At 39.2% G+C, this 89,565-nt stretch carries 90 protein-coding genes, 1 tRNA gene, 1 pseudogene and 1 riboswitch (1 of these 93 running past the window's edge); of the genes and pseudogenes, 27 read left to right on the forward strand and 65 right to left on the reverse strand.

The features are described from left to right. The 11 genes from KHA95_RS14245 to KHA95_RS14295 all read right to left on the reverse strand — a co-directional run. Positions 1-143 carry the beginning of a response regulator gene (locus KHA95_RS14245; protein WP_283248170.1) on the reverse strand. Its footprint begins 505 nt before the window's first position, so only the first 143 of its 648 coding nucleotides appear in the window; the start codon lies at positions 141-143; its stop codon lies off the left edge, out of view. 18 nt (positions 144-161) lie between these two features. Then, a complete protein-coding gene (locus KHA95_RS14250; RefSeq protein WP_213138195.1) occupies positions 162-809 on the reverse strand; it encodes a sensor histidine kinase in 648 nt (215 codons plus the stop codon). A gap of 13 nt (positions 810-822) precedes the next feature. Beyond that, a complete protein-coding gene (locus KHA95_RS14255) occupies positions 823-2,331 on the reverse strand; it encodes an MFS transporter (RefSeq protein WP_213138196.1) in 1,509 nt (502 codons plus the stop codon). A gap of 182 nt (positions 2,332-2,513) precedes the next feature. Beyond that, the gene (locus KHA95_RS14260; protein ID WP_349305483.1) at positions 2,514-2,786 is read right to left on the reverse strand and encodes a hypothetical protein; all 273 of its coding nucleotides are present in this window, start codon (positions 2,784-2,786) and stop codon (positions 2,514-2,516) included. Beyond that, a complete protein-coding gene (locus KHA95_RS14265; RefSeq protein ID WP_213138197.1) occupies positions 2,773-3,084 on the reverse strand; it encodes a hypothetical protein in 312 nt (103 codons plus the stop codon). Before KHA95_RS14265 ends, KHA95_RS14260 begins: the two co-directional genes overlap by 14 nt. After that, positions 3,077-3,283 (reverse strand): hypothetical protein, encoded by a 207-nt coding sequence (locus KHA95_RS14270; RefSeq protein ID WP_213138198.1) that lies wholly within the window; start codon positions 3,281-3,283, stop codon positions 3,077-3,079. Before KHA95_RS14270 ends, KHA95_RS14265 begins: the two co-directional genes overlap by 8 nt. Further along, positions 3,273-3,794, reverse strand: coding sequence for a Rieske 2Fe-2S domain-containing protein (locus KHA95_RS14275; protein WP_213138199.1), 522 nt, complete (start codon positions 3,792-3,794; stop codon positions 3,273-3,275). Before KHA95_RS14275 ends, KHA95_RS14270 begins: the two co-directional genes overlap by 11 nt. Before the next feature lie 12 nt (positions 3,795-3,806). Continuing rightward, positions 3,807-4,370 (reverse strand): 4Fe-4S dicluster domain-containing protein, encoded by a 564-nt coding sequence (locus KHA95_RS14280; protein WP_213138200.1) that lies wholly within the window; start codon positions 4,368-4,370, stop codon positions 3,807-3,809. Next, positions 4,367-6,541, reverse strand: a complete 2,175-nt coding sequence (locus tag KHA95_RS14285) for a molybdopterin oxidoreductase family protein (protein WP_213138201.1) — start codon at positions 6,539-6,541, stop codon at positions 4,367-4,369. The genes KHA95_RS14280 and KHA95_RS14285 overlap by 4 nt, the downstream gene beginning before the upstream one ends. Next, the gene (locus KHA95_RS14290; protein ID WP_213138202.1) at positions 6,528-7,613 is read right to left on the reverse strand and encodes a hypothetical protein; all 1,086 of its coding nucleotides are present in this window, start codon (positions 7,611-7,613) and stop codon (positions 6,528-6,530) included. Before KHA95_RS14290 ends, KHA95_RS14285 begins: the two co-directional genes overlap by 14 nt. 1,082 nt (positions 7,614-8,695) lie before the next feature. Further along, a complete protein-coding gene (locus tag KHA95_RS14295; RefSeq protein ID WP_213138203.1) occupies positions 8,696-8,860 on the reverse strand; it encodes a hypothetical protein in 165 nt (54 codons plus the stop codon). 207 nt (positions 8,861-9,067) lie between these two features. Between KHA95_RS14295 and sspL the strand changes: the two genes are divergently transcribed. The 3 genes from sspL to KHA95_RS14310 all read left to right on the forward strand — a co-directional run bounded on the left by sspL (position 9,068) and on the right by KHA95_RS14310 (position 10,314). Beyond that, positions 9,068-9,223 (forward strand): small, acid-soluble spore protein L, encoded by a 156-nt coding sequence (gene sspL, locus KHA95_RS14300; RefSeq protein ID WP_213138204.1) that lies wholly within the window; start codon positions 9,068-9,070, stop codon positions 9,221-9,223. Between the two features lie 80 nt (positions 9,224-9,303). Next, positions 9,304-9,585: a hypothetical protein gene (locus KHA95_RS14305; protein WP_213138205.1), complete on the forward strand. Its 282-nt coding sequence runs from the start codon at positions 9,304-9,306 to the stop codon at positions 9,583-9,585. A 96-nt stretch (positions 9,586-9,681) separates the two neighbouring features. Continuing rightward, the gene (locus KHA95_RS14310; RefSeq protein ID WP_213138206.1) at positions 9,682-10,314 is read left to right on the forward strand and encodes a cupin domain-containing protein; all 633 of its coding nucleotides are present in this window, start codon (positions 9,682-9,684) and stop codon (positions 10,312-10,314) included. 88 nt (positions 10,315-10,402) lie between these two features. Here KHA95_RS14310 and KHA95_RS14315 read toward each other — a convergent pair. Continuing rightward, a tRNA-Arg gene (locus KHA95_RS14315) sits at positions 10,403-10,475 on the reverse strand. A gap of 267 nt (positions 10,476-10,742) precedes the next feature. Between KHA95_RS14315 and KHA95_RS14320 the strand changes: the two genes are divergently transcribed. Together KHA95_RS14320 and KHA95_RS14325 are read left to right on the forward strand one after the other, a co-directional pair. Beyond that, positions 10,743-10,886, forward strand: coding sequence for a hypothetical protein (locus KHA95_RS14320; RefSeq protein ID WP_213138207.1), 144 nt, complete (start codon positions 10,743-10,745; stop codon positions 10,884-10,886). Between the two features lie 144 nt (positions 10,887-11,030). Beyond that, positions 11,031-11,177: a hypothetical protein gene (locus tag KHA95_RS14325; protein ID WP_213138208.1), complete on the forward strand. Its 147-nt coding sequence runs from the start codon at positions 11,031-11,033 to the stop codon at positions 11,175-11,177. A gap of 53 nt (positions 11,178-11,230) precedes the next feature. On the opposite strand, the gene KHA95_RS14330 is transcribed toward KHA95_RS14325, so the two are convergent. Then, complete coding sequence (locus KHA95_RS14330; protein ID WP_213138209.1) at positions 11,231-12,661, reverse strand: aldehyde dehydrogenase family protein; 1,431 nt, start codon at positions 12,659-12,661, stop codon at positions 11,231-11,233. Positions 12,662-12,808: 147 nt separating this feature from the next. Between KHA95_RS14330 and KHA95_RS14335 the strand changes: the two genes are divergently transcribed. From KHA95_RS14335 to KHA95_RS14350, 4 genes are read left to right on the forward strand one after another with little or no spacing between them, the layout of a single operon-like run. Beyond that, on the forward strand, positions 12,809-13,180 hold the full coding sequence (locus KHA95_RS14335; protein WP_213138210.1) for a GntR family transcriptional regulator: 372 nt from the start codon (positions 12,809-12,811) through the stop codon (positions 13,178-13,180). A 5-nt stretch (positions 13,181-13,185) separates the two neighbouring features. Beyond that, a complete protein-coding gene (locus KHA95_RS14340) occupies positions 13,186-14,037 on the forward strand; it encodes an ABC transporter ATP-binding protein (RefSeq protein ID WP_213138211.1) in 852 nt (283 codons plus the stop codon). Beyond that, complete coding sequence (locus KHA95_RS14345) at positions 14,034-14,660, forward strand: ABC-2 transporter permease (protein ID WP_213138212.1); 627 nt, start codon at positions 14,034-14,036, stop codon at positions 14,658-14,660. Before KHA95_RS14340 ends, KHA95_RS14345 begins: the two co-directional genes overlap by 4 nt. 12 nt (positions 14,661-14,672) lie before the next feature. Beyond that, entirely contained in the window at positions 14,673-15,266 is a 594-nt protein-coding gene (locus tag KHA95_RS14350) for an ABC-2 transporter permease (protein WP_213138213.1), read from the forward strand. A gap of 26 nt (positions 15,267-15,292) precedes the next feature. Here the strand turns inward: KHA95_RS14350 and KHA95_RS14355 are convergent, their stop codons facing one another. The 6 genes from KHA95_RS14355 to KHA95_RS14380 all read right to left on the reverse strand — a co-directional run bounded on the left by KHA95_RS14355 (position 15,293) and on the right by KHA95_RS14380 (position 22,122). Further along, complete coding sequence (locus tag KHA95_RS14355) at positions 15,293-16,039, reverse strand: GTP pyrophosphokinase (protein WP_249316979.1); 747 nt, start codon at positions 16,037-16,039, stop codon at positions 15,293-15,295. Between the two features lie 222 nt (positions 16,040-16,261). Next, positions 16,262-18,283, reverse strand: a complete 2,022-nt coding sequence (gene ptsG, locus KHA95_RS14360; protein WP_213138214.1) for a glucose-specific PTS transporter subunit IIBC — start codon at positions 18,281-18,283, stop codon at positions 16,262-16,264. Positions 18,284-18,446: 163 nt separating this feature from the next. After that, positions 18,447-19,289 (reverse strand): glucose PTS transporter transcription antiterminator GlcT, encoded by an 843-nt coding sequence (gene glcT / locus KHA95_RS14365; RefSeq protein WP_283248171.1) that lies wholly within the window; start codon positions 19,287-19,289, stop codon positions 18,447-18,449. Then, positions 19,255-20,145 (reverse strand): aminodeoxychorismate lyase, encoded by an 891-nt coding sequence (gene pabC, locus KHA95_RS14370; RefSeq protein WP_213138216.1) that lies wholly within the window; start codon positions 20,143-20,145, stop codon positions 19,255-19,257. The genes glcT and pabC overlap by 35 nt, the downstream gene beginning before the upstream one ends. 1 nt (position 20,146) lies before the next feature. Further along, positions 20,147-20,728 carry an anthranilate synthase component II gene (locus KHA95_RS14375; RefSeq protein WP_213138217.1) on the reverse strand — a complete coding sequence of 194 codons (582 nt, stop codon included), beginning with the start codon at positions 20,726-20,728 and terminating at the stop codon, positions 20,147-20,149. Further along, positions 20,725-22,122 (reverse strand): anthranilate synthase component I family protein, encoded by a 1,398-nt coding sequence (locus KHA95_RS14380; RefSeq protein ID WP_213138218.1) that lies wholly within the window; start codon positions 22,120-22,122, stop codon positions 20,725-20,727. The genes KHA95_RS14375 and KHA95_RS14380 overlap by 4 nt, the downstream gene beginning before the upstream one ends. Positions 22,123-22,305: 183 nt before the next feature. Between KHA95_RS14380 and KHA95_RS14385 the strand changes: the two genes are divergently transcribed. After that, positions 22,306-23,151 (forward strand): endonuclease I family protein, encoded by an 846-nt coding sequence (locus tag KHA95_RS14385; RefSeq protein WP_249316933.1) that lies wholly within the window; start codon positions 22,306-22,308, stop codon positions 23,149-23,151. 136 nt (positions 23,152-23,287) lie between these two features. On the opposite strand, the gene KHA95_RS14390 is transcribed toward KHA95_RS14385, so the two are convergent. From KHA95_RS14390 to KHA95_RS14420, 7 genes are all read right to left on the reverse strand, one after another. After that, positions 23,288-24,313, reverse strand: coding sequence for an STAS domain-containing protein (locus tag KHA95_RS14390; protein ID WP_213138219.1), 1,026 nt, complete (start codon positions 24,311-24,313; stop codon positions 23,288-23,290). A 108-nt stretch (positions 24,314-24,421) separates the two neighbouring features. Further along, positions 24,422-25,555 carry a DEAD/DEAH box helicase gene (locus tag KHA95_RS14395; RefSeq protein ID WP_213138220.1) on the reverse strand — a complete coding sequence of 378 codons (1,134 nt, stop codon included), beginning with the start codon at positions 25,553-25,555 and terminating at the stop codon, positions 24,422-24,424. Positions 25,556-25,721: 166 nt separating this feature from the next. After that, the gene (locus KHA95_RS14400; protein WP_349305484.1) at positions 25,722-27,464 is read right to left on the reverse strand and encodes a glycoside hydrolase family 35 protein; all 1,743 of its coding nucleotides are present in this window, start codon (positions 27,462-27,464) and stop codon (positions 25,722-25,724) included. 35 nt (positions 27,465-27,499) lie between these two features. After that, entirely contained in the window at positions 27,500-27,667 is a 168-nt protein-coding gene (locus tag KHA95_RS14405) for a DUF6903 family protein (RefSeq protein ID WP_213138222.1), read from the reverse strand. Between the two features lie 37 nt (positions 27,668-27,704). Further along, entirely contained in the window at positions 27,705-28,586 is an 882-nt protein-coding gene (locus tag KHA95_RS14410) for a carbohydrate ABC transporter permease (protein ID WP_213138223.1), read from the reverse strand. Between the two features lie 18 nt (positions 28,587-28,604). Beyond that, positions 28,605-29,420: a carbohydrate ABC transporter permease gene (locus KHA95_RS14415; protein WP_481748452.1), complete on the reverse strand. Its 816-nt coding sequence runs from the start codon at positions 29,418-29,420 to the stop codon at positions 28,605-28,607. A 237-nt stretch (positions 29,421-29,657) separates the two neighbouring features. Continuing rightward, the gene (locus tag KHA95_RS14420) at positions 29,658-31,022 is read right to left on the reverse strand and encodes a carbohydrate ABC transporter substrate-binding protein (protein ID WP_249316935.1); all 1,365 of its coding nucleotides are present in this window, start codon (positions 31,020-31,022) and stop codon (positions 29,658-29,660) included. A gap of 157 nt (positions 31,023-31,179) precedes the next feature. Between KHA95_RS14420 and KHA95_RS14425 the strand changes: the two genes are divergently transcribed. Continuing rightward, the gene (locus KHA95_RS14425; protein ID WP_213138225.1) at positions 31,180-32,058 is read left to right on the forward strand and encodes a helix-turn-helix transcriptional regulator; all 879 of its coding nucleotides are present in this window, start codon (positions 31,180-31,182) and stop codon (positions 32,056-32,058) included. A gap of 204 nt (positions 32,059-32,262) precedes the next feature. After that, positions 32,263-33,180 (forward strand): MBL fold metallo-hydrolase, encoded by a 918-nt coding sequence (locus KHA95_RS14430; RefSeq protein ID WP_213138226.1) that lies wholly within the window; start codon positions 32,263-32,265, stop codon positions 33,178-33,180. Positions 33,181-33,787: 607 nt separating this feature from the next. Here the strand turns inward: KHA95_RS14430 and KHA95_RS14435 are convergent. The 3 genes from KHA95_RS14435 to KHA95_RS14445 are packed head-to-tail and all read right to left on the reverse strand — an operon-like array spanning position 33,788 to position 37,221. Beyond that, positions 33,788-35,245, reverse strand: coding sequence for an amidase family protein (locus tag KHA95_RS14435; protein ID WP_213138227.1), 1,458 nt, complete (start codon positions 35,243-35,245; stop codon positions 33,788-33,790). A 3-nt stretch (positions 35,246-35,248) separates the two neighbouring features. Next, positions 35,249-35,785, reverse strand: coding sequence for an MFS transporter (locus KHA95_RS14440; RefSeq protein ID WP_213138228.1), 537 nt, complete (start codon positions 35,783-35,785; stop codon positions 35,249-35,251). Continuing rightward, positions 35,782-37,221: an FAD-binding protein gene (locus KHA95_RS14445; RefSeq protein ID WP_213138229.1), complete on the reverse strand. Its 1,440-nt coding sequence runs from the start codon at positions 37,219-37,221 to the stop codon at positions 35,782-35,784. The genes KHA95_RS14440 and KHA95_RS14445 overlap by 4 nt, the downstream gene beginning before the upstream one ends. Positions 37,222-37,378: 157 nt before the next feature. Between KHA95_RS14445 and KHA95_RS14450 the strand changes: the two genes are divergently transcribed. The 6 genes from KHA95_RS14450 to KHA95_RS14475 all read left to right on the forward strand — a co-directional run bounded on the left by KHA95_RS14450 (position 37,379) and on the right by KHA95_RS14475 (position 41,095). Beyond that, positions 37,379-37,723 carry a PadR family transcriptional regulator gene (locus tag KHA95_RS14450; RefSeq protein WP_249316937.1) on the forward strand — a complete coding sequence of 115 codons (345 nt, stop codon included), beginning with the start codon at positions 37,379-37,381 and terminating at the stop codon, positions 37,721-37,723. Beyond that, positions 37,713-38,222 (forward strand): DUF2812 domain-containing protein, encoded by a 510-nt coding sequence (locus KHA95_RS14455; protein ID WP_213138230.1) that lies wholly within the window; start codon positions 37,713-37,715, stop codon positions 38,220-38,222. Before KHA95_RS14450 ends, KHA95_RS14455 begins: the two co-directional genes overlap by 11 nt. A 122-nt stretch (positions 38,223-38,344) precedes the next feature. Beyond that, positions 38,345-38,878, forward strand: coding sequence for a sigma-70 family RNA polymerase sigma factor (locus tag KHA95_RS14460; protein WP_213138231.1), 534 nt, complete (start codon positions 38,345-38,347; stop codon positions 38,876-38,878). A 5-nt stretch (positions 38,879-38,883) separates the two neighbouring features. Further along, positions 38,884-39,294, forward strand: a complete 411-nt coding sequence (locus KHA95_RS14465; protein WP_213138232.1) for a PadR family transcriptional regulator — start codon at positions 38,884-38,886, stop codon at positions 39,292-39,294. Next, positions 39,287-40,549 (forward strand): FtsW/RodA/SpoVE family cell cycle protein, encoded by a 1,263-nt coding sequence (locus KHA95_RS14470; protein WP_213138233.1) that lies wholly within the window; start codon positions 39,287-39,289, stop codon positions 40,547-40,549. The genes KHA95_RS14465 and KHA95_RS14470 overlap by 8 nt, the downstream gene beginning before the upstream one ends. 12 nt (positions 40,550-40,561) lie before the next feature. Next, a complete protein-coding gene (locus KHA95_RS14475) occupies positions 40,562-41,095 on the forward strand; it encodes a VanZ family protein (RefSeq protein ID WP_213138234.1) in 534 nt (177 codons plus the stop codon). Between the two features lie 34 nt (positions 41,096-41,129). On the opposite strand, the pseudogene KHA95_RS23395 reads toward KHA95_RS14475, so the two are convergent. From KHA95_RS23395 to KHA95_RS14505, 6 genes and pseudogenes are all read right to left on the reverse strand, one after another. After that, positions 41,130-41,657 (reverse strand): annotated as a pseudogene (locus tag KHA95_RS23395) (methyl-accepting chemotaxis protein); the annotation flags it as partial. 550 nt (positions 41,658-42,207) lie between these two features. Continuing rightward, complete coding sequence (gene acsA, locus KHA95_RS14485) at positions 42,208-43,920, reverse strand: acetate--CoA ligase (RefSeq protein WP_213138236.1); 1,713 nt, start codon at positions 43,918-43,920, stop codon at positions 42,208-42,210. Next, positions 43,917-44,636 carry an ABC transporter ATP-binding protein gene (locus KHA95_RS14490; protein WP_213138237.1) on the reverse strand — a complete coding sequence of 240 codons (720 nt, stop codon included), beginning with the start codon at positions 44,634-44,636 and terminating at the stop codon, positions 43,917-43,919. Before KHA95_RS14490 ends, acsA begins: the two co-directional genes overlap by 4 nt. A gap of 13 nt (positions 44,637-44,649) precedes the next feature. Then, positions 44,650-45,423, reverse strand: a complete 774-nt coding sequence (locus tag KHA95_RS14495) for an ABC transporter permease (RefSeq protein ID WP_349305492.1) — start codon at positions 45,421-45,423, stop codon at positions 44,650-44,652. Positions 45,424-45,512: 89 nt separating this feature from the next. Then, positions 45,513-46,478, reverse strand: coding sequence for an aliphatic sulfonate ABC transporter substrate-binding protein (locus KHA95_RS14500; protein WP_213138239.1), 966 nt, complete (start codon positions 46,476-46,478; stop codon positions 45,513-45,515). Positions 46,479-46,600: 122 nt separating this feature from the next. Then, a riboswitch (SAM riboswitch) is annotated at positions 46,601-46,711 on the reverse strand. An 89-nt stretch (positions 46,712-46,800) separates the two neighbouring features. Beyond that, entirely contained in the window at positions 46,801-47,946 is a 1,146-nt protein-coding gene (locus KHA95_RS14505) for a trans-sulfuration enzyme family protein (RefSeq protein WP_213138240.1), read from the reverse strand. 142 nt (positions 47,947-48,088) lie between these two features. On the opposite strand from KHA95_RS14505, the gene KHA95_RS14510 reads away from it, so the two are divergent. Continuing rightward, on the forward strand, positions 48,089-49,222 hold the full coding sequence (locus KHA95_RS14510; protein ID WP_213138241.1) for a zinc-dependent alcohol dehydrogenase: 1,134 nt from the start codon (positions 48,089-48,091) through the stop codon (positions 49,220-49,222). 177 nt (positions 49,223-49,399) lie between these two features. Here KHA95_RS14510 and KHA95_RS14515 read toward each other — a convergent pair whose 3' ends face one another. The 21 genes from KHA95_RS14515 to KHA95_RS14615 form a co-directional block, all read right to left on the reverse strand. Next, positions 49,400-49,645, reverse strand: a complete 246-nt coding sequence (locus KHA95_RS14515) for a hypothetical protein (protein ID WP_213138242.1) — start codon at positions 49,643-49,645, stop codon at positions 49,400-49,402. 408 nt (positions 49,646-50,053) lie between these two features. After that, positions 50,054-50,704: a bifunctional phosphoribosyl-AMP cyclohydrolase/phosphoribosyl-ATP diphosphatase HisIE gene (gene hisIE, locus KHA95_RS14520; protein WP_213138243.1), complete on the reverse strand. Its 651-nt coding sequence runs from the start codon at positions 50,702-50,704 to the stop codon at positions 50,054-50,056. Further along, the gene (hisF, locus tag KHA95_RS14525; protein WP_213138244.1) at positions 50,694-51,455 is read right to left on the reverse strand and encodes an imidazole glycerol phosphate synthase subunit HisF; all 762 of its coding nucleotides are present in this window, start codon (positions 51,453-51,455) and stop codon (positions 50,694-50,696) included. Before hisF ends, hisIE begins: the two co-directional genes overlap by 11 nt. Continuing rightward, positions 51,452-52,156, reverse strand: coding sequence for a 1-(5-phosphoribosyl)-5-[(5-phosphoribosylamino)methylideneamino]imidazole-4-carboxamide isomerase (gene hisA, locus KHA95_RS14530; RefSeq protein WP_213138245.1), 705 nt, complete (start codon positions 52,154-52,156; stop codon positions 51,452-51,454). The genes hisF and hisA overlap by 4 nt, the downstream gene beginning before the upstream one ends. Positions 52,157-52,331: 175 nt before the next feature. Beyond that, positions 52,332-52,919, reverse strand: a complete 588-nt coding sequence (hisB, locus tag KHA95_RS14535; protein WP_213138246.1) for an imidazoleglycerol-phosphate dehydratase HisB — start codon at positions 52,917-52,919, stop codon at positions 52,332-52,334. Next, positions 52,912-53,973, reverse strand: a complete 1,062-nt coding sequence (hisC, locus tag KHA95_RS14540; protein WP_213138247.1) for a histidinol-phosphate transaminase — start codon at positions 53,971-53,973, stop codon at positions 52,912-52,914. Before hisC ends, hisB begins: the two co-directional genes overlap by 8 nt. Further along, on the reverse strand, positions 53,970-55,253 hold the full coding sequence (hisD, locus tag KHA95_RS14545) for a histidinol dehydrogenase (RefSeq protein WP_213138248.1): 1,284 nt from the start codon (positions 55,251-55,253) through the stop codon (positions 53,970-53,972). The genes hisC and hisD overlap by 4 nt, the downstream gene beginning before the upstream one ends. Continuing rightward, on the reverse strand, positions 55,250-55,870 hold the full coding sequence (gene hisG / locus KHA95_RS14550) for an ATP phosphoribosyltransferase (RefSeq protein ID WP_213138249.1): 621 nt from the start codon (positions 55,868-55,870) through the stop codon (positions 55,250-55,252). Before hisG ends, hisD begins: the two co-directional genes overlap by 4 nt. Beyond that, positions 55,867-56,991, reverse strand: coding sequence for an ATP phosphoribosyltransferase regulatory subunit (locus KHA95_RS14555; RefSeq protein ID WP_213138250.1), 1,125 nt, complete (start codon positions 56,989-56,991; stop codon positions 55,867-55,869). Before KHA95_RS14555 ends, hisG begins: the two co-directional genes overlap by 4 nt. A gap of 164 nt (positions 56,992-57,155) precedes the next feature. Further along, on the reverse strand, positions 57,156-58,145 hold the full coding sequence (locus KHA95_RS14560) for an ABC transporter ATP-binding protein (protein ID WP_213138251.1): 990 nt from the start codon (positions 58,143-58,145) through the stop codon (positions 57,156-57,158). Beyond that, positions 58,142-59,149: an ABC transporter ATP-binding protein gene (locus KHA95_RS14565; protein ID WP_213138252.1), complete on the reverse strand. Its 1,008-nt coding sequence runs from the start codon at positions 59,147-59,149 to the stop codon at positions 58,142-58,144. Before KHA95_RS14565 ends, KHA95_RS14560 begins: the two co-directional genes overlap by 4 nt. Before the next feature lie 12 nt (positions 59,150-59,161). Further along, a complete protein-coding gene (locus tag KHA95_RS14570) occupies positions 59,162-60,091 on the reverse strand; it encodes an ABC transporter permease (protein ID WP_213138253.1) in 930 nt (309 codons plus the stop codon). Further along, on the reverse strand, positions 60,088-61,020 hold the full coding sequence (locus KHA95_RS14575) for an ABC transporter permease (RefSeq protein ID WP_213138254.1): 933 nt from the start codon (positions 61,018-61,020) through the stop codon (positions 60,088-60,090). Before KHA95_RS14575 ends, KHA95_RS14570 begins: the two co-directional genes overlap by 4 nt. A gap of 78 nt (positions 61,021-61,098) precedes the next feature. Further along, on the reverse strand, positions 61,099-62,796 hold the full coding sequence (locus KHA95_RS14580; protein WP_213138255.1) for a peptide ABC transporter substrate-binding protein: 1,698 nt from the start codon (positions 62,794-62,796) through the stop codon (positions 61,099-61,101). A 203-nt stretch (positions 62,797-62,999) separates the two neighbouring features. Next, positions 63,000-63,944, reverse strand: coding sequence for an ABC transporter permease (locus KHA95_RS14585; RefSeq protein WP_213138256.1), 945 nt, complete (start codon positions 63,942-63,944; stop codon positions 63,000-63,002). Further along, positions 63,937-64,857: an ABC transporter ATP-binding protein gene (locus KHA95_RS14590; RefSeq protein WP_213138257.1), complete on the reverse strand. Its 921-nt coding sequence runs from the start codon at positions 64,855-64,857 to the stop codon at positions 63,937-63,939. Before KHA95_RS14590 ends, KHA95_RS14585 begins: the two co-directional genes overlap by 8 nt. Next, the gene (locus KHA95_RS14595) at positions 64,854-65,567 is read right to left on the reverse strand and encodes an ABC transporter ATP-binding protein (protein WP_213138562.1); all 714 of its coding nucleotides are present in this window, start codon (positions 65,565-65,567) and stop codon (positions 64,854-64,856) included. Before KHA95_RS14595 ends, KHA95_RS14590 begins: the two co-directional genes overlap by 4 nt. Beyond that, a complete protein-coding gene (locus KHA95_RS14600) occupies positions 65,548-65,937 on the reverse strand; it encodes a GntR family transcriptional regulator (RefSeq protein WP_213138258.1) in 390 nt (129 codons plus the stop codon). Before KHA95_RS14600 ends, KHA95_RS14595 begins: the two co-directional genes overlap by 20 nt. A gap of 5 nt (positions 65,938-65,942) precedes the next feature. Beyond that, positions 65,943-66,713, reverse strand: a complete 771-nt coding sequence (locus KHA95_RS14605; RefSeq protein ID WP_213138259.1) for a hypothetical protein — start codon at positions 66,711-66,713, stop codon at positions 65,943-65,945. 465 nt (positions 66,714-67,178) lie between these two features. Then, positions 67,179-67,475, reverse strand: a complete 297-nt coding sequence (locus KHA95_RS14610; protein WP_213138260.1) for a hypothetical protein — start codon at positions 67,473-67,475, stop codon at positions 67,179-67,181. 3 nt (positions 67,476-67,478) lie between these two features. Next, a complete protein-coding gene (locus KHA95_RS14615; RefSeq protein ID WP_213138261.1) occupies positions 67,479-67,685 on the reverse strand; it encodes a zinc ribbon domain-containing protein in 207 nt (68 codons plus the stop codon). A gap of 181 nt (positions 67,686-67,866) precedes the next feature. Between KHA95_RS14615 and KHA95_RS14620 the strand changes: the two genes are divergently transcribed. From KHA95_RS14620 to KHA95_RS14635, 4 genes are all read left to right on the forward strand, one after another. Beyond that, entirely contained in the window at positions 67,867-69,168 is a 1,302-nt protein-coding gene (locus KHA95_RS14620) for a homoserine dehydrogenase (RefSeq protein ID WP_213138262.1), read from the forward strand. Continuing rightward, positions 69,165-70,226: a threonine synthase gene (thrC, locus tag KHA95_RS14625; protein ID WP_213138263.1), complete on the forward strand. Its 1,062-nt coding sequence runs from the start codon at positions 69,165-69,167 to the stop codon at positions 70,224-70,226. Before KHA95_RS14620 ends, thrC begins: the two co-directional genes overlap by 4 nt. Further along, positions 70,223-71,119 carry a homoserine kinase gene (gene thrB, locus KHA95_RS14630; RefSeq protein ID WP_213138264.1) on the forward strand — a complete coding sequence of 299 codons (897 nt, stop codon included), beginning with the start codon at positions 70,223-70,225 and terminating at the stop codon, positions 71,117-71,119. Before thrC ends, thrB begins: the two co-directional genes overlap by 4 nt. A gap of 95 nt (positions 71,120-71,214) precedes the next feature. Continuing rightward, positions 71,215-72,378 (forward strand): iron-containing alcohol dehydrogenase, encoded by a 1,164-nt coding sequence (locus KHA95_RS14635; RefSeq protein ID WP_213138265.1) that lies wholly within the window; start codon positions 71,215-71,217, stop codon positions 72,376-72,378. A gap of 238 nt (positions 72,379-72,616) precedes the next feature. Here KHA95_RS14635 and KHA95_RS14640 read toward each other — a convergent pair whose 3' ends face one another. From KHA95_RS14640 to KHA95_RS14660, 5 genes are all read right to left on the reverse strand, one after another. Beyond that, a complete protein-coding gene (locus tag KHA95_RS14640; protein WP_213138266.1) occupies positions 72,617-73,387 on the reverse strand; it encodes a FixH family protein in 771 nt (256 codons plus the stop codon). 93 nt (positions 73,388-73,480) lie between these two features. Further along, on the reverse strand, positions 73,481-74,878 hold the full coding sequence (locus tag KHA95_RS14645; RefSeq protein ID WP_213138267.1) for a sensor histidine kinase: 1,398 nt from the start codon (positions 74,876-74,878) through the stop codon (positions 73,481-73,483). Continuing rightward, complete coding sequence (locus tag KHA95_RS14650; RefSeq protein WP_249316938.1) at positions 74,875-75,552, reverse strand: response regulator transcription factor; 678 nt, start codon at positions 75,550-75,552, stop codon at positions 74,875-74,877. Before KHA95_RS14650 ends, KHA95_RS14645 begins: the two co-directional genes overlap by 4 nt. Beyond that, entirely contained in the window at positions 75,546-76,523 is a 978-nt protein-coding gene (locus tag KHA95_RS14655; RefSeq protein ID WP_213138268.1) for a YncE family protein, read from the reverse strand. The genes KHA95_RS14650 and KHA95_RS14655 overlap by 7 nt, the downstream gene beginning before the upstream one ends. A gap of 325 nt (positions 76,524-76,848) precedes the next feature. After that, positions 76,849-77,757, reverse strand: a complete 909-nt coding sequence (locus KHA95_RS14660; protein WP_213138269.1) for a polysaccharide deacetylase family protein — start codon at positions 77,755-77,757, stop codon at positions 76,849-76,851. Between the two features lie 163 nt (positions 77,758-77,920). On the opposite strand from KHA95_RS14660, the gene KHA95_RS14665 reads away from it, so the two are divergent. Genes KHA95_RS14665 through KHA95_RS14675 form a run of 3 tightly spaced genes read left to right on the forward strand, consistent with a single transcriptional unit; the run spans position 77,921 to position 81,230 of the window. Next, a complete protein-coding gene (locus KHA95_RS14665; RefSeq protein ID WP_213138270.1) occupies positions 77,921-79,153 on the forward strand; it encodes a hypothetical protein in 1,233 nt (410 codons plus the stop codon). A 14-nt stretch (positions 79,154-79,167) separates the two neighbouring features. After that, positions 79,168-79,842, forward strand: a complete 675-nt coding sequence (locus KHA95_RS14670) for a response regulator transcription factor (protein WP_213138271.1) — start codon at positions 79,168-79,170, stop codon at positions 79,840-79,842. Next, positions 79,839-81,230 carry a sensor histidine kinase gene (locus tag KHA95_RS14675; protein WP_213138272.1) on the forward strand — a complete coding sequence of 464 codons (1,392 nt, stop codon included), beginning with the start codon at positions 79,839-79,841 and terminating at the stop codon, positions 81,228-81,230. Before KHA95_RS14670 ends, KHA95_RS14675 begins: the two co-directional genes overlap by 4 nt. A 40-nt stretch (positions 81,231-81,270) precedes the next feature. On the opposite strand, the gene KHA95_RS14680 is transcribed toward KHA95_RS14675, so the two are convergent. The 4 genes from KHA95_RS14680 to KHA95_RS14695 all read right to left on the reverse strand — a co-directional run bounded on the left by KHA95_RS14680 (position 81,271) and on the right by KHA95_RS14695 (position 87,096). After that, on the reverse strand, positions 81,271-83,004 hold the full coding sequence (locus KHA95_RS14680; protein ID WP_213138273.1) for an AAA family ATPase: 1,734 nt from the start codon (positions 83,002-83,004) through the stop codon (positions 81,271-81,273). A gap of 152 nt (positions 83,005-83,156) precedes the next feature. Continuing rightward, positions 83,157-83,558 carry a methylglyoxal synthase gene (gene mgsA / locus KHA95_RS14685; protein ID WP_213138274.1) on the reverse strand — a complete coding sequence of 134 codons (402 nt, stop codon included), beginning with the start codon at positions 83,556-83,558 and terminating at the stop codon, positions 83,157-83,159. 6 nt (positions 83,559-83,564) lie between these two features. Continuing rightward, positions 83,565-86,081: a tetratricopeptide repeat protein gene (locus KHA95_RS14690; RefSeq protein ID WP_213138275.1), complete on the reverse strand. Its 2,517-nt coding sequence runs from the start codon at positions 86,079-86,081 to the stop codon at positions 83,565-83,567. A 25-nt stretch (positions 86,082-86,106) separates the two neighbouring features. Then, positions 86,107-87,096: a Gfo/Idh/MocA family protein gene (locus tag KHA95_RS14695; RefSeq protein WP_213138276.1), complete on the reverse strand. Its 990-nt coding sequence runs from the start codon at positions 87,094-87,096 to the stop codon at positions 86,107-86,109. Positions 87,097-87,729: 633 nt separating this feature from the next. Here KHA95_RS14695 and serA point away from each other — a divergent pair. After that, positions 87,730-89,331, forward strand: coding sequence for a phosphoglycerate dehydrogenase (serA, locus tag KHA95_RS14700; protein WP_213138277.1), 1,602 nt, complete (start codon positions 87,730-87,732; stop codon positions 89,329-89,331). The last annotated feature ends 234 nt before the right edge of the window (positions 89,332-89,565 follow it).

The following is an 89,565-nucleotide window of genomic DNA, read 5'->3' on the forward strand; positions in this document are numbered from 1 at the left end:
GGCTTAAGCTCCAACGCTTTTTCGATCGCCTCATTGCCTTCAGAAGCTTCCCCTACAACCTCGATATCCGAATGGTTATTTAATAACATTTTCAATCCGGTTCTTACGACTGCATGGTCATCACATAGTAAAATTCTAATCAATTCGAAAGCCCCCTTATGTCAAAGAGGAAGAGACATTTTTATAAACGTCCCTTCCCCGATTGTGGATGTTATTTCCCATTCCCCGCCGACTAAATGAATTCGTTCCTTCATCGAAGCGAGCCCGGCGGAATGTTTTACCGTCTCCTTTACATGAAAACCACGTCCGCGATCTTGGATCGTAACGGAAAGTACTGCTTCACCCCAATGGAGCCTTATGGATGCTCTTGACGTATCCGCATATTTCGCGATATTCGTGAAAGCTTTTTGGCATACTCGAAAAAGGGCAACTCTTTTCCGTTCACATAATGCGACTTCACTTCCACTACTCTCGAAATCAACTTCAATCCCATACGTCGATGTGTATAATTGCAAATAGTTTTTTAATGCGGCAACTAATCCAAAGTTCGTAAGTGAAGGAGGATGCAATTCGACTGATAGCGAGCGAACTTCCTGAACAATTTGTTCAAGTTGATCAACCATTACACCTATATACTCTTTCATCATAGGTTCATCAACTTTTTTCTCAACGATTTGCATCCCTGAATAAAGACTGGCAAGTGTCTGGCCAATGCTCTCATGAAGCTCAAATGCAATTCTCTTCATTTCTGCCTCTTGTGTTTGAATGAGATGCCCCTTAATCATTTGCTCATCTGGTCGTTCGCTCATCTGTCTTCCCACCTTACGCTTTGTTTTTCATCCGCTCTTCCGTCATGTCACTGAACATGCCTGCGTATTGAACGATTTCACCTGTATTATCTTTAATCGCACTGATCGTTAACCAGCCTAAATAAATTTCGCCATCTTTTCGACGATTCCAAATTTCCCCTTGCCAAAAGCCTTTTTGTTCAATCGATTGCCATAAAGCTTGATAAAACGGCTGCTTCTGTTTACCCGATTTCAATATATTCGGGTTTTTTCCTAAAACTTCTTGCTCTTGGTAGCCTGTAATATTCGTAAAAGCGGCGTTGACGGAGACAATTTCCCCATTTTTGTCAGTAATCATAATTCCTTCAACCGTGTTTTTTATTACTTGATTTGCGAAGCTTATTCTATCATGATAATACATCCAAATAATTAAGATCAAGCTTGCCAATGAAACTTGTGATAATGCCATAAAGCCAATGGCGTAATGACCCGTTAAATTAAATAATAATGTTAAGATGATCGGTGGGAAAAATCCGCCCAGTCCCCCCATTGCTGATACAATTCCGTTTGCAATCCCCGCCTGTTTCTGAAAATACATCGGGACGAGTTTAAAAATAACGCCATTGCCTGTACCTGCACAAAAGGCAATCGTTAAACAGCCGAACGTATACCAAGCAATCGACGGTGCAAATGAAAGTAGAACCGCTGAAACGGTATATCCTCCAAAAACAATCATTAATAAAACGAGTGGATTAAAGCGATCACCGAGCCAGCCTCCAACCGTTCTCATCGCTGTTGCAATCACGATAAAGCCAGCTGTTCTCATTCCCGCATCTACTTTATCTAAGTCAAAATTCGTGACAAGAAAATTAGGTAGATAAATTGTAAATGCAACAAATGAACCAAAGGTAATGAAATAAAATAAACAGACGAGCCATAACTTTTCATTTTTGTAGACAGCTTTTATTTGCTGCATTAACGGTGTTTTAATTTTTACTTCTTTCTTATCTCCTAAAAAGAAGTTGGCGATAATAAAGATTGCTAGAATGACAAGGTATAATTGGATTGTTGCTGACCAGCCTATTTTTGCGGCGAAAAAAGGAGCACCAAATGCGGAAATTGCTGTACCTAAATTTCCGGCTCCATAAATGCCGTTAACAAAGCCATGTTTTTCCTTCGGATAATATTTAGGCAATGATGTTACCCCGACAGAGAAGACAGCACCACCAATTCCAAGGAATAACCCACCGATTAATAAATCAATATAACTATTTGCTACACTTATATAGTAAACAGGGAATAATAAGGCGATAAAGCTTATTAAAAAGATCGTCCTTGCCCCAATCGCATTTGCATAATATCCAATCGGAATCCTAAGAATTGAGCCCAAGACAACCGGAAGTGCGGTTACGAGTGCTAATTGATTCGCTGGAATCGTAATGTCTTCAATAATAAATGGAAGCAAAGATGAAATAATCACCCAAACCATGAAGCCTAATGTAAGGTTTAATGTTTGTAATGGAAGTTGTACCTTTTTAATCATACATTTCACACTCTTTCTATTTGTCTATATGTAGACGAACGCTTTAAAAATGGAAATTGACCATTTGCTATCACACTTTTACTTTTTGATCGCTACAATTTCTTATGTGTAGCTTCTAGCGTTAGAGGTTCGAGGTCAAAAGCGGGTCAAAGATCAATCTTTGACCCCTCCGGCAGAGCGCCTTACGCTTTTCGTATGACATAATGAAGATTTGCCATTTGATCGAATGCAATCCATTCGCGTTCACTGACGGTTACTTTAGATGTGTGTGGGACGGCAAAAAAACGATGTTCATCAAAATAAATGCGTAAATGTGTCCCATCAGGGCAAATTGCTAGCTTTTGAATCTTCTTAGGAATGGGCGGAGTTTTGTCTTCCCATTCTTCGTCATAAATCGTGACACCAACTTTCGTATGGAGAAAGGGCTGTAATTCGGCCATATTAATGAGTGCCACAGCTAACACAGCCTTTCGTTTGGGGATAGATAGACATTTGATAGCCTTGTAAAAACATCCAAAAGTCTTCTTTTGCAGTTGCCTCGATATAGTCGATTGCCTCTTGCTCTGACTGCCATTTGCTCATCCCTTTAATTTCAGCGACGATGATCTCAAGATCGTCTTTCACCTTTTCATCCAAATACCATTGCAGGCGCATTCCTTTAAAAAGCTCCTTTAATAGTTGCTGAATTTCTTCTGCGAAATGCCCGGTTTTATTACGGATAAAACAAAAATCAATATATGTTTCACTATTCATCTTTTTTCACTCCTTCACTTTTGCGGTCCCTTTTATAAATGAATAAGGAGATTGGAAAAAGAACGAGATTTAAGCTACAAAAGATAAGCACATTGACATAATTTTCGTAGTAATATTGATGAACAAGATATTGTGTAAATATAATGTTAAGAAATAAAATCAAGCATAATGCGGCAAAGAATTGATGTTTACGTTTCATAGCGCTTCACCCTTACAGCATAAATGGTCCCGCCCTCAACGACGACTTCTATTTCTGGAAGTGCCCTTCTTGGCGGGCCAGCTGTTGGCACGCCTGTTTCAGCGTCAAATACACCAAAATGACAGGGACAGATCATATTGCCTTTTTCTTTTTCCCAAAAAACAGGGCAACGCAAATGAGTACACGCATTTTGATAAGCAACATACTTATTTTCTTTCAAACGAATGAGAATAGCACTATCGTGGTCAGCGGGATATTTAAAGTCAACTGCATCCCCAACAGCAAGATTTTTCACATCGACGATTTTTTTACGCGGATATTCCTTATTGCCAAGTCCGATTAGCTCTTTCGCCGCAACAGCACCCCACGGCAAGGAGGAGACGGCGAACAGCCCCGCCGCTCCGACCAATGTTTTCATAAATCCTCGCCGATCCAATTTTCTTTCCATATTTCTGTGAATATTATGCGTATAATTATCTTCGGCAAAAGGTTTATTCACTTTATCCTTCAACTTGCATCCCTCCTAAAACAGCTTTTCAATTCCTTGTAAAATACCTGGCAAACTTATTTTCACATTCGTTTCCCCTTCAAGCGGCATGCTCGTCACCCATTTATTATTATCAAGCTTGTATTGCTTTTGCTTGTTAGCAATCTCTTCATCTGTCAGCCATTGAATTGTATTTGATGGGCAAACACTCGCACACATTGGCGGAATATTATCTTTTGTCCGGTCAATACAAAGATCGCATTTATACATTAAGTTTTGCTCGGTATCAAATTTCGGAATTCCGTATGGGCAGGCGATTGTACAATTTTGACAGCCGATGCATTTTTCCACTAATGCGGATAAAACGGCTCCTGTTTCATGAATTTGAATCGCTTGTGCTGGACAGCTTCGCGCGCATGCTGGATCTACACAATGCAGACACATGAGTGGCATCGTTTGTGTATTCACAAATGGGTTCACATCGTATACGTAATTTCGATTTCGTTCATCATGTCCGCCACATTGTGTACATGCCGCTAAACAAGAGCGGCAGCCAATACAGTTTTCTAGTTCCAAGTACAGTCGACGTCTTGCAGTCATGTTCGTGCACCTACTTTTTCCTTTATTTTCTCCATCTGGGCTGCACATGCTTTAAACTCCGGCATTTTGGAAATTGGATCAAGCGCGGCAATAGTTAATAGATTAATAGATTCATCATGCCCAAAATGATAAGGAACAAAAACCGTATCCTGACGAATCGCCTCTGTAATTTTCACTTTATATTTCCCTTCGCCCCTGCGCGTATATAAACGAACAACTTCATCATGCTTCATGTCATATCCTGCTGCTGTTTCCGGATGCACCTCGACATAAGGTTCAGGACACATATCTTTTAAAAATGGAATTCTTCTCGTTTGGTTACCGGATAAATAATGATAGACAACCCTTCCCGTCGTTAAGCGCAATGGATACTTCTCACACGGTTCTTCTGCCGGCGGACGGTACGGAAGGGCAAAGATTTTCGCTCGGCCATCTGGATGATAGAATTTCTTATCAAGAAACATATATGGAGTTCCCTTATCATCCTCGTCTTTACACGGCCAAAAGACACCATCTTGTGCATCAATTTTCTCCCATGTCGCCCCATAATAATCGGCATCTCCACCTTTGGATGCGAGGCGGAATTCATCTGCAACATCTCGGGCTGTTTTCAGATGAGAAAAATATTTCCCTCTGCCAAGCCGCTCAGCAAGCTCGACTTGGATTTGCCAATCGGGTTTTGATTCCCCAACCGGCTCTTGCGCCTTATTGATTTTAATAATCCGGCCTTCAAGATTGGTTGTTGTCCCTTCGTCTTCTGACCAGGTCACACTTGGCAAAACGACATCGGCAAATTCCGCTGATTCAGATAAGTAAAAATCGGCACAGACCATAAAGTCTAAGTTTTTCATCGCCTTTCTGACAAAATTTAAATCTGGAGCAGAAACCGCGGGATTTGAGCAAAGTAGGTACAACCCACGAATTGTTTTTTCTTCCATTAATTCAAACATCTCGAAAGCCGATACACCCGGCTTTGGCATTTCTTCTGGTTTTATTCCCCATACTTTGGCAACTTCTTCAACATGCTTTGGATTTGTTAATTTTCGATATCCTGGTAATAAATCCGATTTCTGACCGTGTTCACGTCCGCCTTGGCCATTTCCTTGCCCTGTAAGCGTTGCGACACCAGATTTTGGTCGACCGATTTTTCCTGTCACTAGTGCCATATTCGTATACGCGGAAACATTATCAACACCTTTATGCTGCTGTTCAATTCCGCGGGCGAACATGACGACCGCATTTGGCGCTTTCCCATATATTTCAGCTGCACGAATAATTTTTTCTTGGGCAACACCTGTCAGCATGCTCGTATATTCAGGAGTAAAATCCTTCACAAGTGCCTTCGTTTCATCAAAGCCATTCGTATGACTATTAATAAATTCCTCGTCCGCGTACCCATTTTCAATTAATAGATGTAGAATGCCATTTGCAAGCGCTAAGTCCGTCCCTGGCATTAAGTCGAGGTGAACATCCGCTCTTCTAGCTAAAGGTGTTTCACGCGGATCAACGACGATGATGTAGCCGCCTCTTTCTTGAACATTCCATACTCGGAACATCGAAGTCGGATGACATTCCGCTGTATTGCTTCCCGCGATAAACAGACAATCCGTCTCATGAACATCTGTCCAAGGCAATGTTGAACCTCGGTCCACCCCGAAAGATCGAAGGAATCCGCCCGCCGCACTCGACATGCAAAAGCGGCCATTATAATCGATGTAACGTGTTTGCAACGCCACTCGGGCAAATTTTCCAGTCAAATAACATTTTTCATTTGTCATCGATACGCCGCTAAAAACAGATAGCGAATCTTTTCCGTAATTTTCTTGCAGCTCCTTGAATTTCTTCGCAATCAAATCATATGCTTCATCCCAGCTTGCCTCACGAAAACCTTCTTTCGTACCTTTTAATGAAGCATCGTCACGAATAAGCGGTTTTAAAATTCGATCCCTATGATTGGTTTGTTGGTAGGCCGTTACCCCTTTCGGACACATTTTTCCAACCGTAACAGGCCAATCATAACGCGGCTCAACGCCGATAATTTTATTTGTAGCTGTATTGACGCGTAAGTTCATGCCACATTGCATCCCGCAATAACTACAATGTGTTTTGATGAGCTTTTCATTCGGATGTGTAATATTCTCAATCTCTCGAAAAAACTTATCCCTTTGCATGTTGATTCTTCTCCTTGTGCTTAATTTCATGTGTAGGAATTCCCGAAAACTGTGCGATCCGATACTTTCTCTTACAAGGGAGACACATTTCAGCTAAATGAAATCCTTCCTCTTTTTCAAAACTAATCTCATTCACCGCAAGCACGTTGACAACATCTTTTGCTTGCTCCGTAGAAACGTATGTATCTCCACACACCTTACATGTAAAAGGGGCTACTTCTTGATAATGCTCCCGATAATTTTTAGCAAACACACTCATCGGACGGAATGGAATATGTGCTAGTTTTCCAAACGGTAAATAAATCATCGTAACAACAACCGAATATTGATGGATAAGTGACATTGTCGGCTGGCCCCAACCGTTAAGAAAAACATTCATGAACGTGAGTGCGAGCCCAGTAATACTCACGAATAACAGCAAATATAGCGGCAGAAAATCATAAATAATCGTTTGCTCCGCCCGTGCTTGCATGTTCTTCAGACGGCGATACATGACCATGCATACACCTGTAATGACGAAAATCGAAGAAAAATTTAATGCATTATAGAAAAAGAAAGAAATGATCCCATCCGCCTTTACGGTCATTAAATCGATTCCCATACCGACGACTGTGTAATATCCATTTTCAGACATCGTAAAATACATCCAACCAAATACGAGCGGAAAAGTAACCAAACAGGAAAGAATACATCCCCAACCGATTAAAAAATGCTGAGTCCAACGATACAATCCCCGGTTCCAAATAAATTTATGTGTCGCTAAATGTTCAACCGAAGTTTTTGGCGTTGATTTGCGAAATAATAATTTCAACCCTTTTTTAATAATGATTTTTGTTGGCGGTCTTTCTCCCCAAGCGATAAAGCGATAAAAAAAGCCACCAAGAAATACAATTGTCCCAACCATATAGCCGTATAAATTCAAGTCGACACTTGTAAACATTCTCGTGCCAATAAAAGATAAAATAACAAGACCACTAACGCTAAAAAACATCGATTTAGCATATTTTGATGCAAAAGCACGATCGATCGAATGTTTTTCTTTTTTATTGACCGCAACCACGTCTGCTTGCATAATTCGATTCCTCCTCTTCTTGCTATGTACTTTTATTGTAAATCTCTAGCTTAAAATTCAATATCGGGGAAACCCCCTATTTAGGTGGAGGAATTCCCTGATTTTATTTAAAATGCCATGATGGCGAGTGATTTGACGCTGCCTTATCGACCGGATTTCTAATAAAGCAGGGAGCGGTGTCCATTTGACGCTTCCTTTTCGACCGGATTTCTAGTAAAGCAGGGAGCATTGTCCTTTAGACACTCCCTTTTCGACCGGATTTCTAATAAAGCAGGGAGTAATGTCCATTAGACACTCCCTATTCGACCGGATTTCTAATAAAACAGGGAGCGATGTCCATTAGACACTTCCTTTTCGACCGGATTTCTAATAAAACAGGGAGCGATGTCCATTTGACACTCCCTTTTCGACCGGATCTCTAATAAAGCAGGGAGCGATGTCCATTAGACGCTCCCTTTTCGACCGGATCTCTAATAAAGCGGGGAGCATTGTCCTTTAGACACTCCCTTTTCGACCGGATTTCTAATAAAGCAGGGAGCATTGCCCATTTGACACTCCCTTTTCGACCGGATTTCTAATAAAGTAGGGAGCATTGTCCTTTAGAGGCTTCCTTTTCGACCGGATTTCTAATAAAGCAGGGAGTAATGTCCATTAGACACTCCCTTTTCGACCGGATTTCTAATAAAACAGGGAGCGATGTCCATTAGACGCTCCCTTTTCGACCGGATTTCTAATAAAGCAGGGAGCATTGTCCTTTAGACACTCCCTTTTCGACCGGATTTCTAATAAAACAGGGAGCGATGTCCATTAGACGCTCCCTTTTCGACCGGATCTCTAATAAAAAAGGAAGCATTGTCCTTTAGACACTCCCTTTTCGACCGGATTTCTAATAAAACAGGGAGCATTGTCCTTTAGACACTTCCTTTTCGACCGGATTTCTAATAAAAAAGGGAGCATTGTCCTTTAGACACTTCCTTTTCGACCGGATTTCTAATAAAGCAGGGAGCATTGTCCTTTAGACACTCCCTTATCAACTGGATAAAAAAACATCCCAGTCAAAATTCAGACTGGGATGTTTTCACCTAATTTCCTCTACCTTTTCTTCCGTAATTGGAGTTGCGATTTGCAAATTTCATTGGATCCTCACCATCGGAAAATTCAACCGTATACTCGGTTTCTTCGATGTTTCGTTTCGGTGTTTTTGCATGTTTTTCAGCGGCATTTCTTGCAGCTTTACGCTTAACCATTTCGCTAACTCTCCCTTTTTTAGATTTGTATTGTTAGCTTCCCCTGCTTTTTCCTTTCTAGCCATTTGATTTACCTAATTAATAATCTGTTTTCAAATTCCTATTTTCCCCCAATCGATAACGCAGTAGGAAAGGTAAAAATAAATGAGTACATCTCGTACTTTAGGCAACACTACTTGTTGAATAAAAACGAAAAGGGTGACAAACATGGCAAAAGATAAACAAACTCGGAAAAGCCATCAAGCAGGTAGTCGTGGAAAAGCTGCACCGAGTGTAACCCCCCAAGGCTATGGGGATACTGAATTCGCTGAAGAACCAAAAAGTAAACTGGAAAATGCCGCGAAAAAGAAAAATACAAAATAAACAAAGCAATCGGCATTTAGCCGATTGCTTTGTTTATTTAATGGATATAATAAAAGCGACAATTTTCCCGAGGTGACATGATGGAATTTCCGATTATTCACACAAGTATTTGGGACGGAGTCATCGCTGTTCCATTAATCGTAATTATGACTCAATTTTTCAAATTATTTCCGATCCCCCGCCACTACTTCCCTACAATCGCTGCCATTTTTGGTTATACGATCTCAATTTTTTATAGCCATCGTTACAATATATGGGCAGGAATTATTATGGGTGGATTTTACAGTGGCGCCGCCATCGGTTTGTACTCTTCATTAAAAACATCTTGGTATGCGTTTCGAAAGGAGAAACGTGAGAGTTAATCGGCATTGCAAGTTATAAAGATATGACTATAATCACCAATCCATTTTATATGCATAAAATGCCTATACATTTAAATGGAAGTGGTGAAAAATATTATGGTATCTTATATGGATTACACTTCTCCATCCACTCAGTACTTCTTTGACGTAAACAAAAGCCCTTTATTTAGAAAAGATAGTAATAACTATATCAATGTATTAGGAATCCAGCAGTTAAATTCTTTGGAAAATACATCTCTTCTTGATATTTTCCTTAGTAAGAATAATGTGATAGAGCCCCATTACCATCAAAATGCTGCCCAACTCGTTTATTGTATTTCTGGAGCGGCCACGATTTCCTTGCTGAATCCATTTACAAAACAAATCCAGAATTATTCAGTTACACCAGGACAAGTAGCGAACATTCCACAAGGATGGTGGCATTATGAGGTTGCCACTGCTGATCACACACATCTTCTCGCTATTTTTAATGCACCAACTCCAGAAGTCATTTTAGGCTCCGATATTTTAAAATTTACTCCCGCAAAAATTATGGCACATACTTACTGCCTCGATAAGAATGAATGGAAAAAAGCAATCGCACCGGTTAAGCCGAGCACATATATAGGCCCATACGAGAATTGCAACAGGGAAACAGGAAATATGCCATATATGAACATGTATAATCAACAGCAAGAGTATATTCGACAATATCCAACATCTTACAACCATAGGTATTGGTCATACTGATCTGAACATATCGAAAAGAATAGAATTTAATTTAAATAAAAAAAGCAAGAGTTCATTACGCCCCTTGCTACCACCCATTTTAAAGATACGGCCCCGGCAGGAATTGAACCTGCGACGCACGGTTTAGGAAACCGACGCTCTATCCACTGAGCTACGGAGCCATGTTATTACTTATTACATTTTTTTATTATACATCACGTCCATTTAGATGAAAAGACCCATAGAAAAATTTAAAAACCCTTAAAAATAAAGCCATAATTCCGACACAATTATTTGAACTCCGCGATTATATTACAAAGTTCCTTTGATTATCAGTAAAAGTTCCCCTATAATTATTGGTAGACATATATGATTCGTGAAAAGAAAGACATCCTCTTTCTTTTTTCACATACAGCTACTAAATGATTACTTGTGGGAGGGAATTTTATATGGAACTTGGAGTATTTCTAGGAATTATGGGTATACTTGGAGTAGTAGGTGCATTTCTACTATTTATTATTGGAAAATCAATGAATTCTGAGGATGCTAGTACAATCGATGAATTGCCTCAAAACGATTTCAATCAAAAATAAAACAATGATTACTATCTCCTGCTAAAAATTGCAGGAGATTTTTCTTTTTGCTAAAATATCAGAATTTTGTTTTTATTAATATGGCAATCGGGTATACTTATATTATACTTCTCGAAATGACCACAAAATTTGGAGGGATGATTTATGGATTTATGGGTAACACTCTGTCTACTTGCTGTTTTAGGGTCCATTGCTCTATTTCTCTGTTACTTCATTAGTGGGGCGTTAGATTTCGATGATGCAAAAAGAGTTGACAAAGCCCGTTTAGGGGACTTCGATGATGAATCATAATGATACTTATTGGAAAATCGCTGCGTTCACTAACAAACGCAGCGATTTTATGTTTACAGTTGATAATTTAAACTAATTAGTTTCATCCTCGTCATTTCTCGAATCGCATATTTCACTCCCTCATGTCCATATCCTGAATTTTTCATACCGCCATAAGGCATATGGTCAAAACGAAGGGTCGGTACATCATTAACAAGGACTTGACCAACTTCAAGCTCGTGGGCAAAATAAAGGGCTTGTTTTAAATTGTTTGTAAACACTCCGGCATTTAATCCATACTGACTATCGTTCATACGTTCAAGCGCTTCTTCCCCTGACTGTACTCGATTAATAACAACGACAGGTCCAAACACTTCTTCACACACGACTTTTTCAGTAACCGCCACATTCGTTAGAACAGTCGGTGCAATGCCGGTGCCTTGTGCTTCTCCCCCAAAAAGTAGATTTGCGCCGCCATCCACCGCTTCCTTTATCCAAGCAAGAACGCGTTGTTGGGACATTCTATCAATCATTCCCGTAATGACAGTTTCCTCATTGAAGGGATCTCCGAACGTAAGTTTTTTCGCCTCTTTTATAAAAGCATCCAAAAATTTGCTCTCGATCGCTTGATGAACGTAAATTCGTTGGGTATGGATACATACTTGCCCATTATAAGCGAATGAACCATTTACTGCTTTTTCCACAACTACGTCTAGCTCGTCTTTCATCGACTCATCTACATATAAAGCAGAATTGCTCCCAAGCTCTAATGTCATTCTTTTCAAGCCTGCTTGATTTTTTATTTGCCTTCCAACCGCCGGACTGCCTGTAAAGGAAATTTTTTGCACCCGTTCATCTTCTAAGAGCACTTTCACAAGCGTTCGCCCATCACCAGGGATGACATTCAATGCTCCATTTGGCAGACCCGCTTCTGTAAAAAGCTCTGCAAGCTTTAAAGCGGATAGCGGTGTTTTTTCAGCCGGTTTTACGACTAATGTGTTGCCTGCTGCAATTGCCGGGCCTACTTTATGCACAACAAGATTTAACGGAAAATTAAAAGGAGTAATCGCCCCAATGACACCAAGCGGTTGAAAAATCGTATATGCATCACGTCCAGCCCCGCCAGCCGCCGCATCCAGTGAAATGTATTCACCGTTATTCCGTTTCGCTTCTTCCCCGGAAAATTGCAATGTTTGAACAGAGCGATCGACCTCGGCCCGTGATGCAGTAATCGGTTTTCCAGCTTCAACCGTAATGATTTTTGAGAATTCCTCTTTCCTTGACTGTAATAGCTTGGCTGCTTTAAATAAAATGTCCGCTCGTTCCAATGAAGTTATCCGTTTCATGCGTTGAAAAGCGTGATGGGCAATAGTAATTGCTTGCTCCATATCATTAGCCGTTCCTTCTCCAATCTTAGCAATCACTTCGGCATTATATGGGTTCATCAGTTCATACGTTTTTCCTGTATTTACATATTTTCCATCTAAATAAAGCCCGACCTTCATCCTTTCCACCCCTCGCAATGATTTATTTTCACTATATCAAACTTCAGAAAAGAATTCGTCAATCGTGTTTGACAAAACCGTTCATACTGTTTATATTGTATATTAACAGTTGTTTGCGCAATAAAATAATATGCTGAGGGTGCCAAGATGAATATTATTATTTCCAATCAAGATGAGCGGCCGATTTATGAACAGATCAAGGAACAGTTGAAAGAACAAATTTTACGTGGGGATTTGCTAGAAAAATCTCCGCTTCCTTCGATTCGCAAGCTCGCCAAGGAATTGAAAATTAGCGTGATCACAACGAAAAGAGCTTATGATGAGTTGGAAAACGAAGGGTTTATTGAAACATTTCCAGGGAAAGGTTCGTTCGTTGCAACGCAAAATCAGGAATTATTAAAAGAAAAGCAAATGAAATTTATTGAAGATCAACTTCAACACGTCATCGAGAGTAGCAAGGCATACAATATTGACTTAGACGAATTGATCCAAATGTTAACGTTACTTTATGAGGAGTGATTGCTTTGGGAAAAATGATGGAAGTAAAAAACATATCGAAAAAGTTAAAGGATTTTCAATTAAATCAGGTTTCATTCGATTTTCAAGAAGGTTATATTATGGGTTTAATCGGACCAAATGGCGCGGGTAAAAGTACATTGATCCGCTGTTTAATGGATCTAATGAAAGTCGATCAAGGGGAAATCAAATTATTTAATTTGACACACGAAGAACATACAAAGGAAATCAAACAAAGGATTGGCTTTGTTTATGATGAAAGTCATTTTTACGAAGATTTGACGCTTGAAAAAAACAAACGGATCATCGCTCCATTTTATAAAAATTGGGATGATCAAGCTTTTTATCAGTATATTGAATCATTCCGATTGCCACTTAAAAAGAAAGTGAAGCATTTATCGAAAGGGATGAAAATGAAATTTGCGATTGCAATTGCCTTATCGCATCATCCAGATTTAATTATTTTAGATGAGCCGACTTCAGGTCTTGATCCGGTTTTCCGGCGAGAATTGCTCGATATATTACAAGATTTTATTCAAACTGAACATAAATCCGTTTTCTTTTCTACCCATATTACAACCGATTTAGAACAGATTGCCGATTATATTACCTTTATTCATCAAGGAGAAATCATCTTTAGTAAAGAAACAGACGAGATTTTAGAGGATTACAAACTTGTCAAAGGTCCTAAAGAGCTTGCTGAACAGATGGATGATTATGATCTCATTGGCATAAAACAAACGAGTGTTGGATTTGAGGCGCTTGTCAAAGGTAATATCGTTGAAACGGAACAACTTGTTTTTCTACAACCTAATTTGGAGGACATTATGTATTACACAGTGAAAGGAAGTTCCAAATGAGGCAGCTGATTCTGAAAGATTTATATATTCAAAAGCCGATGGCATATCTCTTTCCACTTTTCTTTTTACTGATCATGTTTTTCAATCTTGTTATTTTGGGAACTGAATACTTTTTCATTATTGCGATTACCTTTTCTGCGATTTGGCTTTCTATCTACTCCAATTTTGGTGTAACATCGAGCGATACATTACAAAAGCGATTGATGGCAAGCCTTCCTGTAACACGAATAAACGTCGTTCAAGCCAAATTTGTAGCGGCTCTCGTTTGGTGGGGAATCAGCTTTCTATTTTTCACAGTTATTTTTGTAATCATAGCAATTGCAACTCCAGTGAGCTTTCACTTACCGAGCGGATACATGTTTCTCATCTCAATTTCTGCTCTATACATGGCTGTTTCTATTTTTTATCCGCTTTATTTCATCTTCAGTTATCAAATAGCAGCATTAAGTACAATCGTATTGGTCATGGCTGCGGTTTTTGGCATTCGATTTTTCGCTTCCAATTTACCTGACTTGGAGATCACCGTGCCAATTTTCACTTTGCTCGCTATTGCTATCAGTCTATTTATGGCAAGCTTATCATACCTTGGGACAATTAAAATCTTTAATAATAAAGATTTGTAAAGGATGTTGAATATGATTCAGTTAATAAAAGCCGATCTAAAAAGCACCAAAATCCTTGCTTATGTAGCAATGATTCCAGCGGTCATCGTTCTAGCATTTTTCGCTCATATCTTTAATGTTTCTCCTTTTTATTCAGGGATCTCTCTTATTGCGCTTGGTCTTAGTTTTGAATCATTTACGAAGCAGAAAAAGGATGGAATTCAACCGCTTATCCTTAGTTTGCCAGTAACAAGAAAGGATTACATCGCAGCAAAATATATAATCTTTATTCCTTGGTTTCTAATTGCTACTGTTATTATGACCATCTGGTTTCTATTAATCGAAAAAGGCATACAATTTTTCAATTTCAAATTATGGATTTTCACCTTTTTTATTACGCTAACGATTGCTGCATTGTTTTTCATTATCCATTATTTTGCGAATGCATTAGCATTGATTTTGTTTGTCTTTTTTATAAGTCTCTTCGTGACTCTTGATATATCTGAAGGACTAACGATGTTTTTTTCATCCTTTTCCTCTTGGCTTATATACCCAAGTGCCATATTATTATCGTATCTTTCCTATTTGATTATCGTTACATCATTTGCTAAGAAAAATCTTCCTTAAAAAAACAAAAGATGAGCTCATTTCGCTCATCTTTTGTTTCGTTCTCGATCTAAATTAACTGCCTCCAATAAGCGAAGCGGGACTGAAAACGTATGTTGGTCTAGCGAGAGTGTTGTTAACTCTTCATCATCATCCTCAGCCTTAATTTCACTAACTTCCTCATGGAGACGCTCCATTTTTTGATCCAATTCAGTTGCTGCCATTGCCGCTTCCTTCAGTTCCATCGTCAAACGTGCGGGAATTTCCTTGTCATATTTATAATAAATTTTATGTTCCAAGCTTGCCCAGAAATCCATAGCAATCGTGCGAATTTGTATTTCTACAAGTACCTGTTCTTCCCTATCTGACATAAATACAGGTACCTTCACAATTAAATGCAAACTTTGATATCCATTTGGTTTCGGATTTTTAATATAATCTTTCAATTCTATGACTTCAATGTCTTTTTGCCGTAAAAGCATTTCACTTAAGCGATAAATATCAGATCGGAAAGCGCATGTAATGCGAATGCCGGCAATGTCGTGTATATTTTCTTTAATCGCTGGCAATGACATAGCAATGTTTTTACGGGCTACTTTTTTCAAAATACTTTCTGGTGATTTCAAACGGGAAGATGTATGTTCAATTGGGCTGTATTCATGAATATAATGGAATTCTTCTTTTAGTATATTAATTTTTGTATTCATTTCGTCTAATGCAAATTTATACGCCATCATAAAACGAGTGAGTTCAACTTTCATTTCTTTCATATTTTCCAGTGTAAATGTCGTCATTTCTTTCATCTTTATCCCTCAGTTTCATGGATTGTTTACAACACTTTTATTATGACTAACTGGTCACTATAAGTCAAGATCCGATGAATTATTATATAAAAATAATAAAGAATCTTCGCTCACTCAATTGAACCCTTTAGACGTTAAACATGATACTCTGACCAACTAGTCATCATAATGACTAACACTCAAAAAAAGGAGCCATCATCATGGCTCCTTTTTTCATTTAATAAAAATTCGATTTTCTTCTCCACTTGTTACAGAACCAGTCTGAATCTCTACATTTTCTCCTTCAGCCAAATTTGTAAAAATAATTGGCGTAATGATGGACGTTGCTTTTTCTGAGATGAAGTCAAGATCCACACTTAATAGTGGCTGTCCTGCTTTCACTTCATCGCCTTCCGACACGAACACTTCAAATCCTTCCCCTTGCAATTGGACAGTATCGATTCCGACATGAATTAGAACTTCGCGGCCGTTGTCAGACATAATCCCTATTGCATGTTTTGTCGGGAATACATTGATGATTTTTCCATCTACTGGTGAAACAACCATTCCTTCTTCAGGCTTAATCGCAAAACCGTCTCCCATCATTTTTTGAGAAAATACAGCATCAGGTACTTCGGAGATTGGTAATATTTCACCTGTCATCGGTGCAGCAATCACATCTTCTCCTTCGCTTAGAGAAGCTGTTTCTGTTGCTGGGACAACTTGTTCTACTCTTGGTTTTTTTCCGCTCATAATATCATGTATTTGACCTTTAATGATTTCAGAACGTGGCCCAAAAATAGCTTGAATATTGTTTCCAACTTCAAGAACACCGGCTGCCCCTAATTTTTTCAACTCATCTTTATCGACATTTTTAATATCATTAACTGAAACACGAAGGCGAGTAATACACGCATCTAGATTTCCAATATTTTCTTGACCACCCATTGCTTCAAGTATATTGAAGGCAAGGTCTGCATTGCCTGCTGCAGCTGAATCAGCCGCTTCCTCTTCATCAATCTTTTCCCGTCCTGGTGTGATTAAATTAAATTTATGAATCATGAAGCGGAATAGGAAATAATAAATAACTGCAAATACTAGTCCAAGTAAGATTGCTATCCACCAAGGTTCTCTTCCAGGCAGAATTCCAAATAAGAAGAAATCGATTGCCCCACCTGAGAACGTATAGCCAATATTCACGTTTAAATACGTCATTAAAACGAATGACAATCCATCCAAGAAGGCGTGAATAAAAAATAAGACAGGTGACAAAAACAAAAATGAGAACTCAAGTGGTTCAGTAATCCCTGTTAAAAATGATGTTAATGCACCTGAAATCATTAATCCGGCTACAAACTTTTTCCGTTCAGGACGAGCAGCATGATACATCGCAAGTGCAGCCGCTGGTAATCCAAACATCATAATTGGGAATTCACCGGCCATAAAATGACCAGCTGTAATGTCTACACCATCTCTAAGTTGAGCAAAGAAAATCGTCATATCACCACGAACAATCGCTCCACTTGCTGTCGTGTAAGATCCAAACTCATACCAAAACGGAGCATGGAAAATATGGTGCAATCCAAATGGAATGAGCAAACGTTTAATAAATCCGAAGAAGAAAACAGCGATATACGTTCCTTCCTCAATTAACCAAAGTGATGCACTATTCATGCCACTTTGAATCGGCGGCCAAATGATTAATAATAATAAACCTGCAATGAAAGAGATTCCAGCTGTTGCAATCGGCACAAATCGTTTTCCAGCGAAAAAGCCGAGGAAAGATGGCATTTCAATTGCATGGTATTTGTTATAGCAAAAAGCTGCAATCAGCCCGACAATGATCCCACCGAAAACACCTGTTTGTAATGTTGGAATCCCTAAAACAAGTCCGTAACCTGGGTTATCAGCAATCATTTCCGATGAAACACCTAGCCAAGAGCTCATTACTTGATTCATTACTAAATAACCAACAAGTGCAGCAAGTCCAGCAGCACCATCTTTCGCTAAACCAATTGCTACCCCGATCGCAAAAATAAGCGCCAAATTACCAAAAATAATTCCACCTGCGTCCTCCATAACCGATGCTGTTAATTGAATCCAATCCGCATGTAAGAATGGTAGCGCGCGAAGCATCGTTTCTTGTTGGGCAGCATTACCAAATCCAAGTAATAATCCAGCAGCCGGAAGTAAAGCGACTGGTAACATTAGAGCTTGACCAACTTTTTGTAACACACCAAATGCTTTTTTAAACATTTGAATATCCTCCTTAAAACTATTATTTTTCTCTTCTCAAAATATAGCAACAAAAAAAGGCATGAGGAAAGAAGCTGACGGAAAAAGAGTGTACACTTCACTCTTCCCTCAATCTTCTTCACTCATGCCTGATCGAATCAGTTACACGTTAAATGGATATATATTATTTCATTTTCGTTTGAATTCGTTGCAGATGCAGTGTTAAATATACCGCTTCTGCTTGGTAAACGTCTTTCTTTAAAGCTTGTTGCATTATTTTGATTAGCTTCCAAGCAAGATTATAGCATATCGGATATTCTGTTTTCAACAATTGCGTAATTTTTTCTGGTTCAGCCACTTCTTCCCCTCTGACTACTCTCTCGATGGTAAAACGAAGATGGCGAATGAGTCGCATATAGTTGATGCTATTTTTATCTATTTTTATATCCAATTGTTCTTCAATTATTTTAACAAGATTTACAATTAAATCGGTATGCCGCGCGAGGTTTCGAACATTTTTATTCACTATTGCACTATGAATATGCAATGCGATGAAACCGATTTCTCCTTCAGGTAAAGATATTGCTAGCTGTTCATTAATCATCTTTGTCACTTCAGAAGCAATCTCATATTCCTTCGGATATAAACTTCTCGTTTCAAGCAAAAACGGGTTGCTGATCCCAATCCCATTTTTCATTCGACTAACTGCAAAAGCTAAATGGTCGGTAAGTGCAACATGAATATGTTCATTTAGCTCGGCTCCCACTCGCATGCGGATATGCTCAACCGCTGAGATAATCACTTTCAATGTCTCGTCATCCAAAGCAAAAAGCAGTTCTTTATATTGTTTTTGCTCTTCCGGATCTTTTAAAACGAATAGTTTTTCAACTTTTTCTTTAACGATCGAGTCACCAGCTTTTTTTCCAAAGCCGATTCCGCGGCCAATAAGTACGACTTCGTTTTCTCCATCATCGGCAGCAATCAATACATTGTTATTTAAACTTTTTTTGACTAAAAATTTCTCCATCATTTTGACCTCTTAAGTATATTCCTTCAATTTCCTCTTTGTACAATTGATTCAATTTTATTACATAATCGCCTATTTTACCTGGATATTGCCGCTCATCTAGTCGGCTTACAGGTACGATTTCTTGTATCGAATTCGTGAAAAATATTTCATCAGCCTTTTGTAAGTCGGTAACGTTAAATAACCCTTCTTCTACATCCATTCCAACTTGGTTGGCTAATTTCAATATAAATTGGCGTGTAATTCCGTTTAATATCCCTGTTTCTAATGACGGTGTATAAAGGGTATGATTCCTCACCCAAAAAAGATTAGATGTGACCCCCTCAGCTAAAAAGCCAGCTTGCGTTAGAAAAATTCCTTCTCTGTTTTGATCTGGCCCGACTTCCCGCTTTGCTGCTACATTGTTGAAAAAATGATGTGATTTTAGACGGATCGTCGTTTCCGGTGTGTTACGGGCAAGTTTTAATATGACTGCTTCTTTCTCTCGCAAATTTTCCAATGTGGGCAGCGGCTTTTGAAACATAATGACTGTTGCTTGTTCATAATCGGCTGTTTGTAAACCGATTTCACCCATTCCCGCCGAAACATTAAAACGAATATAAGAATCAGTTAAGTTGTTTTTTCGTGATAATTCGACAACGATCGCACGTACTTCTTCAGGCCGAAACCGTTGCTTAATATGCAATTGTTCCAGCCCTTCATTTAATCTTTCCACATGCTCTTCTAATAAAAACGGGTTCCCTCCGTATGTACGAAAAGTTTCAAAGACGCCAAGTCCATACAAATATCCATGATCGAATGGAGAGATCGTCGCTTTTTCCTGTTCAATGAATTGGCCATTTAAATAGATGAACATCTTATGATCCACTCCGCCTATAATACTGAAGGAAGTTCTTCAATATTTGTTTCCCAGCTTCTGTCGTAATTGATTCAGGCTGAAACTGGACGCCCTCAACTGCCCATTCCTTATGGCGAATGCCCATAATTTCTCCCGCATCCGTCCACGCAGCTACTTCTAAACAAGTTGGTACGTTCTCTTTTTTAATGACGAATGAATGATAGCGCGTTGCTAGAAATGGATCTTTCAGCCCAGAATAGATCGTATGATCATCATGAAAAACAGCGGATGTTTTCCCAAGAAGCGGTTGTTTCGCTTTTTCAATTTCGGCACCAAATGCTTTGGCAATTATCTGATGGCTTAAACTAATTCCAAGCAGCGGAATTTCCCCAGAAAACTCATGGATCACTTGGAGCGATATGCCCGCTTCAAGGGCTGTTTGTGGCCCCGATGAAAGAACAATATAATTTGGTGCCATATGCTTAATTTCTTCGATCGTCAACTCATCATTTCGTTTGACGACTACTTCTTCCCCAAGCTCCCCGAAGTATTGAACAAGATTGTATGTAAAAGAGTCATAATGATCGATGATTAGAATCATTTATTTTCACCCCGATTTTCTGCTGTTTCCTTAGCCTTCCAAAGGGCGAGCGCCTTTTTCAATGATTCCTCATACTCGGCTTTCGGATCGGAATCAATGACGATCCCTGCGCCTGCCTGAACATGACATTGCCCGTCTTTTACGAGCATCGTCCGAATAATGACGTTTAAATGCAAGTCTTTATTGAAACCAATCCAGCCAAGTGATCCCGTATATGCTCCGCGTTTTACTGGCTCCAGCTCTTCAATGATTTCTAGCGTCCTTACTTTTGGTGCCCCTGTAATTGTTCCGCCAGGGAAGACGGCATCAATTAAATCCGCGTTACTTTTTTCTTCTGCAAGCACACCGCTCACATGGGAAACGATATGCATGACATGGGAATATTTTTCAATTGTCATTAGCTGATCGACGTTTACTGATCCATATTCACATACTTTCCCAAGGTCATTTCGTTCAATATCGACGAGCATAATATGCTCCGCTTGTTCTTTTTCATTTCCAAGCAATTCTTCGGCAAGGCGCATATCTTCCTCGTCATTCACTCCTCGTGGTCTTGTTCCGCCAATCGGTCTTGTACTTACAAGCTTACCATCTTTACGAATAAGCAGCTCGGGCGAACCGGAAACGATTTGAAAATCTGGTGTATGCATATAGCCCATGTATGGAGACGGATTTAATCTCCGCAGCTCTTTGTACACTTCGATCGGTGGAATATCCAATGGCTCTGATTGCCTTACAGTCAAATTCACTTGAAAAATATCTCCTGCCGAAATATAATCTTGGATTTTTTTTACTGCATCAATGAATTCCTCTTCGGTTAATGAAACTTGTCTGTCACTGTTCGTTGTGGTTACAATGCTTGTTGGATTTTCGTATGCGAATTTACTCCACTCTTTTTCAGCCGCTTCCAATTGAGTGTCGACCCCTTCTCCATTTAGAGCCATCATCCATAAACATTCTTCCTCATGATCAAAAACAGCCCATTCCTGAAAGACGATAAAGTAGAGAATCGGAAACTTGAGATCATCTTGCGCGATATTCGGTAAATTCTCGATGCATTGTCCGTAGTCATAACTAATATAGCCGATCGCTCCGCCCTGGAAATCGGGAAGACCCGCTATTTTCGAGCACTCATACTGGCCCAACCACTGTTCCATCACTCGCAGTGGATTTCCTTCAATAACCGTCCGCTCACCGCGACAATCAATTTCTACTTTATTTTCGCTGCCTTTCAATACGGCAAATGGTTTTATCCCAGCGATGCTATATTTTCCAGTTCGACCGCTTTCAAGAAGAATATGTTGCTCCTCCTTGGCAGTACGATTGACGTATGCTTGAAAAAATTGATCTTTCGTAAATGGAATTTTCTTATATACAATTCGTTCTTGTTTCAATTGAACGTCACTTCCAATCTTTCTTCTAAGGTTTTAAACGTACATTGTTCCGCTATCTTCGATCAAATCATACCATATTTTTGTTTCGTTACATATTTTCAATTATCGCTCCGCTTATTTTTATTTCCAACTAATTTAGTACCGTTTATACTTATAGTAGAATCCAGTAACGGAGCTGAGAACATGAGACCTGAACGACTTGAACCAATGCTCACGGCACTAGAAGTAAATCGAAAGAAATTAGCTAGAAATGAGCATTCCTATTTTGATAAAAAGAAGGATCAAAAAGATAAAATACGATACTATCGGCATATTAATCTCCATATGTCTAGCAATCGAAAAAAGTTTATTATATTACATCAGCTCATTACACATACCCATCGAAATAAACTACCTTATTTTATAAGTAAGGATGAGTTTCTATACACTTGGGTTGACTTGCATCCGAATGGAGCAGTGAAAAATATTTATTCAGGTGCAGAAAATGATCCTGCTGATTTAATGAGATTGGACGCGAAAGTGCATGCTAAGCACGAAGATTTGGATCTTTCAGAAGGGGATGTCCCGGTTGACTTAAAGTTTAATGCTGAACATATCGTTCCTCAATCATGGTTTGGCGGACGGGAGCCGATGAAGGGAGATTTGCATCATCTATTTGCTTGTGAACCGAAATGTAATGCCACACGCTCCAATTTCCCTTATCATGATTTTTCTGATTATCATCCTGAATCACCAGATGAAAAAATTCGCAATCATTGTGGCTTCGCATCATTACAATTATTTGAACCAGAAAATGGAAAAGGAACAGTTGCACGTGCCATGCTCTATTTCATTCTCCGCTATCCAAACGCAATCAAAAAGTCATATCGAAAAAAAATAAACTTCTCACTATTACGTGATTGGAATGAACAATTTCCACCAACGATTTATGAACAACATCGAAATCAAGCCATTTTCCAAATCCAAGGGAATCGCAATCCTTTTATTGATTTTCCCGAACTGATGGACCGGCTTTATTTTCCAACATAACTTCATAAAATAAAGCCGTTGAAGAAAAAACTCATTTTCTTCAACGGCTTTTATCTTGTCGTGGACGGTTGGTGGAGTCTATGAAAATAAAGTTTCATAGACAGTAATCAAATGCTGTTTATCGCTCTATCTGAGGTTATTTAGGTGTAATTTGCATCCCTTCCAATGCTAATGCATAGTGAACGGCATGCTTTAATGTTGCAAAACATTTTAAATCAGTTAAATAGACACCACTCGATATAAGCTGCATACTGACATTCGGAGAAATGCCAACAATAATAGGTGTCGCGCCAATTAAAGAAACTGTCTTCGTGACCTTTTCAAGTGATGAAATGGCATGATCATCTAGCTTTTTCATACCTGTTACGTCGAAAATAACAATATTCGCTTGGTATATCATTGCGTCTTGCAATGTTTTATCGATCAATTCCGCCGATCTTCCCTTATCATATCGCCCCATCATCGGCACAACAACGATATTTTCAAGAACAGGAATGATGGGGGTAGATAAATCTTTGACAAGCTTTTGAAGATCTCGTGTCCGGTCTTCCACCATTGCTTCAAGCGTCGTAATTTCTTCCTCTTCTTTTCTTCGCAATATGTCTTTTATGTCACCTACTGGAGAAACTTTCGTTGGAAATAACTTTAGTTCTGTATCGTCATCTCCCCAAAAAGGATGTTTCGTTATTTCGTAGCACATATTTTCACCGAACAACTTTGAAAAAATCCCGGCCCAATGGGCAGCTAGAAAACAACCAGGCTGTTTTTTCTCTTGGTGCTTGTTTATTTTAAGTTCCCAATCATCTTTCAACGTGATCGTTGCCACACGTTCTATTTCTGAATATGAAACAATGGTAAAACATCCCCATCCAGAACTTTTGAAAATTTTCGGCAGCTGCTGAAGTACTTGCTCTGTACTTATGATTTTTTTTGTGAAAAAATCACTAACTATTTGACCTGTCCGATAACCAGTCGTCTCCATGACGATCCGGGCATTTTTGTCACCGACAATTTCTTCAATTGTATCGAAAAAGGTTTTGAAGGAAGAGCCGATCCAGAACAGTAAAGCTTCTTCACCTTCGTATTTCATAATTCCTCTGTTAACATCCCAATCAAACTCGACACCATTCACGGACTTCACTAATTGATCTACTTTTTCCACCTTTTTTCCTCCGCAATGTTTTTATTTATTTTACCGTAGTTATATTCAACCTGTACAGGTACTTTTGGAATATTGTGAAATTCCAGTAAAATTCATAAAAAAAATCGGTTACTTTTGTTTTGCCTCGACAAATTTTCCAGCATGTATTCTCCGTTGTTGAACATCGAAGCCATGTTGCCTTCCATATTTTCTTAGCTCACGTACATCTCGTGGTGTAACAAGAGAAACAATTGTACCTTTTGCGCCCATTCTACCCGTTCTTCCTGAACGATGGATATATTGATCGATATCTGCGGGAAAGTCGTGATGGATAACATGGGTAATGCCTTCAATATCAAGACCTCTGGCAGCAATATCCGTCGCTAGCAATAAGTGGATCTCCCCTTCCCTAAATGCGCGCAATGAGCGTTCACGTTCACTTTTACTAAGCTCACTATGAAGAATGGCAACGGGCACCTGTTCATAAGCTAATTTTTCCGCGAGCACAGCTAGATTGCCAACATCCCTTACAAAAACAAGGGCTTTCAGTCCATCCATAAATGCCATTTTCTTCAGCAATTTTGCCCGTTCTCGCGGCTCACATAATAAATAAGAATGCTCAACTTTGGATGAAGCTGTTTCATTTCTTTCAATTTTGACCATTTCCGGTTTTCTGCCAGTCATTGCGGCGATCTGATCATCGTCTTGTAAAGGAGTAGCAGAAAATAATAAAAGTTGACGATCATTAAGTGTCGATTTAACAATCGTACGAACTGTGTTCAAATGTTCGTTCCCAAGCAGTTGGTCTCCTTCATCGAGAACAATCGCTTGCACCTCATGCATTTTCAATTTTTTCATTTGAATAAGTTCCAATATCCTCCCTGGTGTTCCTACAACGATATGTGGCTTATCCTTTAATCGATCCAGTTGACGCTTAATATTGGCACCGCCAACCAATGACGCAGCTTTTATCTCCGTTCCAGCTGTCCATTTTTGTACCTCTTGAAAAATTTGCATGACAAGCTCTCTTGATGGTGCTAACACAACTACTTGAAGGGATTTGCTATCCGTTTGAATCTTTTCAAGGACAGGCAATAAATAAGCGATTGTTTTCCCTGTACCTGTGGGAGAGTGGGCAATAATATCCTTTCCTTTCAAAATTGGCGTAACGACGGCTTTTTGAATCGCAGTTTCTTCTTGAAAACCGGATTTCTCCCATATATTTTTTATAGTCGATTGGAAATTTCCCAAATAGTCAATCATGTACGTATCCTCATTTCAGCTTTGTATGATTTCTTTCATCATACTACAACATTTATTTTTATAAAATAATAACCTGTTTTCGAAAAAACAAAGCTTAACTCTTCGCTCATGACGCAGACTTCATTAGACATAAAGAAACCAGCTCAAAAGCTGAGCTGGTCAAGTACTACCCTAATTTATGTGTGTCAACTAAATACGCTTCTCCATTTTTGGAATCGTGAAGCTCAAAAATAACAATCTCGTTCTTTCCTTGCTTCAATAATGGACCAGGTACGTATAAAGTTTCCTGTGGACCGATTTCCCAATACCTGCCCAAATTAAACCCATTTACAAACACTACACCTTTTGTCCAGCCGGGCAATTCGACAAATGTATCTCCGATTTCGTTTACCGAAAAAAAACCTCGATAAAAAATGGGATGATCTTGTGGCCTGTCATCTGCCTTAAAACACAATTGATTCAAATTATCCAACGGAAGTGTATAAATGGTCCAGTCAAATAAAAACTGACGCTCAAAGCGAACTCCTTCCGTAATTCCCTTTGGATCAAACATGTATGGACCATAATTAATTCGTCCCATATTTTCAACTAAAATATCAAGCTGTATCCCCTCTTCTGGTACCTCAATCATCACTTCTTTGTAATCCCATCGATCGATAACCCCTTTGAATGTCTGATTCACATAGACGAGTGCCCGATCTCGAACCTCTTGAATCGTTAAAGCCGCTTCCTCCATTGGCCCTTTTAAAAAAGTACGGTAAAGAATAAATCCATAATCTTGCCCTAACTTTTCCATCGTTTCCGGATGGACTTTTTGTATTGGGGAGCTGAGCTGATCTAATGCTTCAAATAAACTAAGCGATTCTCTCATTCCTACTTTTCCGTAACTCTTTTTCGGAATTGGTTTGGGTAAAACAAGCTCACCCACGTCCTTATGTTTGGCAATTGCTTCACGCACCGCATAAAATTTAGGTGTAAGTTCTCCTGTCTCACTGATCGGACAATCATAATCATAGCTTGTAACGGTCGGCTCGTATTTATCACTATAATTAGCACCGTTGTAAAACCCAAAGTTTGTTCCGCCATGAAACATGTAAAAGTTTACCGAGTCACCATTTTTAAGCATTTCCTCAAACGTATTTGCCGCCTCTTGTGGATCGCGCTGATGGTGCTCTTCTCCCCAATGGTCAAACCAGCCATTCCAATATTCCATTACAATGTTCGGTGTATCAGGGAATTGTTCCTGCAATGTTGCAAATGACTCCTTTGGCTTGGATCCGAAGTTCACCGTTGCCAATACCCCTTCAAGCGTTCCACCGTTTAGCATTAAATTTGTAGGACCATCGGAAGTAAATAACAAAACATCGATGCCTCTTTTAATCATTGCGTCCTTTATGTATTGTAAATATCGCTTATCATTGCCATAGCTTCCATATTCATTTTCAATTTGCATCGCAATAATTGGACCGCCATTCGTTTGTAAAAACGGCTTTAATTTGGCGAGCATAACATCATAATAATGATCTACTTTTTCCAAAAAGGGCTCGTAGTAGGAACGAATTCGCATATTTCGATCTGCCAAAAGCCAGGAAGGCAGACCGCCAAATTCCCATTCTGCACATATATAGGGACTTGGTCGCGCAATTACATATAATCCAAGCCGCTCAGCGATACGGATAAAATCTTCGACATTAGCGATCCCCTCAAATTGAAATTTCCCTTCTTCCGGCTCATGTAAATTCCACGGAATATACATTTCAACACTATTAAAACCGCATGCTTTCAATTTTATTAATCGATCTTCCCAATATTCCGGTACGATGCGAAAATAGTGAATCGCTCCGGAAATTATTTGAAATGGTTCGTTATTCAAATATAATTTTTTCCCTTTTACGGATAATTTCGACACGCATAACAGCTCCTTTATATCCATCACACTCTTATTTATGTGAACTTTCTGTTATAATTCCAAACGAGAAATAGCAGTCCAGCAATCCCTATTAATTGAACGAGCAAATATATTCGACCAACTGTCTTTTGCCCTTTAATAATCAAGTACATGCAAAAGAAAAAGAAGAGGATTTTTAAAATACGGAAAATATAATCCTTCATCTGACGATCCCTCCTACCGTTTCAGCATAGATCTCAACTACCCTTTTAATCCGCCAACCGTCATCCCTTGAGTCAGTCTTTTTTGCACTAATATATACAAAATTAATGTCGGCAACATGACAATGACCATACCGGCAAACATCGGACCATAATTAACGGCGGCGCGTTCGGCTGACATTAAATTCATCAGTCCGACAGTCAATGTTTTGTTATCCCCCGGCATCAATGTGAGGGCAATTATATATTCATTCCAAAAGGCGAGAAAGTTAAAGAGAATAACGATGATGATACTTGGACGAGCCATCGGAATCATGATCGTAATCATCGTCTTGAAATAGCTTGCCCCATCAATATTTGCCGCTTCTTCATAATCAGTTGGAATGGTTTGAAAGTAACTAGATAAGAGATAGATCGTAAACGGCAGTGCCGTAGACGCATAAATGAAAGCGAGCATAAATCGATTGTTAATAAAGAGGCTTTCCCCGCCAATACTTCTTAAAGCTGTATCCCAGTCCAAGAGCATTAAAAAAATGGGAACGACAATATAACTGACGTTAATAAATAAACCTGCTTTTACAAATGAATAAATAAATTTACTGCCTAAAAATTCGTATCTGGCCAAAACGTATGCAGCCGGCAAGGCAACAATTAATAAAATCAATAAAGCCAAAAAGGTTACAATTACTGAGTTCAACATATAACTTGCCATATGTGCTTCTTGAAACGCTTCTATAAAGTTTTCATAGTAAAATCCGTTTGGCATTGCCCAAGGATTCCCATAGAACTCTTTATTTTCTTTAATTGAAGCGAAAAATACCCATGCCACTGGTACAATGATCGAAATCGCCAATCCCACTAGCGCTACATAAATAAATAGCTTGTAAAGAGTATCTAAACTGAGCCCTTTTGATGTTTTCATAAAGTTTGTAGAACCTCCTTAATACTCCAATACATCTCGTTTAGTAATATGGTTCATGATGGCTGCAAGAGCAAAAGAAAAGACAAAGACAACTACACCGATCGCCATTCCATATCCATATGTCGAGTTTGTATATGCTTGATTGTACATATAGAAGAGGAATACTTCTGTTGAACCGTCAGGGCCCCCGCCAGTCATCGTTTGAACGAGCAAGAAGCTTAAATTAATCGTACTAATAATAAAAAATGTCAACGTTGTTCGGATATTATTCCATATTAAAGGCAAGGTAATATCGGTAAATTGTTTTATTTTACCAGCCCCCTCCAGTGATGCAGCTTCATAGAAGCTCTCCGGAATACTAGCCATGCTGGACATGTACATCACCATGTAGTAACCGATTGCTTGCCAAATTAAAGCAAACGAAACACTATATATAACGATGTCTTGGTTACCAAGCCATAGTTGTTGCCAATTTTCTAAATGTAGTAATCTTAAAATACTATTTAGCAGTCCTGTTTCTGGGTCATAAATAGCAGAAAATATCCCGGCAATAACAACGATTGATAAAATATTGGAAATATAGAAAATCACGCGGAAGAAATTAACTCCTTTAATCTTCTCCCTTGTTAAAACCGCCGCAAAGAAAAGGGCAAATACGAGGGTGAAAATCGTTACAATGACGATCAGTAAGATCGAATTTTGAAAGGAACGAAAAAAATTCATATCATTCCATAATATCCTGAAATTTTCTAGTCCAATGAATTCTTGATGCTTAGAAAAGCCTCCCCATTGATAAAGTGACATTCGAAATACTTCAATCGTTGGTACAACCATAAAGAGAATGAGTAAAATAAGCGCTGGAGTTAAACAAACGCCAATAAAGATGCTTCTTGATCTCGACTTGTTCAAAATCATTCACCTCATTTAATAAAAAAGCGCAAGCGCCCGTTTAGCGACGACTTCCTGTAATAAAATGATCTATTTTCTTTTTTAATTAAATAAAACGATGAGACCATATACTCACCGTTCCATTATTAAACAATTAGCCTATGAATCAGTTATGGAAATCGATTAGTTTAAAGCGGGTCTTAATTTATCACTTGCTTCCTCTATACTTGCTTGCCATTTATCAACGGAAAGTTTACCGCTCATTACACTGTCAACTTGCCCGTATAAAGTATCTCCCATGCTCACTCCTGGTACTGGCTTCGTAGATGCAAATGTTCCCATCGCTGGCAGTGCACCTTCTTCATAAATCTGATAAAAAACCTCATTTTGTCCGTCAAGTTGGTCCGTAATTCCTTCAATTGGCTGAACCGCATTTGCTTCCAAGAAGATAGAAGCAGCCTTATCTGAGTACATATACGTGATAAACTCTTTAGCGATGTCTTTATTTTTTGCTTCTGATGGAATCCATATTTGTTCGAAGAAAGTGAATGCATACCGATCTCCACCTTTTTCAAAAGCGGGAACCGGCATCATTGCCCATTCAAAGTTTTCGGCTCTCGGGGCTTCTGCCATCTCTCCAGCCACCCATGTACCATTTGGCATAAATAGCGCTTTATTGTCTAAAATAAGCTGTTGATTTTTCGTAAAATCATTAGGATTCGCATTCGCAACCGTATTCGGGTGTGTATAATCCGCTAATTTCCCAACTGTTTCAAATACTTGTGTTGCTTCTTTTGATTCCCAAATACCATCTTCATAGGTCATTGCCGCTTGATAAAAATCAGGGCCGCCTGCTGCATAAAGCATCGAACCAACTAATGTATCAAAATATCCAGTTGTAGGGTACGTAAACAAAGATATCCCATCTTTTGCCGCTGCTTCACCTAATTCCCACATCTCATCCCAAGTTTCTGGAACTGTCCAACCTTTTTCCTCAAATATTCCAGCATTATAAAATAATCCGGTAGGGCTATAGAACATCGGTCCTAAGTACGTTTCCCCATCAGCATACGGATTTGTCGCAAGAGTATCTGTAAAACCTGATAGCATTTTTTCACTAACCGCTCCATCCTCACCATATACCTTCATCCCTAAAACATCTGTTATTTTCTCTACACCATTTTCCTTAATTAACGTTTCTGTTAATGCTTCTTCTCTGCCTGTTGCTAGTAAAACTACATCAGGATACTCACCAGCTTGCATATTAGGACGAATCACTTCTTCTAGATTCTTTTCAACCGTTAATTTTACAATGACATTTTCATTAGCGGCCTCAAAAGATTCGGCTATTTTGCTCCACATTTCAGCCCCATATGCCGATTCTAAAGCAGCAACATGTAGGGTAGTTTTTTCGGCGGGAGTTTTTTCTCCTCCGTTCCCTTCATCTTTCGGTGCTTCAGACCCCGTACTTTCTCCTCCTGAGCATGCGGCTAAACTGAATAAAAAGAAAATAAACAAACTAGTAATTAACCACTTTTTCATGTTCATTATGAGCTCCCCCTCTTTTTGTTCATACTTAAATGGTACATTTCGTGAAGCGCTTCCACAATCAACATCTTGTTCAACTTTTTAGGTATCTTGCTTTCTATTAAACATTTCGATAAAATTATTTTGAAAACATTTTCAAGGGAAGGACGAATGACAAATGTCCCATATTGTGTATAAATTGGAAAAATCCGAAATACAAAAAATGCCCCTTAATCTCTTATATATTACCCGAGCTGAATATGGTAAAGACTGGCATAGTACACAGCATTCCCACCACTTTACAGAACTTTTTTATATCGTGAAAGGGAAAGGATTTTTTGTTCTACCAGATTATGAAATCCCTGTTAAAGAAAATGATTTGGTCATTATCAATCCATTTGTTGACCACACTGAAAAATCCAATCTTCAAGATTCACTTGAATACATTGCATTAGGAATAGAAGGATTGTCATTCTCTCTTCCGGATGAAAAGGATTTACAGATGGGCTTATATACGTATCAAGGGAATCGCGAGGAGATTTTATTTTATCTCAATCGATTATTATATGAGGTTCAGAATAGTAAGGCTGAATTCGAGACGATATGTCAAAATATTATAGAAATTCTAATTATAAAACTTCAACGAGAAAAAAATTTCAAAGTTGAAAAAAACGAAGCCAAAAGAATCAATAAAGATGTTGCATTCATCAAGCAATTTATTAATCTTCATTACCGCAACGATATTACGCTTGATAAACTAGCAGAAATAAGACATATTAATAAATATTACCTAGCCCATTCCTTTAAAAAGGATATGGGAATATCTCCTATCGAATATTTAAATCAAGTCCGGATCAAAAAATCGCAGCTTCTCTTAGAAACGACTGATTATAAAATCGCAGATATTGCTGAAATGATCGGTTTTTCCTCCCAATCTTTTTTTGCACAATCATTTAGACGTTTAACAAACCAGACTCCTTCAACATACCGAAAAGAAACGAGATTAAATTTTCATACAAATGAGTTAACGAAAGATGAAAAACTCATCGATTACTAGGAGATGCTCAACCGCTATGGCCTTATTGACACATTCGTATCCAAATCTAGTTATTATTGCTGTTTGAAATAAGAATAGAACATTTTAATAGTGCTGTGCGACCCAAATATACGTAGGCTCATGGAAATGGAAGTTTATTCGGACAGACAGCTACGAAGAAAGCCTAATTATTTATAGAGGAAACAAATTTTTCGAGGTGCTTAAATGAAAAAGAAACGCTATGAAAATATGGATCAGCATATCACTCTGAGTACTTTTAAAGATCTCATGCAATGGAGAAAGGAAAGACGAGGAAAAAAGAAAGATTTATCATTCCAAATACCAAGGGAGGATCGAACGAAGGTTGCATTTTTGCAATCGAATTATTCGATTCCTACGATTACTTGGATTGGCCATTCCACCTTTCTCATTCAGTTAGATGGGAAAAATATTGTAACAGACCCTGTTTGGGCGAATCGGCTTGGCTTCGAAAAACGCCTCTCACCACCGGGACTAGCCATCTCAGAATTGCCCTCCATTGATTTTGTGCTTATTTCCCATAGTCATTATGATCATCTCGATTATGCTTCAATTAAAAAACTAAAGGGTAACCCTGTTTATTTCGTACCGATCGGACTTGGCCACGCGTTTAAAAGAAAAGGATTAGATAAAACAGTGGAATGTAATTGGTGGGAAGGGCATGATGTTGGTGATCTACACATTGCTTTTGTACCTGCCCAGCATTGGACAAAGAGGACATTAACTGATACAAATCGTTCACATTGGGGCGGCTGGGTCATAAAAAGTCAGAAGCAAACGATTTATTTTGCGGGTGATAGCGGCTATTTCAAAGGATTCTCGCAAATTGGGCAAACATATCAAATTGATTATTGCTTAATGCCCATTGGCGCCTATGAACCTGAATGGTTTATGGCTAACCAGCATGTCAGCCCAGAAGAAGCAGTTAAAGCCTTTCTCGATACACGCGCCCAAACGATGATCCCTATGCACTACGGAGCCTATCGCTTGGCTGATGATACCCCGAAAGAAGCGCTCGATCGCTTGCTTGCCGCATGGAATAAGGCGAATTTAAGTAATGAGCAATTAAAAATAATGAATCTAGGCGAGACATTGAGAATATAGCCGCGCAAAAAAGGCTTGTCATAAAGGGATTATAATATAAGGGAAGTCCGCCTTTGGTAAACATATGTGTTCGATTTAACCTTACTGGGAATGTTTTGACTATGAGGGGCATTCGAGAGACGTTCGATTTACCTTACTGGGAATGTTTTGACTATGAGGGGCATTCGAGAGACGTTCGATTTACCCTACTGGGAATGTTTTGACTGTGAAGGGCATTCGAGAGACGTTCGATTTACCCTACTGGGAATGTTTTGACTGTGAGGGGCATTCGAGAGACGTTCGATTTACCTTACTGGGAATGTTTTGACTATGAGGGGCATTAGAGAGACGTTCGATTTACCTTACTGGGAATATTTTGACTGTGAAGGGCATTCGAGAGGCATTCGATTTACCTTACTGGGAATGTTTTGACTGTGAGAGGCATTCGAGAGGCATTCGATTTACCTTACTGAAGACTTTCCGTAAGAGAAGGTCAATCGAATGGCGTTCGATTGACCAAAATGACGAAATTATACTATCTAAGGGAAATGGATAATAACCTGAGCATAAAAAAGAAGGGCTACTCAAAAGTCAATAAAAGTTTGACCTCTAAGACAGCCTCTTCCCATTATTCCCCTAAGATCGGAGGGCGGCGATGCTTCGTCGCTTGTTCGAAGGCATAGGCGATTTTTAGCAATGTTTTTTCACTAAAAGCCGTTCCCGTGAACATGATTCCGAACGGTTCTCCATTTGGAATAAACCCAGCTGGAACGATGACAGACGGATAACCCGCCCGTGCTGCAATGACGGAGCCGCGATCTCCGGCAAAGACGATCGCATCTAAACGATCTTTTTGTAATGCATAGTCAATGCCGCGCTTCCGCGATAAATACGAATCTCTTTCTAAAATACGAATATACTCTTCCTCGACGAGTGTTCCACTTAGCTTTTCGGCTGCTTCGAGTAGTTTTTGTCCGTAAGTTAACGTTTCTTGTGGATACTTATGATTAAATGCGATCACATCTTCAAGTGAGCGGATCTGATTCATACTAGCTGTATCTTTTAAATAAGCATTTAAACTCGGCTTAAATTCATACGTTAAAATCTCAAATCCCCATTGTTCCTTTGCGGATGGAATATTGATTTCATCCACCACCTCTGCTCCTAATTGCCGAAGAACCTGAATCGTTTCTTCATATAGAGAAATTTTATGTTTGCTTAACCGCTCAAGAAAATGCCCGCGCGCAACACCGATTCTCATTCCTTTTAAGGAAAGCTCCTTTAGTTCTTCAATAAAGCCATTTGAGAGCGGATTTGTCAATGTGACGGGATCTTGTACATCTGCACCAACGATCGCCTCCAATACATATGCCGCATCCTTTACCGTTCTTGCCATCGGCCCGGGCGTATCTTGACTATGAGTAATTGGAATCACTCCTGTTCTGCTCACAAGTCCGACCGTCGGTTTAATCCCTACCAAAGAATTTTTCAAGGAAGGATTTAATATTGAACCAGATGTTTCCGTGCCAATTGCCGCTGTCGCAAAATTAGCAGCAGTCGCTGCACCAGAACCGGAGCTTGAGCCGCCAACATCGAATTTTCCGTATGGGTTTACCGTTTGTCCACCCCTTGAGCTAAAACCGCTCGGCATCCCAAATGTCATAAAATTGGCCCATTCCGTCATATTCGTTTTGCCTAATAAAATCGCTCCTGCTCCCCGAAGCTGCGAAGCAACAAATGAATCGTTCATCGCATAATGATCGTTCAATGCCAGCGATCCTGCCGTCGTATGCATTTTATCTCCCGTATCGATATTATCCTTTAAAAAAATCGGAATGCCATGTAACGGACCTCTTGCGCCATTCCGCTTTCGCTCTGCATCAAGTGCAGCAGCGATATACAAGGCATCCGGATTGATTTCAATGACGGAGCGGATCTCTTTATCATATTTACCAACCCGATATAAATACATTTGCACGAGATCAACAGAGGTTAGCTCCCCCTCACTTAATTTTTTCTGTAAATCCTCAATTGTTGCCTCCAGCAACCATTCATCATGCCATTTTCTCAGTCGTGGATTTTCCAACACCTACATCTCCTTTTCAACAATTTTTAAAATAAAAAAGCCACTCACAAATAAAATGAAAGAGCTAATATAAAAAATAAGATCAAGCGTAAATAAATCAATCAAGAAACCGCCGAGCATGATCGCAATCGCCGAAAAAATCGATGTCCAAAAATGATAGCGTCCAATCGCAGCGCCTCGGCCCCTACCTTGAGTAAAATCAGCAAGCAAAGCCTTTTCACTCGTTTTCTGCATTGCTCCAACCATTCCTAAGACGACTTGCAATACGTACACTTGCCATACCATTGTAACAATCGGAAAAAATAAGATAAGTATCGCCATCCCCCAGCTATTAAGGAGTAAAAAGAACTTTCTGCCGATACGGTCCGATAGTTTTCCGATGAAAATATGCACGAAAGCAGCGCTCATTGTGAAAAGCCCATATGATATCCCATACTGAAGAAACCCGCCACCGACCTCCTTGATGAAAATTAAATAGAAAGGAAAGACAAGACTGCTGCCAAGCATCGCAATGCTTTGAGAGATAATAATCCATCTCATCGTCCATATTCCTCATAAAATTGGTTCATAAAAAGCTCCTTAGGGTCATATTCTCGTTTTTTCTGAAAAAATCTGTCTGCTTGCGGATAGGCTGTTTTCATTTGCTCCTTCGTTGGATAATGGTAATAAGGCAAATAATAGCTTCCATTCATCTCCAACGTGAGGTCGACGATTTTTCTAACTACGTCACCTGTTCGTTCAATCTCCTTTTGTGAGATTCCTTGATTAATAAGAAACACAAGTGCAAACATATCTTCCTTTGCATAAGACAAATAAGCCTCTTCATTTTTCGGAACGTAACGAACTGTAATATTAAGGACGTTCAATTTCTCCGTTTTTAACAAATCTCGCAAGCGATCAATAAATTCAGGAAAGGCATCAAATGGAACGAAATATTCTTGCAGAATGTCTGTGTCATTTTTTCCGTCATAGTCTAAAAACTGAACTTCAGGACGCATCACATTATTTCTTGAAATCCATTCTTCTTTACCATCTTTAAACGCTTGTTTTTGAACGAACCAAACGAAATTTTTCCCCCAATCAGAATGACGTGATAAGCCGAAGGCAAATTTATTCCTTCGCACATATTTTTCATCCAACAGCTCGTTATAATCATTCACATCTATATCAGTTTTATAATAATTAGTCACATACATGTCCGTTAAAAAATGATTCGGGGCGATCGAAATTCTTGAGTTATGCAGATCAATATCAGGGTTCGCCAATATCTCTTTCCTAAAATATTGCGGATATTGCCGATAATCAATCCACTCATACTTCGCTTGATAAACGACGTCATCCGTCAGTTCAATATCTACTTCTAAAATGACACCGAATAGACCATATCCACCGTTCACAAGCCGAAACAGCTCGGCGTTCTCCGTTCTGCTAACATGTAAAATCTCACCTTTAGCGTTCATTAGCCGAAATGAGCGAATGCTTTCAATTAGTGGACCAAAACGAATATCCCTTCCATGAACATTCACGCTCATTGAGCCACCAATTGTAAAAATATTTGGCGCTTGCATCGTTTTAATCGATAGATTGTAAGGGTTGATCGCTTCTTGAACATCTGCCCACGTCGCCCCGCTCTGCACCGTAATCAATTTTTCCTCTGGCAACACTTCGATGACCCGATTATACGTCGTCATATCAAGCACAATTGCATCTTTATAATATGTATGCCCACCTTGACTATGCTGCTTTCCCGCAATCGAAATATGTAATTTATTCTCTTTTGCTTCCTGTAAAATTTCCTTTATTTGTTCCGTTTCTTGACCTTGTTTCACTTCCTTTACTTTGGTCGGTACTAATCTTCCAACATCAGTCATAAGCAGCTCATCGGCATTTTTAGACTCGAAGGAATAAAGAAAAACTGCCGCATAAAAAATAATGAACAAGATAACGAGAATGGTGATGATTTTTCTTCGCTTCACACCGCACCTCCGAAACATGATTACTCCTAGTTTAACGCAGTTCTTAGATAGATAGGGATGAATTTTCAAAAATAGTCTTGCAAATATGAGATGCCTTTGCTAATATATCGTTATACGATATATCGACAATCGATATAACAAAGCAGGTGAATCGCTATTGAAAAAAATTGAAGACTTTTTACCATTGTCACAAGCTACGTATTATATTTTATTATCACTGCGCGAAGTTCGCCATGGATACGCGATTATGCAAGATGTTGAAGAAATAAGCCACGGGGAAGTCACAATGGGACCCGGGACTTTATATGGAGCTCTCGGTAAACTAGAAAAGCAAATGATTATAACAAATGCGAACATCGATGTGGGAGATCGCCGCAAATATTATAAGCTCACATCTCTTGGGAAAGAGGTACTTCAATTGGAATATAAACGGCTTCAATCACTCGTAAAAAATGCGGAGAACTTTATAAAAGAACTGGAAGGTGAAGATAATGACAATTAAAAAGTTTAAACTTTTCCTTGCTTCAGATGTTGAAAAGGAAGAACAATGGTTGACAGATATGTCGCGTAAAGGTCTTCACTTAATAAATTATCGGCTGGGAATGTATTATTTTGAAGAAAATCCAGATGAGTCCTATGTGTACCAAATCGATTTTCGTGAGGCTGATGATGAGTATATACAATTGTATAAAGATGCCGGCTGGGAACATATTGACAGTTTCATCGATCGTTTTCACTATTTTCGCACAGAAACGAATATCGAAGGAACAAAAAAGATTTACTCCGATCATGAGTCGGTAAAAGAAACACTTCAGCGAATGATGACGTTTTATATTACCTTCTTCTTCGCCATGGTGGCATCACAGATCGGTCTGGTTGCGACATGGAAGGGACACCCTTTACAAGTGACTGCTGCAATACTTATCGGACTTGTATTCTTACTTTATTTGTACCTCTTCTTTTCTCTCAAACGAAAAATAAGTTTCTATCAAGACAAATAGGAAAAATTCATTTACCGAATTCCGTTTGAAAAAAAGCAACGGAATTCGGTATTTTTTAAACTTACAAAAACCAGCCGAGCCTCTGCCTCGTCTAATCATTAGAAAACAAGGAGGTATTCAATTTGAATGAGTTTGTTACTGAAGCGCTTCAGGCAGACGACATCGATTCACTGTTTGATCAAATGATGACCGATTACGGGCAGGACATCCTGCAGCTTACATATTCGTATGTGAAAAACAACGCGATTGCGGAAGATTTAACGCAAGAAATTTTTGTGAAATGCTATAAAGCATTACCGAGTTTTGAGCGCCGTTCCAATCCGCGTACATGGTTATGGCGAATTGCGATCAACCATTGTAAAGATTATTTACGGAGCTGGCATCACCGCAATGTCATGCTGACATATGAAAAAGAGGTCGAGCCTGCTTCGTCCGAAGAGGTCGTTGAACAAACGGTCCTAAAATCAGAAGAAGATGCGCAATTAATCAACGCTATATTGCAGTTGTCGATGAAATATCGCGAGCCTATTTATTTATTCTATTTTCAAGAGCTGTCGATAAAAGAGATTGAATCGCTCACTGGTGTTAAAAGAAACACAATCAAAACACGGATGCGACGCGCGCTAGCACTTTTAAAAGAAAGCTTGGAAGGATGAGGAAAATGGAAGAACGGTTACAGAAACTAAAAAATAAAAAAATTTCAAGTGAGCTGAAATTTACTGAACGCCACCGCCAGAATATTTATAAAGCCATTCAAAGAGAAGAAGAAAAGGACGAGGATGTATTACTAGCGGTTTTACAGCTGCTCACTCATAAAAAAACTGGATTTGAATTGCTTGAGAAATTAATTGGACGGGGGCTTAAAAAGTTCGAAGACGAGGAAGGCTCCCTTTATCCTTTACTTCATGAACTTGAACAAAAGGAATACATCGTTTCAGAATGGAACAATGAGAAGCAAAAGTACTACCGACTGAACGAAAAAGGCAAACGCTTTTTGAAAAAAGCCGAAACCAAACTTAGACGATCCAAATCACTAAATGAACTTTTGCGAGGTGGTTTGCTATATGAATGACAAGAATTCATTTTTACAGCGTGTGAAAAATCAAATCAAATCTGCCGAAGCGAAGCAATTCGTTGCGAAGGAGCTGGACCATCATATTGAAAAGAAAGTAGAGCAGTTGATCGATGCTGGTAATGAGAGAGATGTAGCTGAATTGAAGGCTGTTCAACAAATGGGCGATCCAATTAAGCTCGGATTGAAAATGGGCCACTTGCATCGGCCAAAAGTGGATTGGGGTTTAATCAGTCTGTTTATTTTCTTGCAATTAATCGGATTGTTGCCACTTTTAGTCACAAGTTCTAAATACCAACCATCTATTTATCAACAAACAACGAGTATATTCTTTGGTATTGTTTGTGCCATTTGCCTTATGCTATTTGATTACCGCAAATTAAAAGAAAAATGGTGGCTCATCATTGGGGCGTTCGGTGTGATTTTAATGGTATTTTTCTATTTTGGTACGTATGTAAATGGAAATCCCTACATTCGCTTTGGACCTTTTAAAACGAATTCCATCATTGTCTTACCTTTCCTATTCATTAGTTGGGCCGGAGTGTTTTATCAATATACTCGCCGATATGTTCTCATAACTGGGATATTTCTTTTTTCCGTGCTGCTCTATGCACCGATAAGCGTTTTCTCTAATTTATTTATCTACATCGTGGTTGTCTTTGCGATGTACATATGGACGATTCGAAAACATAGAAAACGAGTGATTGGGACATTCATCGCTTGGATCATCGGAACGATTATTATTTTTATCTGGAAATACAATGAATATTATATGAAACATCGATTATTAGGTTTTTTATTTCCCGAACAGCATGCAAACGAATCTGGATATCTAAATATACAAATCAAAAAATATTTATCCGAAGCAGGTTGGCTTGGGCAAAAAAGGAATCTTGAGCATTTTCTGCTTCCAGAATCACATACTGATTTTGCATTTGTAACTTTTACTTATTCATTTGGGTGGATTTTTTCCATTCTGCTCATTTTATTCCTTGCAACAATTACAATGAGAATGTTCTGGATTTCTAGAAAGGTCGTCGATCCATTCGGCCAGCTGATTATTATCGGAGCAGTCACTCTTTATTCTGTCCCCTTTGTTTACAATATTGCAATGGTGCTTGGTTTACTGCCACTTGCAGGCATCGGACTGCCATTCATCAGTTACGGAACCGTCCATGTTTTAATTAATTCCATGTTGATCGGGCTTGTTCTTAGCGTGTATCGACGTAAGGATTTATTCACAACTGCCGCATAATAGGAGTTTATTATGATAGAGTTCATCATATTAATAGGAATCATCACTCTTTTAGTCTTGGATTTTATAAGACATAGAAAAAAACAGCCACTACGAAGAATTATTTTTTATAGCTTTCTGTTTTATGGATTGTACGTCTTAAAGCTAACGACAGGTTTTTTCATCTTTCCTCCCATTCAAGAGGCAAGATTAATTAGAATTCAACCGATCCCCTTTTATTTTATCGCGGACTGGGTGCAAATGTACCAACATCAAGGGTTCAATTGGTTTTTCTGGAATTCTGTTAAATTAACGTTTTATAATTTGATCATGCTTGCACCACTCGGCATTTATTTATCATTATTATTTCGGGTGAAAAATTGGAAAAAGGCGACATTGATCGTTTTCCTCACAAGCTTAACGATTGAAACAATGCAGCTTATTCTCAGCCATTTTGGACTTATTTCAGCTAGAACTTTCAATGTTGACGATTTATTGTTGAATACACTTGGGGGCTTGGTTGGCTTCATTGTTTGGAATACCGCTATCAGTTATTTAAGAAAATAAAAAAATGGCTCAGAGGAAACTCCAAGCCATTTTTTTATCTTTGCAACTGCAAAATTCCACTTTCCAGGCGTTCGTCCACTTCCTTGGCATCTTCAATATGCTCAACAATTTTTTCATGGGCAATTGTAAACAAATTTCGCGCTTCTTGGAGCTCTTTTCTCACTGCCTCTGATAATTGTCTTTGTTCTTCAATCAAATCTTGGATAGAGCCGATGTTGATTTGACTTTCTTCAACTGTTTTTAAGATCTCTTCAATTTTATCGGACGTTTTAAAACTCACTTGAATGCCTTTATCAATTAATTGGGCACTTTTCTGTGTTGCAGTTAAAGCACTTTCAATCTCTTCTTGGAGTGAGGTTGTTAATGATTGAATATTTGCTGTACTGTCAGCTGTGCTTTCCGCAAGCTTCCGAACTTCTTGGGCAACAACAGCAAACCCTTTTCCTGAATCTCCCGCTCTTGCTGCTTCAATTGAAGCATTCAATGCTAATAAATTCGTTTGTGCCGCGATGTCCTCAATCACGCCAACAATCGATTGAATTTCAACGGAGCGCTCGCTTAAATTGGTCATATTACGCTCAGACGCAATGATTTGCTCACCAAGCTCTTGAATGACATCGGCCGTATTATTAACATCCTCTGCCCCTTCTTGTGAATCATTAACCTTTTTAATTGCCAGCTTATGTAATGAAACCCCTTTTTCATACAATTCATTCGACTTATCGATTGTTTTTTCACTTAATGTCGATACGTTTTGGAACCTTTCTTCAAGTAAACTTACCGCATCTTCAAGTTCATGGTGCTGTGAATTTACTTTCTCATGTTGCTGAACCGCTACATTTAGTTCTTCTTTTATTTTCAAAATCCACGCTTGATTTTCTTCTTCTTTTAATTTGTTTTCTTCTTTTAATTGTTCCAATTCCAATTGCAACTGTTCCATCTGTTTTTGGCTTTCTTTTTTCTTCTTAAACATGACCTTCCTCCTACCCCCTTGTTACTCACATCATAGCATATTTTTCCAACAAAATCCGCAATTCTTTTGGAAAAACTGTCGACTTCTGTCAGAAAAAATACCCGATAAAAGGCATTATTACCTGTTATCGGGTATCCTTCTATACTCGAACGAGCAATGATTTTTCTACTTCCTTCGCTTTCAACTCACGTCGTAAAATCTTTCCGCTTATTTTGGTTTTTGGCAACTCATCAACGACTTCAATTTCACGTGGAGCTGCATGCGCCGCCAGGCCTTCTCGAACGAAGAATCGAATTTCTTCAAGTAAATACTTATTGTTATCAAAGCCTTTGTTTAAAACAATAAAGGCTTTCACGATCTCTCCGCGAATCGGATCAGGCTTGCCAATCACACCTGCCTCGGCAACCGCTGGATGCTCAAGTAGCTTGCTTTCCACTTCGAAGGGACCAATACGCTCGCCAGAAGAATTAATCATGTCATCACTGCGCCCTTGGAAAAAGATATAACCATCCTCATCCTTTGTTGCTAAATCCCCAGCTAAATACCAGTTTCCCCCATATGGGAAATAAGATGCATATTTCTCTTTGTCTTTCCACACTTCCTTCATGATCGCTGGCCACGGACCTTTAATTGCTAAATGACCGACTTCACCAGCTGGCAATGGCTGTCCTTCTTCATCCAATATTGCTGTCTCAATATTCGGTAGTGGCTTACCCATTGAACCTGGTTTGATTGCTTCTGTTGGCAAATTAACAATTAATTGCGCACCTGTTTCCGTCATCCACCACGTATCATGAATACGTAATTGTAAGTTTTCTACACCCCAATAAATCACTTCCGGATTTAACGGTTCGCCAACACTTAAAATATGACGCAATGACTGTAAATCATATTGCTCAAGAAGTTCGTTTCCTTGAGCCATTAACATCCGAAACGCAGTTGGCGCACTATACCATACGGATACACCCGTTTTTTCAATCGTTTCATACCAGCTTTCCGCTTGGAATCTTCCACCATGTAGAACAATTGTTGCCCGATTAAGCAGTGGGGCGAAAATGCCATACACACAGCCTGTTACCCAGCCTGGATGTGCTGTGCACCAATATACATCATCCTCTTTTATATCAAGCACCCAACGGCCAGTAATGTATTGCTGAATCATGGCGCGATGAGCATGAATAATTCCTTTTGGCTTCCCTGTCGAGCCGCTCGTATAGTGGATATTTAATCCATCGTCAAGTTCGACCCATTCAATGATTTCATCGTTCACATTCGTTGTTTTCAGTTCGCTTGGAATCGAGATTGCCTGGGAAATGCTCGGTTGTTCATCTGTAAGAAAAATCGTCGTCAAACTTGGTAAATCTTCGAGTGGTACTCGCTGTAAATATTCTTCATTCGTAATGATGTATTTCCCTTCACAATCTGATACACGATCACGGATTGCATCCTCCATAAATGCTTCGAAAAGCGGACCGACAATCGCGCCAAGCTTAATCGCCGCAAGAATCGCAATATGGCATTCTGGATGCTTCGGTAAAAAGACGAATAAAAAATCTCCCTTTTTCACTCCATGCTTTTTCAAAACACGTGCCCATTGATCAGTCTTATCTTTTAATTGGCTATATGAAATTTTCCATTCCGTTTCTCCTTCGACATAATGAAGCGCAGTTTTTTGACCATAACCTTGATCAACATGGCGGTCTACACATTCATACGCCATATTAACTTTACCTGTCTGATACCAGCTAAATGTTTTTTCGACTTCTTCCCAAGCAAATGAGGTTTTTCCAGAAAGATCTGTTTGCACATTATGCACTCCTGGGATCGGTTGGATGATTTGTTGTCTCGTCATTGTACGGTCTCCTTTGCCTTATGATTTAAATCTAATAATCGTAAAATCTCGGATTTTTTCTCTGCAAGAGTCGCATCCCCTCGGGATCGCGGTTTCTCCAAATCTAGCTTTATTTCCGCATACAATTGTCCAGGCTGCCCTCGTAAAATAAATATGCGATCACATAAATATAAAGCTTCATCAATATCGTGAGTGACAAGCATCATCGTCGCTTGCGTCCTTTTCCAAATCGATAGCAATAAATCTTGAAGCTGCATTTTTGTAAAAGCATCAAGCGCACTGAACGGTTCATCTAAAAGCAACACATCTGGCTCGGTAATGAGGGAGCGAGCAATTGCCGTTCGCTGTGCCATCCCACCTGATAAATCTTTTGGAAAATGTTTTTCAAATCCTTCGAGGCCAACAAGCTCTAGCAATTCCTTCGCTCTTTCACTGTTCTTTTCTCCCTTCACTCCAAAGGAAACATTATCTTGAACGGAAAGCCATGGCATTAATCGCGGCTCTTGAAACATCATCCCTACTTTGCCATTTTCTAATGTGAAACTGCCATCGTACCCATCATCAAGGCCAGAGAGTACTCGCAGTAAAGTACTTTTCCCACAACCACTTGTGCCTAATATCCCGATGATTTCTCCTTGCTTGATTGTAAAACTAATGTTTTCGAATCCAGCCTTTCCACCATTAAAGGTGCGGCTTATGTTTTTTGCTGCAAGCACACTCGAAACCTCCTTATCTATGATTTGCTAGACGATCTTGCCAACGCAACGAACGTTCTTCTATATATTTAAGCAATGAATCGGTCACTTTTCCGATGACCGCAAATAAAAAGATACTTGCAATAATGAGCTCCGGTGAATACGTATTTTGTCCGACAATCAGCAAATAACCAAGTCCTTGACTTGCGCCCATAATTTCCGCTGCCACAACGAACATCCATCCCAACCCTAATCCGCTGCGCAAACCAACAAGAAAGGATGGCAAGGAAGCGGGAAGAATGATTTTTCGAAGCGTCTCCGTTGAACTGAAGCCATAAATCTTACCGACTTCAATGAGCTTGCGATCGACTCCTTGGATACCAGAAACGATGTTTAAATAAACGGGAAAGAACACCCCAACCGCAATTAATGTTACCTTTGACGATTCACCAATGCCCATCCAAAGAATGAAAAGCGGTACCCATGCAAGCGAAGGAATCGCACGAAAGGCTTGAATAAGTGGGTCCATTAATTTTTCTAAAAACCTTGAATATCCGACGAGCGATCCAAGGATAACCGCCGTGATCGTTCCTAATAAGAAGCCAAGTGCAACCCGATATAATGTTGTCCCAACATGTCCAAACAATGTTCCCGCGCTGCCCATTTCGATGATTTCGCGAATAATCATCGTTGGTGCAGGTAGTAGATGCGCCTCAATCACTCCAAGTCTTGCAAACACTTCCCAAACGGTTAATAAGATAAATGGAATGATGCTTCCGATGATCCATCTTTCATTGCTTTTATAAATCGATGTTCCAGTGAAGGAGGCTTTTTTCTCCTTCTTCACTGGAACATGAACCGCTTCACCTCTACTGCTCAACCGTGCCACTTCCTTTCTTAATCATTAAAAAAATCCGGATTGATTAAATCGTCGACCAATTGGTTCACATCGATTTTCTCATCAATGATTCCCTCTGCTTGCAACGTTTCACCCGCTGCTAAAATTGATTCTCTTTGGGCATCACCTGGTTCCGATGTGGAAAAATCATTGCGCTCAAGCTGTAATTTTGCAACCGCCAAATCAATTTGTGCTTCTTTTGCTAAAATTTCAGCTGTTTCCTCAGGGTGCTCGAGCGCCCATTGACGAGCTTCTTCATACACTTGAATGACCTTTTTCACATATTCTGGATATTTTTCCGCAAACTCTTTACGCACATTTAATGTTCCATATGTGTTGAAGTCAGGATTTCTGAAAAAGAGCTGGGTTCCTGCATCATTTTCAACTTTTGCCATATGTGGATCGAGTCCTGCCCATGCATCTACTTCCCCGGAAAGCAACGCAGCCGCGCCATCCCCATGTTGTAAATTAATGATTTCTACATCGTTAGCAGCAACGCCCTTCGCATCAAGTGCACGCAGTAAGAAAATATATGGATCTGTTCCAAGTGTGGCTGCCACCTTTTTCCCTTTTAACTGCTCAACAGATGTAATCGTATCGTCCTTTGCAACGAGAGCCGTCCATTCTGGCTTCGAATAAATATAAACCGTTTCAATTGGAGAGTTTTTTGCTTTCGCCATTAATGCCGCTGCACCAGCCGTCGATCCGAAATCAACGCTTTTTGAATTTAAAAACTCCAACGCTTTATTACTTCCTTGACTTAAAACGAATTCGACTTCAATTCCTTCTTCCTCAAACACCGCTTCCGCAAAGCCTTTTTCTTTTAACACTAAGCTTGTCGGTGAATAATGCGCATAATCCAAAACAATTTTCTTCGGTTTTCCTGAATCAGCACTTGCTGAGCATCCCGCTAATCCGATTACTGCCGTGATAATGAACAATGTTTTTATTAACCATGATTTCATTTTAATTCCCCCTAATTTCATGTAATTACTTGGTTTAATAATTAAAAATGTTTCCGATTTTCTCATTTAGAACAAGAAAAAACCCTCTTCTATAAGAAGAGGGCGTATATGTCCGGTTCCTCCTCTTATCTTCCAGATCATTGATCTGTAGGATGTAGCACCTTCTCAAACATAAATGTTTGCAGGTTGCCGGGCTTCATCGGGCCTATTCCCTCCGCCACTCTCGATAAGAGTTATAATTGAATTGTCATGTTTTACCTATGAACTGAAGTATATACGATCAAATTTAATCTGTCAAACCAAATTTTTAAAATTATTAAACTTACAAAAATGCTTTATCAATCGCAGTATTTAGCTGATTGACGATATCATGCTGATTTTCAATACCAATTGAAAGGCGAACAACGCGATCGTTGAGCCCTAATTTTTCCTGCGTTTCCGGCGGCAAATTACGATGCGATGTTCCTAGTGGATACGAAACCGTCGTCTCCACCCCACCTAATGAAGGGACAATTTTTACCCAACCAAGAGACGCAAAGAACGCTCGAATATTACAATTAGGCGCAAGCTCAATCGTTACAACCGCACCTTTACCTTCAGCTGACACTTGTTCTGGATAGTATACTTTGGATACTCGTTCATTGTCTTTCAATGCATGAGCAACGAATTCCGCGTTTTGCGCTTGCTTTTCCATGCGTAAGCTTAATGTCTTAATCCCTCTACAAGTAAGCCATGCTTCAAATGGACTTAAATTTCCGCCTAAGCTAATGACCTTTTGCTGAGCCTTTTGAACGAGTGCCTTGCTTCCAACAATGATTCCAGCCGACACATCGCTATGTCCGCCAATATATTTTGTCGCACTATGCACAACAAGGTCTACCCCTTGCTCGTATGGTCGTAATAAATATGGTGTTGCGAATGTATTATCAACCATCGTTACGAGATTAAATTCTTTCCCAAGCTTTACGAGGGTCGATAGATTTTCCACCCGTAAAAATGGATTTGTTATACTTTCCGTATATAAAAGCTTTGTATTTGGTTTAATTGCCGCGCGAATTTCGTCCTTATTGGCAAACGAGGCGAATGTCACATCAATGCCAAAATTTCGCAATTCCACGTCAAGTAAATGATAGGTCCCACCATATAAATCATCACATGCAACAAGATGATCTCCACTTTTGGCAACCGCAAGAATTCCCGCCATTATCGCAGACATTCCTGAAGAAGACGCCACACCTGCCTCTGCACCTTCCAAAGCCGCAATAGCCGCACCGAGTTCATCTGTATTTGGATTTCCATATCGCGAATATAAATAAGGTGTTTCACCCGCAAAATGCCCTTCAAGCTCATCAAGATTTTTAAACGAAAATGAGGACGTTTGATAAATCGGCGAAGCCTTCGCCGTAAAATTGTTTGTTTGCTTTCGAGATTGATGCACTACTTTTGTATCAAAAAAAACGTCACTCATCTGTGATGTCACTCCTATGTATAAATATTCAATAATTGCGATTATACTCACAATTATTGAAGTTGTCAAAAAAAAGGTCTTCGATAAATTCTTTGTAAAAGGGCAACCTATCGAAGAATTTATTTCGTAAAGGAGTGCAGACATGAAAGCAGTCACCTATCAGGGGCCAAAAAAGGTTGAGGTAAAGCAGGTTGATGATCCAAAAATTCAAAAGAAAGATGACATTATCATTCGGATTACATCCACAGCCATTTGTGGCTCGGACTTGCATCTCTATCAAGGGAATATGAAGCTGAGAGAAGATTATATTATTGGTCATGAACCAATGGGAATCGTTGAAGAAACAGGATCTGAGGTAACGAAGGTGAAAAAAGGTGACAGAGTGATCATCCCTTTCACCGTTGCCTGTGGAAATTGTATTTATTGTCAAAATCAGATGGAAAGTCAATGCGACCATTCGAATCCTTTTGAAGATACAGGCGGATATTTTGGCTACACGGAAATGTATGGCGATCACCCCGGTGGACAAGCGGAGTTTTTAAAAGTACCTTTTGGAAACTTCATGCCATTCCTCGTGCCGGAATCATGTGAATTAGAGGATGAATCATTGCTTTTCTTATCAGACGTGCTCCCAACCGCTTATTGGAGTGTGGAGAATGCAGGAGTTAAAAAAGGAGACACGGTCATTGTATTAGGCTGTGGTCCAGTTGGCTTGATGACGCAGAAATTTGCTTCATTAAAAGGAGCTGGACGGGTTATTGCTATTGATTATTTAGAATATAGGCTGCTCCAAGCAAAAAGAATGAACAAAGTGGAAATATATGATTTTAGTAAAATCGAAGATATTGGCCTATATTTGAGGGAAATAACGAAAGGCGGCGCAGACGTCATTATCGATTGCGCTGGAATGGACGGCAAAAAAACACCGCTTGAAAAAATGGGACAAAAACTAAAGCTTCAAGGCGGGACACTGAGTGCGATTGAAATTGCCATGAAGGCAGTAAGGAAATATGGAACCGTTCAATTAACCGGTGTCTATGGTTCGAATTATAATCTTTTTCCATTAGGTGAGTTTTTTTCTCGCAACATCACTTTAAAAATGGGACAAGCACCTGTCATCCATTATATGCCTGAGCTTTATGAAAAAATCGTCAACGAGGAATTTGATCCCACCGAGATCATTACACATAAACTTCCACTCGATGATGCTGCACACGGCTATCAAATATTTAATGGCCGTGAAGATGATTGTATTAAGGTTGTTTTAAAGCCTTGAGAAAAAAAGTGGAAGGCCTATCTAATATATATATATCCCAGGGATCGTAACAGTATTGAAGAGAGTAGTCCTTATAAAAGGAAAATGTCTTTCAAAAGTGATTTGAAAGACATTTTTTAATGATATACATGAAAAAGCGTCCTTCATCCATCAAATGCCAAGCTAATGATTTTCCAATTATCCCCCTAGGAAAGTAGGAGGACTTACGGGCTTACCATCTAGCCCGGAGTAAAACTCCCTAATTGAAACACTAAACGTGTTGGTTTCAGGATGATATTCATATCCTTGTATGACCCAATCATCAAATTGATTATTACCTTGATAATCAAATAGGAGCCATTCACTATCGTTTTCATTTATTATTGCATATAATTTTTTCTCTCTCTCCTCAAGGGTGATGTTTTCAAACAATAATTGGTCCATTCTTTCTTTATCCCCTGAGGTGTGTGCTACTACAAAATCTCTTGATAAATTGCTAATAAAGGCGAAACTTTCTTTTTCTATTATTACCTACAGCGCTTTCTGTTTTAGAACACGCTGCAACTAAAGAAAAGATACAAACAAATATTAATATTTTCTTCCCATAGTTTCCCCTCTGCTTCACAATTATAATAATCGTGTTTGTCCCCTTGAAAATTTACAAATTTTTCTAAATCTAAAATTATCATTTTAATATTATTATTAATTGAGACTTATGGCAATAGGATCGGGTATTTAAGCAGCATTATACGTGAAATACTCCTTGCTAAAAAACGCCTACATTTTGTGCAGATGTTGATGCCAACAAAAAAGCCTATCTTAAAACATCTGTTTCAAGATAGACCCTTCCATTTACCACTGTTCAATTTCTCGTCGTTCTTTTTTCGCATTGCCTTTTTTAGATGAGCGCTTGCATAGTTCTGCTTCAACTGACTCTAATGAAACGTCTTGATCTGCGAGCAAGACAAGCAGATGATACAAAAGATCTCCACATTCATTCACGAGCTCATCTTTATCATTATTTTTAGCGGCAATAATCACTTCGCCTGCTTCTTCGATTAGCTTTTTGGCGATTTTATCGGTGCCTTTTTCAAATAAATAGCTTGTATATGATCCTTGAATCGGAGCCGTTTTCCGCTCCTCGATTTCTTCGCTAAGTGTTTGATAAATCGACGTATTTGTTAACTCTTGCTCCTCACCTTCGACCCAATTGTAGAAACATGATTGGGCTCCTGTGTGACAAGCTGGTCCGAGCGGCTCTACTCGAATTAACAGTGAGTCGCCATCACAATCGAGTTGAATCGATTTGACGATTTGTTTATTTCCCGATGTTGCTCCTTTGTTCCAATACTCCTCGCGTGAACGAGAATAAAACCATGTTTCTTTCGTTTCGAGCGTTTTCTCGTATGCTTTTTCATCCATATAGGCAAGCATAAGTACTTCGCCATTCCGATCATCAACAATCACGGCAGGAACTAATCCTTTGGAAAAATCAACTTTCACTTACTTTCACTCCCTGCTCGCGGCACAATGCTTTTACTTCTGCTACATTGATGATATTTTCGTGAAAAATCGATGCGGCTAACGCAGCGGCAACATTTGTTCCTTTAAACACCTCGACAATATGCTCACCATTTCCGCAACCGCCTGAGGCGATTACAGGAAGACTAACTGCATCGACAATGGCTTGCGTTAAAGCTAAATCATACCCGTCCTTAACGCCGTCACGATCAACGCTCGTTAATAAAATCGAGCCTGCACCAAGTTCCTCAAGTTTTTTTGCCCATTCAATCGCGTCAAGCCCCGAATCATGCAACCCGCCGCGTGTCATCACATGCCATGAGCCATCAGGAAAAAGCTTCGCATCAACCGCCGCAACAATTCGATCACGACCAAATTTTTCCGCTGCTTCAGCAATTAGCTCAGGACGGACAACTGCTGCCGAGCTAATCCCAACTTTATCTGCGCCGGCTTCAAGCACTCGTGAAATATCATCGAGTGATTTGATGCCGCCGCCGACTGTAAAGGGAACTTTCACTTTTTCTGCGACTCGCTTCACGACGTCAACGATCGTATCTCTTCCTTCAGTTGTCGCGGAAATATCTAAAAACACTAATTCATCTGCGCCATTGTCGGAATAATTTTTTGCCATTTCAACAGGGTCACCCATTTCGCGCAATCCTTCAAAATTAACACCTTTCACGACTTTTCCGTCTTTCACATCTAAACATGGAATGATTTTTTTTAGTGTCATTGTACACCGCCTCTTAATTTGACTGTTCCTTCATACATCGCTTTTCCAACGATTGCCTCGGTAATTCCAAGTTCCGCGATCGCATCGAGATCTGCTTGATTTCGAATCCCACCTGAAGCAACAATCGTACAATCAACTGCCTCGTTTATCTTTTTCAGTTGTTCAAGATTTGGTCCTGCCATCGTCCCATCTTTAGAAATATCAGTAAAAACAATCGTCTTTACGCCAAGTTGCTCCATTTTTTGGGCAAATTCAATGTAATCGACGTCTGTCTCTGCAATCCAACCGCTCACAGCGACTTTCTCGTCACGAGCGTCGATGCCTACGACGATATTTGCTTGATAATTTTTTAGCGCCTCTTTTAAGAAGCTTTCATCTTCCAATGCAGCTGTACCTAGAACAACCCTTGAAACACCCGCTTTAATATACGATCTTACCGTTTCCATCGAGCGAATGCCGCCACCTACTTGGATTGGAACGGACGATATTTCACAGAGTTGAGAAATCAATTCAAGCTGTTCCGGTTTGCCAGAACGAGCGCCATCCAAGTCGACAATATGAATGATCTCAGCACCATCTGCGATAAATGTTTTCAGCTGTGAAATCGGATCACTGCCTACCTGCATCGTTTGCTTAAAATCACCTTGATAAAGCCTTACACATTTTCCATTTATTAAGTCCATTGCTGGCAAAATCTTCATCATGCATCCCCCTGAATCGCAATTACTACCAATGATTGCGTATTTACTACCGATCTTGAGTTGTTTACTACCGATTATTGCAGATTTACTACCGATCTTTGGTCATTTACTACCGATTGTCGCAGGTTTACTAACGATCTTCGCCACTTTACTACCGATTGTAAAATCCTACCACTTATTCAAGCAGCCCTTTTGTCGAATTGACCCCTTTGATGTTCGGATCAATTTGCACGGCTTGTGCGAGCGAGCGTCCTAACGCTTTAAACAATGCTTCAATTTTATGATGTGTATTTTCTCCATATAAAACACGGGCATGCAACGTTATCCCTGAATTAAAAGCAAAGGCGCGGAAAAACTCTTTCACAAGCTCTGTGTCAAAATTGCCTAATGATTGGCGTTCAAATTCGCCTTCAAAATGGAGAAATGGGCGCCCGCTAATATCTAAAGCGACAAAGCCGAGCGATTCATCCATTGGCACATAAGCGGAACCGTAGCGAACGATCCCTACCTTATTCCCAAGAGCTTCACGGATTGCTTTCCCGAGAACGATGCCCGCATCCTCAACGGTGTGATGACTATCAATATGTAAGTCACCGTCTACCTTTAACGTTAGTCCGAATCTGCCATGCCGAGCAAACGCATCGAGCATATGATCAAAAAAACCAACACCTGTTTTAATCTCAACGACTTCTGGATCGTCCAAACGAATTTCTAACTCAATTTTTGTTTCTGAAGTTTCTCTTCTATTTGATGCGCTACGCATTGCTTTCACTCCATTCACTTAATGCCGATCGCAGACGATCATGCTCCTCCGTCGTTCCAGCCGAAATTCTGATTGCTTTTAATGATTCATCATCGAAGAAGCGGATTTTAATTTTTCTTTCATATAGAAAATCGGCTAATTGTTTTGCTCCATCCATTTTCATTAAGAAAAAATTCGCTTGGCTTGGAAAAAGGACAGCACTGTTCGTACGTGCTGCAAATTCCGTCATAATTTCTTCCAGCTCGGCGATTTGCTCCAATTGCAATAATAAAAATTGATCGAGCACATTTGGTTTTTCTAATAGCTGTGTCCCTAGCGATGCCGAAAGTGTATTAACGTTGTAAGGAGGCTTAATGCAGCTAATGCCAGCAATTAATTGATCATTAGCAATTAAAAAGCCGAGCCTTAATGCCGCCATCCCAAGTGCTTTTGACGCGGTTCGCAAAATAATCAGATTTTCATAGTTAAGAAATTTGTTAGCGAACGCAGACTCTCCCGCAAAATCGATATATGCTTCATCCAAAATAAGCAAACCGCCTACTTGTGCGAGCTCCTTAATCAATGATTCAATTTCAGCTTCTGAATACAATTGTCCTGTTGGATTATTTGGGTTCGATAAAAATAATAATTTTGGCTTTTTCAACTGAATTTCCTCTTTCACCGTTTCAAGAGGAAGGGAAAAATCAGCCTTCAGATCAATCTTCGTTATATTCGCTCCCATAACGAGCGCATTCTTTTCATACATCGAAAAATCCGGTTCTAAAACAATGACTTGATCTCCTGGATCAAGTGCATATTGAGATATGATTGTAATCAATTCGTCAGAACCATTTCCCGGCAAAATATTTTCAGCGGGAAAACCGCTGTATTTTGCAAAAGCAGTGACGAGCCGTTCAGAGCTTTCAGCCGGATAACGGTTAATCGCTATTTCTTCCAACTTTGAAAAATCAGCAGATGAAAGCAGACTCATAAATGCCTCATTGCTATCGAGTCGAATCATATCATATTCAGGCTTTACTTTATACGGAGTTAATGTTTGAATCGATTTTCTCATTGTTCCATCCTCACTTTTACAGCACGCGCATGGCCAGCCAATTGTTCTTCAGTCGCAATTCTTTCAATATATGGTGCCGCATTGCGCAATGCTTGCTCAGAATAATAAACATACGTCGTCTTTTTCACAAAATCATCAACAGATAACCCTGAAGAAAATCTCGCTGTTCCAGCCGTCGGTAAAACATGGTTAGGCCCTGCAAAATAATCTCCGACGGATTCTGGTGTGTAATGGCCGATAAATACAGAGCCAGCGTTTTTCACCTTGCTTAATTGGGCAAGAGGATCAGCGACCTGCAATTCCAAATGTTCTGGGGCTAACGCATTAACAAGCCGGAAAGCTTCATCGAGCGATTCAACGAGAACGGCCGCTCCTTCAGATGTTAATGCCACTTCGGCAATCTCTTTTCTCGGAAGTGTATCACATTGCTTTTTTAATTCTTCCTTCGTTTCCTTCAATATTTTTTCCGAAGTCGAAAAAAGAAACGGTCTTGCTTTTTGATCATGCTCAGCTTGAGCAAGCAGATCGGCGGCGATAAAGCGAGGGTTCGCTGTTTCATCGGCAATAATCGCCACTTCTGATGGTCCTGCAATCATATCGATGCCAACATCTCCGAAAACAAGAGACTTTGCGCAAGCAACATACGCATTTCCAGGTCCAACAATTTTATCAACGGGATCAATTCCTTCGATCCCATATGCCAATGTCGCAATCGCCTGGCTGCCGCCCATTTTATAAATCGTATGAACACCAGCTATATCAGCGGCAACAGATAAAATTGGTGAAATTGCTCCGCCATTTCGGGCAGGTGTTGTCATCACAATTTCGCTTACACCTGCTAAGACGGCAGGAATCGTATTCATTAACACCGTTGATGGATAAACAGCGGTACCACCGGGAACATACACCCCGACCCTTTCGATTGGCCGAAAAAGCTGACCGCTCACGATGTCTTCCGTCATTTCCATCATTCTTGATTGTTGAAGTTGCTTTCCATGGAAAGAACGAATATTTGCGGCTGACTTTTGCAGCGATTCAATGACATCTTGAGGAACTTCCTCCCATGCCGCCTTTCTCTCTTCATCAGTAACTATCCACTGTTCAGGAACTCCACCATCAAATTTTTCCGTATATTGTTTTAAAGCGGCTTCCCCATTTGCTTTAATGTTTTCAATCACTTCTTTTACTGTTTCGATGATTTGCCCATCAAACGAGCTTTTCTTTGTTTTCCTTGAAATAAATGTGGCGGTAAATTGATCAGCAAGATAAGTTGGTATCATATAACCGCCTCCTCCACTTTAAATGATTCAATTAATGGATAGAGCATTGCTTTTTTCAGCTTTAATGAATTTCGATTAGCAATGCAGCGTGCTGAAAGATCGAACATCTCTTCCTTAACGATAAGCCCGTTTTCCTCCAATGTATTGCCTGTTTCAACGATATCAACAATATCATCAGCAAGCCCGAGCAACGGTGCCAATTCCACTGATCCTTCTAATTTCACAATGTCAATCGACTTTCCTTTTTCGCGAAAATATTTCGTCGTTATGTTCGGATATTTAGTAGCAATCCGTTGTTTACGCTGTGAATAATGTGTTAATGGCTCACCTGCAATCGCAAAGCGGCATTTTCCAAATGGAAGCGGTAATAGATCAAATACATCGGGCTCATTCTCTAATAAAATATCTGCACCGATAATTCCAAGATCGGCAATCCCGTGTTCCACGTATGTAGCGACATCAACACCTTTAGCAAAAACAGCGAAAAATTCACTCGTTTCTACTTGCAGCTTTCTTCCTTTATCGATCAATGGCTGAACATCATAGCCACGTTCTTGTAAAAATGCGATAAACTGTCTTTCTAATCTTCCTTTTGTTAAAGCAAGGACTGGCTTCATTTTTCTAACACCTCTAGCTTTCCATCCTTATTCGTAATTTCGAACACTTTATCATATCCATCTAACCGGGCATTTGCCGGTTGAACATCAACGATGCAATCAGCAAATTCACTTCGCAATTGCTCCGCAAAGACAAGTGAATCATCTTCGGCAATAATACATATTTTTTGTTGTGATTTTTCGATTTGAATTTGTTCAGCTAGCACATCTACTTCAAACGCTAATCCTACGGCCGATACTTGTTCCTGAAATTGATCATATAATTGATCATAACGTCCACCTGAAAAGCAAACAGTACTTGATTGCTTCAAAAATCCTCGGAACATAATTCCTGAATAATAAGGTAGATTTTTTACTCTTCCTAGATCCACGAGTATTTCTTCATTCCCCGATTCTTTAATAATGAGGACAAGTTTTTTCAAATGCAAGAGCATATTTAATAATTCCGGCTTATTTTCCCAGCGTTTTTCGTATTCAGTGATAATTTCCATTTGGCCAAATGCATCTACTAAACTGGCTAATTCATTGGCTAATTTCTTATCACCATTTGCAGCGGCAATTTGGAATACTTCGTCCTTCTTTTTGTCATGCATCGCGATTCTTAACCGTTCGTGGTCTGCTCTAGATAAAGTTAATTCAGATGCAAGCTGTTCGTAAATTCCAGCATGCCCCAATTCAATTACACTTGCGCCGACATTCAATTCCTTTAAAAACGATTGAGCCATGAGTAAGCTTTCACCTTCTCCCATTAGCTCAGGCATATGAATCATTTCCACCCCCGCCTGATAATGCTCCACACCAGGCATGTTCTGTTTAAAAACCGATCCGGCGTACGCCCATTTCTGCGGGTACTTCTCTTGGTTAGATAAGGCTCTTGCGATCGCCGTCGTCCAATCTGGGCGGAGCACCTCAATCTCTCCTTCTGAATTGAACCATTTCATCATGTTTTGCAATTTCATATCAACATATTCGTTCGTAAAAGTTGATGCATATTCAATCACGGGTGTAGAAATTTCATTATACCCACGAAGTGTAGCCACTTTTCTGAACTTTTCTATTACATGAAAACGGCTGCTAACTGCCACTCCCATTTCATCCTTGCTTCCGGCTGGCAAAAACATATTCGGTCACCTCTGATTTCTTTATTCCACTATCACTCTATCGAACTAAAGGATTTAAGTTGATCTCACTTTATCATAAAAGAAAAAAGCAGTCAAACACTTTTAGATATTTCATATTAAAAGCCTGAAACGATTATAGTAAATCATTTCAGGCTGCATTGATTCTAATAAAGATGACAAGCAACGAAATGCCCAGGCTTCACCTCTTGCCATTCCGGCTTCATCTTTGAACAAATTTCCATTGCTACGGGACAACGGGTTCGAAATACACAGCCGCTTGGTGGATCGATCGGACTTGGGACATCACCTTTTAAAACAATTCGTTCCCGTTGATGTGTAGGATCAGGAATCGGTACGGCCGATAGCAATGCTTGTGTATATGGATGGAGTGGGTCGTCATACAAACGTAAACTGTCTGTAAGCTCAACCATTTGCCCTAAATACATGACAACAATTCGATCAGAAATATATTTTACCATCGATAAATCGTGAGCGATAAATAAATACGTTAAATCCATTTTCTTTTGAAGTTCTTTTAATAGATTAACAACTTGTGCTTGAATCGAAACATCAAGCGCAGATATCGGCTCATCACAAACGATAAATTTTGGATTTAGTGCGAGCGCACGAGCGATTCCAATTCTTTGTCGTTGTCCTCCACTAAACTCATGAGGAAAGCGATTCAAATGATCTGGATCTAACCCTACTAATGTGAGCAGCTCCTTAATTCGTTCTTTTTTCTTTTTGCCATGAAGCGTTCGATGAATGGCAAATGGCTCGCCAATGATTTCCTCAACCGTCATTCGCGGGTTTAGTGAAGCATACGGATCTTGAAAAATCATCTGAATTTCACGCCGTAGCTTTGCCAGCTCACGCTGATTCGCCGCATATATATTTTTCCCTTGATACAATACTTCTCCTTCCGTTGCTTCATATAAACGGACCATTGTTCGACCAGCTGTTGATTTGCCACATCCACTTTCTCCAACAAGCCCAACCGTTTCCCCTTGATAAATATCCAATGTTAGTCCGTCGACTGCCTTTAATTGCTTATTTGCTACTGAAAAATACTTTTTCAGATTTCTTACTTGTAGTAAGGGAGATGAAGGAATATCATTCTTGTCAGCTATCTTACTATGAAGTTCGACTGTCATAACGTTCCTCCCCCTGTCAATTGTTTTTTCGCTAATGGATGATGAAGCCAACATGAGGCAGATTGTTCGTTGTTTACCTCTTGTATTTCTGGTTGATGATCTTTGCATACATTCATCGCAAACTCACATCGTGCATAAAAAGGGCATCCTTTGGGCGGATCGATCAAGTCGGGCGGTGTACCAATAATCGGGGTAAGCGGTTGCTTTTTATCCATGTCAAGTCTTGGTACAGACCGAAGCAATCCTTTCGTATATGGATGCTGTGGCTGAGCAAATAGTTCTTCAACCGTTCCTGTTTCCACCACCTGACCCGCGTACATAACAATGACTCTATCGCACATCTCGGCAACGACCCCTAGATCGTGAGTAATTAAAATAATCGATGTGCCTGTTTGCTCCTGAATCTCTTTCATTAATTCTAGTATTTGGGCTTGTATCGTTACATCAAGCGCTGTTGTAGGTTCGTCCGCGATTAACAGTCGGGGATTGCACGCCAAAGCAATTGCAATCATCGCCCTTTGTCTCATCCCTCCCGAATATTCATGAGGATATTGGGCAATTCTTTTTTCGGGTTGTGGGATACCGACAAGTTGAAGCAAGTGTAACGCCTTTTCAACGGCAGCTTTTTTTCCAATATTATTATGACGCATGAGCGCCTCAATAATTTGGTTGCCCACCTTGCTCGTTGGATTAAGTGAAGTCATCGGATCTTGAAAAATCATACTAATTTGGTTTCCACGTATTTTTTGCATTTCTTTTTCACTTGCAGCAAGCAAATTTTTCCTATCAAAAATGATCGAACCTTGTTTATAGTGAACAGGTGGTGATGGTAAGAGCTTCATGATTGATTTAGCAGTCACACTTTTTCCGCAACCTGACTCACCTACGATGGCAATCGTTTCTCCTTCTTTCACCACAAAATCAACGCCCCGAACGGCTTGTACTTCCCCAGCATACGTTTGGAAGGATACATGCAAATCTTTCACTTCTAAAATATTTTCCATAAGGCTCCCCTCCTAATTCCGCAATCTTGGATCGAGGGCATCACGTAAACCATCCCCAAACACATTGAATGCCAGCATCGTCAAGGAAATTAATATAGATGGAATGAGCAATTGATAAAAATTCCCGATATGAATGCTGCCAAGCGCATCATTCACAAGCGTTCCCCAGCTTGCTTGTGGAGGTTGAACGCCTAATCCAAGATAACTTAATGTTGCTTCAGCAAAAATAGCTGTCGGAACTGTCAAAGTTATATTGACAAGAATCGGACCAAGCGTGTTCGGAATCATATGCTTTCTCAATATCCAGCTCATTTTTGCCCCCATCGCTGTGGCAGCATGAACATATTCCATTTCCTTCAATTGAAGCACTTGACCGCGTACAAGCCGGGCCATCGGGATCCAGCCGGTAATTGTCATCGCAATAATAATTGGCCAAATTCCTCTTTTCATCGCAATCATGACTAAAATGACGACTAATAAATACGGGATTGCATATAAAATTTCGGCAATTCTCATCATTACATTATCCGTTCTTCCACTACGGATCGCCGATATCCCTCCATACACAACCCCAACAACGAAATCGATCAAAGCAGCCATAAAGCCAATAAATAAGGAAATCCTAGCTCCATACCAAGCACGTGTAAATAAATCCCTCCCTGCCGAGTCTGTCCCAAACCAATGCTCAGCATTCGGTCTCAAATTCTTTTTAGCAAAATCTTGCTCGTAATATGTAAATCCATTTAAATGCGGGCCAATGATCGCCATGATGAGAAGGAGGACAATCGTGATCAATCCAAACATCGCCAGTTTATTTGTTTTGAGCCTGCGCCAAACGTCCGCCCAATAGGAGATCGATGGCCTTGAAATTTTTTCTGCTGCCTCAAAATTATGAACAGCTGGCTGAAACATCTCTTCCGTCAGTTTGATTTGATTGCTCATTGACTGCCCTCCCCCGTGACCTTAATGCGTGGATCAATCCACGTATACGCAACATCGACGATAAAGATTAAAAAGATTAAAATCGCACTATAAAAAACCGTCGATCCTAAAATAACAGAGTAATCACGATTAAAGATGCTTTTTACGAACATTTCTCCCATTCCGGGAATGCCAAAAATGTGTTCAACAATAAAGCTTCCCGTTACTAGGTTTGCAGTCGTAATTCCTAGTACAGTTACAACTGGAAGCAATGCATTCCGAATCGCATGTTTAATAATAACTGCGCTTCTTGACAATCCCTTTGCTTTTGCTGTTAACATATAATCCTGATTCATCACTTCCAACATGCTCGACCTCATCAAGCGGGCAAGATAAGCCAATGGCATCATCGCTAATGAAATCGAAGGAAGGATCGTGTGTGACCATGACTTCCATGTGGCAACAGGCAGGACTCGCAAGTGGACGGCAAAATATTGAATAAGGAACGTTGCGAGAATAAAGCTCGGAACGGAAATACCGATTATTGCAATAATCATCGAAAGATAATCTGGCCAACGATTGTGGTATAACGCTGCAATGACACCTAAAATCAAGCCAAATGTGATGGCGATGACGAGTGCCTGCAATCCAAGGTGAAGGGAAACCGGGAAACCTTTTTTAATATAATCATTGACCGTAAGTGTTTTAGATTTCATAGATGGACCAAAATCCAATTGGAGCAATGATTTTAAGTACAAGCCATATTGAACAATTTCTGGTTTATCCAAATTATAATGACGCTGCAAATTATTGTATATCGCTTCTGGCATAGGACCTTCCTTGGCAAATGGATTGCCAGGGATGATTTTCATAATAATAAATGTAAGTGTAATGATGACCCATAAAGTGATCAAAGCCCATATGAATCGTTTCAACGTATATTTGAGCATACATTTCACCCCGATCAACGATTAGAAAAATCGGGGTATGTCCTTTAGACATACCTCGATTTTTGATCAAAACGTTTTTTACTTCTCGATATCCGCATATATAAACTGTGGATAACTATTAATTGGTGTGTAAACTCCTTTAACATGTGACTTCACCATGAACGGTTTCGTATAGAAATAAATTGGCATGATTGGCATTTCATCCATTAAAATTTCTTCAGCCTTATGCATCGCTTCCATACGCTCTTTTTGATCCATCGATGATTTCGCTGTATTTACATAACTGTCATAGTCAGCATTGCTCCAGTTCGCATCATTAAATGGACCATCCGTTACCCAAAGATCGATAAATGTCATTGGATCAACGTAGTCGCCAACCCAACCACCTCGAGAAATTTCATAATCGCCTGCTTTCTCACGGTCCAGTTTGACTTGGAATTCTACGTTTTCAAGTATTACTGATATATCAAGATTTTTGCGCCACATTTCCTGAACAGCTTCGGCGATTTTCTTATGTCCTTCGGAAGTGTTATATACAATTGTAAATTCCGGCAATGCATCCATGCCTTCCTCTGCAAGTCCTTCGGCAAGCAGTTTTTTTGCTTCATCCACTGCATTATCTTCAAATAATTCTCCCGTATTTTCCTGGAAGTCACCGCTCACATCTGGCATTCCCGGTGGGATAATCGAATAGGCCGGCTGTTGTCCACCTTGTGATACGTGCTCTGTGATCGTTTGTCGATCAATGGCCATTGAAAGTGCCTTGCGAACCTTTTTATTATTAAACGGTTTCACATCATTGTTTAAGTTATAATAATAGACTGCTAGATCCGGACCATTATTAAATTCTGGATCGCCAGATTCTACTAATTGACCTTGAACATCTTGCGGAAGTGGATACACGAGATCAAGCTCATCAGCCTGATACATTTGCCAGGCCGTGTCTTCATTGTCAATAATGACAAATTGAACCTCATCAAGTTTGATCTTATCTTTATCGTAATAGTTTTCATTTCTTTCAAGTTTCATGCTTTCCTTATGGTTCCATTCCGTCAGCTTAAACGCACCGTTAGATACATAGCTAGCAGCCTCCAATGACCAATCAGGATTTGCTTCTTGGACTTTTTTATTAATTGGATAGTATGTGTAAAAAGAAGTCAAATCAAGGAAATACGGCGTTGGCTGTGCAAGCTTCACTTCAAGCGTCTTTTCATCTTTTGCAGTAACTCCTACCTTCGCTTCTAGCGCCTCGTACCCTGCCTCATCTTCAGAACTATTGTATTCCTCTGCTCCTTCTAAATAATAAAGCTGGTATGCATAATCGGAGGCACTTTCCGGATTTAAAGCAAATTTCCAAGCATACTCAAAGTCTTCTGCAACAACCGGATCACCATTCGACCATTTCATTCCATCTTTTAAATGAAACGTCCAAATTAAGCCGTCATCGCTGACATCCCAAGTTTCAGCCATTCCAGGAATAATTTCTCCCTCAGGCGTTTTCTTTGTCAATCCCTCAAAGGCATGCTCCAATATCCATGAATCATGCGTACCTTGTGCCAAACCTGGATGTAATGCACCTGGTTCTTCATTATTATTGAGATATAAAATTTTCTTATCTGCAGGCGCTTCTTCTTTTTCTTCCTGTTCAGCCGATTGACCGTCATTTTCGTTTTCACCTTGATTACTCGTTTGTTCTGTTCCACCGCTAAAACAGCCGGCGAGCAATAGGATTAGAGACAAAAACAACACGACGAAAGAAAACTGTGACTTCTTCAAACAAAATCCCCCTTGTGATCATATTTAGTAACGTGAAATCTATGATGCGTCTTCATAGTTCGTTCACATCTCCGTCACATTTTAAATATACCAAATTACTTACCTAATATTCAATCTTTACTTTATATTCAGATAATTATTTTTGTACAAGTAAAAAACCAGAGTGATTTATTAAATCGCTCCGGCTTTTTACTTGTATTTTTTTATGTTGCAACATCCCGTTTTGTGAAGAAGATAAATGCCAAAAGATGAAAAATGAAGAAGTAAATAAGCATCATCGTAATGGAGAAGGACATCGTCATACCTTCAACTAACGGACTCCCATCCGCGTATTGCATTAAATTCGTATTGGCAAATAGGCTATATTTTGCCCAATCGAATTTCATGGCTAGCAATTGGGTCACCGTTCCGCCCATCATTAAGAGGAAAATGGAAATTCCAATTGCTAAGCCACTCACTCGAAAGACTGCCGAAATCATAAATGCCATTGTCGCAAGTAAAAAGATACTTAAAGAGTTTAGTAAATACGATTTAATTAAGTAGAGAAGAAGACTTTGTTCTACAACGGTCCCTTTTACATAGGCAAGGTGAACATTGCTTGCCTCTCCACCAGTACCAAACAAAATGGCCCCTATTGCTGCTGCACTGACGAATAAAACGCCAAGCACAAGTAATAAAAACAGGATGACTGTCGTATACTTTGCCATTAAAATTTTCCAACGATGAAACGGTTTGATCAATAATACTTTAACAGTGCCCCAAGTAAATTCATTGGCGACAATTCCCGCAGCGATGATAATAACAAACAAGCCAGCAAAACTAATAAATGATGCCGAATCCTGAATAAATGTCCAGACCGTAGTTGTATATTCTGGTGCTAAATCATGCTCGATTCGATATTCATTGATTGCGATTTGCTGTTTAAAAAATTCTTTCGTCATCGGCATTGTTTCCATATTCGCCGCGTGTTGTTGATTGGAAATTGTTAATTCTTGTTTCCAATCCTGATCAACTGGTTCTGCTTTTGAGTCTAGATATTTTGTGATTGCACCATTTCCGATCACAAGCAAGACAACTAATCCAATCATGATATAAGTGCCGATTTGTTTAAAAATTTTAATCCATTCATTTTGGATGAGATTAAGCATGTGACGCTACCTCCTCGTTACTCGTGATTTCTAAGAAGCGATCTTCAAGTGATTTTGTCGTCATTTTCACTTCATAAATAAGGATATCTTGTTCCACGAGTCGCTTAATTACGTTTGGTACTTGCTCCTTGCCAAGCTCTAGCTCGAGTCCTTCCTTATGGTCCTTTACGTCATACCCTTCGGTAAGCAAAATAGCCTTCGCTTTCTGTGGATCATTCACTTTACATAAATATGTCTGCTCAGCAACACTTTCATTCATACGAACATTTTGCACGTTAATGAGCTTTCCTTTTTGAATAATTGCGATACGATCACACATCATTTCCATCTCCGACAGTAAATGACTTGATACAATCACCGCAAGTCCCTTCTCGCGGGCTAAGCTGCGCAAATAATCACGAACTTCACGAATGCCTGCTGGATCTAATCCATTTGTCGGTTCATCCAAAATAAGAATTTTCGGATCATGAAGCAAACTTTGTGCGATTCCCAGACGCTGCCTCATCCCAAGCGAGTATGTTTTCACCTTGTCATGGATGCGATCTTTTAAGCCAACAAGCTCAATAATTTCATCGATTTTTTCCTTTGTAATCCCTTTAATAAGCCGTGCCACTTGCTGCAAGTTTTGATAGCCGGTTAAAAACTTATACATTTCTGGATTTTCTACGATCGCACCAACATGTTGGATCGCATCTTCATAATCCTTTTCAACATTTTTCCCGCAAATCGCAATTTCTCCTGAAGTAATCCGAATAAGTCCAACGATCATCCGAATCGTCGTTGTCTTTCCTGCGCCATTCGGTCCTAAAAAACCGAATACCTCTCCTTCATTAACCGTAAAGCTTAAATCGTCAATAATTTTACGGCGACGAATCACTTTTGAAACATTTTTCAGCTCAACTACCGTTTTCACCGTACCTCACTCTCCTTATCTCCCATAATTGTTTTAAACCATTCTAATACCGAGGTGCCTTGCTCCTCTCGAAGCTGTTCTACATTTTCATGCCCGATAATATCGCCGTTAAATATGGCGATTACCTCATCCATAATCGGCTCGATTTCATCGATTTCGTGTGTAGCAATAATGACGGTTTGCTTTTCAAAATCAATATACGTAAGCAAACTTTTTACAATCGAATCTCTCACTAAAGCATCAAGACCTGAAAATGGCTCATCGAGCAAAATGACAGGCGCTTCTCGAGCCAGTGTTAATATGAGCTTCAATCTGCCACGATTTCCTTTAGATAGCTGTTTAATCTTTTTATTAACTGTGAGGTTCATTTCCTTTAATAGTTCATTTGCCTTACTTTCATTAAAATCTGGAAATTGCGAAGCATAAAAGTCAATCATTCGTTTGATTGTGAAGGACTCATAAAACATGTCTAATTCGGTTAAATAGGAGACTTTTTCACAAGATTTCCTTGTAACCTCTTCTCCAAAAACAGTAACACTCCCATTACTCGGATAAACAAGTCCGGTAATCATTTTTAATGTCGTTGATTTCCCACTCCCGTTGGGACCTAGTAATCCATAAATTTTCCCGGACTGGAATTCCAAATCCACCTGATTTAAGGCGTATTCTGAGCCATATTTCTTCGTAACATTAGATAAGCGAATCGTCATGCTGATCACCTTCTTCAAAAAATTCCTCCAGACCAGACTTCATCTGTTCCTTCGATAGCCCAAGCTCACGCATACTTATTACAAACTGTTCAATAATTTCGCGTTGCATCGTTTGTTTTAACTCCTCTACAATGGACTGATTTTCCACAATGAATGTCCCTTGCCCTCTTTTCGTTTCCACTACGCCCATCCTCTCCATTTCGGTATATGTTCGTTGAATGGTATTCGGATTTACACCTGATTGAATCGCCATCTCTCTTACAGAAGGCAATTTTTCTCCTGGCTTTATTTCACCGCGAATCATTTGTTGAAAGATTTTTTCGGCAATTTGTATATAAATTGGTTTTGATGCAATAAACTCTTTGGCCACTTGTCTTACACCTCCACCTTTTGATCAAGTAATTTACATGCGATGAAGAATAATCCAAGGGCGATCATGGCATAAATGATAAGAGGGATAACCGGTAATGGCGCTGACATCGTATCAAAAGTCCAGCCAATCCCAGATTCATACGAAACAGCATATGAAGTCGTAATATCTAGCTCCCAAGCAAACAAGTAATCCCGAACGAACTTTAATTTTGAAACAAATGTTTCTACGATATTGCATGCAATGAAAATAACGAAAAGGATTAACCAGCGGAACTTTTTAATCACTTGTACTCTTTCCAGGGAGTGATACACGGTCCAAAGAAAAATGACCCAAACGGTCGTGTACAATCCAATAACAAGTAGAACGATATTCGTTAACATAACTGCATGAACAGGTAGCGGGATGTCTTTATAGATAAGTAGCTTTACCAATAGCAACCCATAGGTACTAACGAACACTTGTGAAATGATTTGAAACAATAAAGCTGTCGTTATTTTTGCTAGTAGTAATTTTGCGCTGCTTTGCGGATTATAAAGCCATAATTGTGTCTTCCCTTCAATTTTCAGTAAAGAATAAACCGTAACTGGCATAAAAAACAAATGGATTGGAAGTATCAGCATAATCAACAGAGGGATGACCATACTCGGCTCATCTAACCGCTTTGAAAAATAGCTACCTAAACTAATTGCGATAAAAATAAGAATAAGGTATGTAACATACCAAAACCGTGAAATACATATTTCCTTTTTTAACAGTCCGATAAATGGTTTCATTGAAACCCCTCCGCCTTGTATTAGTGTTCTATTTGAATAGTACACTAATACTCAATGATACGTCAAGTAACTATTTCAAAAAATAAGAAAATGGGTAGATGCCTAAGTAGCGGAAATGAATCTGTCTCGCTTATTGACGGAATAAAGAGGCGTTGACGATAAAAACTTATTTATGTACTTGATTTCGATTAGATGCCGGGAAGCGGACGAATAGGATCTTCCTTATGAACATGATTTTGATAAAAAAACAGTGTGAGAACGATTAGCCTCTTTCTAATGAACTGAATTTCTATTAAATACGAGGAAGAGAGAGATGAGAACCTTCCTTATACACCTAAATACAAAAAGATATCGAAAATAAGCATTGAAAAAAAACAATGTCCTATTAACCGCAATACATAAAAGCAGATAATATCAGTCTGTTATTATTTTATTCAATAAAAAAACGCCGTTGCGGCGGCGTGTTTATTCCAATTCAAGTTCATCCAAATAAACTTCATTGATTTTCTTTAGTTCATTTGTTTCAAGATCATATTTATATATGGTCATTGTATTTCCGCCATCATAGGAGGAGTTGCCCGACAACACACCAAATTGTCCATCACCTAATGAAACAAGATTATCAAAATATTGATCCTCATTATCATGATGATCTTGATAAATTACTTCCGTCCCGCCACTCGTAATTAAAATTCCAATAAGTAAACAAATGAGCGTTATCCGAATCCTTCTTAATTCTTTTGTCTGTTCATTATCCATCATCAGTTATCCTCCAAAAAAGAAATCAAGCACATTCCCAGCTGTTGATGACTTTTTATTGTAAAATTCTGAGTAACCGCAATTTGTGCAGTATACAACGAGAAATTGATTATGCTGAACATCAAAAACTTTTGACAGCCCCGTCCCTGTCATCGCTACTTCCTTCGTTTCTGCCCGAGTACTTCCACATTTCACGCAGCCTTTTTCGCTCATTTTGTTTCCCCCTTCATTAAAGTCAAATAATCCTTACTATCTATACGTCGATTACTAGCCATTTGTTTCAACTTTTCAAAATCATTAAATCATTTTATAAAAGGTCTTGACTTTTTCTTTTTTAATGTCTACTATATAAACACAAATGTATTTAACAGAAAGACATATGAGGTGAGGAAAAATGAAAAACTATGTATCTATTGGACTGTTAGGACTAGGGACAGTCGGTTCCGGAGTTGTACAGTTAATTAAAAATCATCAGGAAGATCTTGCTCATCAAGTAGGCTGTGAAGTACGAGTAAAAACGATCCTTGTTCGTGACGCTGAAAAAGCACGCGATATTCAAATTGGTCAAACTTACCTCACCACAGATCCAAATGAAGTATTACAAGATCCAGATATCGACATTGTAATCGAAGTAATCGGGGGCGTTGAAGAAGCCCGTGAACATATTATTCAAGCATTGGACGCTAAAAAGCATGTCGTAACAGCAAATAAAGATTTGATTGCTTTACACGGTGTAGAGTTACAAAAAAAGGCGGTTGCCAATGGCTGCGATCTCTTCTATGAAGCGAGTGTTGGCGGTGGAGTTCCAATTTTAAGAGGGCTAACAGAGGGACTTTCTTCCGACCGTATTCAGAAACTTATGGGAATTGTGAACGGAACAACAAACTATATTTTGACAAAGATGGACGAAGATGGGCTTTCCTATGACACTGCATTACAAGAGGCACAGGATCTTGGCTTTGCAGAATCAGATCCAACGGCCGATGTCGAAGGAATTGACGCTGCCCGTAAAATGGCTATTTTAGCAAGATTAGCTTTCCATACGAATGTTGATCTTGATGATGTGGAAGTATCTGGAATTAGCAATGTATCTGTTGAAGATTTAAACTATGGGAAAAAACTAGGATTAACAATGAAGCTAATCGGTCATGCTACGATTGACAATCAAGAATTAGAAGTAAGCGTACAGCCGACATTTCTTGCGAAAAACCATCCACTAGCTTCTGTAAAAAATGAATTTAATGCGATTTACGTAAATGGTGAAGCAGTTGGAGAAACAATGTTTTATGGCCCAGGCGCTGGAAGCTTGCCAACGGCTACAGCTGTCATGGCTGACGTTGTTGCGGTAATTAAGAACATGCGTCTCGGTGTGAATGGAAAAAGTGTTGTCGCACCAAAATTTGAAAGCTCATTGAAAACTCCTGATCAACGCTTTGGAAAATATTATTTCCGCCTCCATCTAAAAGATGAAGTTGGAGCATTTTCAAAAATTACAAGCTTGTTCAATGAACTAGGCATTAGCTTTGAACAAATTTTACAAACACCACTTAGCAAAGATGAATTAGCGGAAATCATTATCGTTACACACCGTGTTTCATTAGAGCTTTTCCAAAAAGCATTAATGGAATTAAGAGATTTAGAAGTTGTAAATGAAGTTATTAGTCACTATCGAGTTGAAGGAGATGTAAAGAAATGAACTGGCCAGGATTAATTGCAAACTATAAAGACTACTTACCAGTAAACGAAGAAACACCTGCATTGACACTACAAGAGGGAAACACACCGTTGGTACATCTCTCCAATTTGTCAAAACAACTCGGTATTGAGCTATATGCAAAAATTGAAGGCGCCAATCCTACGGGTTCTTTTAAAGACCGTGGGATGGTAATGGCGGTCGCAAAAGCGGTTGAAGAAGGAAGCACATCGATTATCTGTGCTTCAACTGGGAATACATCAGCGGCAGCCGCTGCATATGCAGCAAAGGCAGGCATTCGAGCAATCATCGTCATTCCTAATGGAAAGGTTGCCCTTGGAAAGCTTGCCCAAGCAAAAATGTACGGTGCCGAAATTGTAGAAATTGAAGGAAACTTTGATGAAGCGTTAAACATGGTACGGAAAATTAGTGAAACATCTCCAGTTACACTTGTGAATTCCGTTAACCCATACAGACTTGAAGGTCAAAAAACAGCTGCTTTTGAAGTTTGTGATCAGCTTGGCAGCGCCCCAGACATTTTAGCCATTCCAGTAGGAAATGCCGGAAATATTAGCGCTTATTGGAAAGGATTTAAAGAATATAATGAAGTAAAACAAACAGGTCTTCCGAAAATGTTTGGTTTTGAAGCGGAAGGTGCAGCAGCCATCGTTCAAGGACAGCCAATTGCTGAACCAGAAACAGTCGCAACAGCGATTCGCATCGGGAACCCAGCAAGCTGGGAGCTCGCTGAAAATGCTCGTGATGAGTCCGGTGGAAAAATCAATTCCGTGTCCGATGCAGAAATTCTCGAAGCATATAAATTACTAGCAAGCACGGAAGGTGTATTCGCTGAACCTGCTTCATGTGCTTCCATTGCCGGCGTGCTTCAGCAAGTAAAAGAAGGCAGCATCGCAAAAGGCAGTAAAGTTGTTGCAGTACTAACAGGTAATGGCTTGAAAGATCCAGAAACAGCAATGGATGAAATCAAAATTGATTCTGTCGTACTACCAAACGATGAAATAAAAGTGCTTGACTACATAAAAGGCGTGGTAAAAGCATGACAAGGTTTACCATTAAAGTACCAGCAAGCACTGCCAATCTCGGGCCGGGTTTCGACTCGGCCGGAATGGCACTTACCCGTTATTTAACATTGCATCTAGAAGAACATGACGAATGGATGTTTGAACACCATTCTGTTCATTTACCTGAAGTAAATGACGCAAAAGAACATTTTATTTATCAAATTGCCAAAAAGACAGCGGAGCATTTCGGAGCTTCCCTTCCCGCCGCACATGTCGTCGTTGAAAGTGAGATTCCATTGGCGCGCGGGCTTGGGAGCAGCTCCTCCGCTATTATTGCTGGGATTGAGATTGCCAATCAGCTTTGCAAACTTCATTTATCCAAAATGGATAAACTATACTTCGCCGCTGCCATTGAGGGTCACCCCGATAATGTTGCCCCTACTGTACTTGGTGGACTCGTCATTGCTTCTCAATCTTCAAATGAAGAAATTAACTATTTTCAAAAAAAAGATGATAATCTTGATTTTATCGTTTATATCCCATCGACAGAGTTAAAAACAGAAGCATCAAGAGAAGTATTGCCTGAACAATATTCTCGTCAAAAAGCAACGAGTGCTAGCGCCATTGCTAACGTTATGTTTGCTAGTTTAATTGCCGGCGATTACGAACTAGCAGGCGAAATGATGGAAAAAGATTTATATCATGAGCCATATCGTGCTTCTCTCATTCCAAACTACGAAAAAATTCGTCATGAAGCAAAAAAACGAGGAGCATATGGAACTGTTATTAGTGGTGCAGGTCCAACAATGCTCTCACTCGCTCCAAAAGGAAAAGGTGCGGAAATTGCAGCAGCTTTGCAAGATTTGCTGCCTAACTATTCGGTTGATGTATTGGAAATGGATTTACATGGAGTGCAGGTTGAAGAAAAATAATATATGGGTAATGGAAAATCAATGTTTTCCATTACTCATTTTTTGCATTTTTCACATAAATCATTGATAATAATGACAAAGGAGGCGGCTTGTATATGGATCATTTTACTTTTTGGAATCCGACGAAATTAATTTTCGGAGAAGGGCAAGGAGAGCAATTTAAAACAGAAATACCGAAGTATGGAAAACGAGTGCTACTTGTTTATGGTGGCGGCAGTATTAAGAAAAATGGATTGTATGATCAAGTTATAAACAATTTAAAAGAGATAAATGCTGATATTTTTGAGCTTTCAGGAGTCGAACCAAATCCGCGCTTATCAACAGTACATAAAGGCGTCGCCATTTGTAAGCAAGAAAGCATTGATTTTATTTTAGCCGTCGGCGGTGGCAGTGTCATTGACTGCACAAAAGCAATTGCGGCTGGTGCAAAATTTGATGGCGATCCATGGGATTTTGTTATGAAAAAGGAAGTGGCCACCGATGCGCTTCCGTTTGGAACGATTTTAACACTTGCCGCTACGGGGTCTGAGATGAATGCTAACTCGGTCATTACGAACTGGGAAACAAAAGAAAAGCATGGTTGGAGCAGCCCTGCTGTCTTTCCGAAGTTTTCAATTCTGGATCCTGTCAACACATTTACAGTCCCTAAAAATCAGACAATCTATGGAATTGTAGACATAATGTCACATGTATTCGAACATTATTTTCATCAAACTAAAAATACCCCATTGCAAGACCGAATGTGTGAATCAGTCTTATTAACGGTAATAGAAACCGCGCCAAAACTATTAGCTGATCTTGAAAATTATGAATATCGTGAAACGATTTTGTATTGTGGAACGATGGCTTTAAACGGAATTTTAAATATGGGCTACCGCGGTGATTGGGCAACACATAATATTGAACACGCTGTTTCAGCGGTATATGATATTCCTCATGGCGGAGGGCTGGCAATTCTATTTCCAAACTGGATGAAGTATAATCTCCATGTGAATCCAGCACGCTTTAAAAAGCTTGCAGTCAATGTGTTTGGAGTTGATCCAACAGGCAAATCGGATGAAGAAGCCGGATTAGAAGGTATTGAAAAGCTTCGCGAGTTCTGGAATAGCATTGGTGCTCCATCAACATTATCCGACTACGATATTGATGATAGCAAACTCGAAGAAATGGCTGATAAAGCAGTCGTCCATGGAGATTTTGGTAACTTTACAAAATTAAACCGTGAAGATGTTCTCGCTATTTATAAGTCATCATTATAATAAGAAAAGCGCAAGCGCCCGTTTAGCGACGTAACAAAAAGTTGGTGCTTTGACGTGGCCGATCCTCAAAGGAAACACGGCGAAGCATGAAGTTTGCTAGTCGCTGGGCGGCTGGGCTAGACAAGAATATTCTTCCTCTTTATTAAAAATCATGAAAAAAAACCTGAGATATAACGACTCAGGTTTTTTTAAATCGAGTTCTAACTAATATAATTCCCAACTAGTTAATTGCACAACCTCATTCTTTCACTTCAATCTGATGTTCCTCATGTTCATGCAAACCATCGTCGTTTTGTACATGAATTTGAATCGAATAGGTGCCAGCTTGCTCAAACGAAAATGCTGCGCCATATTCACCACTTTTCGTTTCGGCGGCATCGATCCAATCACGTTTATCAGAAACATCATCATTCCAAATTTCAAAGCGGACGCGCGCCTTTTCCATCGGTCCTTCATCATCTTGAAGATGGACAATGAGCTCCGTTTCTTTCCCTTTTTCAACATTTTCAGGGTTCATGAAATGCATGCTAAATCCATCCGCCGCGTGTCCATGATGATCGTGATCACCATGATCGTGCTCCTCATGTCCATGATCTTCTTGCTCGGTGATGGCATCACCAACCGTAATTGTTTTTTTCGGCATAACATGCATTCCTCTTGCCGTTACATGAACTTGTACGTGATAAATCGCATCATGATCAAATGCTTTGTCAACTTCATACGTTCCATCTTGATTATTTTTCGCCTCAAGCATTTCTCCTTCTTCTTTTTTCCCTTCTTCCCAAACTTCGAATTCTACCTCATCCGCATCTGTAACTTTTTCTTCTCCTTGGGTAACAATTGATTGTAACAAGACAGTTTCTCCTACATCTGCAACCTCCGGAGTAATTAATTCTACCTCAAGTATTTCCGGAACGTCTTCCTCACCGCTATTATTTTCATTGCTACCGCATGCCGCTAAGACAAGGGTTAATATACTAATAAAAACAAACCAACGTATTTTTTTCAAATTTCTTCTCTCCAATACCTATTAATTTTCTTCTAACCTAAGCATACACTGCTTTTGTGTGAACGATGTGAAGTTTTCGTTACAAAAGAGGGATCATTCATTTTCAAGCAAAAGCGGCAATCGAATCGAAATCGTTGTGCCTTTTTGAAGTTCGCTTTCAATTTCCAGCGTTCCGCCATGGAGCTTTGTTAACTGTTCCACAATCGATAATCCTAGCCCAGTCCCTCCCTCTTTCCTTGTCCGAGCTTTATTGACTCGATAAAATCGTTGTGTTATTTTTTCTAAATCAACTGGTGGAATACCTTTCCCATTATCCTTTATACGGATTATACCGAACCCCTCTTCTTTCTTTAGAGAAACAAAAATCTTTCCAGCTTGCCCCGTATAGCGAATCGCATTATCAAGTATATTTAAAAGCATTTGTTCTAAACGTTCACTATCTGCATTCACAATTAATTCATAATCGAGCTGTTTGTCTAATTGAATCTGTTTATCCTTTACAAGTTGATCGACCTTTTCTAACGATTCTTCAATCGTTTGCGCTAACGGAATCGGCATCTTCTCCAAGCTAAATTCCTTCGATTCCAGCTTTGCCAGTTCCATCAAATCTCCGACGAGCCGCTCCATCCGCCGCGATTCCCGCAAAATTATATGCTGATATTTCTGTACGTCTTTTTCAGGGGCAATCCCCATGTGGATCGCCTCTGAGTATCCTTTTATATAACTTAACGGCGTACGCAGCTCATGGGACACATTTTCCAAAAATCGTCTTCTTTCTTCGTCTTCTTTTTGAATTGATTCAGCCATATCATTAAAGGTTTGTGCTAGTTGACCAATCTCATCATCTTTATATTGGGCAATCCTAGCTGATAAATTTCCTTCTGACACTTGCTTTGCTGCCAATTTCATTTCCTGCAACGGTTGAATGACATGGCGTATCCATTTAACCCCAATTGTTAAACCAATAATTAAAAACAAAGCTGCCCCTGCAATCCAATAAAGCGTATAATAGGAAGTCATTTCGCTTACATTTTCTAATGGATAATATAAATAAATAATTCCTTCTAATTTTTTCTCGTCTAACAGTGGCACGACAACGGAGATTACTTCGCGATTTAATCGTTTTACAAATCCTTTATGATAAACCGTTTCTCCATTTAGTAGCATTTCACGGTCCTCACCATTAATCAGGGCATCGTAATCGACTTCAAATGGAAGGCACATACTTAATTCACGTGGATTCCTTACCGCAAACACTTCAAAATTGGATTTGCTATTAAAAAAATTGATTTCATCAATAAATGAATCGGTGACAGGTCCTTTCTCATAGGAATGAGCTAAGCGCTCTCCTGTCATCTGTAACTCACCTTCCATATTTTTCACGTAGAAGCGTTCGTATAAAACATTAGAAAAGAAATAGGCATAAAAAATTGAAGCAATCAAAGCAATCAATAAGACAAAGGAGAGTTTACGCGAGAGACTAATTTTCATTTTAGCACCTCAAATTTATAGCCGCTGCCCCATATCGTTTGAATACGACTCCCTGCTTCCTTTCCCATCTTCATTCGTAATGTTTTTATATGTGTGTCCACCGTGCGTGGGCCGCCTTGATAATCGATCCCCCAAACGAAATCTAATAACTCTTCCCGTGTATATACTTTTTCAGGACGACTCATTAACATTTTAAGCAGTTCAAATTCTTTATATGTAATATTAACCGGCTTATTTGCAATCGTAAGTGTTCTCGCATCGATATCAAGCTTGATTACTCCATATTCAATCGCTGCATTTGATTTGTTTTCATACGATGTTCTTCGTAAAACAGCATCAATTCTAGCAACAAGCTCACCAGGAGAAAATGGCTTCACAATATAATCATCGCCGCCAAGCTGAAGTCCTTTCACTTTATCCCATTCTTCCCCCTTAGCCGTTAAAAAAATAATCGGGATCCGGCTAGTTTTTCGTATATGCTTGCAAATTTCAAAGCCATCTATTTCAGGCAGCATAATATCTAACAAAATTAAATCGACTTGATTATTTGCTAATTTTTCATCCACTTCACGATCGTCAGCCGCTTCAGACGTTTCATATCCTGAATTGTGTAAATACATAGCAATGAGCTGCCTCATATCAGCCTCATCATCAACAATTAATATGTTTACCATTCTTCCACCTTCTCACGTGTAAAAATGACGAACGGTCCTTTTCCAACCTCAGCTTGCCGTTCAATTTTGAGCGTTTCTGGATTAAGCCAATAGAGTGTATCACTATCAAACCCAGCCACAATTACGTTCCCAGCAAAAAAGCTTAAAGCAAACGGATTTGCTCCGACTTCGACCTGATTTATAAGTTGCTTTTCTTCATTGAAGTGGTAAAGCATATTTGTACCGTGACTTATTGCATAAATGCCAAATTCATTTTCATAAAAGTCCACTGGCATCAGCGGAGCAGAAAGTTCTTCTTTTAACTGATCAGATTTCAATGAATAAACAGAAATAAATGATTGTGCTTTATTGCCTGATCCATGTCCACCAAGCCATAATTCATCTGCATCCTTTCGAATAAGCATGCCCGTTGCGGAAGGAATGATCTTCATTTCTGCTTCAAGCGTAAGTGTCTGCAAATCAATGATCGATAGCTTCGTCCCTTGGTACGAAGCAACGTACACATGTTGATCATCTGCCTGCATCGTTAATGGATAGGTATCCGTTTTTATATGATTCGTTTCTTTTCCTGAGTAATCAAAAAAGCGGATTTCATTGCGAATTTTATCTGTAAAAGCTAATTTTGAAATTGATTCAATATCGAGTCCATTCGTAATCCCTTTACCTGTCTTAATCGAGCTTTTTTGTTCCCCTGTCTTTAGGGAAAATATATCAACTTCTTCAAGCTCTGTTCCGTATAAAATTAATGTATCTCCATCCGAAAGCAGTCGGCCTCCCGTATACATCTTATTTAAATGCCAGTGTGCAATTCTTTTACCGGTTTCATTTAAAAAATCAATGCCATGGTCCCGCACGTTTAATGTCGCAACAAATGGCTGATTCTCGTCAATCGGAGCATACTTTTCCTTCTGACAGCCACTAAGCAGAATGCATACAAACGTTATAACGAGGACCCATTTGTTGTTATTCATTTTCTCACACCTTTATCGTGATCAGCTTCACATCTACCAATAATCATACATGAGATTTGTGATATTTTGATGAAATGACTATGGACATTTAAAAAAATAACGTAAAACGGAGCAAATTTTGATTGAAGTGTAGCGCAGTGCCGTGCGTTTTTAATTTAATTGCGCCACTTTGAGGGTGAATTGCGTAAGTTTCGGAGTAATTGCGCCACTTCGAATGTTAATTGCTCCACTTTCGCCCATAATTGCGTAACTTCTACCTTTCCTACTAAAAAGACTATTAATAAATTTCCTTTTAACGAAATTTATCAATAGTCTAGACGTACATTCACTTAAATTGAATAGGTTCCATATCTTCATAAATGGATTTCATCTCATATCCGTTATCTTGTAAATAAATAAGTAATTTTTCGATATGATCTATTGTTGATTGTTTTTCGTGCAATAAAATGACGAGTGGCTGTTTATTAACCAATTGCTCGATTTGCTCAATTACATTCTGTACATACGATCCGTTGGTTAGTTTCCAGTCAGTTGAATCGATATTCCAATCCCACATAAGCAAATGTTCCTGATCGATAGCAGTTCTAAACGGAGCAGTTACATAAGGCTTAGATCCATATGGAGCTCGAATAAGTCTCGTATGAACATTTGTAAGTTCTTCCACACGATTAATCGCCTGTTGCATCTCAGCTATAAAACTAGCAGGGGATTTATATATCTTTGCAACCGTATGGGAAACCCCATGAACACCAACCGTATGCCCCTCCTCAACCATGAGCTTTACTGCATTCGCATGCATGTTCATATTTGGCTCCAGCATAAAAAAAGTTGCTTTCGCATCATATTTCTTTAGTATTTGCAGCAATTTCTCCGAAGATGAATGCGGACCATCGTCAAAAGTTAAATAAACCACTTTTCCAATTTGCAATTGTGATTGAGGTTCGCTCTGCTCCTTCTCTTCTTTCATGATTTCTTCTTTTCTTTCCAGATCCTGATCTTTTTCTTCTTGTTTATAAGAGGCATTTGGTTGATTAGCATGATGTTTCTCTACGATCGGCTGATCAATTTTCACGACTTCTTCAACATTATTTTTTGCCAATGTCTGATGCTCCTTTGTAATATCTTTGGCATTAGTAAAATAGTAAAATGAAAGAATCGTAAGAAGCAACATCCCTCCTACTAATATTTTCCCCCTGAGATTTAATTTCACCCTTTTTCTCTCTGTCTCCCCCACTTTTTCTCATCCCTTCAACATGTTTCGACTTACTTCATCATATCTTTTATTTGAGTGAAAAGGGTAACAAAATAATGACAATATTTGCTATGAAAATTGTCACTTTTTTGTTACCCCGTATATATTTGAGATTGATATACTTACTATTAATGGAGGTTTACATATGAAATATTTATTTCTGGCCATTCTTTCTGCCTTCTTTTTATCTGGTTGTATTCGAATTCAATCAAATACATCTTTAATGATTCCACCAGAGCTCCCAGGTAAGGAGGCCGAAATTACAGCTGCCTTTTCAACTTATTTACCGAAAAATGCCGAGTTACTCACACCAGTAAATAATCAGATCAATGGTCCTACTTTACTTGTAGATCTAGATGGTGACGGAGTCGATGAGGCCGTGCTTTTCTATAAGACAGAAGATCGTACTGAGCGGCTCAAAGGCTTGATTTTGTCCTATAAAAATGGCTGGAAGAAACTTGCCGAAATCGATGGGATTGGAACGCGCCTGATCGATTTACAATTTGCAGATTTGTCGAATGACGGAAAAAAAGAAATCATTGCTGGTTTTGCTTATTCGGAGAATTCAACTGAGCACGGTTTACTCGTTTATGAAATTTTTTCTAATCATACCCCTACACTGTTATTAGACTCCGCCTATACGGGATTTCTCTTGGATGATTTTGATCATGGCGGTAAAGATAGTCTTGTATTACTTAAATTTGATAAAGGTAAGCAAAATACCGTGTTTTTGTATCAATATCATGATCAGCATTTACAAATAATGAATCAACTAGAGCTTGATCCATATATCAATGGCTACGAAGAGATCATTAGCGGTCAAATCTCACAGACTAAAAAGGGATTGATGCTTGACGCTGGCATCGGAGCACATTCAGCAACAACGTTTATTATTGAAGTGAAAGGCACCCATTTACTGGAACTATTTACAGATAACAAAGATCTAACTTATAAAGCATCAATGGTTTTTAGTAAAGATACAAACCATGACGGTATTCTTGAATTTGGGATGCTAGAGGAGCCTTATATGGAAGAACCTCTTCCTTATGTAGAAACAAATTATTTCACTGTATACTATCAACTAGATGATCAATTAAATGTAAATAAAACGGCTAACTACTTTATTAACTATGAATATAACTATCAAATTGAATTTCCACTTGATTCACCAGCATTAGAAATAAGATCATCGGAAAATCGCAAGTATATCGAGGTTTTACACCCGAAAACGAAGGAAGTTCTTTTTGATGTATTCGTTTCAGATATGCAGCTACAATCACAATCAGACTGGAAAAAACTAGCCGAATCAAATAATTTAGTTTATTTAACAAAGACGATTGATTACGACAAGTCCATTCAATTTACATTGTTAAAATGATAGAGGGGTTACACATGGAAAAAATATTGATCATTGAAGATGAAGAAAATATTCGAAGCTTTATTTTAATTAATTTGAAAAGATATGGGTATAGCGTTCTTGAAGCAGAAAGCGGGGAAATGGGTTTACAATTATTACGTGAGCATCACGATATTTCCCTCATATTATTAGATATTATGATGCCAGGAATCGACGGATTTCAAGTATGCAAACAAATTCGCGAAACGAATCAGCAGATCGGCATCATTATGCTAACCGCAAAAACGATGGAACTAGATAAGGTTCAAGGTTTGCTGAACGGTGCTGATGATTATGTAGCAAAGCCGTTTAGCCCGAATGAATTAATTGCTAGAATTCAATCTCTATTGCGGAGAATTCACATTCAAACGAAGGATAAAATGAAAGGTCTATCCCTAGATCGCGCCCAAAGATGCTTAATTAAAGATGAGAAAAAAATTGAATTATCTCCGACTGAATACGACATACTATCATTGCTTGACATGGCCAAAGGCGAAGCGATCAGTCGACATGATATATTAGACGAAGTATGGGGTGTGAATTATCTAGGTGATCCTAAAATTGTGGATGTCAATATTCGGAGAATTCGCCGGAAAGTAGAAATAAATCCATCAGAACCAGATTTTATTCAAACAATTTGGGGATTCGGATATAAATGGGTAAAAGAATGAACAGGAAAACAGGCATTCAGAAACGATTGTTCTTTCAGCACTTACTGATCATCTCTTTAACTGTTTCACTATTGGAAGGCGTTTTTTTTGTTAGTATCTATCAATATTATTACAAGTCAACAGAAGAAATGCTAACCGCCCACGCAAAGACATCAGCTAATTTTGCGATGCGTTTTTTGGATATTTCCCCTTTTAACATTCAATTAAATTTATCAAAATTATTAAATGAGTTCATGATGCCCCAAGCTGAGATGCAAATTATTTCTCCTTCAGGCGATATCATCGTCTCCTCAACTGGATTTCCAACGAACGAAACGATTGATACCGAGCAATTGCGGGCTGCAACGATTGAGCAACCGGCTGCATGGAAAGGTAGAAGTAAAATAGCTGATGAACGAATTATGGCGACCATTGTTCCATTGCAATATGAGGACGAAACATTCATCTACTTCCGATATGTCATCTCGCTTTCATTAATCGATCAGCTTTTTTGGAAACTAAGCCTGTTTGCCATTGGCATCGGAATTTTGATTATTTCACTCGTCATGCTATTTAGCGTCATCTTAGCTAAAAAAATTACGACACCATTAACAAATTTAACAGAGGCTTCAAAACAGCTCGCAGAGGGACATTTTACAACAAGAATTAATGAAAATTATATCGGGGAGCTCGGGACATTGGCAACCTCGTTTAATGAATTAGGACGGTCCTTACTGCAGCATGAAAACCTAAAAAATCAATTTATTTCTTCTGTCTCACATGAACTAAGAACGCCTCTTACAAGTATAAAAGGGTGGAGTGAGACATTAATTTCCGGCAGTTTAGATGATATGCAGGAATTGATAACTGGCCTACAAATCATTACAAACGAAACAGACAGACTGAAAACAATGGTAGAAGAACTGCTTGATTTCTCACAGTTTAATCATCAATTATTAAAAATAGAGAAAACGACATTTCCTATATGTACACTTATTTCTGAAGTCGTGCTTCAATTCGATAAACACTGTAAAAGTAAGCAAATAAGCTTACAAGTGGAAGCAGTACCTGACATTCTCCTCTACGCTGATAAAAATCGTATAAAGCAAGTATTCATTAATCTAATCGATAATGCGATTAAATACAGTGACCAAGGAGGAAACATCACAATTGACGGAACCGTAGATCAAGCATCTTTAATATGCAAAGTTCGTGATACTGGCGCAGGAATTAATAAGAAAGATCTACCAAACATTATGGACCCTTTTTATAAAGCTAATGAAAACGTAGCTGGGGCTGGACTTGGATTAGCGATTTGCCAACAAATTATAAAATTGCATCATGGCCAGCTTACAATTGAAAGTGAAGAAGGTACCGGCACCATTGTTACCGTTATCCTTCCTCTTTAATTATAAAAATAAATCCCCAAACGTGTCTGGGGATTTATTTTTATGCGTAAACAATTGTATTTTGTTGAGATATAATTTTTCCTGCAACAATTTCCTGTACCTCTGCCCCATCTAACGTTTCTTTTTTCATGAGGGCTTCAACAAGCTGGTGGAACACTTGATCATGCTTTTGAATCATTTGCTCCGTATTTTCAAGGGCCTGCTGGAATAATTCCTGCATTTTCGTATCTTTTTCACCTTTTTGGAATGTTAATGTAAATCCATCTTGAAGCATTCCTGTATCAACCATCTGTTCTAAAATATGTTTGGCCTGCTGGACATCTCCGCTTACACCAATGCTATGCTCACCGAGATGTACTCGCTCAGCGACTCCACCTGCTAAAATCATACTCACTTGATCTAGCAATTCACTCGTTGTTGTTAAGTGGAGTTCCTTCTGGATAGGAGCTACATAGCCAAGTGCTTGTCCACGTGGGATAATCGTTGCTTTACGCACTGATCCTGGCTTCGTAAGTTCTTGAATTAATGCATGTCCAGCTTCATGAATCGCAACACGGCGCTTTGTTTCTGGATCATTCAATGCCCTTGATGTGCTTCCGAGAATCGTTCGATCAATCGCGTAATCAAGATCTCCCATATCGACTGTATCTCTGCCTTCCCTAACTGCTTTTCTGCTTGCAGATTCAAATAATGAACTGATTTCAGCACCTGAGAAGCCTGAAGTACTTTCAGCGAGGGTGTCTAATGAAGCAACAACAGCATCGGAAAGACGTTTTCCCTTCGTATGAATATCGATGATTTCCTTACGTCCTTTCATATCTGGAAGCGGCACTTGGAATGTAAAATCGATTCTTCCTGGACGCAGGAACGCATCATCAAGCATATCCTTTCGGTTCGTCGCTGCAATGAAGAGAATTTGATCGTTTTCATGCCCGCCATCAAGCTGAACGAGAAGTTCCGTCAACGTTTTTTCCGCTTCTTCTCCACCATGCGCTTTTCGTTTCCCTGCAAGTGCGTCGACTTCATCGATGAAAATAACCGCTGGAGTTTGCTTTCTTGCATTTTCAAATAAACTGCGAACACGCGATGCCCCAACTCCGACAAATAGCTCTGTAAATGCCGAGCCACTAGATGAGTAGAATGTAGCACCAATTTCTTTTGCCATCGCTTGGGCTAACAATGTTTTACCAGTCCCTGGTGGTCCATATAATAGAATACCTTTCGGCGGCTTAATCCCAATTAATGCCGAGCGTGCTGGATCTTTAAAAATTTCTAATGTTTGATGAATCTCTTCCTTCATTTCTTCAGGAAGTCCGCCAATATCATCTAATGTAATTGATGGTAGTGGTGTCACCTTCGACGTGCTTTGTTTCATTTTTGCAGTGCCGACTCCACCCTTCTTCCTTACAACGATCGCTGTTGCAATCAGCATAAGAACGATCGCACCAAGAAGAACATTATTAACTGTACTCCCGTTGGAATATTGATAATTAATATGATATTTTTCTACCAATTGCTCTACTAACGGGCTATTTGGCCGAAAATGAGAAATATATTTTCCGTCTGGTGTTTCTATATATAAAGTACCGTTGGACATTTCTTTTAAAGTAACCAATTCACCATTTTGCGCTTGAATCGTTTTTTCAATTGCCGAGAATGGAATGACGGTTCCTTTATTAAAGCTTACTAATGCCCATACAATACATGCAATAACGACAACTAAACCAATGGCTAAAGGAACAATCTTCGCTGCGATTTTGGAATTCGACTTCACTGTTCCATCTCCTTTGTTAATATGAATCTATTATAGTATACATCGAATAGAAATAAAGATCATTAGACATATTATGACATTTACATGAACCCTTGAATTTTTCACAAAAAAAAGAGGACTCACCTTTGTAGGCAATCCTCTCCACCTTTTTATTATTCGTTGTCTAACACATTTCTCCAATCTAAATAGCCTGTATCAAGCCCGCGAAGTAAAATTTCCGCTGTTCCCATATTCGTTGCAAGCGGAACATTGTATACATCCGATAAGCGCATGAGAGCGGAAATATCTGGCTCATGCGGTTGTGCTGTTAATGGATCGCGGAAGAAAATGACCATATCCATTTCATTTTGCGCGATATACGCTCCAATTTGCTGGTCACCGCCAAGTGGGCCCGATTGGAAGCGATGCACGTCTAGTCCTGTCGCCTCTGTGATTCTTTTTCCTGTCGTACCTGTTGCAAACAGACGATGTTTTTCTAAAATGAGTTTATATGCGATTGCAAATTGAACCATATCTTCTTTCTTTTTGTCATGAGCGATTAATGCAATATTCATCCATCATCATTCCTTGTCTATTTTAATTTCAACTGGCATTTCAACTTTCACCTGTTCCGCGTAATCCATCCATTCATATTGACGGAGCCTTACTTCAAATAATCTTAGAGGGCCGCGAAACGCTTCAGGATTCGATGTCATTTCCGCCAATGCCGACTGATTCTCTTCTTTCTCAGCTTTGATTTCTTCAACCATCTTTTCCAATTCCGCAATTGGCTCTCGGAAAAAGATTTGAATATCTCTTTCAATTGCTTTTTCGAACAACTCAAACTGCTGGAAAAACTGAGTAGAAATAGCCGTGGCCGTTTCTTGGAAACTTTCATTTTGAATAAAGTTTTTAAACGTGTTTGTTAATACCGTATTATTTTTCGGGAGTACACCTAAAAGTTTTCCCGCTCCTTTTAATAATACTTGCGAAGGTGTTCGGCGCAGCATAATGTTTTCCTGCTCAATGTGAACGGCGCTCGTCATTCGATCGGCATCACGGCGCCAATCATTAAGTACTTGAAAATCACAGCTTAAATGAATTCTTTCTTCAGCGAGCATCGCATTAAAGGCTTGCTCCCACTCACTCAACTGCTCTTGGCTTAATTCAAATTCATTTTTCGAAAAAGAAATCCAATCTTGAAGCGAGCTTGCGTAAATGGGCATGACATTTTCCTCAATGTACGAGGCAATTCGTTTATTCATCTCTTCGTTCAATGCAATGTGAATCGTTTTAAAATCACTATCATCTTTTATAATTTCTGATGTATTTTTAATAATCTCGGGAATTGTTTTTTCAAATTCAGCTTTAATTTCATATTTAATCGTTTGAAATGCCTCTTTGATCACCCGTTTCTTTTCATCAACAAGATCATCAAGCTGATGAATCGAGCCTTTTAGTTTACCTAAAATATCTTCGTCTTGATCAACGGATTTGATTAATTCCTGCTCAACAATGACCTGCTGTTCGATTAATTGTGCAAGCAATCTTCGAATTTCCGCCAACAACCTCGTTACTCGTTTACGCTTCCATTCATCTCTCTGATCGCGAATCGATTCAAGCCATTGCTCCTCTATATCGAAAACATGTGCAACTGGAAAATAAGCTTGGATGTTCTTCCTTAAATCATCCAATGACGTTTCAGGGCTCTCGGACCGCAGCATAAAATCAATGTGAAGCTCGGGCAGTTGCTCTTTTATATGTATAAGCACGAGCTGCTCATCATGTGTAAAAGGAGCATTTGTATTTAAGGTAAATAAACAATGGTCGGCCAATCTCGTCAATGGATGACTTGCCCACTTATTTTCTGGAACATATAAAATCGATAAAGACTGCGGCAACGCTTTTTCATTGTTCGTCACTCGATCTTGATAACGATCAATGGTTGATTGATCATTGAACAATACATATTGGTTTGATAGATCGGACATCTGCCCAATCAACGTTAAAGTTGACTCATCCATATGAATTTTATGTCCATCAGCCCAGTTTTGGATTTTGCGGAATAATGTGACACTCTCCGTAAATAATTGATCTTCATTTTGTGAATCAGCTAAAAGGGCTTCTGCCTTGCTAACCATTTCTTCTTCCATATATTCTGAAAATAAATCATTCCACGCTAGTAAACTAGCAGCTGCTGCAAAAGCAGTCGAAGAAGAAGCAATGTTTATCCATGCTTTTAAAAGGTCTGGTGCGATATCTTTGCAGACGGAAATCGAATATTTCCCACTTACCATTTTCATATAGGCAGACTGATATAAAGTAGGTAATTGCTTCCATTGATAATCAAATTGATTGTCGTTTAAAAATGAATTTATCTCTTGAAGCCATGTAAAATAGGTGTTTTCCTTTTGATAACTGCTCCACAGATCAACCAAAAGTTTTTCTAATTCCTTCATATCGATCGACGCTAACAGCGTCAGTGCTGAGATAAAATACCCAGGTGGTTTCGTTATGTGCCCAGCTTTTGCATATTTACTAAGCAGTTGAAACCATTCCAATGACTTCGTCCGAACGGCTTCATTCACAGCTAGATCAACAGCGCTTTCCCAGTCATTTTGTTCTTCAAAAAAAGCCCGGGCAATTGTCGTTACATTTGGGTAACTCGGATTCAGAACGACGACATGCTTCATCATTTGATCCGCCTCAGCAATCCTTTGTTCTGATAAATATAATTCAAAAAGCTGTAACGTAATTTCCGTATTTAACGTAAGTGAATCCGTCGAAATCGATCGATATAAATTTTCAGCTGTTTCGAACAATTCAAGCTCAAGATAAGCATCCGCCATGTTTTTTTTCGCCCATGGCTCCAACTCATTCTGAATATTTTCCCATTTATAAATGGCTGCTTCGAAATCTTGCATTTGGAAGTATACTTCCCCTTGGGCAAAGCGAATATTAGAAAGGTCGGGAATTTCTTTCTTCTGTTCCGAAAAATATAGGTTACCAAGAACATTCGCTGGATGCTCCACTTTATCCGCTTCTAGAGTAAATGTTTCATAATATGTTTTTTGGATCAACGAATTTTCCAGTGTCATTCCTCTCACCATCTTTCTTTCGTAATCATACTTTATGATCTGCTGGATAAACGAGACCAATTTGTTTTCTTGCCTCAGCTAAAATACGAGCGGTAATCAGTGAGTGATCGTATGAATTGATCATTGATTCTCTCTTTCCCGCTTGTATTAGGCGAAGAAACTCCTCTACTTCATAATACATAGATGGGTGTTCTGTTTCTTCGTTAATTTTTTCCAATTCCCCATTACGATAACGAATTTCAAGTTTTCCCGGTGTCGATGGATTTTGGATGATCATCGTCCCTTCTTCTCCTTGAATTTCGATTGGCAAATAAGAGGTCGATATTTTTGAATGAACAACGACTGCTTCAAAATCATCATACTTCAATAAAACCATCCCATTCCCATCAACACCTGACTCTAACATCACTCCATTCGCCTTTATACTTTTTGGTTCGCCAAATAGTAATACGAGTGGATAAATGCAATAAACGCCAAGATCCATTAAAGAACCATTTGAAAAGATCGGGTTAAATGCATTTAATATATTCCCTTCCCGATACGCATCATAACGCGAAGAATATTTGCAATAACTTGAAAAGTACATTCTTACTTTTCCAATTTTATGTATATGCTTTTGAATCGCTTTAAAACTTGGTAGAAACGTTGTTTTCATCGCCTCCATTAAAAGCACTTGATGCTTTTTCGCCGTTGCAATCATCGCTTCGACTTCTTGTGGATTTGAAGCCAATGGCTTTTCGCATAAAACATGTTTATTATTTTGCAAAAATACAATTGATTGCTCTGCATGGAAAGAGGTTGGACTTGCAATATAAACGGCATCAAGACAATCACTCTTTGCCATTTCTTCTAGATTTGTGAACACATGCTTCACATCATATTTGTCGGCAAATTGTCGGCCCTTTTCTTCTGTCCGCGAATAGACGGCCGTTAATTGAAAATCGGGTAAATGTGATGCTGATTGAATGAACTCTTCTGTAATCCAGTTCGTTCCTACGATGCCAAAACGAATCATTCAAATTACCTCCTATTTATTATATATGTTCAAAATAGCTCCAGTTATGGGCAAGGAAAATTCGGTTTGTCGTTTTCACCTGACTTTTTGAACATCATAGCGAATTATGTATATATCTACTATATTGCATTTTTCTTCATCTTGCATCGTTCTTGTTAGTTGGAATGATATTTTTTCTGTTTTTTTATTTTTAATCTTTATAATCATAGAAGGTTGTGGTAGAATGTTCTGTATATTCTTGTCGAATTTAATTTTATACGAATAAAAGTAATGATGAAGAAGGCTTGTAAAGAAAACGATAGAGAGTCGGTGGTTGGTGGAAACCGATGTATTGTTTACAAATTGCCCAGCACTTCTGAACTGGCCATGGCCCGGCGTTAGCCGTTACTGACTCGAGGCTGTTACAATTTGTTTTCGCCTCGTTTAGCCCCTACCATTTATTATAGATGAGGCATGCAAAGATATGACTCTGTGGGCTAAACAATGAAAACATGATTGAATGGCGAACGAGGGTGGCACCACGATCTAACGTCCCTCATAACTAAACGCAATGCGTATGTTATGGGGACGTTTTCATTTTTTCATCATGCTAGATCATAATTATTACAAACCAAGAAGAGGGGATTTCAAACCATGTACAAAATTTTAGTATCAGATCCAATTAGCGACACCGGGCTTAAAGCTTTGTATGACCATCCAAAATTTGTGATTGATAAAGTTTCTGGATTATCAGCAGCTGAACTGAAAGATATTATTGGTGGTTATGACGCTTTAATTGTGCGCAGCCAAACGCAAGTAACAGAAAGCATTTTGGAAAATGCGAATAATCTTCGCGTCATTGCTCGTGCTGGTGTCGGCGTTGATAATATCGATGTGAATGCCGCAACAAAAAAAGGGATCATTGTCATTAATGCACCAGGCGGAAATACGATTTCTGCTGCCGAATTGACAATGGCAATGATGTTATCTCTTGCTCGCAGCATTCCTCACGCTCATGCATCCACTTCAAAAGGAAAATGGGAACGCAGTTCTTTTAAAGGTGTGGAGATGTACGGAAAAACACTCGGTGTTGTCGGCATGGGGAAAATTGGTACTGAAGTAGCCAATCGAGCAAAAAGCTTCGGCATGAGAATTCTCGGCTATGATCCTTATTTAACAGAAGAGCGTGCTGAGCATTTAGGAATTTCGAAAGCAACGCTTGATGAAATTGCCAAAGATGCTGATATTATTACAATCCACACACCTCTAATTAAAGAAACTCGAGGCATTATTAATGATGAGTATCTTGCAAAAACGAAAAAAGGCGTTCGTATCGTCAACTGTGCACGTGGTGGAATTATTGATGAAGCAGCTCTTGTTCGTGCGCTAAATTCTGGACAAGTAGCAGGCGCAGCATTGGATGTGTTTGAAACAGAACCATCACAAAACTTTGAGCTTCTCGGCCATCCAAATGTGATCGTAACCCCGCATCTTGGTGCATCAACTGTGGAAGCACAAGAAAAAGTCGCTAATGAAGTGAGCGAAGACATCATTGAAATTTTTGAAACTCACTCGATTCGTCACGCAGTCAATATGCCGTCAGTTTCAGGTAAAACACAGAAAAAACTGCAACCATTTATTGACCTAAGCGAGCAAATCGGAGCACTTGCTGTTCAACTTTTAAATCAAGCGCCTGAGCGAATTGAAATTAATTACTTCGGTGAAATTACAAAAGAGGATACAGACCTTGTAACAAGAACGATGATCAAAGGCATTCTTGCCCATCATTTAGGTGATACTGTGAACATGATCAATGCCATGCATTTAATGAAAGAGCAAGGTGTGACATCAAACGTATCAAAAACATCAAAAAGTAAAGGTTTTGCAAGCTATGTCGAGCTTTCTCTATATCGTGGCGATACAAAATCTACGATTGGTGCAACGATCCTAAATGGCTATGGAGCGCGTATCGTAAAAATGAACGAATATCGCGTTGACGTAAGACCTGAACAATATCTGCTATACATTAAACATCATGACATTCCTGGCATGATTGGTCGCGTTGGAACGACTCTCGGTAATTTCGATATTAACATCGGAACGATGCAAGTTGGACGTGCGGACGTTGGCGGAGAAGCAATCATGGTCTTAACGCTCGATAAAATCGTTGAAGAAAATGTGATCGAAGCATTAACAAGTTTAGAAGGTTTAGAAGCTGCACAGTTTCTTGAGCTAAACGAAAACCTGCTTGGATAATATGATATGAAAAAGGACCAAACTCGGATAGGAGTTCGGTCCTTTTTTGTGATTAGAAATTCGAATGATGGCTTAGAAATTCGATCTATGGCTTAGAAATTCGATCTATGGCTTAGAAATTCGATCTATGGCTTAGAAATTCGATCTATGGCTTAGAAATTCGATCTATGGCTTAGAAATTCGATCTATGGCTTAGAAATTCGATCTATGGCTTAGAAATTCGATCTATGGCTT

Origin of the sequence: Bacillus sp. FJAT-50079 (assembly GCF_018343515.1) — a bacterium.
In the GTDB taxonomy this organism is placed as follows: Bacteria; Bacillota; Bacilli; order Bacillales; family Bacillaceae_C; genus Lederbergia.

Coding starts and splice junctions, on each gene's coding strand:
- KHA95_RS14250 (WP_213138195.1), bottom strand. CDS start 809: ATGAGCGAACGACCAGATGAGCAAATGATTAAGGGGCATCTCATTCAA.
- KHA95_RS14255 (WP_213138196.1), bottom strand. CDS start 2,331: ATGATTAAAAAGGTACAACTTCCATTACAAACATTAAACCTTACATTA.
- KHA95_RS14265 (WP_213138197.1), bottom strand. CDS start 3,084: ATGAATAGTGAAACATATATTGATTTTTGTTTTATCCGTAATAAAACC.
- KHA95_RS14270 (WP_213138198.1), bottom strand. CDS start 3,283: ATGAAACGTAAACATCAATTCTTTGCCGCATTATGCTTGATTTTATTT.
- KHA95_RS14280 (WP_213138200.1), bottom strand. CDS start 4,370: ATGACTGCAAGACGTCGACTGTACTTGGAACTAGAAAACTGTATTGGC.
- KHA95_RS14285 (WP_213138201.1), bottom strand. CDS start 6,541: ATGCAAAGGGATAAGTTTTTTCGAGAGATTGAGAATATTACACATCCG.
- KHA95_RS14290 (WP_213138202.1), bottom strand. CDS start 7,613: ATGCAAGCAGACGTGGTTGCGGTCAATAAAAAAGAAAAACATTCGATC.
- KHA95_RS14295 (WP_213138203.1), bottom strand. CDS start 8,860: ATGGTTAAGCGTAAAGCTGCAAGAAATGCCGCTGAAAAACATGCAAAA.
- sspL (WP_213138204.1), top strand. CDS start 9,068: ATGGCAAAAGATAAACAAACTCGGAAAAGCCATCAAGCAGGTAGTCGT.
- KHA95_RS14305 (WP_213138205.1), top strand. CDS start 9,304: ATGGAATTTCCGATTATTCACACAAGTATTTGGGACGGAGTCATCGCT.
- KHA95_RS14310 (WP_213138206.1), top strand. CDS start 9,682: ATGGTATCTTATATGGATTACACTTCTCCATCCACTCAGTACTTCTTT.
- KHA95_RS14320 (WP_213138207.1), top strand. CDS start 10,743: ATGGAACTTGGAGTATTTCTAGGAATTATGGGTATACTTGGAGTAGTA.
- KHA95_RS14325 (WP_213138208.1), top strand. CDS start 11,031: ATGGATTTATGGGTAACACTCTGTCTACTTGCTGTTTTAGGGTCCATT.
- KHA95_RS14330 (WP_213138209.1), bottom strand. CDS start 12,661: ATGAAGGTCGGGCTTTATTTAGATGGAAAATATGTAAATACAGGAAAA.
- KHA95_RS14335 (WP_213138210.1), top strand. CDS start 12,809: ATGAATATTATTATTTCCAATCAAGATGAGCGGCCGATTTATGAACAG.
- KHA95_RS14345 (WP_213138212.1), top strand. CDS start 14,034: ATGAGGCAGCTGATTCTGAAAGATTTATATATTCAAAAGCCGATGGCA.
- KHA95_RS14350 (WP_213138213.1), top strand. CDS start 14,673: ATGATTCAGTTAATAAAAGCCGATCTAAAAAGCACCAAAATCCTTGCT.
- KHA95_RS14355 (WP_249316979.1), bottom strand. CDS start 16,039: ATGACGACATTTACACTGGAAAATATGAAAGAAATGAAAGTTGAACTC.
- ptsG (WP_213138214.1), bottom strand. CDS start 18,283: ATGTTTAAAAAAGCATTTGGTGTGTTACAAAAAGTTGGTCAAGCTCTA.
- glcT (WP_283248171.1), bottom strand. CDS start 19,289: ATGGAGAAATTTTTAGTCAAAAAAAGTTTAAATAACAATGTATTGATT.
- pabC (WP_213138216.1), bottom strand. CDS start 20,145: ATGTTCATCTATTTAAATGGCCAATTCATTGAACAGGAAAAAGCGACG.
- KHA95_RS14375 (WP_213138217.1), bottom strand. CDS start 20,728: ATGATTCTAATCATCGATCATTATGACTCTTTTACATACAATCTTGTT.
- KHA95_RS14385 (WP_249316933.1), top strand. CDS start 22,306: ATGAGACCTGAACGACTTGAACCAATGCTCACGGCACTAGAAGTAAAT.
- KHA95_RS14395 (WP_213138220.1), bottom strand. CDS start 25,555: ATGATTGACTATTTGGGAAATTTCCAATCGACTATAAAAAATATATGG.
- KHA95_RS14405 (WP_213138222.1), bottom strand. CDS start 27,667: ATGAAGGATTATATTTTCCGTATTTTAAAAATCCTCTTCTTTTTCTTT.
- KHA95_RS14410 (WP_213138223.1), bottom strand. CDS start 28,586: ATGAAAACATCAAAAGGGCTCAGTTTAGATACTCTTTACAAGCTATTT.
- KHA95_RS14415 (WP_481748452.1), bottom strand. CDS start 29,420: ATGGTTGTACCAACGATTGAAGTATTTCGAATGTCACTTTATCAATGG.
- KHA95_RS14420 (WP_249316935.1), bottom strand. CDS start 31,022: ATGAACATGAAAAAGTGGTTAATTACTAGTTTGTTTATTTTCTTTTTA.
- KHA95_RS14425 (WP_213138225.1), top strand. CDS start 31,180: ATGTCCCATATTGTGTATAAATTGGAAAAATCCGAAATACAAAAAATG.
- KHA95_RS14430 (WP_213138226.1), top strand. CDS start 32,263: ATGAAAAAGAAACGCTATGAAAATATGGATCAGCATATCACTCTGAGT.
- KHA95_RS14440 (WP_213138228.1), bottom strand. CDS start 35,785: ATGAGATGGATTATTATCTCTCAAAGCATTGCGATGCTTGGCAGCAGT.
- KHA95_RS14455 (WP_213138230.1), top strand. CDS start 37,713: ATGACAATTAAAAAGTTTAAACTTTTCCTTGCTTCAGATGTTGAAAAG.
- KHA95_RS14465 (WP_213138232.1), top strand. CDS start 38,884: ATGGAAGAACGGTTACAGAAACTAAAAAATAAAAAAATTTCAAGTGAG.
- KHA95_RS14470 (WP_213138233.1), top strand. CDS start 39,287: ATGAATGACAAGAATTCATTTTTACAGCGTGTGAAAAATCAAATCAAA.
- KHA95_RS14475 (WP_213138234.1), top strand. CDS start 40,562: ATGATAGAGTTCATCATATTAATAGGAATCATCACTCTTTTAGTCTTG.
- acsA (WP_213138236.1), bottom strand. CDS start 43,920: ATGACGAGACAACAAATCATCCAACCGATCCCAGGAGTGCATAATGTG.
- KHA95_RS14500 (WP_213138239.1), bottom strand. CDS start 46,478: ATGAAATCATGGTTAATAAAAACATTGTTCATTATCACGGCAGTAATC.
- KHA95_RS14505 (WP_213138240.1), bottom strand. CDS start 47,946: ATGAGTGACGTTTTTTTTGATACAAAAGTAGTGCATCAATCTCGAAAG.
- KHA95_RS14510 (WP_213138241.1), top strand. CDS start 48,089: ATGAAAGCAGTCACCTATCAGGGGCCAAAAAAGGTTGAGGTAAAGCAG.
- KHA95_RS14515 (WP_213138242.1), bottom strand. CDS start 49,645: ATGGACCAATTATTGTTTGAAAACATCACCCTTGAGGAGAGAGAGAAA.
- hisF (WP_213138244.1), bottom strand. CDS start 51,455: ATGACACTAAAAAAAATCATTCCATGTTTAGATGTGAAAGACGGAAAA.
- hisA (WP_213138245.1), bottom strand. CDS start 52,156: ATGAAGATTTTGCCAGCAATGGACTTAATAAATGGAAAATGTGTAAGG.
- hisB (WP_213138246.1), bottom strand. CDS start 52,919: ATGCGTAGCGCATCAAATAGAAGAGAAACTTCAGAAACAAAAATTGAG.
- hisC (WP_213138247.1), bottom strand. CDS start 53,973: ATGAGAAAATCGATTCAAACATTAACTCCGTATAAAGTAAAGCCTGAA.
- hisD (WP_213138248.1), bottom strand. CDS start 55,253: ATGATACCAACTTATCTTGCTGATCAATTTACCGCCACATTTATTTCA.
- hisG (WP_213138249.1), bottom strand. CDS start 55,870: ATGAAGCCAGTCCTTGCTTTAACAAAAGGAAGATTAGAAAGACAGTTT.
- KHA95_RS14555 (WP_213138250.1), bottom strand. CDS start 56,991: ATGTTTTTGCCAGCCGGAAGCAAGGATGAAATGGGAGTGGCAGTTAGC.
- KHA95_RS14560 (WP_213138251.1), bottom strand. CDS start 58,145: ATGACAGTCGAACTTCATAGTAAGATAGCTGACAAGAATGATATTCCT.
- KHA95_RS14565 (WP_213138252.1), bottom strand. CDS start 59,149: ATGGAAAATATTTTAGAAGTGAAAGATTTGCATGTATCCTTCCAAACG.
- KHA95_RS14570 (WP_213138253.1), bottom strand. CDS start 60,091: ATGAGCAATCAAATCAAACTGACGGAAGAGATGTTTCAGCCAGCTGTT.
- KHA95_RS14575 (WP_213138254.1), bottom strand. CDS start 61,020: ATGCTCAAATATACGTTGAAACGATTCATATGGGCTTTGATCACTTTA.
- KHA95_RS14585 (WP_213138256.1), bottom strand. CDS start 63,944: ATGCTTAATCTCATCCAAAATGAATGGATTAAAATTTTTAAACAAATC.
- KHA95_RS14595 (WP_213138562.1), bottom strand. CDS start 65,567: ATGACGATTCGCTTATCTAATGTTACGAAGAAATATGGCTCAGAATAC.
- KHA95_RS14605 (WP_213138259.1), bottom strand. CDS start 66,713: ATGAAACCATTTATCGGACTGTTAAAAAAGGAAATATGTATTTCACGG.
- KHA95_RS14610 (WP_213138260.1), bottom strand. CDS start 67,475: ATGATGGATAATGAACAGACAAAAGAATTAAGAAGGATTCGGATAACG.
- KHA95_RS14615 (WP_213138261.1), bottom strand. CDS start 67,685: ATGAGCGAAAAAGGCTGCGTGAAATGTGGAAGTACTCGGGCAGAAACG.
- KHA95_RS14620 (WP_213138262.1), top strand. CDS start 67,867: ATGAAAAACTATGTATCTATTGGACTGTTAGGACTAGGGACAGTCGGT.
- thrC (WP_213138263.1), top strand. CDS start 69,165: ATGAACTGGCCAGGATTAATTGCAAACTATAAAGACTACTTACCAGTA.
- thrB (WP_213138264.1), top strand. CDS start 70,223: ATGACAAGGTTTACCATTAAAGTACCAGCAAGCACTGCCAATCTCGGG.
- KHA95_RS14635 (WP_213138265.1), top strand. CDS start 71,215: ATGGATCATTTTACTTTTTGGAATCCGACGAAATTAATTTTCGGAGAA.
- KHA95_RS14645 (WP_213138267.1), bottom strand. CDS start 74,878: ATGAAAATTAGTCTCTCGCGTAAACTCTCCTTTGTCTTATTGATTGCT.
- KHA95_RS14650 (WP_249316938.1), bottom strand. CDS start 75,552: ATGGTAAACATATTAATTGTTGATGATGAGGCTGATATGAGGCAGCTC.
- KHA95_RS14655 (WP_213138268.1), bottom strand. CDS start 76,523: ATGAATAACAACAAATGGGTCCTCGTTATAACGTTTGTATGCATTCTG.
- KHA95_RS14665 (WP_213138270.1), top strand. CDS start 77,921: ATGAAATATTTATTTCTGGCCATTCTTTCTGCCTTCTTTTTATCTGGT.
- KHA95_RS14670 (WP_213138271.1), top strand. CDS start 79,168: ATGGAAAAAATATTGATCATTGAAGATGAAGAAAATATTCGAAGCTTT.
- KHA95_RS14675 (WP_213138272.1), top strand. CDS start 79,839: ATGAACAGGAAAACAGGCATTCAGAAACGATTGTTCTTTCAGCACTTA.
- mgsA (WP_213138274.1), bottom strand. CDS start 83,558: ATGAATATTGCATTAATCGCTCATGACAAAAAGAAAGAAGATATGGTT.
- KHA95_RS14690 (WP_213138275.1), bottom strand. CDS start 86,081: ATGACACTGGAAAATTCGTTGATCCAAAAAACATATTATGAAACATTT.
- KHA95_RS14695 (WP_213138276.1), bottom strand. CDS start 87,096: ATGATTCGTTTTGGCATCGTAGGAACGAACTGGATTACAGAAGAGTTC.
- serA (WP_213138277.1), top strand. CDS start 87,730: ATGTACAAAATTTTAGTATCAGATCCAATTAGCGACACCGGGCTTAAA.